Annotated in this window: 78 protein-coding genes, 1 tRNA gene and 1 pseudogene (1 of these 80 only partly in view); 30 read left to right on the plus strand and 50 right to left on the minus strand. The window is 60.5% G+C overall.

Going from position 1 to position 92,497, the window contains the following annotated elements; genetic code table 11:
- Nucleotides 1–298, minus strand: partial view of a helicase HerA-like C-terminal domain-containing protein gene (locus NKH52_RS10595; RefSeq protein WP_352730716.1) — the 5' end (the start) only. Its footprint begins 1,250 nt before the window's first position; only the first 298 of its 1,548 coding nucleotides appear in the window; it begins with the start codon at nt 296–298; its stop codon lies off the left edge, out of view.
- Nucleotides 299–608: 310 nt separating this feature from the next.
- Here NKH52_RS10595 and NKH52_RS10600 point away from each other — a divergent pair, with 310 nt between their 5' ends.
- The 4 genes from NKH52_RS10600 to NKH52_RS10615 all read left to right on the plus strand — a co-directional run bounded on the left by NKH52_RS10600 (nt 609) and on the right by NKH52_RS10615 (nt 4,876).
- Nucleotides 609–2,078, plus strand: coding sequence for a methylmalonyl-CoA mutase subunit beta (locus tag NKH52_RS10600; RefSeq protein ID WP_352730718.1), 1,470 nt, complete (start codon nt 609–611; stop codon nt 2,076–2,078).
- Entirely contained in the window at nt 2,075–4,192 is a 2,118-nt protein-coding gene (gene scpA / locus NKH52_RS10605; protein WP_352730720.1) for a methylmalonyl-CoA mutase, read from the plus strand. Before NKH52_RS10600 ends, scpA begins: the two co-directional genes overlap by 4 nt.
- A gap of 70 nt (nt 4,193–4,262) precedes the next feature.
- Entirely contained in the window at nt 4,263–4,493 is a 231-nt protein-coding gene (locus NKH52_RS10610; protein WP_023760503.1) for an AbrB/MazE/SpoVT family DNA-binding domain-containing protein, read from the plus strand.
- Nucleotides 4,490–4,876 (plus strand): type II toxin-antitoxin system death-on-curing family toxin, encoded by a 387-nt coding sequence (locus NKH52_RS10615; protein WP_352441313.1) that lies wholly within the window; start codon nt 4,490–4,492, stop codon nt 4,874–4,876. Before NKH52_RS10610 ends, NKH52_RS10615 begins: the two co-directional genes overlap by 4 nt.
- Here the strand turns inward: NKH52_RS10615 and greA are convergent.
- Entirely contained in the window at nt 4,873–5,346 is a 474-nt protein-coding gene (greA, locus tag NKH52_RS10620; RefSeq protein WP_127292480.1) for a transcription elongation factor GreA, read from the minus strand. The genes NKH52_RS10615 and greA overlap by 4 nt on opposite strands.
- A gap of 120 nt (nt 5,347–5,466) precedes the next feature.
- Here greA and NKH52_RS10625 point away from each other — a divergent pair, with 120 nt between their 5' ends.
- Nucleotides 5,467–6,843 carry a TIGR03808 family TAT-translocated repetitive protein gene (locus NKH52_RS10625; RefSeq protein ID WP_352730723.1) on the plus strand — a complete coding sequence of 459 codons (1,377 nt, stop codon included), beginning with the start codon at nt 5,467–5,469 and terminating at the stop codon, nt 6,841–6,843.
- Here NKH52_RS10625 and NKH52_RS10630 read toward each other — a convergent pair.
- Nucleotides 6,836–7,840 (minus strand): asparaginase, encoded by a 1,005-nt coding sequence (locus NKH52_RS10630; protein ID WP_352730725.1) that lies wholly within the window; start codon nt 7,838–7,840, stop codon nt 6,836–6,838. The two genes, NKH52_RS10625 and NKH52_RS10630, sit on opposite strands and share 8 nt — an antisense overlap.
- A 25-nt stretch (nt 7,841–7,865) precedes the next feature.
- Nucleotides 7,866–9,032 (minus strand): acetyl-CoA acetyltransferase, encoded by a 1,167-nt coding sequence (locus tag NKH52_RS10635; protein WP_352730727.1) that lies wholly within the window; start codon nt 9,030–9,032, stop codon nt 7,866–7,868.
- Between the two features lie 197 nt (nt 9,033–9,229).
- Between NKH52_RS10635 and betI the strand changes: the two genes are divergently transcribed.
- The 5 genes from betI to betB are packed head-to-tail and all read left to right on the plus strand — an operon-like array spanning nt 9,230 to nt 15,501.
- On the plus strand, nt 9,230–9,820 hold the full coding sequence (gene betI, locus NKH52_RS10640; RefSeq protein WP_352730729.1) for a choline-binding transcriptional repressor BetI: 591 nt from the start codon (nt 9,230–9,232) through the stop codon (nt 9,818–9,820).
- The gene (gene betC / locus NKH52_RS10645) at nt 9,817–11,346 is read left to right on the plus strand and encodes a choline-sulfatase (RefSeq protein WP_352730731.1); all 1,530 of its coding nucleotides are present in this window, start codon (nt 9,817–9,819) and stop codon (nt 11,344–11,346) included. Before betI ends, betC begins: the two co-directional genes overlap by 4 nt.
- A complete protein-coding gene (locus NKH52_RS10650; protein WP_352730733.1) occupies nt 11,346–12,347 on the plus strand; it encodes a threonine/serine dehydratase family protein in 1,002 nt (333 codons plus the stop codon). Before betC ends, NKH52_RS10650 begins: the two co-directional genes overlap by 1 nt.
- Nucleotides 12,340–13,992: a choline dehydrogenase gene (betA, locus tag NKH52_RS10655; protein ID WP_127292463.1), complete on the plus strand. Its 1,653-nt coding sequence runs from the start codon at nt 12,340–12,342 to the stop codon at nt 13,990–13,992. Before NKH52_RS10650 ends, betA begins: the two co-directional genes overlap by 8 nt.
- Before the next feature lie 45 nt (nt 13,993–14,037).
- Entirely contained in the window at nt 14,038–15,501 is a 1,464-nt protein-coding gene (gene betB, locus NKH52_RS10660; protein WP_352730735.1) for a betaine-aldehyde dehydrogenase, read from the plus strand.
- Between the two features lie 23 nt (nt 15,502–15,524).
- Here betB and NKH52_RS10665 read toward each other — a convergent pair whose 3' ends face one another.
- Both NKH52_RS10665 and NKH52_RS10670 read right to left on the minus strand, forming a co-directional pair.
- Nucleotides 15,525–17,762 carry a mannose-1-phosphate guanylyltransferase/mannose-6-phosphate isomerase gene (locus NKH52_RS10665; RefSeq protein ID WP_352730737.1) on the minus strand — a complete coding sequence of 746 codons (2,238 nt, stop codon included), beginning with the start codon at nt 17,760–17,762 and terminating at the stop codon, nt 15,525–15,527.
- 11 nt (nt 17,763–17,773) lie between these two features.
- Nucleotides 17,774–19,294: a phosphomannomutase/phosphoglucomutase gene (locus NKH52_RS10670; RefSeq protein ID WP_352730739.1), complete on the minus strand. Its 1,521-nt coding sequence runs from the start codon at nt 19,292–19,294 to the stop codon at nt 17,774–17,776.
- A gap of 200 nt (nt 19,295–19,494) precedes the next feature.
- Between NKH52_RS10670 and NKH52_RS10675 the strand changes: the two genes are divergently transcribed.
- Nucleotides 19,495–19,571, plus strand: a tRNA-Pro gene (locus NKH52_RS10675).
- 439 nt (nt 19,572–20,010) lie between these two features.
- On the opposite strand, the gene NKH52_RS10680 is transcribed toward NKH52_RS10675, so the two are convergent.
- On the minus strand, nt 20,011–20,394 hold the full coding sequence (locus NKH52_RS10680; protein ID WP_352730741.1) for a hypothetical protein: 384 nt from the start codon (nt 20,392–20,394) through the stop codon (nt 20,011–20,013).
- Nucleotides 20,395–20,698: 304 nt separating this feature from the next.
- On the opposite strand from NKH52_RS10680, the gene NKH52_RS10685 reads away from it, so the two are divergent.
- The 3 genes from NKH52_RS10685 (at nt 20,699) to NKH52_RS10695 (ending at nt 21,882) form a co-directional block, all read left to right on the plus strand.
- Nucleotides 20,699–20,851 carry a hypothetical protein gene (locus NKH52_RS10685; RefSeq protein ID WP_502908021.1) on the plus strand — a complete coding sequence of 51 codons (153 nt, stop codon included), beginning with the start codon at nt 20,699–20,701 and terminating at the stop codon, nt 20,849–20,851.
- Nucleotides 20,852–20,874: 23 nt separating this feature from the next.
- Nucleotides 20,875–21,315 carry a hypothetical protein gene (locus NKH52_RS10690; RefSeq protein ID WP_352730743.1) on the plus strand — a complete coding sequence of 147 codons (441 nt, stop codon included), beginning with the start codon at nt 20,875–20,877 and terminating at the stop codon, nt 21,313–21,315.
- Between the two features lie 222 nt (nt 21,316–21,537).
- Complete coding sequence (locus tag NKH52_RS10695) at nt 21,538–21,882, plus strand: hypothetical protein (protein ID WP_352730745.1); 345 nt, start codon at nt 21,538–21,540, stop codon at nt 21,880–21,882.
- Nucleotides 21,883–21,915: 33 nt separating this feature from the next.
- Here the strand turns inward: NKH52_RS10695 and NKH52_RS10700 are convergent, their stop codons facing one another.
- The 4 genes from NKH52_RS10700 to NKH52_RS10715 all read right to left on the minus strand — a co-directional run bounded on the left by NKH52_RS10700 (nt 21,916) and on the right by NKH52_RS10715 (nt 27,349).
- Nucleotides 21,916–23,535, minus strand: coding sequence for an ABC transporter ATP-binding protein (locus NKH52_RS10700; protein ID WP_352730746.1), 1,620 nt, complete (start codon nt 23,533–23,535; stop codon nt 21,916–21,918).
- 16 nt (nt 23,536–23,551) lie between these two features.
- Complete coding sequence (locus NKH52_RS10705; protein ID WP_352730748.1) at nt 23,552–24,676, minus strand: ABC transporter permease; 1,125 nt, start codon at nt 24,674–24,676, stop codon at nt 23,552–23,554.
- A complete protein-coding gene (locus tag NKH52_RS10710) occupies nt 24,669–25,592 on the minus strand; it encodes an ABC transporter permease subunit (RefSeq protein ID WP_352730750.1) in 924 nt (307 codons plus the stop codon). Before NKH52_RS10710 ends, NKH52_RS10705 begins: the two co-directional genes overlap by 8 nt.
- Nucleotides 25,593–25,756: 164 nt before the next feature.
- Nucleotides 25,757–27,349, minus strand: coding sequence for a peptide ABC transporter substrate-binding protein (locus NKH52_RS10715; protein ID WP_352730752.1), 1,593 nt, complete (start codon nt 27,347–27,349; stop codon nt 25,757–25,759).
- A 369-nt stretch (nt 27,350–27,718) separates the two neighbouring features.
- Here NKH52_RS10715 and NKH52_RS10720 point away from each other — a divergent pair, with 369 nt between their 5' ends.
- Both NKH52_RS10720 and NKH52_RS10725 read left to right on the plus strand, forming a co-directional pair.
- Nucleotides 27,719–28,174, plus strand: a complete 456-nt coding sequence (locus NKH52_RS10720) for a TadE/TadG family type IV pilus assembly protein (protein WP_352730754.1) — start codon at nt 27,719–27,721, stop codon at nt 28,172–28,174.
- Nucleotides 28,175–29,929, plus strand: coding sequence for a TadG family pilus assembly protein (locus NKH52_RS10725; protein WP_352730756.1), 1,755 nt, complete (start codon nt 28,175–28,177; stop codon nt 29,927–29,929).
- A gap of 13 nt (nt 29,930–29,942) precedes the next feature.
- Here NKH52_RS10725 and bglA read toward each other — a convergent pair whose 3' ends face one another.
- From bglA to NKH52_RS10775, 10 genes are all read right to left on the minus strand, one after another.
- Entirely contained in the window at nt 29,943–31,568 is a 1,626-nt protein-coding gene (gene bglA / locus NKH52_RS10730) for a beta-galactosidase BglA (protein WP_352730758.1), read from the minus strand.
- On the minus strand, nt 31,555–33,558 hold the full coding sequence (glgX, locus tag NKH52_RS10735; protein WP_352730760.1) for a glycogen debranching protein GlgX: 2,004 nt from the start codon (nt 33,556–33,558) through the stop codon (nt 31,555–31,557). Before glgX ends, bglA begins: the two co-directional genes overlap by 14 nt.
- Nucleotides 33,559–33,625: 67 nt before the next feature.
- Nucleotides 33,626–35,254 (minus strand): alpha-D-glucose phosphate-specific phosphoglucomutase, encoded by a 1,629-nt coding sequence (locus NKH52_RS10740; RefSeq protein WP_352730762.1) that lies wholly within the window; start codon nt 35,252–35,254, stop codon nt 33,626–33,628.
- Between the two features lie 3 nt (nt 35,255–35,257).
- Nucleotides 35,258–36,703, minus strand: a complete 1,446-nt coding sequence (gene glgA, locus NKH52_RS10745; protein ID WP_352730764.1) for a glycogen synthase GlgA — start codon at nt 36,701–36,703, stop codon at nt 35,258–35,260.
- A 3-nt stretch (nt 36,704–36,706) separates the two neighbouring features.
- Nucleotides 36,707–37,972: a glucose-1-phosphate adenylyltransferase gene (gene glgC / locus NKH52_RS10750; protein ID WP_023808506.1), complete on the minus strand. Its 1,266-nt coding sequence runs from the start codon at nt 37,970–37,972 to the stop codon at nt 36,707–36,709.
- A 35-nt stretch (nt 37,973–38,007) separates the two neighbouring features.
- Nucleotides 38,008–40,221 (minus strand): 1,4-alpha-glucan branching protein GlgB, encoded by a 2,214-nt coding sequence (gene glgB / locus NKH52_RS10755; RefSeq protein ID WP_352721804.1) that lies wholly within the window; start codon nt 40,219–40,221, stop codon nt 38,008–38,010.
- Nucleotides 40,222–40,328: 107 nt separating this feature from the next.
- Nucleotides 40,329–42,791 (minus strand): glycogen/starch/alpha-glucan phosphorylase, encoded by a 2,463-nt coding sequence (locus NKH52_RS10760; RefSeq protein WP_352730765.1) that lies wholly within the window; start codon nt 42,789–42,791, stop codon nt 40,329–40,331.
- Between the two features lie 142 nt (nt 42,792–42,933).
- Complete coding sequence (locus tag NKH52_RS10765; protein WP_023808509.1) at nt 42,934–43,743, minus strand: ATP-binding cassette domain-containing protein; 810 nt, start codon at nt 43,741–43,743, stop codon at nt 42,934–42,936.
- Nucleotides 43,719–44,780 (minus strand): ABC transporter permease, encoded by a 1,062-nt coding sequence (locus NKH52_RS10770; protein WP_352730767.1) that lies wholly within the window; start codon nt 44,778–44,780, stop codon nt 43,719–43,721. Before NKH52_RS10770 ends, NKH52_RS10765 begins: the two co-directional genes overlap by 25 nt.
- A gap of 159 nt (nt 44,781–44,939) precedes the next feature.
- Entirely contained in the window at nt 44,940–45,917 is a 978-nt protein-coding gene (locus NKH52_RS10775; protein WP_502898064.1) for a sugar ABC transporter substrate-binding protein, read from the minus strand.
- Between the two features lie 265 nt (nt 45,918–46,182).
- Between NKH52_RS10775 and NKH52_RS10780 the strand changes: the two genes are divergently transcribed.
- The 4 genes from NKH52_RS10780 (at nt 46,183) to NKH52_RS10795 (ending at nt 50,166) form a co-directional block, all read left to right on the plus strand.
- Complete coding sequence (locus tag NKH52_RS10780) at nt 46,183–47,409, plus strand: ROK family transcriptional regulator (RefSeq protein ID WP_352730769.1); 1,227 nt, start codon at nt 46,183–46,185, stop codon at nt 47,407–47,409.
- A complete protein-coding gene (locus NKH52_RS10785; RefSeq protein WP_352730771.1) occupies nt 47,409–47,855 on the plus strand; it encodes an RbsD/FucU family protein in 447 nt (148 codons plus the stop codon). Before NKH52_RS10780 ends, NKH52_RS10785 begins: the two co-directional genes overlap by 1 nt.
- A complete protein-coding gene (locus NKH52_RS10790) occupies nt 47,852–48,775 on the plus strand; it encodes a carbohydrate kinase family protein (RefSeq protein WP_352730773.1) in 924 nt (307 codons plus the stop codon). The genes NKH52_RS10785 and NKH52_RS10790 overlap by 4 nt, the downstream gene beginning before the upstream one ends.
- Nucleotides 48,776–49,023: 248 nt before the next feature.
- Nucleotides 49,024–50,166: a DegT/DnrJ/EryC1/StrS family aminotransferase gene (locus NKH52_RS10795; RefSeq protein WP_352730775.1), complete on the plus strand. Its 1,143-nt coding sequence runs from the start codon at nt 49,024–49,026 to the stop codon at nt 50,164–50,166.
- 15 nt (nt 50,167–50,181) lie between these two features.
- On the opposite strand, the gene cysQ is transcribed toward NKH52_RS10795, so the two are convergent.
- The 3 genes from cysQ to cysD are packed head-to-tail and all read right to left on the minus strand — an operon-like array spanning nt 50,182 to nt 53,826.
- The gene (gene cysQ, locus NKH52_RS10800; RefSeq protein WP_352730839.1) at nt 50,182–50,970 is read right to left on the minus strand and encodes a 3'(2'),5'-bisphosphate nucleotidase CysQ; all 789 of its coding nucleotides are present in this window, start codon (nt 50,968–50,970) and stop codon (nt 50,182–50,184) included.
- Between the two features lie 10 nt (nt 50,971–50,980).
- Entirely contained in the window at nt 50,981–52,918 is a 1,938-nt protein-coding gene (gene cysN, locus NKH52_RS10805) for a sulfate adenylyltransferase subunit CysN (RefSeq protein WP_352730777.1), read from the minus strand.
- 2 nt (nt 52,919–52,920) lie between these two features.
- Nucleotides 52,921–53,826, minus strand: coding sequence for a sulfate adenylyltransferase subunit CysD (cysD, locus tag NKH52_RS10810; RefSeq protein ID WP_027035869.1), 906 nt, complete (start codon nt 53,824–53,826; stop codon nt 52,921–52,923).
- A 258-nt stretch (nt 53,827–54,084) separates the two neighbouring features.
- Between cysD and NKH52_RS10815 the strand changes: the two genes are divergently transcribed.
- The 3 genes from NKH52_RS10815 to NKH52_RS10825 are packed head-to-tail and all read left to right on the plus strand — an operon-like array spanning nt 54,085 to nt 56,572.
- Nucleotides 54,085–54,318, plus strand: a complete 234-nt coding sequence (locus NKH52_RS10815; protein WP_352730779.1) for a hypothetical protein — start codon at nt 54,085–54,087, stop codon at nt 54,316–54,318.
- Nucleotides 54,315–55,640 carry an O-antigen ligase family protein gene (locus NKH52_RS10820; RefSeq protein ID WP_352730781.1) on the plus strand — a complete coding sequence of 442 codons (1,326 nt, stop codon included), beginning with the start codon at nt 54,315–54,317 and terminating at the stop codon, nt 55,638–55,640. Before NKH52_RS10815 ends, NKH52_RS10820 begins: the two co-directional genes overlap by 4 nt.
- Complete coding sequence (locus tag NKH52_RS10825) at nt 55,637–56,572, plus strand: NAD-dependent epimerase/dehydratase family protein (protein ID WP_352730783.1); 936 nt, start codon at nt 55,637–55,639, stop codon at nt 56,570–56,572. Before NKH52_RS10820 ends, NKH52_RS10825 begins: the two co-directional genes overlap by 4 nt.
- 15 nt (nt 56,573–56,587) lie before the next feature.
- Here the strand turns inward: NKH52_RS10825 and NKH52_RS10830 are convergent, their stop codons facing one another.
- The 3 genes from NKH52_RS10830 to NKH52_RS10840 all read right to left on the minus strand — a co-directional run bounded on the left by NKH52_RS10830 (nt 56,588) and on the right by NKH52_RS10840 (nt 60,190).
- Nucleotides 56,588–57,127 carry a sugar transferase gene (locus NKH52_RS10830; protein ID WP_352730785.1) on the minus strand — a complete coding sequence of 180 codons (540 nt, stop codon included), beginning with the start codon at nt 57,125–57,127 and terminating at the stop codon, nt 56,588–56,590.
- A gap of 122 nt (nt 57,128–57,249) precedes the next feature.
- Nucleotides 57,250–58,185: a glycosyltransferase family 2 protein gene (locus tag NKH52_RS10835; RefSeq protein WP_352730787.1), complete on the minus strand. Its 936-nt coding sequence runs from the start codon at nt 58,183–58,185 to the stop codon at nt 57,250–57,252.
- A 28-nt stretch (nt 58,186–58,213) separates the two neighbouring features.
- Nucleotides 58,214–60,190 (minus strand): SDR family NAD(P)-dependent oxidoreductase, encoded by a 1,977-nt coding sequence (locus NKH52_RS10840; protein ID WP_352730789.1) that lies wholly within the window; start codon nt 60,188–60,190, stop codon nt 58,214–58,216.
- Nucleotides 60,191–60,504: 314 nt separating this feature from the next.
- Between NKH52_RS10840 and NKH52_RS10845 the strand changes: the two genes are divergently transcribed.
- The 7 genes from NKH52_RS10845 to NKH52_RS10875 all read left to right on the plus strand — a co-directional run bounded on the left by NKH52_RS10845 (nt 60,505) and on the right by NKH52_RS10875 (nt 68,205).
- Complete coding sequence (locus NKH52_RS10845) at nt 60,505–61,392, plus strand: ABC transporter permease (RefSeq protein ID WP_352730791.1); 888 nt, start codon at nt 60,505–60,507, stop codon at nt 61,390–61,392.
- Between the two features lie 134 nt (nt 61,393–61,526).
- Nucleotides 61,527–62,099, plus strand: coding sequence for an ABC transporter ATP-binding protein (locus NKH52_RS10850; protein ID WP_352677151.1), 573 nt, complete (start codon nt 61,527–61,529; stop codon nt 62,097–62,099).
- Between the two features lie 99 nt (nt 62,100–62,198).
- Nucleotides 62,199–63,218, plus strand: coding sequence for a glycosyltransferase family 2 protein (locus NKH52_RS10855; protein WP_352730793.1), 1,020 nt, complete (start codon nt 62,199–62,201; stop codon nt 63,216–63,218).
- Nucleotides 63,219–63,842 (plus strand): class I SAM-dependent methyltransferase, encoded by a 624-nt coding sequence (locus NKH52_RS10860; RefSeq protein ID WP_352730795.1) that lies wholly within the window; start codon nt 63,219–63,221, stop codon nt 63,840–63,842. It abuts the gene before it with no gap.
- A gap of 4 nt (nt 63,843–63,846) precedes the next feature.
- Nucleotides 63,847–64,779: a hypothetical protein gene (locus NKH52_RS10865; protein ID WP_352730797.1), complete on the plus strand. Its 933-nt coding sequence runs from the start codon at nt 63,847–63,849 to the stop codon at nt 64,777–64,779.
- Nucleotides 64,776–67,280 carry a hypothetical protein gene (locus NKH52_RS10870; RefSeq protein WP_352730799.1) on the plus strand — a complete coding sequence of 835 codons (2,505 nt, stop codon included), beginning with the start codon at nt 64,776–64,778 and terminating at the stop codon, nt 67,278–67,280. The genes NKH52_RS10865 and NKH52_RS10870 overlap by 4 nt, the downstream gene beginning before the upstream one ends.
- A gap of 145 nt (nt 67,281–67,425) precedes the next feature.
- Complete coding sequence (locus NKH52_RS10875; protein ID WP_352730800.1) at nt 67,426–68,205, plus strand: class I SAM-dependent methyltransferase; 780 nt, start codon at nt 67,426–67,428, stop codon at nt 68,203–68,205.
- Between the two features lie 131 nt (nt 68,206–68,336).
- Here the strand turns inward: NKH52_RS10875 and NKH52_RS10880 are convergent, their stop codons facing one another.
- The 23 genes and pseudogenes from NKH52_RS10880 to NKH52_RS10990 all read right to left on the minus strand — a co-directional run.
- On the minus strand, nt 68,337–69,122 hold the full coding sequence (locus tag NKH52_RS10880) for a methyltransferase domain-containing protein (RefSeq protein WP_352730802.1): 786 nt from the start codon (nt 69,120–69,122) through the stop codon (nt 68,337–68,339).
- A 118-nt stretch (nt 69,123–69,240) separates the two neighbouring features.
- Entirely contained in the window at nt 69,241–72,711 is a 3,471-nt protein-coding gene (locus NKH52_RS10885; protein WP_352730804.1) for a glycosyltransferase, read from the minus strand.
- Nucleotides 72,708–73,610: a dTDP-4-dehydrorhamnose reductase gene (rfbD, locus tag NKH52_RS10890; RefSeq protein WP_352730806.1), complete on the minus strand. Its 903-nt coding sequence runs from the start codon at nt 73,608–73,610 to the stop codon at nt 72,708–72,710. Before rfbD ends, NKH52_RS10885 begins: the two co-directional genes overlap by 4 nt.
- Entirely contained in the window at nt 73,607–74,677 is a 1,071-nt protein-coding gene (gene rfbB / locus NKH52_RS10895; protein ID WP_352730808.1) for a dTDP-glucose 4,6-dehydratase, read from the minus strand. Before rfbB ends, rfbD begins: the two co-directional genes overlap by 4 nt.
- A gap of 22 nt (nt 74,678–74,699) precedes the next feature.
- The gene (gene rfbC, locus NKH52_RS10900; protein WP_352730810.1) at nt 74,700–75,254 is read right to left on the minus strand and encodes a dTDP-4-dehydrorhamnose 3,5-epimerase; all 555 of its coding nucleotides are present in this window, start codon (nt 75,252–75,254) and stop codon (nt 74,700–74,702) included.
- Nucleotides 75,255–76,136 (minus strand): glucose-1-phosphate thymidylyltransferase RfbA, encoded by an 882-nt coding sequence (rfbA, locus tag NKH52_RS10905; protein WP_352730812.1) that lies wholly within the window; start codon nt 76,134–76,136, stop codon nt 75,255–75,257.
- A 144-nt stretch (nt 76,137–76,280) separates the two neighbouring features.
- Nucleotides 76,281–77,612 carry an O-antigen ligase family protein gene (locus NKH52_RS10910; protein ID WP_352730814.1) on the minus strand — a complete coding sequence of 444 codons (1,332 nt, stop codon included), beginning with the start codon at nt 77,610–77,612 and terminating at the stop codon, nt 76,281–76,283.
- Entirely contained in the window at nt 77,609–78,868 is a 1,260-nt protein-coding gene (locus NKH52_RS10915; protein WP_352730816.1) for a tetratricopeptide repeat protein, read from the minus strand. Before NKH52_RS10915 ends, NKH52_RS10910 begins: the two co-directional genes overlap by 4 nt.
- Nucleotides 78,756–81,134, minus strand: a complete 2,379-nt coding sequence (locus NKH52_RS10920) for a GumC family protein (RefSeq protein WP_352730817.1) — start codon at nt 81,132–81,134, stop codon at nt 78,756–78,758. The genes NKH52_RS10915 and NKH52_RS10920 overlap by 113 nt, the downstream gene beginning before the upstream one ends.
- Before the next feature lie 29 nt (nt 81,135–81,163).
- Nucleotides 81,164–81,946 carry a polysaccharide biosynthesis/export family protein gene (locus NKH52_RS10925; RefSeq protein WP_031212196.1) on the minus strand — a complete coding sequence of 261 codons (783 nt, stop codon included), beginning with the start codon at nt 81,944–81,946 and terminating at the stop codon, nt 81,164–81,166.
- Nucleotides 81,946–82,755: a tyrosine-protein phosphatase gene (locus tag NKH52_RS10930; RefSeq protein ID WP_352730819.1), complete on the minus strand. Its 810-nt coding sequence runs from the start codon at nt 82,753–82,755 to the stop codon at nt 81,946–81,948. The genes NKH52_RS10925 and NKH52_RS10930 overlap by 1 nt, the downstream gene beginning before the upstream one ends.
- 121 nt (nt 82,756–82,876) lie before the next feature.
- Nucleotides 82,877–83,197, minus strand: coding sequence for a hypothetical protein (locus NKH52_RS10935; RefSeq protein WP_352730820.1), 321 nt, complete (start codon nt 83,195–83,197; stop codon nt 82,877–82,879).
- Nucleotides 83,198–83,529: 332 nt separating this feature from the next.
- Nucleotides 83,530–83,856 (minus strand): hypothetical protein, encoded by a 327-nt coding sequence (locus NKH52_RS10940; RefSeq protein ID WP_245490444.1) that lies wholly within the window; start codon nt 83,854–83,856, stop codon nt 83,530–83,532.
- Between the two features lie 653 nt (nt 83,857–84,509).
- Nucleotides 84,510–85,568, minus strand: coding sequence for a Fic family protein (locus NKH52_RS10945; RefSeq protein WP_031212199.1), 1,059 nt, complete (start codon nt 85,566–85,568; stop codon nt 84,510–84,512).
- A gap of 152 nt (nt 85,569–85,720) precedes the next feature.
- Entirely contained in the window at nt 85,721–86,155 is a 435-nt protein-coding gene (locus NKH52_RS10950; protein WP_352730821.1) for a hypothetical protein, read from the minus strand.
- Nucleotides 86,156–86,212: 57 nt separating this feature from the next.
- Complete coding sequence (locus NKH52_RS10955) at nt 86,213–87,355, minus strand: glycosyltransferase family 4 protein (protein ID WP_352730822.1); 1,143 nt, start codon at nt 87,353–87,355, stop codon at nt 86,213–86,215.
- Complete coding sequence (locus NKH52_RS10960) at nt 87,352–88,509, minus strand: glycosyltransferase (RefSeq protein ID WP_352730824.1); 1,158 nt, start codon at nt 88,507–88,509, stop codon at nt 87,352–87,354. The genes NKH52_RS10955 and NKH52_RS10960 overlap by 4 nt, the downstream gene beginning before the upstream one ends.
- Nucleotides 88,487–89,296, minus strand: a complete 810-nt coding sequence (locus NKH52_RS10965; protein WP_352730826.1) for a class I SAM-dependent methyltransferase — start codon at nt 89,294–89,296, stop codon at nt 88,487–88,489. The genes NKH52_RS10960 and NKH52_RS10965 overlap by 23 nt, the downstream gene beginning before the upstream one ends.
- Before the next feature lie 7 nt (nt 89,297–89,303).
- Complete coding sequence (locus tag NKH52_RS10970; RefSeq protein ID WP_352730828.1) at nt 89,304–90,080, minus strand: class I SAM-dependent methyltransferase; 777 nt, start codon at nt 90,078–90,080, stop codon at nt 89,304–89,306.
- Nucleotides 90,073–91,116 carry a hypothetical protein gene (locus NKH52_RS10975; RefSeq protein ID WP_352966985.1) on the minus strand — a complete coding sequence of 348 codons (1,044 nt, stop codon included), beginning with the start codon at nt 91,114–91,116 and terminating at the stop codon, nt 90,073–90,075. The genes NKH52_RS10970 and NKH52_RS10975 overlap by 8 nt, the downstream gene beginning before the upstream one ends.
- A 32-nt stretch (nt 91,117–91,148) precedes the next feature.
- On the minus strand, nt 91,149–91,340 hold the full coding sequence (locus tag NKH52_RS10980; protein WP_352966987.1) for a hypothetical protein: 192 nt from the start codon (nt 91,338–91,340) through the stop codon (nt 91,149–91,151).
- The gene (locus NKH52_RS10985; protein WP_352730831.1) at nt 91,337–92,167 is read right to left on the minus strand and encodes a glycosyltransferase family 2 protein; all 831 of its coding nucleotides are present in this window, start codon (nt 92,165–92,167) and stop codon (nt 91,337–91,339) included. The genes NKH52_RS10980 and NKH52_RS10985 overlap by 4 nt, the downstream gene beginning before the upstream one ends.
- Nucleotides 92,168–92,264: 97 nt before the next feature.
- Nucleotides 92,265–92,497: pseudogene (locus NKH52_RS10990) on the minus strand (capsular biosynthesis protein CpsI); the annotation flags it as partial.

Raw genomic sequence — 92,497 nt, forward strand, 5'->3', positions numbered from 1 at the left:
CCTGGAAGTCATAAGGATCGAGCTTGACCTGTTCGGCCCGCTTGACGAGGAAATCCTGTGCCGTGCCCATCATCGCGATGCCCGACAGATCCCCCTTGATGTCAGCGCAGAACACCGGCACGCCGGCGTTGGAAAATCCTTCGGCCAGTATCTGCAAGGTGACTGTCTTGCCGGTACCGGTGGCGCCCGTCACCAGGCCATGACGATTCCCATATTGCAGCAACAGCTGCTCGGCACGCTGATAGCTTTCGTCGGGCTTGCGGCTGGCGCCGATGAAAATACTGCTGTCGTCAGCCATATGCACGGTCTCCGCAAACTGATGTGTCTAAAGCCAGTGGCCTTGCCGCAGGTATAGTGAGGCCATTGCACAGCGACAATGCCATTCGTCCAATTCGGGGCCATTCGTCCAAATCCGGGCCATTCGTTCAAATCGGGTTTTTGGAGCTTGCGGATTTTGCCGCTGTTTGGCAATCGTCGTCCACGCGGACTGACCTATATCTGATGGATCGAATCCGGTCTCTGGAAGCGCATTGCATTGCGATATCGGACCGGGGACCGTAGACTGAACCACTCCCGGCTGGTGCGGCCGTATGAAACGAGGAGGACGGATGGGCGCCGGAGCCTTGATCCAGGACGTGGAACCCGAGAACGCCGAGCGTCAGCGATGGCTCGCCTTGGCGGAAAAGGCATTGACAGGCGCTTCCTTCGAGGAAAGGCTGGTCTCGCACAGCGACGACAACATCCGTATCGAACCGCTCTACGACCGCAGCACCGCGGCGGAACCGATCGTGCGCGCAAACCCGAAATCGCCATGGATCGTCAGCCAGCGAGTCGACGATCCCGACATCAACCGCGCCAGAAGCCAAGCGCTGGAGGATGTTGCACAAGGTGCCACGGGATTGTCGCTGGTCTTCGAAGGGGCGCCGAACGCGTTCGGCTACGGCTTGCCGAGAACGGCGGAGGCGCTGGAGGCGGTGCTGGACGGCATACCGCTCAACCGCATCCAGGTTCGCATCGACGCCCATCCCTGGAGCCGCGCCGTGGCCGACTGGCTGGTCGCTTTCCTGAGCAAGCGGCGGTCGGACCCGGCAAAACTCAACCTCTCCTTCGGCATCGATCCAGCGGCGATCTTCGCGGGAACCGGTCGGCTGCGCATGTCGATCGAGGCGCTGCAGGCCTCTATGCCGCAGTCGCTGGCGCATTTCTTCGCGATGGGCGTTCCGGGCGTGCTGCTGGAAGCTGACGGGCGCGTGTTCCACAATGCCGGCGCCACGGAGGCGCAGGAACTTGGCATCATGCTGGCTTCGGCTGTCTCCTATCTCAGAATGTTCGAGACGGCTCGGCAGCCGCTTGTCTATGCTGCGCCTCATATCGGTTTTGCGCTCAGCGTCGACCAGGACCAGTTGCTGTCGACGGCCAAGATGCGGGCACTGCGCAGGCTATGGGCGCGGGTGCAGGAGGCTTGTTCGATCCCGACATCCACCGCCAATATCCATGCCGAGACGTCGTTTCGCATGATGACGGCGATGGATCCGGAGACCAACATCCTGCGCACCACCATTGCATGCTTTGCCGCGGCATGCGGCGGCGCCGATTCGATCTCCATCCTGCCGCACACGATCGCGCATGGTCTGCCGGCGGGTTTTGCCCGTCGTGTTGCCCGCAACACGCAGCTGATCATGGCCAATGAAAGCCATATCGATCATGTCACCGATCCCGCCTATGGTTCCGGCGCTGTGGAGGCGCTGACCGCGGAATTGTGCGAACTGGCCTGGGGGGAGTTGCAGACGATCGAAGCCGAGGGCGGTGTCTTGTCCAGCCTTCAGGACGGACACATCCAGAAGCGCGTCCAGGCAGCGGCGGAGCAGCGCAATGCAGCCTACCGCACAGGTGAACGGGCCATCATCGGCACCACGCTCTATCCATCAAAAGACGAACGCCCGGTCGAGACGCTGGCGGCGGAACGGCGACCGGCCTTCACCGAAGGCGTTGCCGTTTGCGAGGCTCTGTTTCCAGTCCGCATCGACCAGGCGATCGGACCGGCCCGCATCGACCAATCGATCGGAGCCGGCTCTTGATCCCGGACTTCGGCCAGATCGGCTGGATCCCGCCACGCCGCACGCCTGTCGAGGTCAAAGGCCAGCGGACCACGCCGGAGGGGCTCATTGCCAAGCATCTGTACAATCAAAGCGATCTCAAGGGGCTGCCGCATCTCGACACATATCCCGGCCTGCCGCCCTTCGTGCGCGGCCCCTACCCGACCATGTATGTCCAGCAGCCCTGGACGATCCGGCAATATGCCGGTTTCTCGACGGCCGAAGATTCCAACGCTTTTTACCGACGCAACCTTGCCGCCGGCCAGAAGGGGCTGTCGGTCGCCTTCGATCTCGCCACGCATCGCGGCTATGACAGCGATCATCCGCGCGTTGCCGGCGATGTCGGCATGGCGGGCGTCGCCATCGATTCCATCCTCGACATGCGGCAGCTCTTCGACGGCATTCCGCTCGACGAGATGACGGTATCGATGACGATGAACGGCGCGGTGCTGCCGATCATGGCGCTTTACATCGTCGCTGCGGAAGAACAAGGCGTTGCGCAGAAGGATCTCGCCGGGACCATTCAGAACGACATTTTGAAGGAATTCATGGTCCGCAACACCTACATCTATCCGCCGAAACCTTCGATGCGGATCGTGTCGGACATCTTCTCATACACATCGAAGAACATGCCGAAGTTCAATTCGATCTCGATCTCCGGCTATCACATGCAGGAGGCCGGCGCGACGGCCGACCTTGAGCTCGCCTACACGATCGCCGATGGCATCGAGTATGCCCGCGCCGGCGTCGCGGCGGGCCTCGACATCGACCGCTTTGCGCCTCGCCTGTCCTTCTTCTGGGCCATCGGCATGAATTTCTTCATGGAAGTCGCCAAGCTGCGGGCCGCGCGCCTGTTGTGGGCGACCCTGATGCAGAAGAATTTTTCGCCCAAGGACGAGCGCTCGCTGTCGCTGCGCACCCATTGCCAGACTTCTGGCTGGTCGCTGACGGCGCAGGATCCCTACAACAACATCATCCGCACCATGATCGAGGCGATGGCTGCAACGCAGGGCCATACCCAGTCGCTGCACACCAATTCCTTCGACGAGGCGATGGCGCTGCCGACCGACCATTCGGCGCGGATCGCCCGCAACACGCAGCTCATCCTGCAAAAGGAATCCGGCACCACGCGCATCATCGACCCGTGGGGCGGTTCGGCCTATCTCGAACGGCTGACGCATGATCTGGCGGCGCGCGCCCTTGCCCATATCGAGGAGGTCGAGGCGCTCGGCGGCATGGCCGCTGCGACCGAACAGGGCATACCCAAGCTGCGCATCGAGGAAGCCGCCGCACGCACGCAGGCGCGCATCGATTCCGGCGAGCAGATGCTGGTCGGCGTCAATGCCCATCGGCCCGAGACCGACATCGAGGTCGACGTGCTGAAGATCGACAATGCCGAAGTCAGGGCGCGGCAATTGTCGAAGCTGCAACGGCTGAAGGGCACGCGCGACGTCGCCGCCGTCGAAAGCGCGCTCGATGCGCTGACCCGTGCCGCGCAAGGCAATGAAAACCTGCTGGAATTCGCCATCCGAGCCGCGCGCGCCAATGCCACGGTCGGCGAGATTTCATTCGCGTTGGAAAGGGCGTTTGGGCGCCACGTCGCCACGGTACAGACCATTTCCGGGGTCTATCGCAAGGCGCTTGGCGATCATCCCATGGTCGACGGTCTGCAGGACAAGCTTGACGCCTTCGAGAAGAAGACCGGCGGCAAGCCGCGCATCCTGGTCGCCAAGATGGGTCAGGACGGCCACGACCGTGGCCAGAAGGTCATCGCCACGGCCTTCGCCGATCTCGGCTTCGACGTCACCGTCGGCGCGATGTTCCAGACACCCGATGAGATCGCCAGGCTGGCGGTCGCACAGGACGTCCACATCGTCGGCGCCTCGTCGCTGGCGGCGGGACATCTGACGCTGATCCCCGAACTGCGCGACGCGCTGAAAAAGCTCGGCCGGGGTGACATGCTGATCGTTGCCGGCGGCGTCATCCCGCCGCAGGACTACGACGCGGTGCGGCAGGCGGGAGCTGCCGAGATCTTCCCGCCGGGCACGGTCATACCGGAAGCAGCGGATCGCCTGCTGGACCGGCTGCTGGCCTAGACTTGTTATAATATCTGTTGCAACTTCTCGCCGGTCGAGTTATAATCTGCGTTGCAACAGGATATCTGTCATGAACACGACCATTCGCAAGATCGGCAATTCCGAGGGTGTGATCCTGCCCAAGGAGTTGCTCGATCGTCTCAACATGAAGGCAGGCGACAGCATCGTCATCGTTCAGGAAGGTGAAGAGCTTCGTTTGCGTCGCACCGAAGACAGCGCCGAGGAATTCGAGCGTAAGATGAAGATCGCACGCGAGCGGATGAAAAAGTACGAGGTTGCCTACCGCGCGCTCGCGAAATGACCGAGCATCATTTGAGGGAGTTCGTGGAGTCGCTTCACGCTGAGCAGTTGCGCCTGCACGGCGGGGCGGCAGGGATACGTGATGAAGGCATGCTGGAGTCGGCGCTCTCCCGTCCACAGCAACGAGAGATTTATGGCGATCCGGATCTTTGCGAACTGGCGGCGGCATACCTGTTCGGCATCGCCAAAAATCATCCGTTCGTTGACGGCAACAAACGTACTGCCTTTGCAGCGGCCGATCTGTTTCTTTATTTCAACGGATTGAGCGTCGAGGCCGACCAGCAGGACGTCATTCAACTGGTCTTGATGGTCGCTGCTGGCGAGATCGATGAAACTGGAGCCGCGGCTTTCTTCCGCGACCATGTCGTCAAGCTCGAGGATTAGCTCTCGGACAGCTTGACGATTTCCCATTCCTTGCCGTTGACGCTGGCCAAGTCGCCGACCTTCTTGCCGAACAGGGCCATGGCCATCGGCGAAACATGCGAAATGCTGCCCTTGGCCGGATCGGCTTCGTCCTCGCCGACAATCTTCCAATGCACCTTCCTGCCGTCATCGCTCTCGATCGTGACGCCCATGCCGAAGCGTATCAGGTCGCTGCCCGGCTCCGGTACGGAGAGTTCGGCGCTTTCACGCCGGGCGGTCCAATAGCGCAGGTCGCGCGACACGACCGCAATGCGCTCGCGGTCGGCTTTCCGTTCGGCCTTCGCCAGTATGTCGCGCAGATCGGCAAGATTCTCGTCGATCATCGCCAGGCCGCGTTCCGTCACCAGATTGCGATGGTGGCTGACTGGCCGTTCACCGACACCGGCAATGGCATTTTCGCTGTCTTCCTCGCGGGTGAAAGCTCTGCTCATTTCCTGAACTTAGGCCCGCAGAGGCTGCTCGACAAGCCATTGTCGCGCGCTCGGCAGGAGAGACAGAACGGCTGGCACGATTCCTGCAACAGCAGGCTTGAACGCTGGGATTCTGTGCCGATGTTGAACAGACGAACGCTGCTGACCGGGACCGCCGGCTTTGCCGTCATGGGGCTTGCGTTTGGCAAGGCGGTGGCCGCAAACCTGACTGGCATCGAGAAAGCCTCGATGCGCGGCTCGATCAACGCCACCGACCTCGGCGTGCAGCCCGGCACATCAGACGATCAGAGCAAGGCCTTCGCCAAACTCCTGCGTGACGCAAACAGCCGCGACATGCCGATATTCCTGCCGCCCGGCACCTATGTCGTCTCCAATCTTTCGCTGCCCGGCCGCGTGCGTCTTTCCGGCGTGCCGGGCGCGACGCGCATCGTTTACGGCGGTGACGGCCACCTGTTCATGGCCGAACAGGCCGACCATATCGAACTTAGCGGTCTGGTCTTCGATGGTTCGAACCGCACGATGGGCGATTACACGCAAGGGCTGCTCGATCTGCGCCGTATCGCGCACCTCGCCATCGACAATTGCCAGATCACCGGCAGCGGCAAGAACGGACTGGCGCTGGAACATGCGGCGGGCGGGGTCGAGCGCAGCGAGATATCGGGTGCCGCCGATGCCGGCATTTACTCGGTCGAGGCTGGCGGGCTGTCTATCACGGGCAACACCGTCTCCGATTGCGCCAATGGCGGCATCCTCGTGCACCGCTGGCAGGCGGCGGAAGACGGCACCATGGTCACCGGCAACCGCGTCCAACGGATCCAGGCACGCGGCGGCGGAACCGGGCAGAACGGCAACGGCATCAATGCCTTTCGCGCCGGCAATGTCGTCATCTCGGGCAACATCGTCTCGGACTGCGCCTTCTCGGCGATCCGCGCCAACAGCGCCAGCAACCTGCAGATATCGGGTAACACCTGCTCGCGCTCGGGCGAAACGGCGGTCTATTCCGAGTTCTCGTTCGAAGGCGCCATCATCAGCAACAACATCGTCGACGGCGCCGCCAACGGCATCTCGATCGTCAATTTCAACGAAGGCGGCCGCATGGGCGTCTGCTCGGGCAACATTGTGCGCAATCTGTCGACCAGCGGCCCCTACCCTGCCGACTCGCCGGGCTTTGGCGTCGGCATCGGTGTCGAGGCCGACACCACCGTTTCCAACAATGTCATCGAGAACGCGCCGCTCTATGGCTTGCAGATCGGCTGGGGCCCGTATCTGCGCAATGTCGTGGCCACCGGCAACATTATCCGCAAGGCTGGAACCGGGATCATCGTATCCGTGGTCGAGGGCGCCGGTACGGCCGTCATTTCAGACAATGTCATCGACGGCGCGCTGAACGGAGCGGTTGTCGGCCAGCGCTGGGCGGAACCGGTGACAGGCGATCTCGCCTCCTCAAACGATAGCGGCTATGCGCATCTGACCGTCGAGCGCAATCACGTCAGTTGAGGGCCGCTGTCGGCCTCAGCGCCCCGACCTTGGCACCGTTGCGGTTTTCGATGGGCGTGTTTGCCAATTCGCTCAGCTTGAACGCCAAGGCCTCGTCGGCGCGCAACAGTTTGGCAAGGACGGCGGCAACCATGGCTTCGCCGGCGCGGCCGGCGCCATCGTCGCATTTGAGCGCGATGCCGAGACCGAGCTCCGGAATTGCGGCACAATGGACGCCCTCGGCGCCGCCTTTGGTGAAAATCCGCCCTGGTGCGGCCTGCATCAGCGCGACGTCTTCGCGGCCGCTGCCGGCAACGAAGAAGGGCTCGGCCATGCAGGCGAAAAGCAGCCGCCTTGCAGCCTTGGCTCGCTCTGGGCCAAAACCTGATGTCGTGGCCATCCGGGCAAAGCCGAGCGCGAAGCTGCTGAGCGGCACCGCATAGGTCGGGATCGAACAGCCATCAATGGCTCGCTGGCCCTCACCATGGACAGCGCCCGTCACCGATTGCATGGCGTCGCGCACCAGCTCCTGCAGGCCATGTCCCGGCTTGACATAGCCGCGATGTGCAATGCCGGCGTGGACGCAGGTGCAGAGGAAGCCGGAGTGTTTGCCGGAGCAGTTGTTGTGCAACGCGTTCGGCGAACCGCCGGCGCGGGCGAGCGCAATCTCGGCGTCATGATTGGACGGCCAATGCGTGCCGCATTCGAGCGCTGATCCGTCCAGCCCGGCCTTGGCCAGCATGGAGCGCGCAAGGTCGACATGGGCCGGCTCGCCCGAGTGGGACGCGCAGGCGAGCGCCAGTTCGCGGTTGCCGAAGCCATAGGCATCTGCCGCCCCGCTTTCGACCAATGGCAGTGCCTGGATCGCCTTGACGGCGGAGCGCGGAAACACCGGCTTGGCCGTGTCGCCGATCTCCCAGACGGGCTTGCCGTCGCCATCGAAGACCGCGACCGAGCCGCGATGCGCGCTCTCGACGATCGCGCCGCGCAACACTTCGATCAGAACCGGATTTGTCATGAACCCTCCCGTAAATGCGGGCGGTTTATCTGATCCGGTCGAGAATGGAAACGTAGTTGGCCACCGCCGCACCGCCCATGTTGAAGATGCCGCCAAGTTTTGCGCCCGGCACCTGGATGCCGCCAGCCTCGCCGACAAGCTGCATGGCGGTCAAGACATGCATGGACACGCCCGTGGCGCCGATCGGATGGCCCTTGGCCTTCAGCCCGCCGGATGGATTGACCGGCAGGCGACCATCCCTGGCCGTTGTGCCGTCCAGCGCCAGCTTGGCCCCCTCTCCCGGCTTGGCAAGGCCCATCGCCTCATATTCGATCAGTTCGGCAATGGTGAAGCAGTCATGCGTTTCGACGAAGGAGAGATCGTCGAGCGTCACGCCGGCGTTCTTGAGCGCCCGGGTCCAAGCCTGCTCGCAGCCTTCGAAGGTCAGGATGTCGCGCTTCGACATCGGCAGGAAATCCTGCACATGCTCGTTGGCGCGGAAGGCAACGGCACGACGCATCTTAAGCGCCGTGGCGGTGTCGGCGAGAATGAGGGCGGCGGCGCCGTCGGAGACCAGCGAGCAGTCGGTGCGCTTCAGAGGACCGGCGACGAAGGGGTTCTTCTCGCTCTCCTGGCGGCAGAACTCATAGCCGAAATCCTTGCGCATCTGCGCATAGGGATTGTCGACGCCGTTCTTGTGGTTCTTGGCGGCAATCATGGCCAGCGCATCCGACTGGTCGCCGTAGCGCTGAAAATAAGCCTGCGCGATCTTGCCGAAGACGCCAGCGAAACCCGCCGGTGTCTCGCCGTCCTCGGGCAGATAGGACGCCTTGAGCAGGTTTTTGCCGATCTCCGGCCCCGGCGTTGTCGTCATCTGCTCCGCGCCGACCACCAGCACGATGCGAGCGGCATTCGCGTCGATGGCACGGATGCCCTGGCGGACCGCCGCCGATCCGGTGGCGCAAGCGTTTTCGACGCGCGTCGCCGGCTTGAAGCGCAGCCGGTCGTCGGCCTGCAGCACCAGGCTGGCGGTAAAATCCTGCGCCGAAAAGCCGGCATTGAAGTGGCCGAGCACGATCTCGTCGACCTCGTCGGGACCGATGCCGGCATGGTCGAGTGCGTCCGTAGCGACCTTGACGATGAGGCTTTCGAGCGTTTCGCCCTCGAGCTTGCCGAAGCGCGAATGCGCCCAGCCAACGATGCATGCGGTCATGGCGGTCTCCATCCTTGGCGCCAGCCTGGCATGTGGGCCACGGCGCATTTCGCCTCTATTGTTCAAATATAAACAATCCTGCTCGCCTCGTGAAGGGCTGGAACCAGACGATCGCTTGGTACAGGCGACGCCAGTGATTTTTTTGTTGATTGACCCGTCAATAAAAAATAATCCTACTCGAAAGGGATCATTGCAAGATGCCGAAAATCGGAATGGAACCGCTGCGCCGCAAGGCGCTTATCGACGCCACGATCTCGGCGATCGGCGAGCGCGGCTCGCTCGACGTGACCATGTCCGAAATCGCCGGGCGCGCCGGCGTTTCATCGGCTCTTGCCCATCACTATTTCGGCGCCAAGGACGAGCTGCTGCTGGCGACGATGCGCCACATCCTGGCAGAGCTTACCGCCGACACGTTGCGCGCCCTTGGTTCAGCCAGCACCGCGCGCGAACGCGTCTCGGCGGTGGTCGCCGTCAACTTCTCCGACATCCAGTTCCAGCCGGAAACCATCGCCGCCTGGCTCGCCTTCTATGTCGAGGCGCAGAAATCATCGGCCTTGCGCCGGCTGCTCAGAGTCTATGCGCGGCGGCTGCACTCGAACCTGATGAGCGGGCTGACCGGCATCTTGCCCAGAGCCGAAGCCGACCGCGCCGCCGAAACGACAGCGGCAATGATCGACGGGCTCTACATCAGGCGGGCGTTGAAGGACGGCGTGCCCGATGCCTCGACCGCGATCGCGCTGGTCGAGGACTATCTCGAAACCAAACTTGGCGGGCGGCGCAAACAGTGACAACGAAGCGACCCAATTTCCTGATCGTCATGGTCGATCAGCTTAACGGAACCCTGTTTCCGGACGGCCCGGCGGAGTTTCTGCACACACCGCATCTGAAGGCGCTGGCCGCCCGATCGGCACGCTTTGCCAACAACTACACCGCCTCGCCGCTCTGCGCCCCGGGCCGTGCCTCGTTCATGAGCGGGCAGTTGCCGTCGCGCACCGGCGTCTATGACAATGCCGCCGAATTCGCCTCATCGATCCCGACCTTCGCCCACCATCTGCGCGCCGCCGGCTACTACACCTGCCTGTCGGGCAAGATGCATTTCGTCGGACCGGATCAGATGCACGGTTTCGAGGAGCGACTGACGACCGACATTTATCCTGCCGATTTCGGCTGGACGCCGGATTACCGCAAGCCGGGCGAGCGTATCGACTGGTGGTATCACAATCTGGGTTCGGTGACCGGCGCTGGCGTCGCCGAGATCACCAACCAGATGGAGTATGACGACGAGGTCGTGTTCCTGGCCACGCAGAAGCTCTATCAGCTTTCGCGCGAACAGGATGATGCGAACCATCGGCCCTGGTGCCTCACCGTATCGCTGTCGCACCCGCACGATCCCTATGTCGCGCGCAAGCAGTATTGGGATCTTTACGAGCACTGCCAGGCGCTGGACCCGGAAACCGGGTTCATCGCGCATGACGAGCAGGATGCGCACTCCCGGCGGCTATACCACGCCAGCGACTATCCTTCTTTCGAGATCACGCCGGAACAGGTGCGTCGTTCGCGGCAGGGCTATTTCGCCAACATCTCCTATGTCGACGACAAGCTCGGCGAAATCCTGGATGTTCTCGAGCGCACCCGCATGGCCGACGACACAATCATCCTGTTCTGCTCGGACCACGGCGACATGCTCGGCGAGCGCGGCCTGTGGTTCAAGATGAGCTTCTTCGAGGGCTCGGCGCGGGTGCCGCTGATGATTGCGGGCAAGGGTGTGCCGGCCGGGCTGATCGAGACGCCGGTCTCCAATCTCGACGTGGCGCCGACGCTTTGCCACCTCGCCGGCATCGACATCGCCGCGATCGCGCCGTGGACCGACGGCCAGTCGCTGCTGCCGCTTACCGAGGGCATCGAGCGCACGGCGCCGGTGCTGATGGAATATGCCGCCGAAGGCTCAAACGCGCCTTTGGTGGCGATCCGCGACGGCAGATACAAATTCGTCCATTGCGAACTCGATCCGCCGCAACTGTTCGATCTCGAAGCCGATCCGCTCGAACGGGTCAATCTAGCCGACGACCCCGCCAATACGGGCTTGGTGGCGGTATTCATGGACAAGGTCCAGGCACGCTGGAACATGGCCGGCTTCGATGCTGCCGTGCGCGAAAGCCAGGCGCGCCGCTGGGTCGTCTATCCGGCGCTGCGCAACGGCGCCTACTATCCCTGGGATTTCCAGCCGCTGCAAAAGGCGTCCGAGCGTTACATGCGCAATCACATGAACCTCGACAATCTCGAAGACAGCAAGCGGTATCCGCGAGGCGAATGATGTCAGACCTTCTCGTCCCCTCCCTCGACCACCTCAAGCAGGCCTATGCCGTCACATCCAGGGCGACGCAAATCACGCCGCTGCTGGAATCGACGGCACTGGCCCGTGAGACGGGGGCGGCCCGCGTCTTCATCAAGCCGGAATCGCTGCAATGGGCCGGCTCGTTCAAGGTGCGCGGCGCCTATTGGCGGCTGAAGCGGCTTTCGGCTGACGAAGCCAGGAAAGGCGTCGTCGCCTATTCCTCCGGCAATTTCGCGCAAGGGCTGGCGGCCGCCGGCCAGGCGCTTGCCATTCCGGTCACCATCGTCATGCCGATCGACGCACCGGCCGCCAAGCGCGACGCCACGGCAGGCTATGGCGCTCGTGTCGTGCTGACCGACCACGGCGAGCGCGCACGTGAGGAAGTCGCGGCCGCCAAGGCACGCGAGATCGCCGAGACCGAGGGGCTGGCGCTGCTGCATCCATTCGACGATCCGGAGATCGTCGCCGGCCAGGCGGGCGCCGGCCTCGAAGCGCTCGACCAACTCGAAGCCAAAGGTGCCAGCGCTGATCTTTTGTTCTGCTCGGTCGGCGGCGGCGGACTGATCGGCGGCGTTTCGCTTGCCTTCCACTATCTGTCGCCCGCCACTGAGATCATCGGCGTCGAGCCGGAAGGTTTCAACGGCATGGGCTCGTCACTGGCGCATGGCAGCATCGAGACGATGCCGATCGGGCCGAAATCGATATGCGACGGTTTGATGTCGCGACGGCCGGGCGATGCTCCGTTTGCCGCGGTGAAGACGGCAGGTGTTCGCGGCATCACCGTCGAGGACGCGTCTGTCCGCCGGGCGATGCGGATCGCCTTCGAGCGCATGAAGCTGGTGCTCGAACCGTCCGGCGCCGCCTCGCTGGCGGCACTGCTCGGCGGCGAGGTGGATGTGGCGGGCAAAACCGTCCTGGTTGTGGCTACTGGCGGCAATGTCTCGCTCGCCGACTTTATGGCGCATATGAACCATGCTTGAAGCGGATTTCGTCATCATCGGCTCCGGCTCGGCCGGCTCGGCCATGGCCTATCGCCTGTCGGAGGACGGCAAGCATTCGGTCATCGTCATCGAATTCGGCGGCAGCGATATCGGGCCGCTGATCCAGATGCCGTCGGCGCTGTCGATCCCGCTCAACATGAGCCTCTACGACTGGGGTTTTGCCAGCGAGCCGGAACCGCATCTCGGCGGCCGCGTGCTGGCGACGCCGCGCGGCAAGGTCATCGGCGGCTCGTCCTCGATCAACGGCATGGTCTATGTGCGCGGCCACGCCCGCGACTTCGACCATTGGGCCGAAGAGGGTGCGGCCGGCTGGGGCTTCGCCGACGTGCTTCCTTATTTCAAGCGCATGGAGGACTCGGACGGCGGCGAGGATGGCTGGCGCGGTCACGGCGGGCCGCTGCATGTGCAGCGCGGCTCGCGTAAAAATCCGCTCTACGGCGCATTCGTCGAGGCCGGTCGCCAGGCCGGGTTCGAACTGACCGACGATTACAACGGCGCTAAGCAGGAAGGCTTTGGGCCGATGGAGCAGACCATAAGCGGCGGCCGCCGCTGGTCGGCGGCATCCGCCTATCTGAAGCCAGCTCTCAAACGCAAGAACGTTAGCCTGCTCAAGGGTTTCGCCCGCCGGGTGATCATCGAGAATCAACGCGCCGTCGGTGTCGAGATCGAAGCTAACAAACAGATTCAGGTCGTTAAGGCGCGACGTGAGGTGATCGTTGCCGCATCATCGATCAACTCGCCCAAGATCCTGATGCTGTCCGGCATCGGCCCGGCCGAGCATTTGCGCGAAAACGGCATTGCCGTAGTGGCCGACAGACCCGGCGTCGGCCGCAATTTGCAGGACCATATGGAGCTCTACATCCAGCAGGAATCATTGCTGCCGATCACGCTCAATTCGGTGCTGAATCCGTTCTCGAAAGCGCTCATCGGCGCGCAGTGGCTGTTCCTCAAGACCGGGCTTGGCGCCACCAACCACTTTGAGGCGGCGGCCTTCGTGCGCTCACGTGCAGGCGTCGACTACCCCGACATCCAGTACCATTTCATCCCTGCCGCTGTCCGCTATGACGGCAAGGCCGCGGCCAAGTCGCACGGTTTCCAGGCGCATGTCGGGCCGATGCGCTCGAAGTCGCGCGGCTCGGTGACGCTGCGCTCGCCGGACCCGAAATCGAAGCCGGTGATCCACTTCAACTACATGTCGCATCCTGACGACTGGGCGGAGTTCCGCCACTGCATAAGGCTGACGCGCGAGATCTTCGGCCAGTCGGCGTTCGATCGCTATCGGGGCAACGAAATCTCGCCGGGCAGCCACGTGCAGTCGGACGACGATCTCGACATCTTCATCAGGGATCACGCAGAGAGCGCCTACCATCCTTGCGGCACCTGCAAGATGGGCCGCGCCGACGACATGATGAGTGTCGTCGATCCGGAGTGCCGGGTCATCGGCGTCGAAGGATTGCGGGTCGCCGATTCCTCGATCTTCCCGCGCGTCACCAACGGCAATCTCAATGCACCCTCGATCATGACCGGCGAAAAGGCTTCCGACCACATCCTTGGCCGCACGCCGCTGGCGCCGTCCAATCAGGAACCATGGATCAATCCGCGCTGGCAGGTCGCGGATCGATAGGGCATTGTCGAACGGACTTGGTAGCGAATACATCTGGAGAAAACCATGCGCGCCCAGCCCACGGCATCGCACTATGTCAATGGACGCTACATCGAGGACGAAGGCGGCGCGCCGCTGCCGGTCATCTATCCGGCAACCGGTGAGACCATCGCCATGCTACGTTCGGCGACGCCGAACGTGCTGGAGCTCGCCGTCGAGGCAGCGCGGGCGGCGCAGCCCGCTTGGGCGCGGCTGAAACCTGTCGAGCGCGGGCGCATCCTGCGCCGCGCCGCCGACATATTGCGCGCCCGAAATGCCGACCTCGCCCGCATCGAGACGTTGGACACCGGCAAGGCGATCCAGGAAACGCTGGTGGCGGACGCGCCTTCCGCCGCGGACTGCCTTGAATATTTCGGCGGCGCCGTCGCCGCCTACAATGGCGAGTCGGTCGATCTCGGCGGACCCTTCGCCTACACAAGGCGCGAAGCGCTCGGCGTCTGTGTCGGCATCGGCGCCTGGAACTATCCGATCCAGATCGCCGGCTGGAAATCGGCACCGGCACTCGCCATGGGCAATGCCATGGTGTTCAAGCCATCGGAAAACACGCCGCTTTCAGCACTCGCACTGGCGGAGATCTACAGCGAGGCCGGGCTGCCCGACGGCTTGTTCAACGTCGTGCAGGGCTATGGCGATGTCGGCGCCGGGCTTGTCGGCCACGATGTCGTCGCCAAGGTGTCGGTGACCGGTTCGGTGCCGACCGGCCGCAAGGTGCTGTCGCTGGCCGGCTCAAAAATGAAGCACGCGACGATGGAGCTCGGCGGCAAGTCGCCGCTGATCGTCTTCGACGATGCCGACATCGAGAACGCCATCGGCGGCGCCATGCTCGGCAATTTCTATTCGACCGGACAGATCTGCTCCAACGGCACGCGCGTCTTCGTGCAGAGCGGCATCCACGACCGCTTCGTCGAGCGCCTTGTCGAGCGGACCAAAAAAATCCGCATCGGCGACCCGCTCGACCCCGAAACCCAGATGGGCCCGTTGGTCTCCAGGGCGCAGCACGACAAGGTGGTCGGCTATATCGAAATCGGCAAGCAGGACGGAGCTGTTCTCGCCTGCGGCGGCAACGTGCCTTCGTTGCAGGGTTTTCAGGGCGGCTTCTTCGTCGAGCCGACGGTGTTCACCGGCGTCACCGATGGCATGCGCATCGCCCGCGAAGAGATTTTCGGGCCTGTCATGAGCGTGCTGAAGTTCGACGATGAGGACGAGGTGATCGACCGCGCCAACGACACCGAATTCGGCCTTGCCGCCGGCGTCTTCACGCGCGACCTGCCGCGCGCCCACCGCGTCATCGCCGAGTTGCAGGCCGGCACCTGCTGGATCAACGCCTACAATCTGACGCCGGTGGAAATCCCGTTCGGCGGCTTCAAGCAGTCAGGCATCGGACGTGAGAATTCACTGGCGGCACTGGCACTCTATTCGCAGCTGAAGTCGGTGTATGTCGAGACTGGGGATGTAGCGAGCCCGTATTGAGAGGCCGGCCTCTCAATACGGGCTCATCCCTTCTCCACCGTCCCATCAAGATACTGCGTCAGCGCGCAGACCAGATGATAGAAGATGCTGGCAGGAACGTCCGATGCCAGCGAGCGGCCGCGCTCGTCGATGCGATCGATCCACAGGCCGAGCGGCGCCGGGTCGATGTGCCAGCGGAACAGCCGGCCGACGCGCGCTTCGATTTCCGGCTTGAGATCGGGGCCGCCAGAGCCATCCAGCGCGATCGCCGCCTTCACGGCTTCGGCCTGCGGCCAACTGCGGGATATCAGGTCGAGCGGCAGGCCTTGCCTGGAGACGGCGCCATAGGCAAGCCCGGTGGCGCGGTTGAGGCCATTGGCAGTGGCTGACGCGTAAAGTTTTCGGGCAAAGCCGCTCAACTCGGCCTGGCCGCTACGCCCGGCGAAATCTACCAGCAAAGAGGCCCATTCGAAATGGTGGCCGGGCTCGGTCCATGAGCCTTTCTCGCCGGTGGAGGGTTTCCATTCGGCATCGAAATACTCGCCAAGCGTCCAGCTTTCCGGATCGAAGAAATGACTGCGGAAGAGATCGATGATACGCGCCGCGCGGCGCAGATGGGCGCGCTCGCCGGTCGCCTGGTGCCAGGCGAGAAAGGCCTCGAGCAGGTGCATATGCGGGTTGGAGCGGCGCTCGCCTTTGCCGTCCGACGTCTCAAGAAAGCCGGTCATACGGCTGTCTTCGAGATGCGCATCGAGAAAGGCGAAGGTTTCCTCGCCGAGGCGCAAGGCGTCGGGATTGCCAGACATGTGCGCATGCGCGAGCGCCAGGAGCACGCAGGAATGATCGTAGGCATCCTCGGTGGCGTCGGCGACCGAGCCGTCGACGTTCAGCGTGCGAACCCAGCCGCCTTTGTCGGTGCGGCCCTTGCCGGCCATGAAGGCGATGCCGTGGCTGATCAGCCGGTCGGCCGGACCGTCCCAGCCGCGCGCCCGGGCGACGGCGAAGGCATAGACCTGCCTTGCCATGGTGCGCATGCGCTTGGGCTTCATCAACGGCGAGGCGTCCAAGCCAAGCGCTTCGTGAAAACCGCCATGGCGTTCGTCGACGCCCGATGTCGACCACAGCGGCAAGGTCTCCTGAAACAGCCAGTGGTGCACGCGCCGCCGCCAGGCGCCGCTTTCGATGACGCGGTCATGCGCCGGCGTGAACCTGGTTTCCAGGCGACCCGATTTTTCGAGCTGCTCGACGATCTTCTTGACGTGTTGACTGTGGCTGACCGGGGCAACGAAGGTGGCATCCGATGTCGAAACGATGGCGATGTCCTTCATGCCGATCGCCGACAGCAGGCGGCCGTCACTGCGAATGTAGGAATTCTCGCAATCGATAGCGACGACATCGCCGATGATGACATTGCCCCGGTCGTCTGCGGGGCCGACATCGAGCAGCGACTGCCACGAGCCGAGATCGTTCCAGCGGAAGCCGGCCGGCACCATGGCGATGTCTTTTGCCCGCTCCATGATGGCGTAGTCGATCGAGTTCGACGGAATGGCGGCGTAGAGTTCCAGCGGCATGTAAAGGCCGGACAGGTCCGATGTCGCTGCCTTGTAGGCTGCTTCGGTGGCCTGCCAGATATCCGGCTGGAACGCTATGAAGGCGTCACGCATGGTGCTGGCGCGAAACAGGAAGATGCCGGTGTTCCAGTAGAAATTTCCGGCCTTGAGATAGCTCTGCGCAGTCGCAATATCCGGCTTTTCGACGAAGCGCGACACGTCGAAGGTGCCGCCGCTTTCGGCCGCGACCTCGATATAGCCGTAGCCGGTCTCTGGTTGCGTCGGCTTGATGCCGAACACCACCAGCCTGCCCTCGCGTGCTGCCTCGGTGCCGGCTTCTACGCTCTGCCAGAATTGGCTTGCGGTGGATATTTCGTGATCCGATGGCACCACCAGCACCAGGCTATCGCCGAATTCAGACAGTGTGCGCAGCGTCGCCAGTGCGACGGCGGCGGCTGTGTTGCGCCCGGTCGGCTCGAACAGCGGACCGCCGCCGGCGAGGTCGAGACCAGCAAGATCGGCGTGAACGCGATCAGCATGGCGCTCCGCGGCGATCAGGAAGATCGGCGTTTCGCCTTCCAGCCGGGCCGTCAGCCGACGCAAGGTCTTGGCCAGCATCGAGCCAGCGCCGGACAGATCGTGGAACTGCTTGGGGTTGTCCTCGCGCGACAGCGGCCACAACCGCGAGCCGACGCCGCCGCTCATGACAAAACTGACAATCCGCTCGGTCATTCAATTACCATTCAAAAGGTCTGGTTGTAGGCGCCCACTTCGGGGCTGCGGCGCAGCACGGCGTCGACAGCCTCGAACATTTGCCTTCGCCGCTGCTGCGACACCGGGCTTTCTACGACCACGACCAGTTCCGGCTTGTTCGATGAGGCCCGCACCAGCCCCCAGGTGCCGTCATCGGCGACGACGCGCACGCCGTTGACGGTGATGAGGTCTGCGATCTTCTGGCCAGCGAAAACCATTCCATCCCGCTTCATGGCCTGAAAGTCGGCAACCACCCGCTCGACAACGCCATACTTCACCTCGTCCGCGCAGTGCGGCGACATGGTCGGCGTGCCGAAGGTCAGCGGCAGCGCGCCGTAGAGATCGGCCATCGAACTGCCCGGGCTGCGATCCAGCATCTGGCAGATGGCGATGGCGGTGACCAGCCCGTCGTCATATCCGCGCCCAATCGGCGGATTGAAAAAGAAATGACCCGACTTTTCGAAACCGGCGACAGCACCGAGTTCGGCGACGCGGCGCTTGATGTAGGAATGGCCGGTTTTCCAATAGTCAGTGACGGCGCCATTGGCGCGCAGCATTGCGTCGGTATGGAACAGGCCGGTCGATTTGACGTCGACGACGAAGGTCGAGTTGGGATGCTGGCTGGAAATATCCCTTGCCAGCATCACACCGACCTTGTCGGCAAAAATTTCATTGCCTTCATTGTCGACGACACCGCAGCGGTCGCCATCGCCGTCGAAGCCAAGGCCGATGTCGGCGCCTGATGCCAGCACCTTGTCCCGGATGGCATGCAGCATCCGCATGTCCTCGGGATTGGGATTGTAGCGCGGAAATGTATGGTCGAGCTCGACGTCGAGCGCGATGACCTCGCAGCCGATGCGCTGCAACGCTTGCGGCGCGAAGGCGCCGGCGGTGCCATTGCCGCAGGCTGCGACCACTTTCAGTTTTCGGGCGATGCGCTTGTCGCGGGTCAGATCGTCGAGATAGGTCGCGCGAAAGTCACGGATGAAATCGTAGGAGCCGCCGCCGACAAGGTCAAAATCGCCGGACAGCACGATTGCTTTCAGCGCGCTCATCTCTTCCGGGCCGAAGGTCAGCGGCCGCGCCGCACCCATCTTGACGCCGGTCCAGCCATTTTCGTTGTGCGAAGCGGTGACCATGGCGACCGAGGGCGTATCCAAAGCGAACTGAGCGAAATACGCCATCGGCGACAACGCCAGTCCGATGTCCCTCACCCGTGCGCCTGCAGCCATCAAACCGGACACCAGGGCCAGTTTGATCGACAGCGAATAGGAGCGGAAATCATGCCCGGTAATGATATCGGGACCGGCGCCGAGACGGCGGATTAGCGTACCAAGCCCCATGCCGAGCGCCTGGACGCCGATCAGATTGAGTTCCGGTCGTTGCGCGGAGCCGGGATGGCCGAACCACCAGCGCGCATCATATTCGCGAAAGCCGGATGGCTTGATCAGCGCTGCGGTTTCGAATTCGAAACTGTTGGGCCGGGCGTCGCCAACGATGCTGAAGGACAAGACTGGAAACTCCGAATGGCCGAAATTACGAATTGTCGAGGGCTGCGGCTTAGCACACAAGGCTTTAAGCCACGTTTATTCCGGAAGGGAATCCGGGCCTTTCGGGCAATGCTCGACGAAAGCCGACGAAATGCGACAGAAGTGCCGCCGTGCCGCTTGCAGGAACCAAGTGTGGCGGCTATAAGCCCGCGGTCTGGTCACGGAGTGTAGCGCAGCCTGGTAGCGCACCTCGTTCGGGACGAGGGGGTCGCAGGTTCAAATCCTGCCACTCCGACCAGAAAAAACAAAGAGTTAGCGCATCCCGACTTCGGCGCTCCATCTGCCTCAAGCGAGACTACTCGCGTCCCCGCCAGTCGGATGGGCGAATTTCTATTCGCCGCCTCTATGACCCGGCCGACAGCGATGCCTGTTGCACTGCACAGTAGCCAGACGGTCTCAACCGGCCGCCTGATGCTTTCGTGCGTGCGGGCAGATTCCGGAAAACATCCCGACTGGTACGCGCGTCCCGCTCAGCGGAGGCCAAAAAAGCTCAAAATCGCTATCACGATGACCACAGCTCCAACGAGCCAAATGATATTGTTCATGATCTCTCTCCTGTTGCCCGGGGAAGCCCGCGCCTCTGGCGGAGAACGCGGGCCGACCAGCCTTTGCCGACTGATCCGCAGCAGACACCAAATCGTGATCCCGGCTGCGAGAAATAAAACCATCAGGCACGCCTAATGTTCCGCTGTTTGACGAGATCCAGCGATGACCAGTGAACGTTCGGGTCGATGCCGGACGACCGGAACCAAAGCGATCAGGGGCAGTTTATCCAATGAAGGGCTGATTAAGAAAATGGAGAAACTGCAATGAAAACAATGATCATGTGCGCGTTGGCGCTTTCCATTGGACTGCCCGTCGTGGCTTCGGCAGCCGAAGCGGATGTGGTAGTCAGAACCCATCATCGACATCACAGCAGCGTCAAGATCATCAACGAAGACGGTCAGCGCTTGCACCACCGCCGCCATGGTACCGTGGCGTTCTATGACCATGGGCGCCGGCATCATCACCGCGACACCGTTGTCGTGACAGGTTCCGTCTCCACCTATCGTCACCACCATCGGCACCATCCCGTGGTAATCGAAAACGACGGGTACTGACCACAGATCCCCGGCCCGATTCCTGATGGAGTCGGGCCACGAAAGGCCTTTTGGCACGCATCCCGATCATGCTTTTGGCGGCCGTCGGCAAGACCATTGCGCCCTACGATCAGACTTAGGTCCGGCCCCTCCCCGACCGAAGTCCAGGTTGGAAACGTTTGCCCTTGCCCCAAATTCGGGTGGCGGGCAAAAAATGACCAATGAGACTATGAGCAGCAGCATGTCGAACCGTGAGACCAAAAGATCCCATGCCCTGAGCATGCGCATGACAGAGATCAAGGCCAGGATGCAGGAAGCCCAGATTACCGAAGACGAGATGAAGACCTTCCAGAAGGTCGCGGCCATCATGGAGGGCGGCGAGGGCCGAATCGAGGTTGACGATCTGATTGCCGCGTCATTCCTCACCGACCGCTGCTGAACAGCCAGAAGCGTTAAGCGACCATGCCGACGATTAGCAGACTTTTTGATTCTCCCGCCGATGCGGCGCGGGTCGCCAGCGACTTGGTGGCGGCCGGAATTCCTCGCGTACAGATCGCGATCATCGGGCCTTACAATGACGAGGCGGGATCTCTTCGGGTTTCCGCTTTGGGATCGTTATTTGGCGCTGCCGCCGGCGGGTTGGCCTGCCTGAGCGCCGTTGCGGCCTATGGCATCAATCCTGTTGCTGCGGGCGTATTGCCAACAGCGGTGGCTGGCGCGGTCTGTGGCGGCGTTGCCGGTCTATTTGGAACATTCGCCACGGCCGCCATAAAGGCGGATGATCAGGAGGTTGCCGAAGGGGTCGTTCTGGTGACGGCGCATGTCGATGAAAATGACGCCGACATCGCTCAGACAGTGCTCGGCGGTTGCCCCCCGTCGACGTTCGTGGCCGAGGCAGCGTAGGAAAGGCCGCCCCGACGTCGCCGGAACCGGTACTCTCCGTTTGCCAGCGATTGAGCCCAACACTCGGCAGATAGCAATTCCAGTGACTGAGATGTTCCTGCGTCGGCCGCAAAGGCCGGGCCCAGGGAGGTTTCTTCGAGGCCGCATATTTTGACGAAAAGGTCTGTCGGTCTTAGGGTCGTGAACTTGATGGAGTCAGTGAAACGGCGGGCCGAGTGCGACATGAATTTGAATTCAACCACAGCCTCGCCCTTGATTCTCGTGATGACGCTGGTTCTCGTCGCTGGCTGTTCATCGCTCGGCAGAACCGTCGATCCAGCGAAATACGATTCAATGACGTGCACCGACCTCAACAGGGCGATGGGGGACGTCGCCCGTGACATCTCGCAAACGGCAATCACGCGCGGCAAGGTCGCCAACACCAATGTTCCACGCTGGCTGCTCGGCGGCTCACGCGTGAAGACCGCGGTGGCCAACCGCGAAACAGCCAGGATCGGCCGGCTCAAGCAGCAACAGGATGCCATTGCCGCTGTGCGAGCACGCAAGTGCCCGAGCTCCACAAATTGAGCGGACAGCCAGTGTATCGGTGCGAAGCCTGGTTCAGGCGCTCAGGCGAAATCGCGTCACGTCGATCGCGGCGGCCATCAGCGTCTGTGTGTAGGCGTGCCGCGGATCGCTGAAGATCGCCTCGGTCGGCCCTTCCTCGACGATCTTGCCCTGTTTCATGACGATGATGTAGTCGGCCATGGCGCGCACGACCGACAGATCGTGGCTGATGAAGAGATAAGACAATTCGTGGTCCGCCTGCAGCTTGCGCAGCAGTTCGACGATCTGTTTCTGCACAGAGCGATCGAGCGCCGAGGTCGGCTCATCCAATACCACCAGCTCGGGCTTCAGGATCATGGCGCGAGCAATGGCGATGCGCTGCCGCTGGCCGCCGGAGAATTCGTGCGGATAGCGGTTGCGGGCGTTGGGATCGAGGCCGACCTCGCGCAGGGCCTCTACCGCGCGCAGGTCCCGTTGCTTGCCCGAAAGGTTCGGCTCATGCACCAAGAGCCCTTCGGTGATGACCTGGCCGACGGTCATGCGCGGCGACAGCGAGCCGAACGGATCCTGGAAGACGAGCTGCATCTGGCGCCGCAGCGGCCGCATCGCCTGCCGGTCGGCCTGGGAAATGTCGCGGTCGCCAAAACGGATGAGCCCGTCACTGGGCAACAGCCGCAGCAAGGCGCGGCCGAGCGTCGATTTGCCAGAGCCGGATTCACCGACGATGCCGATGGTCTGGTTGCGCTGCAGCCGGATCGAGATGTGATCGACGGCACGCAGCATCAGCGGCTCGCCGGCGAGAAACCCACCGCCGATCCTGAACGTCACTTCGACATTCCTGCCTTCGAGCAGCACCGGGGCATTGGCGGGCGGCGGCGCCTTGCTGCCGGTCGGCTCGGCCGCCAGCAGCATTTTCGTGTAGGCATGCTGGGGATTGACGAAGATGGCCTCCGCCTCCCCCTCCTCGACAACCTCGCCCTGGCGCATGACATAGACCCGGTCGGCAAAGCGGCGGACGATGCCGAGATCGTGGGTGATGAAGACGATCGCCATGCCGAGCTTGCGCTGCAATTCGGCCAGAAGCATCAGGATCTGCGCCTGGATGGTCACGTCGAGCGCCGTCGTCGGCTCGTCGGCGATCAATATGTCAGGGTCGTTGGCGAGCGCCATCGCGATCATCACACGCTGGCGCTGGCCACCCGACATTTCGTGCGGATAGGATTTCATCCGCCGCTCGGGATCGGGAATATGCACCAGCCGCAGCAGCTTGAGCGCCTCTTCCCGCGCGTCGGGGGCATTCAGGCCCCGGTGTCGGCGGATCGGCTCGATCAACTGATTGCCAATCGAATAGAGCGGATCGAGTGAAGTCATCGGCTCCTGAAAGATCATGCTGATCTTGCGGCCACGAACCTGGTTGAGCTCGGATTTGCTGAGCGTCAGAAGATTGCAGCCGCGATAATCGACGCTGCCTGTCGCTTCGCCATTCGATGCCAGCAGGCTCATCGCCGCCATCATCGTCTGGCTTTTGCCGGACCCGGATTCGCCAACCACGGCAACGGTCTCGCCTGATTTGACATGGATGTTGATGCCCTTGACCGCCTCGACCGCGCCGTCCAGCGTGCGGAAGCGGACACGCAAATCCTTGACGCTGAGGATCGTTTCGGAAGCAGCCATCTCGGCGATCCCCATCTTAGCGATCCCTTGGGTCGAGTGCGTCGCGCAGGCCGTCGCCGACGAAATTCAGCGCGAACAGCGTCGAGACGAGGAAGAAGGCGGGGAACAGGAGCAGCCAGTTGGCGGTGCCGATGTTCTTGGCGCCGACCGAGATCAGCACGCCCCAGCTGGTCATCGGCTCCTGCACGCCGAGCCCCAGGAATGACAGGAAACTCTCCAGGATGATGACCTGCGGCACCAGCAGCGTCATGTAGATGACCACCGGGCCGAGCAGATTGGGAATGACGTGGCGCAGCAGGATACCGCGCTGGCCGACACCCATGGCTTCCGCCGCCTGGACATATTCCTGCCGGCGGATCGACAGCGCCTGGCCGCGCACGATGCGCGCCATGTCGAGCCACAGCACGGCGCCGACCGCCAGGAACATCAGCACGAAGTTGCGGCCGAAGAACACCACCAGCATGATGACGAAGAAGATGAAGGGCAAGGAATAGAGCACGTCGACGATGCGCATCATCACCTCGTCGATTTTGCCGCCGGCAAAGCCGGCAGCGGCCCCGTAGACCACGCCGATGACCACCGCCACGACACCAGCGAGCAGGCCGATGGCCAGCGATATGCGCCCGGCCATCAGCGTGCGCGACAACAGGTCCCGGCCGGTGTTGTCCGTGCCGAACAGGAAATACTGCTGCTTGATCGAGGCGCTCATTGTCACTTCGAGACCGTCGGGCGACTTGCTCTCGATCTTGGTGCCGTCAAAGGCATCGGAACGGTCGAGATAACGGATGTTGCGATCGTCGATCGGCCTGGTCGACTTGACGGTGACGAAGACCTGGTTGCCTTCCTGCCGCCACTCCTTGATGTCGACCCGCATGCGCTTGATCGCTTCGGCAAGCGCCGTCTCGATCATGTCGGCCTTCGGATAGGCTGACAGGCTTGGCGGCATGCGCACATAGTCGGCATAGATGGTAGTGTATTGATGTGGCACGAACCACGGCCCGAACACGCTGACGACACCGATCAAAGCGAGGTAGTACAGGCTGAACATGGCGGCGCGATTGGCCTTGAGACGCGCCCAGGCATCCCCCCAGAGTGAACGGCCGATGACGGCGGGGGCGGCTGTGGCTGCGATGTCAGTCATAGCGCACCCTCGGATCGACGACCGCGTACATGACGTCGACGATCAGGTTGAAGACAATGGTAAAGATGGCGATCACCACCACCGTTCCCATCACCAGCGTGTAGTCACGATTGAGCGCGGCATCGACGAAATAGCGGCCAACGCCTGGAATGGAGAAGATCGTCTCGACAATGACCGAGCCGGTCAGCAAAGCCGCGGCCGCCGGTCCGGTGAAGGAGACGATCGGCAGGATGGCGCCGCGCAGCGCGTGCTTGACCACCACCGACCAGTCGGAGAGGCCGAGCGCGCGTGCTGTGCGGATATGATGGGATCGCAAGGATTCGATCATTGAGCCACGCATCAGCCGGGCGACGATGGCGATCTGCGGCAGAGCGAGCGTCAGCGCCGGGCCGACCTTGTTGACGAAAGCGCCATCGCCCCATCCACCGATCGGCAACAGCTTCCAGGTCAACCCGAACAGGAGCTGGATCACCGGCGCGATGACGAAGGTGGGGATGGTGCTGCCGGCGGTCGCCAGCGCAATCACCGTATAGTCGCCAAGCTTGTTCTGGTTGAGCGCGGCAATGGTGCCAAGTACGGAACCGAGCAGAAGCGCCAGGACGAGCGCCGAAGCACCGAGCTGGACCGAAATGGGCAGGCCCTTGGCGAACAGTTCGGTGACGGTGAAATCCGGCATGTTGTAGCTCGGGCCGAAATTGCCGCGCAGCAGATTGCCGAGGTAGTGGACGAATTGCAGCCACAGCGGGTCGTCAAGGCCGAACTGGGCTTCGAGATTGGCCTTGATCTCAGGGCTCAGCCCCCGCTCCTGGTTGAATGGGCCGCCTGGCGCGATGCGCATCAGGAAAAACGCCATGGTCACGATGACGAACAGCGTTGGGATGGCGGTCAGAAGCCGCCGTAATACGTATCGCAGCATCGGTGCCCCGCTTGATCCAGAGCAACGCGCGTCCGGCCGGACGGTTGCGCTCTAGCCTTCAAATCTTCGCACCGACATGCCGAAAATCGATTCCGGTTCCCGGGCCGATGCGATGGCAAACCAGCGCCGCCGCGCCTTGAGTTGCGCGGCGGCCCGGCTAAGGATCAGTCCTTGCTGATGAAGCGGGACGGATGGATGTCCATCACATTGTCATCGAAGCCATGCAGCTTTGAGGAAACGATATCGTGGAAGCTGTAGTAGAGAAGCGGAATGTTGCCGACGTCATCGACAAGGATGCGCTCGGCCTCAGTGAGGTCCTTCATGCGCTCTTCCGGCTTGCCGCCGGCGGCCGCAGCCTTGTCCATGGCCGCTTCATAGGCCGGGCTGACATAGCTCGAATAGTTGTTGCCACTAGCCTTGCGTGTGATGCCGAGGAAGGTCTCGGGATCCTTGTAGTCGGCGATCCAGGCGGCACGCGCCACGTCGTAGTTGCCCTTCTGCTCAAGGAAGGAATAGTGGGTCTTGGTATCGGTGTTGAGCAGCGTGATGTCGACGCCGAGCGGCTTCAGCTGTTCCTGGATGGCAACCGCGGTGTTCTTGTGGTTTTCCGAGGTGTTGTAGCGGATCTCCATCTTCAGCGGATGCTCCGGCGTATAGCCGAGTTTCTCGAGGATCTTCTTGGCGGCGTCCTCGCGGTCGATCTGCGGCATGTCGGCGTATTTGGCCATTGCCGGCGTGTAGCCCGCGATGCCCGGAGGCACCATCGAATAGCCAGGCAGCATCGAGTTCTGCCAGACTTTCTCCGCAAGGAAGTCACGGTCGATCGCCATCGAGATGGCATTGCGCAGCTCGACATTGTCCCACGGCGCCTTGTCGGTCTTGATCGCGTAATAGTAGGTGCCGAGATAAGGTCCGACGCGGACCTGGTCGCCGAACTTGGTCTTGAGGTCAGCGAGCTGTTCGGTCGGCAGGTCGCCGTAGCTGTCGAGTTCGCCGGCCTCGAAGCGCTTCATCGCCGATGAGCGGTCTTCGGTCGGGATATAGTTGACGACGTCCATCTTGACGGTCGCGGCGTCCCAGAATTTCGGATTCTTGACCAGCTTCATGTGGTCGTTGGGAATCCACTCGGCCAGCGTATAGGCGCCGTTCGAAACGAGATTACCCGCCTTGATCCAGTCGGCGCCGAGCTTGTCGATCGAAGCCTTGTTGACCGGATAGGTGGCCTGATGGGTCAGCATCTCCAGGAAGTAAGGCGTCGGCGCCTTCAGCGTGACTTCGAGGGTATTTGCATCAATCGCTTTGACACCCATATCCTCCGGCTTGCCCTTCTTGGTGTTGACGTCCTCCGCACCCTTCACCGGGTACAGCATCGAGGCGTATTCGGCAGCGGTGGCCGGGTCTTCCAGCCGACGAAACGAATAGACGAAGTCGTCCGCCGTCACCGGGCTGCTATCCGACCAGAGGCCATCCTTGCGCAGCTTGAAGGTGTAGACAGTGCCGTCGTCGGACACTGTCCAGCTTTCGGCCGCGCCCGGAATGAGGTTCGTCTTCTGGTCATGCATGACCAGGCCCTGGAACAGGTCGCGTATGATGTCGGCTTCGTAGACGGTCGAGGTCTTGTGCGGATCGACCGTCTCCGCTTCGGCGGCGCTGCCTCTGTTATAGACTGTCTCGGCGAAAGCCGGTGTGTAGAACGTGCCGGCCGCCAAAGCCATGGTCGTGGCGAACACCGTCGCCTTCAGCATGTTTTTCAGCATGAAGTTCTCCCTGTCGGCGCTGCCGTTGGCGCGCCTATTAAGTGTTGACGCCCTGGAGCCGATATCTGACCCCTTTGAGCGCGCCGCTGGTTCCCGTCCTGCGGCTCGTGCCCAGACACTAACGCGGAGAATTTTTATTTCAACAGACTCTCTGGGTCACCCAAAGTAAGGCGGACGAAAGCTATGGCGTGGCCGCTGAAACACCAGCCGAAACCAAAAGCTTGACTTGGTTTCTTCACCTCGACGCCATTTTTCACCGCGAATCGGAGCCACGCCAGTTTGCCGGAATGTCTTAATGCGTTCTTAAGCAACCACAGGTTACATTATGATTGCCTTCTATACAGTTCGATCCTCAGACGCGTGGCGGCTATGAGCAACGGAACAAGTAAATTGCCCAAAATTTCTCAATTGGTGCGAAAATTTCAAGAGGAACGTGGAACTTCCGCGGTTGAGTTTGCCTTACTCTCGCCGATCTTCATTCTTCTTCTACTCGGCATGGTTGCATATGGTATATATTTCGGCGCCGCCAACTCGATCCAGCAGATAGCGGCGGATGCAGCCCGCACGGCGATTGCCGGGTTGAACCAGACCGAACGCCAGACGCTCGTAGCCAGCTTCGTCACCAACAATGCCGGCGGATATCCCTTCGTGGATGTCAGCAAGTTGACCTACCAGGCCAACGACAGCACGGCCGATGGAAGCCAGTTCGTGGTGTCCATCCAGTACGACGCCCGCAACCTGCCGATCTGGAACCTTTTCCCGGGCATAGCCATGCCCGGGACCACGATCAAGCGCCAGTCAACGATCAGGGTCGGGGGCATTTAAATGCTACTGCATGCGTGCAATGGGATCGGTCGGCTTGCCCGGTTGATGCTGAGTGACAGGAAAGCGAACTTCACCGTCATGGCGGCATTGAGCGCGCCGGTGGCGCTGGCGCTTGCCGCGGTGGCCATCGACGAAGCTTCGATCTACACCGAGCGCCGCGAGGCGCAGGCAATGGTGGACCTGGCGGCGATCACCGCCGCCTCGAACATGACCAATGTCGACACCGCGGTTGTCACCACGCTGACCGACAACGGCATGCCAGGCGTTGTCGTTCAAAGCTCGGGACAGACAATCGAGCCGGCGGCCGGCAAAACCGTCGTGACGGTCACGCCCGGGCGATATGTGGCATCCGGCGCCAATGTGGGCCAGCGTTTCCAGGCCAGCATAACACCCTACAATGCCGTCCGTGTCACCCTGAAGAAGATCCCTGCCCGCTATTTCGCGAGTTCGCTGATCCCCACTCCAGTCATCGGCACCCAAGCCACCGCCAGCATGACGCCGCAGGCGACGTTCTCGGTCGGATCGAGGCTCGCCAGCCTCGATGGCGGTATCCTCAACGCGCTTCTCGGCGGGCTTCTCGGCAGCAACATTTCGCTCAGCGTCATGGACTACAACGCGCTGATCTCCGCGGATGTGAGCGTGCTCTCCTTCGTGGACGGCCTTGCCACACAGCTGAACCTGACCGGCGTGTCGTATTCGGATGTGCTGGCATCGAAGGCGACCGTCGGTCAGATCGCCACGGCTATGGCCAATGTGCCTGGGCTTGGCAACACGGCCAAGGTCGCCCTGCAGACGATCGCGTCCAAGTCGACCAGCACGGTCCAGATCCCGCTCAGCCATCTGGTCGATCTCGGCTCCGTCGGCAAGTTGGGCCTCGGCCAAAAGCCGGCCGGCCTTGGCGTCGACGCAAGCGCCTTGGGCATGCTGACGGCCGCCGCCGGACTGGCAAACGGTTCGAAGCAGGTCGACGTCGCGCTCGGGGCCACCATTCCAGGGGTGCTGTCGACCACGCTCGCCATCGCCATCGGCGAACCGCCGCAATCCTCGCCATGGCTGGCGGTTGGAGAAGCCGGCACCGTGGTGCGCACCGCGCAAACGCGCATCAAGCTGGTGGTGAAGATCGGAGCCGGCAACAGCAATATCGGAGGCGGTATCACCCTGGTGTCGGTCAGCCTGCCTCTGCATGTCGAAGTCGCCTATGCCGAGGCCAAGCTCACCGACATAAGTTGTCAAACAGGCCCGGACAGTATCAAGGTCACCATCGCTACACGTCCCGGTATCGTCGAAGGACATCTCGGTGACAGCAGCAGCGCCGGCTTTGCCGATTTCACCAATAAGGAGTCGTTTTCCAACACCGAAATCGCGGCCGTGAAACTTCTGCTCATCCCCGTGGTGTCCGTAGTGGGCTCAGCGGCGTTTAACATGGCCAACAACACCGCGACGACGTTGACTTTCAACAAGGCCGACATCGATGCCAAGACGATAAGGACCGCTTACACGCAAAATTTTACCCAATCGCTGACTACGTCGCTGGTCAGCGATCTGTCGCTGACGGCGAATTTACTCGGCCTGCCGCTGAATCTGGACGCCCTTCTGGGATTTGTGAAGCCGCCGGTGGTGGCACTTCTGAACAGCGTGGCGGCCCCGATCGATACGTTGCTTGCCAACCTGCTTGGAACCCTTGGTGTGCGTCTCGGCGAGGCGGATGTCCGGGTCACCGGTGCGACTTGTGGACGCTCCGTGCTGGTGCAGTAGAGCAGTCGAGGCATCAGTGGAGCCTACCGAGGAAGCATCCAAGTCCCGGCAGCAAAAGCTCGACCTCGCTGGTGAGCGAGGCATCGCCGTCAAGTTCCGAAACCGCTCCTAAGTCTTGCGGCAACGGCCAATTGGCCGGCTCCCCAGCGAAATTGAAGACACAGAGCAATCTTTCACCGCCGCCTTCGCGGACGAATGCGAGCACGTCACCCTCAGCGTCAAGAAAGCGGATCGAGCCTGATACCAGCGCCTCATGCTCCCTGCGCAACACCAGCGCGGCCCGATAGGACTTCAGCACCGAGGTCGCATCGGCATTCTGAACGTCGACCGCGCCGGCGCGATGGCTGGCCGGTATCGGCAGCCACGGCCTGGCCGTGGAGAAGCCTGCATTGTCGGCGCCGGCCTCCCAGACCATTGGCGTGCGACACCCATCCCTGCCCTTGACGCCTGGCCAGAAGCGGATGCCGACGGGATCGCGCAGATCCTCATAGGCCAGCTCCGCCTCCTCCAGGCCCAGCTCCTCGCCCTCATAGAGGCAGATCGAACCGCGCAGGCAGGACAACAGCATGATCGAGAATCTTGCGACCGCGTCGGGATCGCTGCCCGGCCTTGTCCAGCGGCTGACATGGCGCACCACGTCATGGTTGGAGAACGCCCAGCAGACCCAGCCGTCGGACACCGCCGCTTCGAAGGCTTCGACGCAGCCGCGCACATGCGCGGCCGAGAACTGCGGACCGAGCAGGTCGAAGGTGTAACACATATGCAGCTTGTCGCCGCCTGAGGTGTAGGCGGCGAGCGTCTGCAGCGAGCGGCCTTCATCGCCGATTTCGCCGACCGCGGCGCGGTCGTCATATTCATCGAGCAGCGCCCTGAAGCGGCGCAGGAACGCCAGGTTTTCCGGCTGCGTCTTGTCGAACAGATGCTCCTGGTAGAGGTAGGTGTTGGTCTCGCCGTTGGTGCCGGCGACGCTCGACGCCAGCGGCGGATTGCTGCGCAGCCAGCGGTCGTGGACATAGTAATTGACCGTATCGAGCCGGAAGCCGTCGACGCCGCGCTCCAGCCAGAACCGCACCGTGTCGAGAAGCGCGTCCTGGACCTCCGGGTTATGGAAATTCAGGTCGGGCTGCGAGGCAAGGAAATTGTGCATGTAATACTGCCGGCGGGTCGAATCCCATTCCCAGGCCGGGCCACCGAAGACAGAGAGCCAGTTGTTAGGCGCCCCGCCATCGGGCTTGGTATCGGCCCAGACATACCAATCCGACTTGGGGTTATCGCGGCTGGCGCGGCTTTCGACAAACCAGTCGTGCTTGTCGGACGAATGCGACAGCACCTGGTCGATGATGATCTTCAGGCCGAGGCGATGCGCCTCGGCGACCAGCGCATCGAAATCCTCGAGCGTGCCGAACATCGGGTCGACATCGCAATAGTCCGACACGTCGTAGCCCATATCGGCCATCGGCGACTTGAAGAAGGGCGACAGCCAGACGGCGTCGACACCAAGCGAGGCGATATGGGCGAGCCTCGACGTGATACCGGCGAGATCGCCGCTGCCATCGCCGGTCGTGTCCTGGAAGGAGCGCGGATAGACCTGGTAGATGACGCAGCCGCGCCACCATCCGGTCCTGTCACCTGCCGCCATTGCGCTTTTCCCCTGTGCCGGCTTGCGCTCGTTCGATCATGAAGATCACCGCCCGTCCCGATATCGGTCGCGAGCTGTCCGCCGCATCCGGCGCTTTGATGGCTGGAGCCCAGAAGAATCCGTCTCGCTCAGGCAAGGTGAACATGCAGGCCCGGCGATCGCCGTTGATGATGACGGCAAGGCGGCTGACGCCACCCAGGATCATGACAAGACGGTGCCGCTGCGGATCTTGCCAGCTTTGTCCATCGAGCGGCGTGCCCGTTTCGGTCAGCCATGCGACGTCCGGCGTCCCCGAACCTGCCTGCGGCTGGCCAGTTAGGAAGCTTGTATCGAAGAGCGCCGGCATCGACCGGCGCAGCCTCGAGAGTTCCGCCGTGTAGCGCTCCAGCGCCTGGTCGCGGCCGGCCCAGTCCAGCCAGGTGATCTCGTTGTCCTGCGCATAGGCATTGTTGTTGCCTTGCTGGGTGCGGCCGAACTCGTCGCCCGCGGTCAGCATGATGGTGCCGCGTGAGGCAAACAGCGTGGCGAGCAGGGCGCGCTGATCATTCTGGCGAGCCTCCCATATGGCCGGATCGTCCGCATCCCCTTCGACGCCGTTGTTCCAGGACAGGTTTTCATTGTGGCCGTCGCGGTTCTGCTCGCCATTGGCTTCGTTGTGCTTGCGTTCGTAGCGCACGATATCGGTGAGCGTCATGCCGTCATGCGCGGCGATGAAATTGACCGTGCGGCTGGCGCCTTGCCCGTTCGCGGCAAACACATCGGACGAACCGGCGAGCCGGGTCGCCAGGGCGCCGACCATGCCGGCGTCGCCGCGCCAGAAGCGTCTGACATCGTCGCGATACTTGTCGTTCCATTCGAGGAAGGGCGCTGGAAAACTGCCGAGCTGATAGCCGTCGGGCCCGATGTCCCACGGCTCGGCGATCAACACGCGATCGGCCAGCAGCGGGTCGTCGCGCATCGCTGTCAGCAACGGCGCCTCGGCATCGAATGTGCCCTCGACCCGCCCCAGAATGGGAGCGAGGTCGAAGCGGAAGCCATCGACACCGGCATCCCTGACGAAATGGCGAAGCGTGTCGAGGACCATTTCCTGGACCACAGGATGGTCGCAAGCGACCGTGTTGCCGGTCCCGGTGTCATTGGCCAGCCTGCCGTCTGATGTGTGCCGGTAGTAGGCCTGGTTGTCGAAGCCGCGCAGCGACAGCGTGGGGCCGAGCCTGTCGCTCTCGCCGGTGTGGTTGAAGACGAGGTCGAGGATGACGCCGATACCAGCCTGGCGCAGCACAGCGACCGTGTTTCGCAATTCCATGATGCCGCCAGGCGCCAGGCGCGGATCGAGGGCCATGAACGTCACGGGATTGTAGCCCCACGCGTTGCGCAGCCCAAGCGGCGGTAAATGCCGCTCGTCGATCGACGCGGTCACCGGCATCAGTTCCACCGCGCCAACCCCCAGTTTTTTCAGATGCTCGATAACCGCCGGGTGAGCAAGTGCGGCGACTGTTCCGCGCAATTTTTCGGGAATGTCCGGATGCAGCATGGTGAAGGCGCGCACCGGCACTTCGTAAATAAGGCCGCCCGGCTGGAATAGCAGCGGGGCAGCCTGCACCGGCTTCGGCAGCGCAGCGGCAATCGCCTTCGGCATCAGCGGTGCGGTATCGGCGCCCTCGCCCCGGCGCTGGGCCAGCCGCCGGTCATAGACATAGGACCTGTCGATCTCGACGGCATAAGGATCGGTCAGGAGCTTGGCGGGATCGAACCACAGTCCGCGTTCCGGCGCGTAGTCGCCATCGGCGCGAAAGCCGTAGCGGATGCCCTGGCCAAGGCCCGCAACGAACAGCGCATGGACGCCCTCACCTTCCGGCTGCAGTTCGAGCCGTTCGATCTCCCGGTTGCCCTGCTCGTCGAAAATCGAGACCCAAAGCCGGCGGGCGGCCTCCGACCAAGCGGCAAAGCGGATGCCTTCGCGGGTGACGGTGGCGCCGAGCTGGGTCATGGGCGCGCCTCACCTTCTCCCACAAGGGGAGAAGGGAAGGCCCTGCGACGCAGGCTATCCGCCACCCTCAAGTAATCACACTTGGCTCGGCGCGGCCGGTATGGCTGTGAATCCGGGCAATATCATCGGCTGCGGCAATCAGATCGGCAAGGGCGGCCTGGGTGTCGAGATCGTGTCTCGATTTGTCCGGCTCGTAGCGTTCGATGTAGACGCGCAGCGTGGCACCTGACGTGCCGGTGCCGGACAGCCGAAAGACCACCCGCGAACCACCTTCAAACAGCACCCTGATACCCTGATGCTCGCTGATCGAACCGTCGACGGGATCGTGATAGGCAAAATCGTCGGCGCTGGCGATTTTCATGCCGCGCACGCTGGTGCCAGGCAGCGAAGCGAGCTTGGTACGCAACTCGTCGACCAGCGCGTTCGCCCGGTCGCTCTCGACCTCCTCATAGTCATGCCGCGAATAATAATTGCGCCCGTAGGTCGCCCAGTGCTCGGTGACGATCTGCTTGCAGCTTTCGCCGCGCGCGGCAAGGACGTTGAGCCACAAGAGCACCGCCCACAGGCCGTCCTTTTCGCGGACATGGTTGGAGCCGGTGCCGGCACTCTCCTCGCCGCAGATCGTCGCCAAGTCGGCATCGAGCAGGTTGCCGAAGAACTTCCAGCCGGTCGGCGTCTCATAAATGCCTATGCCGAGTTTTTCGGCGACGCGGTCGGCGGCGCCGCTGGTCGGCATCGAGCGGGCGATGCCTTTCAAACCAGCCTTGTAGCCGGGCGCCAGGCGCGCATTGGCGGCGAGCATGGCGATCGAATCCGACGGGGTGACGAAAATGCCCTTGCCGATGATCAGATTGCGGTCACCGTCGCCATCGGAAGCGGCGCCGAAATCCGGCGCGTCCGGCCCCATCATCTCGTCGTAGAGGTGCTTGGCATGGACGAGGTTCGGGTCCGGGTGATGGCCGCCGAAATCCGGCAGCGGCTTGAAATTGCGGCAGGTGCCATTGGGCGCGCCAAGCCGGTTCTCCAGGATCTCCTTGGCGTAGGGACCGGTCACCGCGTGCATGGCGTCGAAGCGCATGCGGAAGCCGGATTTGAACAGTTTGCGCAGGGCATCGAAATCGAACAGGCTTTCCATCAGTTCGGCATAGTCCGTGACCGGATCGATGATCTCGACCGTCATGCCGGCGGCCTTGACCGTGCCTGTTGTGTCGATGTCGATCGGATCGATGTCGGCGATCTTGAAGCTCGAAATCGCCTTGGTCTTTTCGAAGATCGCGTCGGTCAGCTTTTCCGGCGCCGGGCCGCCATTGCCGGCATTGTACTTGATGCCGAAATCCTCATGCGGGCCGCCCGGATTGTGGCTGGCCGACAGGATGATGCCGCCAAAGGTCTTGTATTTGCGGATGACATGCGAGGCGGCCGGCGTCGACAGGATGCCGCCCTGCCCGACCATCACCTTGCCGAAGCCGTTGGCGGCGGCCATGGCGATGGCCTTCTGGATGACCTCGCGGTTGTAAAAGCGGCCATCGCCGCCGATCACCAGGGTCTTGCCCTTGAAACCGTCGAGCGCGTCGAAGATCGACTGGATGAAATTCTCGGCATAGTGCTCCTGCCGAAAGACAGGCACCTTCTTGCGCAGGCCCGACGTGCCGGGCTTCTGGTCGGAATAAGGCTTGGTGGGGACGGTGCGTATCATGCTTCAGGCAACCCTTTTCGAAAGCAGAGAGCGATAGAGTTCGACATATTTTTCCGCGCTCTTGTCCCATGACACATCGGCCTTCATGCCCTGGCGCTGCAATGATTCCCAGACCGCCGGACTGGCATGGGCGTCGACGAGGCGGCGGATGGCGTGCAGCAAGGCACCGCCATTGTTGGGCGCGAACTGGAAGCCGGTGGCGACGCCGGCCGAAACGGCAGCCTCATTGGCGTCGATTACCGTGTCGGCAAGGCCGCCGGTGCGGGCAACCACGGGTACGCAGCCATAGCGCAGGCCGTAAAGCTGCGTCAGCCCGCACGGTTCGAAGCGCGAGGGAATGACGATGGCGTCGCAGCCGCCTTGCATGATGTGCGACAGCCCCTCGTCGTAGCCGACGACGACGCCGATGCGGCCGCGATGCCTGGCGGCGGCGGCAAGCAGCGCGCCTTCGAGGCCGGCATCGCCCGAGCCGAGGATGGCCAGGCGCGCGCCTGTGGCAACGATGCCATCGACCGCTGTCGCCAAGGTATCCATGCCCTTTTGCCAGGTCAGGCGGCTGACGACGCAGACGATCGGGCTATCGTCGCGCTCAAGGCTGAAGCGGTCTTCCACGGCAACCCTGTTGGGCGCGCGCGCCTTCAGCGTGCTAGCCGTATAGGTGGACACCAAGTGCTTGTCGGTTTCCGGATCCCAGATGTCGGTGTCGATGCCGTTGACTATGCCATAGAGATCGCTGGAGCGCATGTTGATGAGGCCGTCGAGGCCCATGCCGAATTCCGGCAAGCGGATCTCCTGCGCGTAGGTCGGACTGACCGTGGTGATTGCCCAGGCGGCCTGCAGGCCCGCCTTGAGGAAGCCGACGCCGCCGTAATATTCGACGCCGTCGAGCGCCATTGCCGACGCCGGCAGGCCGAGTTCGCCAAAGATGGCGGCGCCGAACTGGCCCTGGAAAGCGAGGTTGTGGACAGTCATAATCGATGGCACGCCGACCGCCTTGCCGTAGCGCATATAGGCCAGGGTCATCGCCGACTGCCAGTCATGGGCATGGACGATGTCGGGTTGGTAGCCAGAGATGGCGCCACCGGCGATGTCGCCGCCGACCTGGCTCAACGCCGCGAAACGCCGCCAATTGTCTGGCCAGTCCACGCCGGTGGCGTTGCCGTAGGGACCGCCGGGACGGTCGAACAGATGCGGCGCATCGAGCACGAACAGTTCGAGCCCGGCGAGTTGGACTGAATGGACGGAGGCCTTGCCGCCCTGCAGCAAGGGATATTGCAGAACCGCCCGCTTCTTCTTGAAGGCGGCCATGACGGTCGGAAAGCCGGGAATGAGCGTGCGCACGGTCACGTCCTTGGCCGCCAAAGCAATGGGCAGCGCGCCGGTCACGTCGGCAAGCCCTCCGGTCTTGATCAGCGGAAAGATCTCGGGCGTGACCGACAGAACCTGCATGCGTTAGAGCCCTAACTTGTCGATCATGTCCTGGGTGACCAGGCAGATGCCTTTCTCCGAGACCCGAAAGCGCTTGGCATCGAGGACGGGATCTTCGCCGACCACCAGGCCTTCCGGTATCCTAACACCATGGTCGATGACCACGCGCTTCAACTTTGCGTTCCGGCCGACATGAACGTCGGGCAGCATGACGACTTCTTCCAGCGTCGAAAAGGAATTGATGCGCGCGCCGGTGAAGATCAGGCTTCTTTTGAGCGACGCACCCGAGACGATGCAGTCGCCCGAGACAAGCGAGGACACGGCCGAACCGCGGCGGCCATCCTCGTCATGCACGAACTTTGCCGGCGGCTTCAATTCGGCATAGGTCCAGATCGGCCAGTCGCGGTCGTAGAGGTCGAGTTCAGGCGTGATGTCGGTCAGGTCGATATTGGCTTCCCAATAGGCGTCGACCGTTCCGACGTCGCGCCAGTAGGCCTCGTTCTCGGCGGTCGAGCGGACGCAGGATTTGGCGAAGCGATGCGCGATCGCCTTACCGTGCTGGACGATATAGGGGATGATGTCCTTGCCGAAGTCGCGGCTTGAGCCCGGCTCGGCCGCATCGCGGCGCAATTGCTCCATCAGGAATTTGGTTTTGAACACGTAGATGCCCATCGAAGCCAGCGCGAATTCGGGCTTATCGGGAATGCCGGGCGGATCGGCGGGTTTTTCGACGAAGGCGATGATGTTGTCCTTGGCATCGACATGCATGACGCCGAAGCCGGTGGCTTCCATGCGCGGCACTTCGAGGCAGCCGACGGTGACATCGGCATTGGCGTCGACGTGCTGGCGAAGCATCATCTCGTAGTCCATTTTGTAGATGTGATCGCCGGCCAGGATGACCATGTATTCGGGCCCATAGGCCTCGATGATGTCGATGTTCTGGTAGACGGCGTCGGCCGTGCCTTCATACCATTGCGTTTCCGAGACGCGCTGGCTGGCCGGCAGGATGTCGAAACTCTCGTTTCGCTCGGGCCGCAGGAAGTTCCAGCCGCGCTGCAGATGACGGATCAGCGAATGCGCCTTGTACTGGGTAGCAACGCCAAGGCGGCGAATGCCGGAATTCAGAGCATTGGAGAGCGCGAAGTCGATAATGCGCGTCTTGCCGCCGAAATATACGGCCGGCTTGGCACGCCGGTCGGTCAGTTCCCTGAGGCGGCTCCCACGGCCGCCGGCCAATACATAGGCCATGGCATCGCGCGCCAGCGGCTGGGTCCGTTTCAAGTCTGCCATTTCTACCCTCCCAAGTTACTCGATATCGACATGGCTCAGTCGGCAACGAGTTCAAGCATGATCGTCGACAGCGGCGGCAAAAGCATCGTCGCGGAGATGCTTCCTCCCTCCGCCCGTGCCTCGACCATGCCGCCATTGCCCTTGCCGGACCCGCCATATTCGGAAGCGTCGGTGTTGATGATTTCGCGCCATTTGCCGGCCGTCGGCAACGGCACGCGATAATTGTCACGCGGCACCGGCGTGAAATTGGAAATGACGGCCACCGGGCTGCCGCCCGGTGCACTGCGCAGCCAGGCAAAAACCGAATTCTGGCTGTCATCGACGATCAGCCAGGAAAACCCTTCCGGCTCACAATCACGGCCATGCAGTGCCGGGCGCGAACGGTAGAGATAGTTGAGATCGCGCACCGTCTGCCAGACGCCGCGATGCGGCCGGAATTCAAGCAGGTTCCAGTCGAGCGCGCGCGCCTCGCTCCATTCGCGGCGCTGCGCGAACTCCTGCCCCATGAAAAGCAGCTTCTTGCCGGGATAGCCCCACATGAAAGCGTAGTAGGCGCGCAGCGTCGCAAACTTCTGCCAATCGTCGCCGGCCATCTTGCCAAGCAACGTGCCTTTGCCGTGCACAACCTCGTCATGCGAGAGCGGCAGCACGAAATTCTCGGAGAAGGCGTAGGTCAGGCCGAAGGTGAGGTCGTTGTGGTGGTGCTTTCGGAAGATCGGTTCCTTGGAGAAATACTCCAGCGTGTCGTGCATGAAGCCCATATTCCACTTGAAGCCGAAGCCCAGCCCGCCTTCATGCACCGGTGCCGAGACCTTCGGCCAAGAGGTCGATTCCTCGGCGATGGTCATCACGCCCGGATGGTGGCCGTAGACCTCCTTGTTCATCTTCTGCAGGAAGCTGACCGCCTCAAGGTTCTCGCGGCCGCCTTTCTCGTTGGGGATCCATTCGCCGGCCTTGCGCGAATAGTCGAGGTACAGCATCGAGGCGACCGCATCGACGCGAAGTCCGTCGACATGGTATTTCTCGGCCCAGAACAACGCATTGTTGACCAGGAACGACACCACCTCGCGGCGGCCGAAATTGTAGATCGCGGTGTTCCAGTCGGGATGAAACCCCTTGCGCGGATCGGCATGTTCATAGAGCGCGGTGCCATCGAAATTGGCCAGGCCGTGCTCATCGACCGGGAAATGCGCCGGCACCCAGTCGAGAATAACGCCGACGCCGGCACGGTGGGCGCCGTCGACGAAGCGGGCAAAGCCGTCCGGATCGCCAAAGCGGGCCGATGGCGCGTAGAGGCCGGTCGTCTGGTAGCCCCAGGACGGGTCATAGGGATGTTCAGAGATCGGCATGAATTCGATATGGGTGAAGCCGGTCTCGACCACATAGGGGATGAGCCGGTCGGCCAACTCGTCCCATGACAGGAACGTACCGTCGTCGCGAAGCTGCCAGGAACCGGCATGGACCTCATAGATCGAAATGGCTTCGCGCCGGTGATCGGCATTGCGCCAGAAATTGCGATGCGCCTCATCGCCCCACTCATGCGCCGGCGGCACAGCAACGACCGAAGCGGTGGCCGGACGCAGTTCGGATTTGAAGGCGAACGGATCGGCCTTCAGCGGCAGCCTGACGCCGTCGGGGCCGATGATCTCGTATTTGTAGGGCCGGCCAGCACCGATATCGGGAATGAACACCTCCCAGATGCCGGTGTCGCGGCGGTCGCGCATCGAGTGCCGGCGGCCGTCCCATTCGTTGAAATCGCCGACCACAGAGACACGCCGCGCATTGGGAGCCCAGACGGCGAAATGCACGCCCGTGGCGCCTTCGTGCTCGATGACATGGGCGCCGAGCTTGTCGAATAGCCTGAGATGCGATCCCTCGGCGATGTAGTAGTCGTCCATCGGCCCGAGCACCGGACCGAACGAATAGGGATCGGTCAGCCACCAGTCGCCGCCGGCATTGCGCGCGTGATAGCGAAGCGGTTGCCGCTTCTTGATCGAGAGCTTGCCTTCGAAAAAGCCGCCATCGTCGCGCCTGGACAATTCACCCGCGATGGTGCCGGTCAGCGTATAAGCGGTGACGAATTCGGCATTCGGAACAAAGCAGCGGGCCACAAAACCCTTCCCAGCCTCCTGAACACCGAGAACGGCAAACGGATCGCCATGCGTGCCCGCAACAATCGCCGCAACATCGCTGGCTGCCGCCAGTCCGTCCGGCCCGCTTGTCGCAGCGGTCGCGCGGGGCTTCTTCATCAGGCAGTGTCCCTCCCCGGGCACCAAGTATTCGTTTCCTAGCGGTGTGATCCGACTTTCAAATCACATCACCGGGACCACATTGTTCGCGGCCTCATGCAATCACATCAGACAGGCACGTTCCAGATTTCTTTCGCATATTGGCGGATCGTGCGATCGGAGGAGAACCAGCCGACACGCGCAACGTTGCGGACTGCCCTGGCGTACCAGTCGGGACTGTTGCGCCAGACCGCATCGACCTCGCGCTGGGCGGCGGCATAGGCATCGAAATCCGCTGCGACCATGAACCAGTCGCTGTTGTAGAGACCGTTGATGAGGTCGCGGTAACGATCCGGATCGTCCGGCGAGAAGACGCCTGACGAAACAGCCGCGACCGCTTGCGCCAGCTCGGGCGATCCTTCGATGACGGCGCGCGGATCGTAGCCGTTGTTGCGCCGCTCGGCGACCTCGGCGGTGGTCAGGCCGAAGATGAAGATGTTGTCGTCGCCGACGCATTCCTTGATCTCGACATTGGCACCGTCGAGCGTGCCGATGGTCAGCGCACCGTTCAGTGCGAACTTCATGTTGCCGGTGCCCGATGCTTCCATCCCGGCGGTCGAGATCTGCTCGGACAAGTCAGCGGCCGGCATCATGATCTCGGCAAGGCTGACATTGTAGTTCGGCACGAACACCACCTTCAGCAGACCGCGCACGGCCGGATCGCGGTTGATGACTTTTGCGACATCGTTGGCGAGTTTGATGATCAGCTTGGCATTGTGGTAGCTGGGCGCCGCCTTGCCGCCGAAGAATTTCACGCGCGGCATCCAGTCGCGCTCGGGGTGCGAGCGGATCTGGTCATAGAGGGCGATTGCCTCGAGGATGTTCAGAAGCTGGCGCTTGTATTCGTGGATGCGTTTGATCTGGATGTCGAAAAGCGCCGAAGGATCGACCTTGATGCCGAGCCGGTCGGCGACGAGGTTGGCCAATCGCGCCTTGTTGGCGCGCTTGACGGCGGCGAACTTGTCGCGAAAGGCGGCATCGCCGGCGAAACCGTCGAGATCCTTGATGGCGTCGATGTCGTCGAGAAAGTGGTCGCCGATCGCCTCGCGGGCAAGCGAGGTCAGCCCGGGATTGCACTGGATCAGCCAGCGCCGCGGCGTGATGCCGTTGGTCTTGTTGTTGATGCGATCGGGATAGAGCTTGTGCAGATCGGCAAACACCGTCTCCTTCATCAGGTCGGTGTGAAGCGCCGAAACGCCGTTGATCGAGTGCGAGCCGACAAAGGCCAGATTGCCCATGCGCACCCGGCGGTCGCCATTTTCCTGGATCAGCGAGATGCGGCCGATCTGCTCGTCCGAGAACTGGTTGGAGGCACGAGCCTCCAGAAGCACTTCAGCGTTGATGGCATAGACGATCTGCATGTGGCGCGGCAAAAGCCGCTCGAACAGCGGCACCGGCCAGCTTTCCAGTGCCTCGGGCAACAGCGTGTGGTTGGTGTAGCCGAAGGTGCGCTTGGTGATATCCCAGGCCTGATCGAAATCCATGCCGTGGACGTCCATCAACAGGCGCATCAACTCCGGCACGGCGATGGCGGGATGGGTGTCGTTCAAGTGGATCGCAGCCTTGTCGGGCAGCGACTTCAGGTCGCCATATTGGCTCAGATGGCGCTGGACGATGTCCTGCAGCGAGGCGGTGGAGAAGAAATACTCTTGCCTGAGCCGCAATTCCTGCCCGGCCTTGTGGGAGTCGGCGGGATAGAGCACGCGCGACAAGGCATCTGCCTTGTTGCTTTCGGCAAGCGCGCCGATGTGATCGCCGGCGTTGAACTTGTCCAGCAGGATCGGATCGATCGGCATGCCCGACCACAGCCGTAGCGTGTTGACGCGGTTTGCCCGCCAGCCGACGACAGGCGTGTCGTAGGCGACGGCCAGCACATGCTCGGTCGGCTTCCAGACATGGCGCTCGAGCCGGCCGTCCTTCGAGGTGATCGATTCCACCGAACCGCCGAAACCGACCTCAAAAGAGCGTTCGCGGCGTTCGAATTCCCACGGGTTGCCGTGATCGAGCCAGGTCTCGGGCAGTTCCACCTGCCAGCCGTCGTGGATCTCCTGGCGGAACATACCGTTGGCATAGCGGATGCCGTAGCCATGCGCGGGAATGTCGACGGTCGCCATGCTTTCCATGAAGCAGGCGGCGAGCCGGCCGAGGCCGCCATTGCCGAGCGCCGCATCCGGTTCGAGCCCGGCGATAAGGTCGAGGTCGACGCCAAGGGATTTCAGCGCTTCGCGCATATTGTCCATCAGGCCGAGATTGGAGAAGGCATCACGCATCAGCCGGCCGATGAGGAATTCGAGCGACAGGTAATAGACGCGCTTTTCCTGCTGGGCGTAGGCCTCCTGCGTCGCCTGCATCCAGTGATCGACGATGCGGTCGCGCACGACCTTGATCGAGGCCGTCAGCCAATCATGTTGCGTGGCGACGTTGGTGCCCTTGCCTACCCGGTATTTGAGGGCCTTCAAGACTTCGTCGGCGAGCGTCTTGGGATCGGGGGTTTCGAGAACGGGAGCTTTGGATGTCATCGCGTTTGCCATGTCGCCTTCTCGTGCATTTGCCATGATCATACCGGCTTTCACCATTCCTCCCAGCCCATGCTAGCTGATCTCGGCATATCTTCAATCGATTTAAACTGCCGCGAGGCCGGTTGACCCTGCGGCAATTTGGGCCATCGGAGCCTCAAGCCGCCAACGCTGCCTCGGGCGGAACCTTTGCTCCGGTCATGAAGGCCACGGCATCGGACATCGTATATTGCTTGGGATCGATGACGCAGAGACGACGGCCCAGCCGGTGGATGTGAATGCGGTCGGCCACTTCGAAGACATGCGGCATGTTGTGCGAGATCAGCACGATCGGCAGGCCCCGTTTCTTGACGTCGAGGATCAACTCGAGCACGCGGCGGCTTTCCTTGACGCCAAGGGCGGCCGTCGGCTCATCCATGATCACCACACGACTGCCAAAGGCGGCCGCACGCGCCACGGCAACGCCCTGCCTTTGGCCGCCCGAGAGCGTCTCCACAGCCTGGCTGATGTTCTGGATGGTCATCAGGCCAAGTTCGGTAAGCTTGTCGCGGGCGCGCTTTTCCATCGCCGGACGGTCGAGCATACGAAGCCAGTCGCCCAGAAAACCCGGTTTGCGGATTTCGCGACCAAGGAACATGTTGTCGGCGATCGAGAGCGCCGGCGACAGCGCCAGATTCTGATAGACGGTCTCGATGCCGGCTTCGCGGGCCTCCATCGGCGATTTGAAGGCGACGGGCTTGCCTTCAAGCCGGATCTCGCCTTCGTCGGGTACGGCCGCGCCGGAAATCGCCTTGATGAGCGACGACTTGCCGGCTCCATTGTCGCCGATGACGGCAAGGATTTCGCCGGGGTAGAGGTCGAAGTCGGCGTTGTCGAGGGCGGTGACGCGGCCGTAGCGCTTGACCAGGCCACGCGCGGTGAGAATGGGTTCCTGGGTCGTGGTCATGCCGAAACCTTTCTGATCCATTGATCGACCGCCACGGCGCCGATGATCAGCACACCGGTGAGCAGCACCTTCCATTGCGGATCGGCGCCCAGCATGTTGAGGCCCATGGAGACGACGCCGACGATCATCGCGCCGAACAGCGTGCCCAGGATCGAGCCGCGTCCGCCGAACAGGGAAATACCGCCGATCACCGTCGCGGTGATCGCCTGGAGATTGTAGTCGGTGACGGCGGCGGACGGCGAGATCGAACCGTTGCGGCCGATGGAGACCCAGGCTGCGAAAGCGGCGATCAGCCCGGCAAGGGTGTAGACCGTCATCAGCACCTTCTTGGTCTGGATGCCCGACAGCTTCGCCGCCTCCTGATCGTCGCCAACGGCGTAGACATGGCGGCCCCATGCCGTGTGATTGAGCACGTACCAGAGGATCATCACGAGCACGACCGTGGCAATGACGCCGAGCGTCAGCACCGCCGTGCCGACCTTGAAGCTGATGGCAAAGAGATGCAGCAGCGGCGCCTGGGTGTCGACATCGGTGTCGCGGATCGTCTCGTTGGCCGAATAGATGAAGTTCGTGGCCATGACGATGTTCCAGGTGCCAAGCGTCACGATGAAGGGCGGCAGCTTCATGTAGGCGACAAGCACCCCGTTGAGCAGCCCGCAGGCCGCTCCGGCGGCAAGCCCGATCGCCACGGCGAGCACGCTCGGCATGCCGTAGCTGACCGCGCAATTGCCCATGATCACCGCCGAAATCACCATGATCACGCCAATCGACAGGTCGATGCCGGCGGTCAGGATGACCAGCGTCTGTGCGGCACCCAGAATGCCGATGATGGCGATCTGCTGCAGGATAAGCGTCAGCGTATAGGACGAAAAGAACCGCCCTCCGATGGTGATGCCGAAGACGATGATCGCCAGAACCAGGACGATCAGCGGCACCGCGGCCGGCGTCGAATGCAAGAAATGCTGGATGCGCTTGACGGCCGATTTGTGCTCGTCAAAAGCAGCAACGCTGGTGTCGCTGCTCGAGAGAACCTTCTCGAATTCCTGAGCTTGAGCCATGTTTACTCCCCGTAGGCTTCAGCCAAACGCCGACGCCAGTCCACGCCTTTCCGGTCTGCTGCCGGGATTGTTCGCGGTCACGCGAGCCATCGTCCACCCGAAGCGGCCGGGGATCAAGCCCCGACCGCTCAGGATCCCTGGATGCCTGTCAGACCGGCATCAGCCCCAGCACTTGGCGAGGCCTTCCTTGGTGTCGATGGACTTCACGCCGGTAGCCGGCTTGTCGGTCACGAGGTTGACGCCGGTGTCGAAGAAATTCTTGCCTTCGGTCGGCTTCGGCTTGGTTCCGTCCTTGGCGAAGGCGGCGATCGCCTCGATGCCGAGCGCTGCCATCTGCAGCGGATATTGCTGCGACGTGGCGCCGATGACACCTTCGGCCACCGACTTCACGCCGGGGCAGCCGCCGTCGACGGAGACGATCAGCACCTGGCTTTCGAGGCCGACAGCCTTGAGCGCCTGGTAGGCGCCGACAGCGGCGGGCTCGTTGATGGTGTGGATGACGTTGATGGTGTTGTCCTTCTGCAGGAGGTTCTCCATCGCCTTGCGGCCGCCCTCTTCGTTGCCGTTGGTGACGTCGTGGCCGACGATGCGCGCATCGTCCTCGTCGCCGATCTTGTTGGGATCCTTCACGTCGATGCCGTAGCCCATCATGAAGCCCTGATCGCGAAGCACGTCGACGGTCGGCTGCGAAGGGGTTAGGTCGAGGAAGCCGATCTTGGCATCCTTCGCCTTGTCGCCCAGCGTGGCGGCTGCCCAGGCACCGATCAGCTTGCCGGCTTCGAGATTGTCCGTCGCAAAGGTCGCGTCGGCGGCGTCGATCGGATCGAGCGGCGTGTCGAGCGCGATCACCAGCAGGCCGGCATCACGCGCCTTCTTCACGGTCGGCACGATGCCCTTGGTGTCGGAGGCAGTGATCAGGATACCCTTGGCGCCGTCGGCGATGCAGCTCTCGATAGCCGCGACCTGGCTCTCGCTGTCGCCGTCGATCTTGCCGGCATAGGTCTTGAGGTCGACGCCGAGTTCCTTGGCCTTCGCAGTCGCGCCTTCCTTCATCTTGACGAAGAAGGGATTGGTGTCGGTCTTGGTGATCAGGCAGGCACCGACACCGGCCGCGGATGCGGACGACGCAAACGCCATCAGCCCCAGAGCAGCGGCGGCAAACACGGTCGATTTCAACAGTTTTGTATTGGTCACGATTTCCTCCCAGTGGAACCATCCGGATGCCGGCCAACCGGCACCTGCAGCGCGTCCAACGAAATTCTCCCAGCGTGGACGCTGCTTCAACAGACACCAGCACGAAGCCCCTGTCAATAATTAAATCACTCTTATTTATTATTGACAGCCTTGCTTCGTTCACCCATTCTGGCCCAAAAGCATTGAGGGGAACGACGGGAGGAACAGGGTGGAAACGGCCATTGCGAGGCACGGTTCGCCCGAGGTGAATGACAGTCTCATTCACCGCGGCACCAACCAGAGCGGCATGCGCGACCACAATGAGCGGTTGGTGCTGTCGCTGGTGCGCCAGCACGGCAGCCTGGCAAAATCCGACATCGCCCGCATGACCGGCCTTTCGGCGCAGACGGTTTCGGTCATCATGCGCGAGTTGGAGGAAGAAAGCCTCCTGCTGCGCCAGGCGCCGTTGCGCGGCAAGATCGGCCAGCCTTCCATCCCGATGGCGCTCAACCCCGAAGGCGCTTTCTTCATTGGCCTGAAGATCGGCCGCCGCAGCGCTGAACTGGTATTGATAGATTTCATTGGCCATGTCCGTTCGATGCTGCAGCATTCCTATCGCTACCCGGCGCCGCGCGAGACGGTGGACTTCGTCACCAACGGCATGCGGCAGATGCGCGGCGCGCTGACGCCCGCGCAAGACAAGCGCATCGCCGGGCTCGGCATCGCCATGCCGTTCGAATTGTGGAACTGGGCCGATACCGCCGGCGCCCCGCGCGATGTCATGGACGAATGGCGTCACCGCGACATCAGGGCCGACATCCAGGCGCAATGCGATTTTCCGGTCTATTTGCAAAACGATGCCACGTCGGCTTGCGGCGCCGAGCTCGTCTTCGGCCAGGCGGGCGCTGCGCGTGACTTCGTCTATTTCTATATCGGCGCCTTTGCCGGTGGCGGCATCGTGCTGAATGGCCGGCTTTTTGGCGGCCCGACCGGCAATGCCGGAGCGCTCGGCTCCATGCCGGTGCCCGGGCCGGACGGCAAGCCGACCCAACTGATCGATGTCGCTTCCATCGCCATGCTCGAAAAGGCGCTCAATGCGCGCGGCATCGAGGCTTCGCATCTGTGGACCTCGCCGGAAGACTGGGGCGAGATCGGACCCGAGCTCGACGACTGGATCGCCAGCGCCTCGCAAGCGCTCGCCTACGCCATCGTCGCAGCATCCTCGGTCATCGATTTCGAGGCGGCGGTGATCGACGGTTGGATGCCGAAGGCGGTGCGCCGCCGGCTGGTCAACGCCATCATTGCGGCCATCGCCACGATCGACGGCGAAGGCTTGAAGCTGCCCGCCATTCGTGAGGGAACCGTCGGCATTCACGCCCGGGCGCTCGGCGGCGCCAGTCTGCCCCTTTCCGAACGCTTCCTGATCGGCTCGACGACGATTTCCAGGAGCGCTTGATGCTGATCGGAATTCCGGCGCTGCTCGGTCCGGAGCTTCTGGCGATCCTGCGCGGCATGGGGCATGGCGACGAAATCGCCCTTGTCGACGGAAACTATCCGGCGGAACAGCAGGCGACCCGGCTGGTGCGGGCCGACGGTCACCCTCTTATCCCCGTACTCGACGCGATATTGAGTGTCCTGCCTGTCGATGACGCCGTGCCGGAGGCGCTGTTTCGCGCCTCGGTCAAGGGCGATCCTTCGCTTGCCGATCCCGTCCATCATGAGATCGAGGCGACCTGCGCCAAACGGGCGCCAGGCCGCAAGGTGGTTGCGCTGGCCGGCGCCGACTTCTATGCACGGGTCAAATCGGCGCATGCCATCGTCGCGACCAGCGAGCCGCGGCTCTACGCCAACATCATCATCCGCAAGGGCGTGATCCATCCGCCGGAGACCAGGAAGCCATGATCCTCTGCTGCGGCGAAGCCCTGATCGACATGCTGCCGCGCACGACGGCAGCGGGCGAGCCGGCCTTTGCGCCTTACGTCGGCGGCGCCGTGTTCAACACGGCGATCGCGCTTGGCCGGCTCGGCGCGCCGGCAGGCTTCTTTTCGGGCCTGTCGTCGGATCTGTTCGGCGGCCAATTCCGGGATGTGCTGGGGGCAAGCAAGGTCAGCTCCACCTATGCGCACACCTCACCACGGCCAACGACGCTGGCCTTCGTCAAGCTCACCAACGGCCAGGCGACCTACACTTTCTATGACGAGAACACCGCCGGCCGCATGCTGACCGTCGACGACCTGCCGCAGCTTGGCAGCGAGATCGAAGCCATGCTGTTCGGCGCCATCAGCCTGATTTCGGAGCCCGCCGGCAGTGCCTATGAGGAATTCATGCGGCGCGAGCATGAAAGTCGAGTTATGATGCTCGATCCCAACATCCGGCCGAACTTCATACCGGACAAGGCCAAGCACCTCAGGCGCATTCGCGCGATGATGGCGATGGCCGACATCGTGAAATTGTCGGACGAAGACCTGAACTGGTTCGGCGAAGCCGGCTCGCACGAGGATGTCATCCGCAACTGGCTGGATCGAGGCCCGAAGCTGATCGTCGTCACCCATGGCAGCGAAGGCGCCGTCGGCTATACCAGGGAACATGCCGTCACCGTCATGCCGGAAAAGGTCGAGGTGGTCGACACGGTCGGTGCCGGCGATACCTTCAACGCCGGCATCCTCGCCTCCTTGCATGAGCAGGGCCTGCTGACCAAGGCGGCGATTTCCGGCTTGTCGAAAGACGCCATCCACAAGGCGCTGGCGCTCGGCGCGACGGCGGCGGCAGTGACCGTGTCGCGGGCCGGCGCCAATCCACCCTGGCGACATGAAATCGCCTGAGCAACGCTCAACATAAGCTGAGCCCAATCGATCACTTTATGTTTCGCAGGGGCTCTTTCCAGGGCTATGAGGGCGGGATGGCGCCCGACGAAGCCCGGATTTCCGGCATCTGACTGACATTCGCCGGGAAATACTGGTAACGAACTGCGACACTTGGGCAATTTAGGGCTCCGCCTGCCCGGCTTTCTCGGCAAGCGCAACTCTGGTACCAGCGGCCGATTATCTGGCTAACCCGTTTTGAGGCCGACATGCAGTTCATCGATCTTGGCGCGCAGCGCGAACGAATCCGCGACCGGCTGAAGGCCGCGATCGACCGTGTCGTCGACGAAGGCCGTTATATTCTTGGCCCGCAAGTCACCGAATTCGAGAACAAGCTTGCCGCCTATATCGGCACCAAGCATGTCGTGGCCTGCGCCAACGGCACCGACGCGCTGCTGTTGCCGCTGTTTGCGGCCGGCATCGGCCCGGGTGACGCGGTGTTCGTGCCGAGCTTCACTTTCGCCGCCACCGCCGAAGTGGTGGCACTGGCCAAGGCCGAGCCGGTGTTCGTCGATGTCGACCAGCATAGCTACAACATCGACATTGCCAGCCTCGAAGCGGCCATCGCCATGATCAAGAAGGAAGGAAGGCTGAAGCCGAAGGCTATCATTCCTGTCGATCTGTTTGGCCTAGCCGCCGATTACGAGGCGATCATGGCGATCGCCAACCGCGAAGGCCTAATGGTGATCGAGGATGCCGCCCAGTCGATGGGCGGTTCGCTCGACGGCAAGATGTGCGGTGCTTTCGGCCATGTCGGATCGACCAGCTTCTATCCGGCCAAGCCGCTTGGCTGCTACGGCGACGGCGGCGCGATGTTCACCAATGACGATGCTTTGGCCGAGCAGCTTCGCTCCTTCGCCTTCCATGGCAAGGGCGAGACGCAATACGACAATGTCCGCGTTGGCATCAATTCGCGACTCGACACGCTGCAGGCGGCGATCCTGATCGAGAAGCTGGCCATCCTGGAAGACGAGATGATCGCCCGGCAGGTGGTGGCAAAACGCTATGCCGAAGGGCTTGGCGACATCGTCACCGCCGCCCGCAATCTGGACGGCACCCGTTCGGCCTGGGCGCAATACGCCATCGAGACGCCCAAGCGCGACGGGCTGAGGGCGCATCTCGGCGAAAAGGGCATTCCGTCTGTCATTTACTACGTGAAGCCGCTGCATGCCCAGGTCGCTTATCGCGACTACCCACGCACGCCGAGCGGCCTTGCCGTTTCGGAAGACCTGCCGAAGCGCATACTCTGTCTGCCGATGCACCCTTATCTCAGCGAAGCCGACCAGGACCGCATCATCGAGACGATCCGCAACTATATCGGCTCGAATTCGGCGCAGGCCGCCGCGGAGTAAGCTGCCGAGCCTTTCTCAGCCGGGGCCCGCAGCCCTGCCGCTGGCAATGAAATGCGGATTGGCAAAATCTTCGTCGTCGCTTTGCCTGCGCTTGCCATAAACCAGAGGCTGGCCATCGAGCGTGCGCGTCATGCCGCCGGCGGCGCGCAGGATGGCGTCGCCCGCCGCTGTGTCCCATTCCATGGTGCGGCCGAAGCGCGGATAGACATCAGCCTCGGCACTGGCGAGAAGGCAGAATTTCAACGACGAACCGACCGAAACGATTTCGGCGGCACCCAGGTCGCGAATAAAGGCCTCGGTTTCCGGTGTGTTGTGAGACCGACTGGCGACGACGGCCAGGGGCGTCGCGGCCGTTCTCGCCGAGATCGGCCGGCGGCCGACGATCTGGTTATCGCCATCGATTTCGAGAGATTCCGCCCTTCCCGGCAGGCCGGAAAAGAAGCGCCCCGTACAGGGCGCAAAGACGACGCCGACTTCCGGCACGCCATTGCGAACCAGCGCGATGTTGACGGTGAAATCGGTGCGGCGGTTAACGAACTCCTTGGTCCCATCCAGCGGATCGATCAGAAAAAAAGCCCCGTCCAGGTCGGGCGGCACGATGCCGGCGGAAGCTTCTTCCTCGGCCACGCAAGGGATATCGGGAAATGCGGCACGCAGTCCGGCGAGAATGATCTTTTCACTCTCGCGGTCCGCCTCGGTCACCGGCGAGGCGTCGGACTTGCGGTCAACCGCACAGCCGGCGTGGAACACGCGCATCACCTCGCGCCCGGCCGACAAGGCCAGGCGCTCGAAGATTTCGAGCATCAGCCTGTCGTCAGATGCCGCCGCCGCTATCGTATTGGTCTTCGGCAATGTCGCGCTCGTTCAGCCAGTGTTCCAGGGCGTCGACCATCTCTTCGGCCGATTTGCCGAGTGTCCGCAGATGGATCTCCGGGGTTTCCGGCGCTTCATAAGGGGAATCGACGCCGGTGAAATTCTTGATCTCGCCATTCAGGGCGCGCGCATAGAGGCCCTTCGGATCACGCCGGGCGCATTCCTCGAAAGGCGTATCGACATACACCTCGACGAATTCGCCGTCAGCCATCAATTCACGTGCCATGCGCCGCTCGGCGCTGAACGGCGAAATAAACGAAACAATGACGATCAACCCGGCATCGGCCATCAAACGCGCCACTTCGGCGACGCGGCGGATGTTCTCGACGCGATCGGCGTCGGTGAAGCCAAGATCGCGATTGAGACCGTGACGGACGTTGTCGCCGTCCAGGATATAGGTATGACGGCCGGTGGCGAACAGCTTCTTTTCGAACAGGTTGGCGATGGTCGACTTGCCGGATCCCGACAGCCCAGTGAACCAGAACACGGCGGGCCGCTGGTTCTTCATGTCGGCGCGCACGCGCTTGCCGACATCGAGCGACTGCCAATGAATGTTTTCGGCACGGCGCAACGAGTGCAGGATCATGCCGGCGCCGACCGTGGCGTTGGAGATGCGGTCGATCAGGATGAAGGCGCCGGTGGTGCGGTTTTCGGCGAAGGGATCAAAGGCGATCGGCGTCCGCGTCGAGATGTTGCAGATGCCGACTTCGTTCATTTCGAGCGACTTGGCCGCTTCATGGGCAAAGTCATTGACGTTGATCCGATATTTCAGGTCGGTGACGGTGGCGCTGGTCTGGTCGGTCTCGGTGCGCAGGATGTAAGAGCGGCCTGGTAGCAACGCATGCTCGTCGAACCAGACGATGTTGGCGGCGAACTGGTCGGCGACTTGCGGCCGTGCGGCAGGCGAAACCAGCATGTTGCCGCGCGAGATTTCGACTTCGTCATCGAGGACGAGCGTGACGGCCTGGCCGGCGGCCGCCTGGGCGAGATCGCCGCCATACGAGACGATCCGCTTGACGCGCGAGGATTTGCCGGACTTGGCGACAACGACCTCGTCGCCGGGCGCAATCGAGCCGGAGGCGACCGTGCCGGCAAAGCCGCGAAAATCGAGATTGGGACGATTGACATACTGGACTGGGAAACGGAACGGCAGTTCGACCATCGCTTCGTCGACCGACACGGTTTCGAGATGCTCGATCAGCGTCGGGCCGGAATACCATTCCATGCTTTCCGACCGGCGGCTGACATTGTCGCCATAACGGGCCGACATTGGGATCGGCACAATGGTCTGGAAGCCGAGATCGCGCGAGAATTGCCCGTAGTCTTCGACGATCCGGTCGAAAACCGCCTGATCGAAATCGACAAGATCGATCTTGTTGACGGCCAGCACGACGTGGCGGATGCCGAGCAGCGAGGCGATGATCGAATGCCGCCTTGTCTGGCGAAGCACCCCCTGCCGGGCGTCGATCAGCACGATCGCCAGGTCGGCGGTCGAAGCGCCGGTGGCCATGTTGCGGGTGTATTGCTCGTGGCCAGGTGTGTCGGCAACGATGAATTTGCGTTTCGGTGTGGCGAAGAAGCGGTAAGCGACGTCGATGGTGATGCCTTGCTCGCGCTCGGCCTCCAGACCGTCGACCAGCAGCGCGAAATCAATGTCGTCGCCCGTCGTGCCATGCTTGCGCGAATCGCGTTCGAGCGCGGCGAGTTGATCCTCGAAAATCTGCTTGGTGTCGGACAGCAGGCGCCCGATCAGCGTCGACTTGCCGTCATCGACCGAGCCGCAGGTCAGGAAGCGCAGCAGCGACTTCTTCTCCTGCGCAGCCAGATAGTCGCGAACGCCGTCGGTGGGAGCGAGGCTCTTTGCCATGATGTGGCGCATGGTCAAAAGTACCCCTCGCGCTTCTTCTTTTCCATCGAGCCGGCTTCATCGCGGTCGATCAGGCGGCCCTGCCGTTCGGACGTGCGTGCCGTCAGCATTTCGCCGACGATGGCTTCCAGCGTGTCGGCATCCGATTCGATGGCGCCGGTCAGCGGATAGCAACCCAGCGTGCGGAACCGCACCAGCCTGTTCTCCACTGTCTCGCCGGGGCGCAGTTTCATGCGCTCGTCGTCCCGCAGGATCAGCATGCCGTCGCGTTCCACCACCGGCCGTTCCTTGGCGAAATAGAGCGGCACGATCGGGATACTTTCCTGCAGGATGTACTGCCAGATATCGAGTTCGGTCCAGTTCGACAGCGGAAAGACACGGATCGATTCACCCGATGCGATGCGGGTGTTGAATATCTTCCACATTTCGGGGCGCTGGTTCTTCGGATCCCACACATGCTGGGCGTTGCGGAAGGAAAAGATGCGCTCCTTGGCGCGCGATTTCTCCTCGTCGCGACGAGCGCCGCCAAAGGCCGCATCGAAACCGTATTTGTCGAGCGCCTGGCGCAGCGCCACGGTCTTCATGACATGGGTGTGGGTGTTCGAACCATGGTCGAACGGATTGATGTTGTCGCGCACGCCGTCTTCGTTGACATGAACCAGGAGATCGAAGCCGAGTTTCTGCGCCATCTGATCGCGAAAGGCGATCATCTCGCGGAACTTCCACGTCGTGTCGACGTGAAGAAAGGGGAACGGCGGCTTGGCGGGATAAAACGCCTTCATCGCCAGATGCATCAACACGGATGAATCCTTGCCGACCGAATAGAGCATGACCGGCTTGGCAAAAGCGGCCGCAACCTCACGGAATATATGGATGGACTCGGCTTCAAGCCGCTGAAGATGCGTAAGCGCTGTTGTCATGGGCCGTGGGCGTTCTTTCGTATCTTCCAACAGAAGACCTTGCCTCAAATCATCGAGCTCTTCGCGCCCGGTTCGAGCCTTGTTTCTGGACAATCTTTCTCGTGCCGGCGTTCTAGCAGATCGCCATTGTCAAGAACAATGCAAGACTGGCCCGGCCGCACATGGTTCGAGAATGAATTTTCCACAGATGCCGGCAAACCCGGAAATTCCTGCCCGCAAGCTCAACGGCCCAGAAAACGCGGGGAAAATATTGCTTGAATGGACCAGTTGCGGCTTTCAAGGGACTTCCTCTGGTCGGCCCGCGCCTGCCGCCGATTTTCGGTGGCAATCTGCCCTATACACTATCGAAAATGGGGGGCAGCCGCTATACCAGCCTCGGGAAGCGGGCAAGTGCATCATGAGGCATGGGGCAATTTCGAGGCGAGCGTATTCAACTTCGCTAAACAGATCCGCCGCATGAAACTTGCCGAAGACAGCGAGCCCGAAAATTGACCCGGCTTTCATCCCTGAGACAGCAATTCACGCCTTCGCGGATCAACAACTACTTCTCCATCCTTTGCTTCTTTTTTCCACCGGTTCTGGGATCGGTGGTCAGCTTTGTATTCAATGGCGGAGGCCTTTCGTCAGTCCTGCTGATTGCTTTACGGAAAAGGCGCTTCAACGCCGACCGGCCCATGATCTGGATGACGGTCGCGATCTATGCCTACTGCGCCTCCAATCTCCTGGCTTCCATCGTCAACAATTCGTTCGCCCGGGATGCGCCGCATCTTATCCCGCTGGTGACCTTCCTGTTTTTCCCCGTGTCCTATTCGACCTGGAGCATCACGCAGAAAACCACGCTTGCCCGCATCATCGTGCTTTCCAGCATGGCCGCCTGCTTTGTCGCGCTGCTCATGGCCGTCATCCAGCAATATTGGATTGGCGTCAGGGCCGAGGGGGGAGCTGGAAATCCGATCGTCTTCGCAACCGTCGTCTGCCTTGCCGTGGTCATGTGTGTGGCTGGCGCCTTGTCCGGTATTGAGCAAGCCCGGACACCCCTCTTCTACGCGGCACTGGCCGGGACGATCGCCGTCATCTATTCCGGCTCGCGTATCGTCTGGCTGGCACTGCTGATCGCCGGCATCGCCGTCATGCTGATCAACCGGCACAGGCTCAGAGGCAGGAATGCCGTTCGCCTGCTGCTGCTGCTGGCGGCGGTCGGCGTCGTGATCGCCGCTTCCAGCTTCCAGGCGATATCCGGGCGGGTCGACTTTTTGCGCTCCGATTGGGGTGCGCTTGGAGCCAGCGGCAACTACGACACCTCGCTGGGAATACGTGTTGCGCTTTGGGAGATCGGCCTCAAAGCATTCCATGACATGCCACTGTTCGGGCACGGTGTGGGTGCAACCCAGCATCTGATCAAGCAGGGCTTTCATGAGCAGTTCGCGATGGACACAGGCTTCAACCATTTCCACAACGGCTTCCTGACCGCCTTGGTGCAAGCAGGAATTCTGGGCGCCGCGACGCTGGCAGCGATCTTTATCGTCGCCGCAGGAAATGCCGCCCGGGTCTTGCGAAACAGCAGCGATCCGAACGAGCGGTTCGGCGCCACCATGAGTGTCGTCGTGGTGATCACCTATCTGACGGCCGGAATGACGGGCATCCTGGTCGGCCATGACATTCTGGACTCGGTGCTGATGGTCTTCCTGGTGAGCGGAACATATCTCGCCTCCGGACGCCATGTTCCTTTGTTGGAAGAGCAGGCACTTGCACCAGTGATGGAAGAGCGAGCACTTCCGGTAATCACCAAAGAGCTGTTTCGGGCAAGGCCATGAAGGTTCTGGTCACGGGCGCGACAGGTTTTATCGGGCGTCTTGTCGTGCGCCACCTTCGCGAAGCCGGTGCCGAGCTTCGCCTCGCCTCCCGCCATCCCGAGAGGCTTGGTTCGGAAAATGAGACTGTGCCGATGCCCGGTTTCGACGCGCCGGCCGCCGCCTTCCTGGAACTGACCCGGGATATGACTGACGTCGTCCATTGCGCCGGCCTCAACAATGATCAGGGAAATGCAACCGAAGCCGATTACAGGGCGGTCAATGTGGAATTGAGCGCAAGTCTGGCGCATGCAGCGGCCGCCCAGATAAGCGGACGCTTCATCCATCTCTCCTCGATCCGAGCGGTGATCGGCGCGCACGTCAGCGCAACGATCGACGAGGACACGCTTCCTGCCCCACAATGCGCCTATGGACGCTCGAAGCGCGAAGGCGAGATCAAGGTTTTGGACGCCTACGCGCTACACGGCCGCTCGGACGCCGCCGTGTTGCGCCTGCCTCCGGTTTATGGAAGCGGCATGAGGGGAAATCTGGCAACGCTGATGCGCCTTGCCGATACGCCGCTGCCGCTGCCGACGGGTGCCTTGACCGGAATCCGCTCGCTGATGTCTTCCGAGGCCGCGGTGCGAGCAGTATCGCACCTGCTCAGCCATTCCGGACCGCTTCGCCCGATCTACGTCGGCGCCGATGTGCCGCCGGTCGCCGTCGAGGCCATCATCGCCGCCTTTCGCAGAGGTTTGGGGCGGCCTGTGCGCCTGATGGCTGTGCCGGCCGGCCTGATACGGCCGGTCGTGGCCGCGCTCGGCAGGCGGGCGTTCTGGGACAGCCTGACTGCGACACAGATATGCGACCCTGCCCTGCTGGTATCGCAGGGGTGGACGCCTGAAGCTCGCACGGTCGAGCGACTGGCCGAGCTGGCGCGGCTCGGTAGATCCTGACTCCCTGGTGACCTATCAGCTTCGGTAGAGCGTTCCAAACAGGATCCGAAAATCGAGCCAGAACGACGCGGTGCGGAGGTAGGCAGCATCCGTTTCGGCCAAAAGCTCCGGGTTAGACATGTCGATGCCCCTGATCTGGGCCAGGCCGGTTATGCCCGGCAGCGCCGCCAAAACCCCCAGCCGCCTGCGACACTCGATCAACTCCGTTTGGGTCGGCAGGCAGGGGCGCGGCCCGACCAGGCTCATTTCGCCCTTCAGGACGTTCCAGAATTGTGGCAGCTCGTCGAGCTTGAACTTCCGCAAGACCTTTCCAACCGATGTCACGGAATTCGCAGGCGCCTCATGCGAGGGCAATGACGGCGTCCCGACATACATCGTGCGCAACTTGTGACAGCGAAAAGGCCGACCGTCACGGCCGACCCGCACCTGTGAAAAAATAGCCGGGCCCGGCGACGATGCCCGAACGGCAAGGACGGTGAGCGCCAAGACAGGAGATGTGGCCACCAGCAGCAGAGCCGCACCGGCAATATCGAAGATTTGCTTGGCTGCCTTCATGAACGGCCGATAGTGCTCCCTGCCGAAGTCCCGAGGCAACGCCGCAGGCAAATGCCGTCGATCCGGTCGAAGTAGCATGAGCCGATCTTTTGACCAAGCGTGCCACGCACTCGTGCCAATGTTCAGATGCGCCCCAGGACGAAAGCGAGATAGAGCCCCAGGTTTCCGGAAACGGTCTGCCGATAGACGCCGCTTTGGCGCAAGCCCGCCAAGCGCCGGAAAAGACCGCCGTTGCGCCCGCGGGTGAAAAGGTCGAGGCATGCCGTCGCGTCCTCGGTCAGGAGGTCGCGATTGAGGGCGAGACCGTCGAGGTTGAGGTCTGTCCAGCCGGCGAATTCCCCCTTGAACAGGCGGCCAAGCCGGGACACCCTTGCCTTCCAGGACACGTTGGCGCCGACCAGGTTCGCCGCGTGCTGCCGGTAGCGCACCAGCGGCCGCGGATCGTAGCGGACGATGCCGCCGGCGGCGGTCACGATGAGATAGGCCCACCAGTCATGGCTGACGAACCCGGTCCGCGTGGAGGCCCTGGCCAGCAGGTCGCGTGCCGCCACGTTGAGCAGGATGGTGTTGCCGCCGGCGATGCTTTGCACAAGCGCGTTGCGAAAGGTTGGCGGCCGGGCAAACAGCGGCGAATGGCCGACAAGGCTTCCTGCTTCCGTCATGGTCGCGGTTCGCGAACAAAACATCAGCGGGGTTTTCGCATCCTGGGTCCGCATCCAGCTGATAGCGCTCTCCAGCCTGTCGGGCTCCCAGATATCGTCCTGGTCGCAGAAGGCATAGCAGTCCGCCTCGATGCGTCGATCGACGATCATAGAGCGGAAATTGGCGGCGAAGCCTTGCCGCGGCCCCTCTACCAGCGTCATCCGACCCTTGGGCCGCCAGCGGGATTTCCATGTCTCGATGATGGCGGTCGTGCCGTCGACGGAGCCATCGTCGGATATCCACAGGTCGACCAGAGGGTGCGACTGCGCGAGCAGGGACTGCAGCTGTTCATCGATGAAGGCCGCGCCATCCTTCGTGCCCATCAGGACCGCGATGCGCAGATCTGCTTTGCTCACGACCAAGATCGCTTTCTGAATTCTGAACCTAGCTCGCCTGCCCGGCCGTTTTCGGGATCGCGTCTTGACGTGCACTCTCCCTGGCCTTCTTGGCGCGGTCGAGACCTGCCAATGCGGCGAGCGCGGCAGCCTTGTCCTGGTTTTTCGCCGACTGCTGCAGGGCCGAGAGCGCGACCTGGACATCCGACCATTCCACGGCGTCCGTGCTGAGGCCGAAAACCTTCGAGATGCCGAGTTCGACGAGTTCCTCGTCTTCGCCATGCAGCGTTTCGTGAAGTTTTTCGCCCGGCCTGATGCCGGTGAACCGGATCGCGATGTCCTTGTATGGGCTCTTTCCGGACAAGCGGATCATCGTTTCGGCCACTTCAAGGATCGGCACCGGCTTGCCCATGTCGAGCATATAGACGGCATAATCGTGTCCGCTCTGCCGCGACGCGGCATCGGCCGCCGACATGATGACGAGATCGACGGCTTCGGCCACGGTCATGAAATAGCGCGTCATGCGCCGGTCGGTGATGGTGACGGGCCCTCCGGCCTCGATTTGCGCCTGGAATATGGTCGCCACCGAACCATTGCTGCCGAAGACATTGCCGAACCGCACTGCAATGAACTTGGTGGCCGGGTCACGCCCGCCCGTCTCGCCATGCAAGGCGCTGATGATCTGTTCGGCGGCCCGCTTCGTCATGCCGAGCACTGATGAGGGATCCACCGCCTTGTCGCTCGATATCAGGACAAATTGCGCAACCCCGCACTTGGCGGCAACCTCGGCGCAGACGAGCGTTCCGAAAATGTTGGTTTGAATGGCTGAATCCCAGTTCTCCTCGAGCAGCGGAACATGTTTGAGCGCCGCGGCGTGAAAGATGATGTCCGGCCGGAATTCCGTGACGACACGCGTTATCTGGCGTCGGTCCGAGACATCGACGATGCGGACCTTGAGCCGGTCATGGTCCTTCTCGTCAACATACTGGCTCAACTGGAAAATGCCGAACTCGGAGTTGTCGGCGACCAGCACCGCCTCGGCTCCCAGTTCCAGCGACCGCTTGACCAGCGTCTGGCCGATAGAACCGGCGCCGCCGGTCACCAGAACGCGTTTGCCGCTGACAAAGGCGCCGATGCGCTGGATGTCGGACGCGACCGCCGGACGGCGCAGGATCGTTTCCATCTCAACGGTGTCGAGAACCAGCTTTCCGTGCTGTTCCAACTCCGAAAGGCCTGAGAACTGCACCACATTTATGTCGCCGTGCCGGGCAACGCGGACGAGTTCCGAATACTCCTCGATCTCGTGCTCGGCGCCGCTGCCGAAAATCAGCAGGTCCAGACTTTTGGTGCCGGTCGCATAGTCTTCCAGGACATCGATCAGGCGCGGCATGGCCGCCACCACGGGAACACCTTGAATCCGCGTGCCCAACGGTGCGCCGCGCTCGGTCGCCATGATGCCTGCGATGGAATAGTCCGCCGGTTGCGCCGTGCGGGTGAAGCGAATGATCAGGTCGGCCTCGTCGAGCCGGCCGACGAACAGAGCGCGCTTGGCCTGCCTGATGTCGGTCTTGCGGCTCAGAATCCCCCAGCTCGCGCCGTCACGCAGGAAGCGGTAGAACAGCCGGGGTGCCGAGATGATGGTGAAGGAGACAAGGAAGAAGACGATGAACTGACGCTCGTTGAGCCCCGCCACCGGCCGGTAAAAACGCAGCAGCAGCGACGCCATGTAAAGAGTGAACGTCAAAATCGCGCAGCTCTTCAGGATGTTGAAAAAGTCCGGCGTCGAGGCGAAGCGCCAGACGGTGGTGTAGAGGCCACTGTAGCGGAACAGCAAATGGCTGATGACGACGATGCCCGCCCATGTCGCCAGACCCTCCTTGGAGAGCGCGTCGAACGAAAGATTAGACCGCGAAAGCACGAGGCTGAGCGCAACGGCGACCAGGACCATGACCACGTCCTGGACCATGATGAAGGCGCGCCGCATCTGTGGCCTGAGCCCGAACACAGCTTCGAGGTGGGAATTCATTGGACGGCACTAGACTCCAGGCTCAGGGGCATCAACACCAGCGAGGTGCGACACGAAGATACTTCGCGACCGATCACCTTACTCAAGTGCCATCCCCGGCCCCCGCCGTCCTGTATCGCATACTTCGGGGGCGAGGGCATAGCCAGAGGTTTTTTCGGGAAGAGGCGGTCAGTGGAGAACATGGATCTTGCTCGGGCGATTGCCGCAAAGTCAACATTACCAAACACTAAATAAGCCACACAGCATAAGCATGTGTTCAGTTTTGCCGCAGTTGACTCTGCTCCCCACCGCGTTACGACGCAATGCGTTGCCATATGCCCATCGAAATGGCTATTAGAGACGGGCTTGGTGGTTCGCTATGGCCAGCGAAGAATAATGCGCCAGAACAACGGATTGCGATACTCCCAGCTATGATTGCGGCACTAAACGGCGCTTTTGACGACATCTCAAAGGCCATGAGACTACACCGGGTCTGGATTGCGCTTGCCCATGAGGACATCGGCGACCAACACAGACGCACGACGCTCGGCCCGCTTTGGATGCTGGTCAATTATTTCGCTTTCGTCGGCACTTTTGTCTTTGTTTTCGTGACCACAGACGCCAGCAACCCAAGCTATATAGCCTATGTAGCCATCGGCATGCTGGTCTGGTTCTATCTCACCGAAACCATCACCATGAGTGTGTCGCTCTTCCAGCGAGAAGCGAGCTTCATTCAAGGCACAACGCTGCCGTTGTTCGTCTATGTGATGCGATTGACGATGCAATGCATCATCAGAGCTGCTTATTCGTTGGCGGGTTGCGTTCTTGTTCTGCTGCTGGGCGGTTACGGGATCAACACGAATTGGCTGCTATCGCTGCTGGGGCTGCTGCTCATCATCTTGGCAACGCCCGCATTCGTAACGGTTTTTGCGTTCTTGGGCGCTTTCTTTCCCGATAGTGAGTTCATCGTCGGGAATCTGATGCGGGTCGGCATGTTCTTCACGCCGGTCTTCTGGGTCTATAGCGGTCAGGAAGGCGTCCAAAAGTATGCCTACCATTGGAATCCTTTCACCTATTTCCTGGAGGGCGTGCGTGAGCCGATCACGGCCGGCATATTTCCGACGCATGCATTGGCCGTGGCTGGTTACATCAGTCTCGGCCTATGGGCTCTTGCGTTGCTGTTGCTGGGCCGTTATCGCAAACGCATCGTTTTCCTGATCTGAGTTCCATGACATCTATCCAACTGAACAATGTCAGCCTCGTTTATCGTCTGTTCGAAAAACTGACACTTTCGGCGCCTGGCCGGCGTCGCAGCGCTCTTGGCGGCAACATAGCCAAATCGGGCACCAAGCAGGTCGTGCAGGCGCTCGACGATGTCAGCTTCGAACTCAAGGCAGGCGACCGGTTGGGCCTTGTTGGCCCGAATGGCGCCGGCAAGACGACGCTGCTCAAGGTTCTATATGGAATCTATCAGCCGTCGGGTGGCACGATATCGATCGCGGGCAAGGTCGATGCCCTGTTCAACATCAACATAGGGTTTCGCCCCGAGGCCACCGGGCGCAGGAACATCGTGCTGAGAGGATTGATCAGCGGCTGGACGACGACCGAGATCGAAGAGAAGATGGAAGAAATAATCGATTTCAGCGAACTGGGTGACTTCATCGACCTGCCGTTCAAGGCGTACAGCCAGGGCATGGCGGCGCGCCTGGCATTTGCGGCGGCGACCACGCTCGAGCCCGAAATTCTGCTGATGGATGAATGGATTGGCGCCGGCGACGCATCGTTCCAGGAAAAAGCCAAACAACGGATGGACCAACTGGCGGAAAAGGCCGGCATTATAGTATTGGCCAGCCACGACGATGCGCTCATCGAGCGCGTTTGCACGAAGAAAATGACGCTTCGGGCTGGCCGGATCGAGTCCCTGGTTTAAAAGCCGCCTCGCGATCAATTGGCTTGATATCCAAAGTTCTTCGGGTCCATGCCGAAAATGGCAGCCAGTCGGTCTTAAGAAAAATTAGAAGAGGGTGGATTGTCAAAGCTTATCATCCAGATCCCATGCTTGAATGAGGAGGGGACACTCGCCGTCACGCTTGCAGACCTGCCGCGCCGGGTCGAGGGTTTCGACCAGGTAGAGTGGCTCGTGATCGACGATGGCTCCACTGACCGCACAGTGGAGGTTGCCCGGGAAAACGGGGTGGATCACGTGGTCTCGCTGCCCCACAATCAGGGGCTTGCCAAAGCCTTCATGACCGGCATTGAGACGGCGTTGAAGCTCGGCGCCGATGTTATTGTCAACACAGATGCTGACAATCAGTATGATGCCTCCTGCATTCCCGATCTCGTCCGCCCGATATTGGAGAAAAAGGCCCTGATCGTCGTCGGCGCAAGGCCGATCAGCGAGATAGAGCATTTTTCTCCCGTCAAGAAGTTTCTGCAGAAGCTTGGAAGCCTGGCCGTCAAGCTTGCCAGCGGCACGACGGTTCCCGACGCGCCGAGCGGTTTCCGTGCCATCCACCGCGACGCGGCGATACAGCTCAACGTCTTCAACCGCTACACCTATACGCTGGAAACCATCATCCAGGCGGGACGCAGGAACATTCCGATCACCTCCGTGCCAATCCGCGTGAACGGCGATCTTCGGCCCTCGCGGCTGGTCAAGAGCATACCAAGCTATGTCCGGCGCTCCCTGATAACGGTTGTGAGGATCTTTGTCGTCTATAGCCCGCTGCGCTTCTTCTCGGTGTGTGCGGCCATAGTCGCCACACCGGGTTTGATCATGATCGCCCGGTTCCTTTTCCACTACCTGAGGGGCGAAGGCAGCGGCAACATTCAGTCCCTGATTCTCTCCAGCGCCTTGCTTGCCCTTGCTGGCATCCTCGCCATGAGTGGTATCCTTTCCGAACTGATCGCGGTTAACCGGCAAATCCTCGAAGAAATCCGGATCAGGCAATTGCAGCAGGAGCATCGGGAGAACGCATTGATCCGCTCCCTTTCGGCAAATCGCGAAGATTTCAAGGTTCAGGCAGGTAAAATAAGCGGAATAGTGTAGATGAACGAAGCGCCAGCAGCCTACGATAACGTTCCGGGCAATTACTACGACAAATACAATACCCGGAATCCGATCGCACGATATCTCATGGATGGCTTTCTGAGCAGTTTCGATATGTTGACGGCGAAGACAGGCGTCCGCAACGCTTATGAGGTCGGCTGCGGCGAGGGAAATCTGTCCATTCGCCTTCATGATGGGGGATGGAATGTTCGCGGCAGCGACCTGGAATCCGTCAGTGTTTCGGAGGCTAACGAGCAATGCACGAAGCGTGGGCTGGAGCCGATATTTGAAACACGCTCGCTTTTCGACCTGACACCGGAAGTCGCTTCGGCCGAACTGGTGATCTGTTGCGAAGTTCTCGAGCATATTCCCGATACCGAACAAGCACTTGCGATACTCAAATCGCTTGCCAAACCTTACCTTCTTGTCAGCGTGCCACGCGAGCCTGTCTGGCGGGCACTTAACATGGCCAGAGGTAAATACATCCCAAGCCTTGGAAATACCCCAGGGCATATCCAGCACTGGTCATCCGCATCCTTCATCAACCTGCTAGGAAAATCTCTGGAGGTCGTGGAGGTCCGCAAACCGCTTCCTTGGACCATGGCCCTTTGCCGCTGTGACTGAGACAATGCCGACGGCACCATCAACCAAAAGCAGAAAGCTAAATTCAATAATTCGCGCCGGGGGTCTGATTGTCAGCCTTGCCGCGCTTGTCTTCGTCGGATTGGCGATCCATCGCTCCTTCGGCGACCTGCAACGACAACTCATCTCACCATTTTTTCTGATCGCCATACCGGGCTGCGCCATCGCCTATGCCGTCATCCTGCAACTGGTCGGCATCGCGTGGTATCGCTTCCTGGTTGCCGTTGACGGGCCGTCGCTTGGGTTGAGTCGTGCGCTTGGCATTTTTGGGAAGACGCAGATCTACAAATACCTGCCGAGCAACGTGATGCATATGGTTGGCCGGTTTGCCCTCGCCCGCAATGCCGGAGCGTCGAACAAGGCGCTTGCCTTTGCCCAGATAGGGGAATTGTCCATCATCATCCTTGCCGCAGGAACATTGGCCGCCTTGCTGGCATGGCCGGTTTTCCAGGATGCCTATGCGCGCTATGGTCTCGATAACCCTAGATTGCTTGCGGGAATAATCGCCGCCGGGCTTTTTGCGCTTGCCGTCGGGACAGCGCTTTTGTTTCGCTTCAGGATCGCCGGCATCGGGAGAAGAGCGCTAATCGCCTCTGCCGAAGCATTTCTTCTCTATGCACTGTTTTTCATCGGCAATGGCTTGCTGATCGTTGCGCTTTCCAGAACCTTGGACGATGCGGGGCATGTGGCCGAGCTGGTCGGCATAGGAGCGGCTGCCTGGCTCATTGGCTTTGTCGTTCCGGGGGCGCCGGGTGGCCTTGGGGTGCGTGAAGCAGTTCTGATCATGGGGCTTACCGCCGCGGGCCTGCCGCCTCCGGCAGCCACCGCGATTGCTCTCGGCAACCGGCTCGTCTCCGTTCTCGGAGACTGCCTGGTCGCCCTGGTGGAATTGATATCGCAAAAGGGGAAGAGCGCATGAACACGCAAATGGGGGAAGCACCCGTGCAAAACAGCCATTTGCCGGGAGAGACCCCATTTCTGCGACACATCATTTCGATGATGCTTCTTTTCATTCTCGTCTTGGGAATCGTCGGCGTGAATCCTTTTCGGCAAACGCTGGCACCAATGGATCTGCTGCTGGCGTATCCAGGATGGGACAATGCTGGGATCGACACCCCACTTATCAATGCAGAGCGTTCTGACGCGCTGGATCACCGCCTACCAAACTGGAGAGAGTTTAGGCGAGAGTTATGGGAGGGGCATATCCCGCTATGGAACCCCGTCCATCAGCTGGGCGCAACAGGCATCCAGTCGCCGATCTACGAAGGCCTTTCAATACCCTTTCTAATTTATGCGCTGACCCCCAACGAGGCCATGGGTTACACATTTGCGATCCTGGCAAACTATCTCCTGGCTGCTTTCGGCACCTATTTTCTGCTGTTTTTCATGTTCAGAAATCGTTTGGCTGCGGTTTTCGGCGCCATGGTATTCGCATTTTGCGGTTTTAACATCGCCTGGGCACATTGGCCGCACCTGACAACGAGCGCTCTTGTTCCATGGGTCCTCGCCACTCAGCTTCGATATTGGCAGACAGGCCGTTTGAGTTGGGCTCTGGGGTTCACTTTCAGCGTAGCCTTGATGGGTCTGGGCGGCTTTCCATTTGTCGCCCTGCTTGGAGTCATCTCGGCCCTGATCCTGGCGATCGTGGTCCTCGCTGTCGAAATCAGGAGCACCGGCGTCAATCAGCTTATGATCAGGCGATCTATCGGGCTGGGATGCGCAGGTATTGCGGGCGCCTTCTTATCCCTCCCCGGCCTTTTGCAACTCAAAGACATTCTCGATTCAACTGACTTATCGATTCGAACGGGTGGCACTATATTCACGCCTTATGATATCGTTAACATGTTTGGCTCTGACTTTGTGAACCACCTGGGCGTTGAGCGTACCTTTTCGGCTGGAGTGCCCGCCGCTTTCCTCACCCTTATTGCCCTATATTTTATCTTCAGGTCACCCGATCGGTTTGCCGTCTTTGGGCTACTTGTGGCCATATTCACGCTGGCAACTGCTTTCGGCATGGCTCCCGCCGAACTTGTGAGCGCAATTCCGGGATTTTCCGTCAACACCTGGAGTAGAGCGTCAATTTTGATTGGCCTATCAGTTGCTGTTCTGTCATCTTATACTATGAGCCATATATACAATACCTCTTTAACTTATAAAGTTTCTTATAAATTTCATATTGCACTAATAATTTTGGCAATACAAGCTATTAATCTTTCTTATTCTTTCACGCAATTAAATGCTCGACCTGATATCGATACTTTCTTTCCGGAAACGCCGTCTCTGAGTTATACGTTGTCAAAAATTCTGCCGGGACAGAGTGTTATAGCAGACGGTAGCTTTGTTACCTCAGGCGTTTTGTCGAATTATCGATTGCCAGAATTGTTTGCTCACGGTTTTCGTACCGATGCCCAAAAAAAGATAGCTTCAGACATAGTATCTTCCTATCAGACGACATATACGGCCTCCATAATTCAATGCTCCGACATCAACTTCTCCAGCCGGGGGATTACCTATGCTGCTGTCCGTTTCTTCCTTGTCAAAGGGGGGTGCACTGAATTGGCTTATGAGGCCACTGGAGTTGACCCGAAACCTAGCCCCCCCCTTAAATTTGGTTCCCTCAAAAGTGACTTGTTAATCGATAGGCCCATGAGCGTTGCAAGCGTGCAGGTATTATTTGGAACCTACGATCAGGACTACGCCCCGTCGGCTCTGACTTTTGATCTTTTCCATGGCGAGACCCCCTTGGCTCATGCTGAATTACCGCCGGAGGCGATACGCAATAACCAATTCGCCACCTTTGTTTTCAATCAAGACATTCCTCTCGTGGCCGGAACGTATCGGTACGTCATCTCAATGACCAAACCCGATAGTCAAGGGTTGGTCAGCGCATGGACCTTCGAGACCGCCGCGGGGGCAACCTATCAAATTGGGCCGACCACATTTCCCGGCATCCCAAGAATCAAGATTATTGAGAAAACTCGTCTTCCGCAGAATTTCTCGATCGCGCCGGTAGAGCCGGGCATTAGCGTTATTGAAAATCACGAGGTTTCAGGTTCGGGCTACTATGTGAATGGATTGGGCGGACAACCGGAAGCAGATTTTGGCCCTGTGCGCCTTACGACTTATCGACCGGATGACGTAACAGTAGAATATTCGGGAGCAACCCATGGATGGGTCGTTTTTCCCATTCGTTCCAATAAGTATTGGCGTGCCACACTAAATGGAACCCCCGTAAGATTAGGCAAATTTTTAGATTTTTTTCCCGCAGTTGAGGTGAGCGGGCAAAGCGAAATTCGTTTTTATTATGACACGGGTCACCTGCTGAAGACGCTGAAACTTTGCATCGCCGGCTTTGCGGTCTCAGTTATTCTCCTAATCATGGTGAATGGCAGAGCTTCCCGGTTACTGACAGGCACCTGAACGGCCCATCCCCTACCTGCGCCTCCCATCATCGGTGTTCGCCAGCGACAGCCACACACTTTTGAAGAGGCATGCGAGGGAGCCAGCGTGACGGAGGCTTTGCCGGCTGCTAAGGTCCGCCCCAGCATCGACTTTAGAGGAAATGATGGACATTCTAGACGCATATGTCGCGACTTCGCCAAGCGCCCAAAATGCAGTTGATATTTTCAAAGGCGAATGGTCATCCAAATTTCCAGCGACGGCCGACGCGACGACAGATCCCGGGAGTGCCGCCCTATTTGAGGATGCACGCATCGACTGGCTTTCGAAAACCATGGGGGGATTTTCCGGCAAGCGCATCCTGGAGCTCGGGCCGCTGGAGGCCGGACACACTTACATGATGCATCAAGCAGGCGCGGAATCGATACTCGCCGTCGAGGCCAATTCGCGATCCTACCTGAAATGCCTCTGCGTCAAGGAAATCTTCGACCTCAACCGTGCCCGGTTTCTCTATGGCGATGCGATGACGTATCTGTCGGAAACCAGCGAACGCTTCGACGTATGCGTGGCATCAGGCATACTCTACCATATGGTCCACCCCATCGAGTTTCTCCGTAACATTGCGCGGGTGTCCGATACACTCTTCCTCTGGACGCACTATTACGACGACTCGCTGCGCACCCGCCCAAATCTGGCCAAGCAGTTCGAGAAGCCGTACGAGATCGAGGTCAACGGCAAGTCCTATACGGTATCCCGACGCAACTATCAGGAAGCGCTCAAATGGGCCGGCTTCTGCGGCGGCGGAAAGCCTTGGGCATTCTGGCTTACCCGGGATTCCCTGATGCGGGCGATCGCCGATTTCGGCTTCACCGTGAAGGCAATCGAATTTGACCACCCAGACCACCCGAACGGCCCGGCATTGGCCCTTGTGGCGCACAAAGCGTGAACTTCAAGGCTGAAGTTCAGGCACATTTTTTCGCAGGGCCATTGCTTCGTGTCGACGAGCTCAGCATCTTGCTGCCCAAAAATGCCAAGCGATCTAAGCAACCTTGAAGCCATTGCGGTCGCCATAAAGCTTTAAAGCCGCCTAAGCGTCACATAGAATTCCAACGTGTTTGGCTGCGTTGGGTAGAATGATGCAACCTCGAAAGAGCCTTTTATTATATTTCCTATTGAATTCATGCACCCAATAAACTCGGAATCAGCAAATACCCAGCAATGGGTATCAACGTACCCTTCCCTGCTTTTCAGATCCTTCAGAACGTCTACAATACCGTTTCGGTCCATTACATATTCAGCATTTTCAGCAGTAATATTTCCGCTCCAACAATCCACCGGGTTAGCTTTGCTAATATTCCAAAAATGATCGCAAATCTGCTGGAAACTCGGCTTCGTCCGCCTCTCAAGGTAAGCCGCCACGAGATCCGAAATCATGCTGCTTTTTCGTTTCAGGTCGAAGCAGTAGCGTTTATCCGGAAACGCTACGGCCATCCGGCCGCCGGGCTTGAGGACATACAGATTTGCCTCGAGCCATCCCAGCAGATCGGGCACATGCTCCATGACATGCGACGCCACGATGTAATCGATCGACTCCTTTGGGAGAAATTCGGAAATCAGCTTGCCGCCGGTGACGATGTCGATCTCGGGGATCAGGCTGACGTCGACGTTGGGATCGTTGGCATAGTGTTGCATCAGGGAAGCGCGGTCAGCGTGATCCACATAGGAAACGTCGTAATGCGGCTTCCGCAAAAGCGCAGCATGCAAGGGGCCGTATTCGATGCCCTTTCCAGAAAGGTTCAACGCCGAGGTAATATTCTTTGTGCGCGGCTCTAGCACTGGGGGAGACTTACGAAAGAATCTCATCTGATTTTATTTCACCATCACACGCATGACTGGCTGAGAGCACACCCATCGAGAACCGATCGTCGGCGTCGATTAACCCGGATCGAAGCCGGTCCCGGCCATCGCCATTTTTCCGACATCAGCTTAGCGAGAAATCCTCGCGCCCTCTGGTCAAGTTCGGCGAATAGTAGGGATCACGCTCGATGATCTCTTTCCATCGTCTTTGCATATACGCAATTTCTCTGCTGAAACGTTCCATTTTTTCCGGAGCAGCATCAATGCCGCGCGAGACGCTTTCGAGATGGTAAAGCTCGGCATAGGGCGTCCAGACGTTTGAATAGCCGGCTTCCCCGACTTTCAGACAAAGGTCCACATCGTTGAAGGCTACCGTCAGGTCCACCTCGTTGAGACCACCAACTTCTTCAAACACGCTTTTGCGGATCAGGAGACAAGCTGCCGTCACAGCGGAGAGATTCTGCAGAGCCTTCAACCTGTAAAAATATCCAGGATGATCGCGCGGGAAATCCTTATGCGAATGGCAGGCGACGCCGCCCAATCCGACAATCACACCGCCATGCTGAATGGTATCATTGGCATAATAGAGCTTGGCACCGACGCAACCCACATCCGGCTGAACGGCCCAGGAGACCATTTCCGTCAACCAGTCCGGTGAGATCACCTCGATGTCGTTGTTGACGAGGCCGATGATCGACCCCTTCGCTTTTCCCACGGCGAAATTGTTGATCGCGGAATAATTGAACGGCTTGTCGTAACGGAGCACACGAACATTCTTCGCACTCATCAGCTCGCTGAAATAAGCGAGCGTTTCCTCCTCCACCGAGCCATTGTCGACCACCAGGATCTCGTAATTCCCGTAGGTGGTCTTTTCGCGGATGGACTCCACACAGTTGCGAAGGAGCTCAACCTTGTCGCGCGTTGGAACGATGAGGCTCACAAACGGCTTCGGTTCGGGGACGAAAAAGTGAAGGCGGTAACAGGGTGTGCCGGGACCTTCCTCAGCTTTCGCCGGAATCTTCATGCGTTCGACATGTTCTTCCAGCGCACGCAACCCAGCCGTATAGGCGTAGCTCTTTTGCGAGCCATCGAGCGCCGTCGAGCCTTCCACCGCACGCCAGTGGTAGAGCACCTTCGGAATGTGCCGAATTCTCGCAGGGGCTACGCGCTCGAAGACGCGCAGATTGAGGTCATAGTCCTGGCTGCCCTCGAAACCGGGGCGCCAGCCGCCGACGGCGCGGATATTTTCCGCCCGGTGCACGGTGAGATGGTTCAGATAGTTCTGTGAGCGGAAAAGCTCCCGCGAGAAATCCGGCTTGAAACAGGGGTCATAGCGCCTGCCTTCCGCATCGATCTTGTCTTCGTCGCTGTAGATCAGTTCTGCATCAGGGTGACGATCGACTTCCAGCACGATTTCGGCCAGCGCATGCGGACGGAGAAGATCGTCGTGGTCGAGCAATGCGACCCACTCGCCGGTGACCAGTTCCAGGGCAGAATTGGATGCATGCGAGATATGGCCGTTCTTATCGCGAAAGACGATTTTGATGCGCGGGTCGCGTTTCGCATATTCGTTCAAAACGCGCCGCACGTGCGGTTTCGTCGAGCAATCGTCCGCGATGCAGAGTTCCCAGTTACCGCAGATCTGGGCGCGGACGCTCTCGATTGCTTCCCGCAGGAGCCTCTCTGGCGTGTTGTAGACCGGCATCAGCACCGAAATGAGCGGCATGTTCTCCAACCGGGCCAGCCGCCGCCGCAAATCCGCAATGTCTTGTTCCGTAGGCGTATCGTTGAGCGCAATCCACCCTTCATAAGTAATGCTGCCCAGAGCGCCTCGTGCCTCCGCCGACCGGAGCCTGGCTGCAAATCCCCGCAGGCCGCTTTGCCTCAGGAGTTTTACCCCACGCGCGGCAGACTGCACGAGAGAACCAGGGCTTTTCACGTGGCGAGCAACGATTCTTCCGATGAGAGACACATAATATTCAATCCGGCCGAGCCGACGCAACCGCACACGGCCAATAGCAATCTTGACAGAGGCCTCACTCGGATCAACACGCAGTTTTTGGGCGCCGGCATGAAGCGAAAACACGGCCACGGCCGGTCCCTTGCCAGTCGAACGAAAATGCAGATCGATCCGTTCGATTTCGTTGTAGCCCCTGCCACTGTCGACATAAAGGTACGCGTCGGTCAACGCATCCGAGCCCGCCGGAACACGTGCGCTGATTTGGTAGTGCCCAGGAACCAGGGGGCCGAAGCCCGGCCACAGGAGCTCGAACTGCGGATCCTCACCCGCTATTGTCCACTCCGTGGCACCCTTGCCCAATGGCAGACCTTCCAAATGGTGAACTGGATGCAACACGACGGTCCGTCCGGCATAGAAAATTGCCTTATTCGGAAGTGACAGAAGTCTCCGCAGGATCGATCGATAACGCCAAGTTCGGCTGCTGTGAATCAACTCGATTTCGTGATTCAACACGGCCATCTGCCGGTCGCGCTCCTGCAACGTATGCTCGCGCTCCTGCAACTCACGCCGAAGCGCCGCGATGTCGTGGTCTCTTGCTACATGGGCCGACTCCAGCGCTTGCGTCGCCGCGCGGAGATGCTCGCGGTCCAGCATCAGCGCAGCGATCTCACCGGAATAAGCCTCGATGCGTGCCTCCTGGCTTACCACCAACGCCCTGTTGGTTTCGATTTCCGCTTCCATGGTCGTCGTTCTCAGCGACCATGGGTTTCCGGTTTGGTCAGTCGCCTTGCTCCTCGTCTCGTCGAGAGCAACCATGCCCTCGTCGGCGAGCGCGACCTGCCCGTGTACGCTGCGCGCGCCCAGGACGTTTTCCGGAATTGGCAGCTTCGTTACAATGCAAAGCGAGTTCAAGAACTCGACGGAATGAACCGATGCGAGAGAAGCTTCATCGAATGCGACCTGGTGCCTGTCGGCGAAAGTCGCCAAGGCATCGACCCGACGGCGATCCAGCCCCCAATGCTCATGGTTGACCACATCAAGCAGACGCTTGAAAAACGACATCGAGGAAAGCGGATCGTACAGACCGCCCTCGAACTCCTGCCAATAACTGCAATGCAGATCTTCAGCGATGTACATGCCCCCTTCGGAAAGGTGGGGGAAATATCGCGCGAACGAGCGTATTATATCCGAAGACAGGTGCGATCCGTCATCAATGATAATATCGAATTTTTTCGACCGCGAAACGATATCGCGCTCGACTTCATCAGTGTTGGCATCACCTATGGATATCTCGATCCTCTTGTCGTCGAAAACAAGATTGCCGCAATCTGAATTTATATCGCAGCCGAGAATGAGTTCCGCATTCGGGAAATATTTTTGCCATATCTCCAGCGAACCGCCGTTCTGAACTCCGATTTCCAGAATTCGAACCGGCCTGTCTCGATACTCTGAAAAAATATGGTCATATGTGCCGAGATAGATCGACCATTTATCCGACACTTTGCCGCGATGCGCGTCGTACAGGTCACGAAGTGAAACGTCCTGCTTTGCAGGCCGTGCCGTTTTCGCTTTGGCGCGTGCCTTGCCAGCAGGCATCCCATCGCGCACGGTCTCGGGTGACGAGTGCTTGTTCATGCCGTCAATGCCTGTTTCGTCTCCCCGATAAGAAGCCGGTGCACCACCGCCTCCGTCGATTGCCGCCAGTCCGGTGCCCTCCACCCGAACGCCGCCGCGAATTTCGCGCTCGACAGCCGGGAATTGGCGGGGCGGCGCGCCTTGGTTGGGTAGGCCATCGTTGCAATGTCCCGTACCCGCGCCCAAGGACCACCCAACACGCGGCTTGTGTCCAGGATATGACGGGCAAAGCCGCTCCAGTTGGCCTCGCCGGTTCCGGCCAGATGATAGATGCCGGATGTGGCGGCGCCCTCCTGCAGCTGTGCCGCCGCATGCAGGATTGCGTCGGCGATATCAAGTGCCGATGTCGGATTTCCCCACTGATCGGCCACCACCGCGATCTCGTCGCGGTCGGCGGCCAGCCGCAGCATGGTCTTGACGAAATTCCGGCCGAACGGGCTGTAGACCCATGCCGTGCGCAGGATCAGATGGCGCGGATTGGCTGATGCCACCGCCTGCTCGCCGGCAAGCTTGGAGGCGCCATAGACGCTGGCCGGTGCGGTCGCGTCCGTCTCGACATAGGCACTGTCCTTCGAGCCGTCGAAGACATAGTCGGTCGAAAGATGGATGACGGGAACGCCAAGCCGCCTTGCCGCTTCCGCCACCTTGCCGGCGCCGACGGCGTTCACCGCGAACGCCAGATCGGGCTCGTCCTCGGCCTGATCCACGGCCGTGTAGGCGGCGGCCGACACGACGATGTCGGGCTTCGCGGCCGCGATCGCTTCGATCACGGTGTCGGGTCTTGCGAGGTCGAGTTGCGGACGGCCAATGGCGATGACCTCAACGCTGGCGGCCGCCTGGCCGGCCTCCAGGAGGCTTGCCGCGACCTGCCCGTCGCGTCCTGTGACAACCAGCCTCACGCCGCCCCCTTGCGTGCTTCGCCCAGCCGTTCACCGGCATAGCGCTGCTCGCGGATCGGTCCCCACCACCATTTGTTGTCGAGAAACCAGTCGACGGTCTTGGCGAGGCCGCTGTCGAAATTCTCATTGGGCGCCCAGCCCAGGTCCCGGCCTATCTTCGAGGCGTCGATGGCATAGCGGCGATCGTGACCGGGGCGGTCGGTGACAAAGGAAATCAGGTCGCGATAGCTCTTGCCTCCTGCCCGCGGCCGCCTGCCGTCGAGCAGATCGCAGATCGTCTCGACGACGCCAAGGTTCGTCCGCTCGGAATTGCCACCGACATTGTAGCTTTCGCCCGGCAGTCCCCTGGTCGCGACAAGTTCCAGCGCGCGCGCGTGATCCTCGACGAACAGCCAGTCGCGCACATTGGCGCCGGCGCCATAGACCGGCAGCGGCTTTTCATCGAGCGCATTGAGGATGACCAGCGGGATCAGTTTTTCGGGAAAGTGATAGGGTCCGTAATTGTTCGAGCAATTGGAAAGCACGACCGGCAGGCCATAGGTTTCGTGCCAGGCCCGCACCAGATGGTCCGAGGCCGCTTTCGAGGCGGAATAGGGCGAGGATGGGGCGTAGGGCGTTTCCTCGACGAACATGCCGCCATCGAAGGGAAGATCGCCGAACACCTCGTCAGTCGAGACATGATGGAAGCGGAAATGGCTCCTCCTGTCTTCGGGCAGGCCGCGCCAGTATTCCAGCGCGGCATTGAGCATCTTGTAGGTGCCGACGATGTTGGTTTCGATGAAGGTGCCCGGCCCATCGATCGAGCGGTCGACATGGCTCTCGGCGGCGAGGTTCATGACGATGTCGATATCGTCGCGCCGGAGGATGTCGAGCACCGCCTTTTCGTCACAGATATCGGCCTGCGCGAAGCGATAATTGTGTGCGTTCTCGATCGGCCGCAGCGAGGCCAGGTTTCCCGCATAGGTAAGCTTGTCGAGATTGGTCACCCGATAGGCCGGGTTGGCGCACAGATGCCGGCACACCGCCGAACCGATAAAGCCCGCACCGCCCGTCACCAGAAAATTCATGCCGCTGTCCTCACGTAACCCATCAGGCGAACACCTCGGCGGCGGCCAGCAGCGGCGCCTTGAGATCCTTGTCCGAGAGCTGGAACCCGCCGGTCAATGACGGCCATTCGATGCCGATGGCGGGATCGTCGAAACGGACCGACCGGTCATGCGCCTGCGAATAGGTGTCGGTCACCTTATACAGAACCTCGGTGTCGGGCACGAGCGTCACGAAGCCGTGCGCGAAGCCTTTCGGCACCAGAATCTGGTTGCCCTTCTCGGCCGATACTTCGAGAGCGACCCATTTTCCGAATGTTTTCGAACCGCGGCGAATGTCGACCGCGACATCGAGAATGCTGCCCCGGATGACGCGCAGCAGCTTGTCCTGCGCGCGCGGCGCAAGCTGATAATGAAGCCCTCGCAAGACGCCCGCCGCGGCGGAATAGGAATGATTGTCCTGCACGAAAGCCAGGTCTATGCCGGCCTGCGAAAAGCGCTCGGCATTGTAGGTTTCCACGAAGAACCCGCGCGCGTCGCCATGTCGCTTCGGAACGATTTCCAGCACGCCATCGATGCCAAGGGGCTTGACCTCCAACACCTAGCCCTCCGACAGGTCGACGACACGCCGGCGCAGATAGGCGGCATATTCATTCTTGCCCAGGCGGTCGGCGCGACGCAGAACCTGGTCCACAGTCAGCCAACCCTGTTCAAAGGCGATCTCTTCGGGACAGGCGACCTTGATGCCCTGGCGGTGCTCGATGGTGCGCACGAATGACGAGGCCTCATGCAGGCTGTCATGCGTGCCGGTGTCGAGCCAGGCAAAGCCGCGCCCCAACCGATGCACATGCAACTGGCCGCGCTCGAGGTAGACGTTGTTGACCGCCGTGATCTCGAGCTCGCCGCGCGCCGAGGGACGGATGGCAGGGGCGATGTCGACAACGTCGTTGTCATAGAAGTAGAGACCGGTGACCGCCCAGTTGGATTTCGGCGCCTGCGGCTTTTCCTCGATCGTCAGCGCCGTTCCTGTGGTCTTGTCGAAGGAAACCACGCCATAACGCTGGGGATCCTCGACATGATAGGCGAACACCGAAGCGCCCTTTTCGCGCGAGGCAGCATCGCGGCAAAGCTGCGACAGCCCATCGCCGAAATAGATGTTGTCGCCGAGGATCATCGACACGTTGTCCTTGCCGATGAAATTGCGGCCGATGATGAAGGCCTCCGCCAGCCCGTTGGGCTGCGGTTGCTCGGCATAGGACAGGTCGAGGCCGAACTCCGATCCATCGCCAAGCAGATCGCGAAAAATCGGCAGGTCACGGGGCGTCGAAATGATCAGAATTTCCCGGATACCCGCGAGCATCAGAACGCTCAGCGGATAATAGATCATCGGCTTGTCGTATATCGGCAGAATTTGCTTAGAGACTGCTAATGTTAGTGGATAAAGACGCGTTCCACTGCCTCCAGCAAGGATAATTCCTTTCAAGAAGCTCTCCTTGACATGCCTGAACCCCCCGGCCCCAGCCGCCCGTGCTTAGGTTCCATGCAATGGCTTGTCAATCTCGGCGTTCGGCAAACGACCGGGCCACGGTCCAGCGCCAATCCATGGCCACTTCCAGGCGACGCATTGCTATCGTCTTGCCAAGGCCGGCCTGACGGGAACAAGCAGATTGTCATCATGGGCCTCGGTCGACTCGCCTCTCTGGCTTAACCGCACAGCAAGTCCCTTGTGAAAGATGATGCCATTCATATAGGCGAAAGTCATCGCAAGCGCCGCCGTTCGCATGGGATAATCGACCAGGGAATGAACGAGCAGAAACGATACTGAGAGAAATGCCATTTTCTGCAGCGGATCTCGCCGTGCCGCAAGGGAAAACGCAAAAAGCAATACCGAGTAGGCCGCGACCAGAAAGACAACAGGCGCGCCACCTTCAAGTGCCAATTCCAGATAATCATTGTGGGCGTGATTGACGTAGGGCTTGAAGATCATCTCTCCCTTTTCGTAAATCTGGTAGACTTTCGGAAAACTCCCAAAGCCGACGCCCGTCGCCCAGTTCTCTGCAATTCCCGCGATCGTCGTGCGGGCAAATTCGGCCCGTCCAAAGGCCGGGTCAACCACTTCCGCATCGATCTTCGTCCACGCCCCGATGGTGTAGAGCGAAAGCCCGATGAAGACAGCGGGTATTCCATACCCGCCCAGCCTCGAGCGCGCGGACAGAAAGACGACTGATACTATGGTGATCGCCAGTCCTATCAGAATACCGGCGCGCGAACCGGCGGCCAGAAGCAGCAGCAGCAGCGTTATCAAGCCGAGCGACCCGGACAGAAGGTGCCCGCGAAACAGGCCGTAGTAGACGACGAAGGGGATGGAGACGAAGAGCAAAGCTGAAAAATGGTTCTGGTTGGCAAATAGTCCGGCATTGATCGTGAACGGCAGCAAACCCTGTATGGCAACCGTATCGGAGAGCGAATACTGGATCGCCGCAGCCAGTCCGTTACAGATGACACCCATGAAAAAGAAGGGCAGAAGGCCGTAGACCTGATCTGGGCGCAGGCGAGTGACGCTCAGAAAGAATGCAGCCATCGCCACGAAATACAACAGACACTCGATCGTACGTCCCACGCCGACACTGACGAAACGCAGCCCGGTTTCACCGCTCAGCCACGGATTTGCAAGTAGAACCTCAGGCCGCAATCCGCTCAACAGGGCGGCTGGCAGCGGCACGATTTGAAAACAGAACACGGCAAGGCCCAGAGCAAGCAACCACAGGGCCGAGCGAGGGATGCCGTGCTCCGACGGCCTTGAAAAGACGGCCGCGGCCGCTACAATCGCCGCCACCTCGATCAGCGCTTCGGTGTAGAGACCGCTCGCGGTGCCGCCGCCAATAAGCACTGACAGGAAAAGAACCGACCCAAGCAGATATTTTTCCCATTCCGTGGACCGGGTTGACCGCTCTCTCAAGATGAAACTCTTTCGATGCTCAATTTGTGCATGACCAGCGTGCCAACGTACCGAAATCGCCAGCTCTCAGCGATGGCAGTTGTTTCGAGCCGCAACAATTGCATGGGACACGCGCCTGGTCCGATCGCGAAATCCAGGCTCAACTGCCGCCGATTGAATGTGCCTTCCGGAATGTTGAACCGCGCTATTTCGCCCGCCGGATCCGCGCATCTGATGGACCAGAACAACTGTTTGGGCAGCTTCAGGTTTCTCGCGGAGGCGATCAGGGAAATCCTGTAGGAGCCGGGAGGCAATCCAACGTATTGCTGGAGCGCGGCGTTCTTTACCGGCGTATTCAGGAATCGGACAGTCGCTCCGCTATCGCTTTCGCCGACATCGCGCGCCCCGGCAAAGGTAATTTCCAGACCGGAGCGGTCGCGAACCTGCCAGTCGAATGGCTTGTCGCTGAGGATATGCTCAAAGCCGCCGTTGAAAATGTATCCGGCCAGTGTCCGCTCCTGATCGGACAGACTGAACAGGAACAGCCGATAGGCCGCCTCGTATTCCTTCTGCCGGATGTACCCGTTGATTACGGCAGACAATTCCTTCGACGTCGGTCGTGAGCTCGATCCGGCAAGGTCAAGCAACAGTTGATTTGCGACGCGCAGGCCCCGCGGATCCTTACCAAGGGCGGAGAAAAGATTGGATCTCCACGGCGCCTCGATCCTTAAGGCTGCCAGGACAGCCTGATATCCGTCCGGGTTTGAAAGAATAGCCGGCAAGCCTGCCGCAATGACTGGAAATCTGTCGGGCCACCGGCGCAGCAACGTGTCGATCTCGGCAACGGCCTTTGACAGATCGCCCACCTCGATCGAGCGATCGATCGATCTCTGAAGCGAATGGATTTCGGTCTTGGACAGCTTTCGAGCCTGGTCGAAGAGTTCAAAAGCCGCGTCTTTCTCGCCTTGTCGATACTCAATCTCGCCTATCAGGCTGTAGAGCCGGGCATCCCCGACATTGAAACGAAGCGCGCGCTTCGCCTTTGTTGCCAAGACGTCGAGATCAACACCGTCGCCTGTTTCGCTCAACCGACCGGCAATTTCGCCTATCAAGGCATCTGTGTTCAACGGATCAAGCGCAAGCGAGACGGCCGGCGTTTCCGACTCAAGAAGCCGACTTAGCCCTATCGACGAAACCGCCAACACCAGAACGGAGGCGACGAACCAAACGCCTGAACGCCGGAGATTTCGCGTGAGCGGGCTGGCCTGCTCCGTCATCGACTTTGCCCTCAATTTTCGGGGTACTCGCGCCATAGTCGTAGTACTGATAGTTCATGTATTTATAGGCGTAATTGTAATCGAACTTGTTGACCGTAAATTTCGACATCGCCGCTCCGATCACGTTCGCACCGGCTGAGCGCAGACGCTTGAGCGCCGTTTTGGCTGACTTGCGTGTGACCTGATTGGTCGAAACGACCATCAATGTGCCTTCGGCAAGCCGGCTGAGGATTGGTGCGTCGGAAAGACCGACGACCGGCGGGGCGTCGATGATGACCAGATCGAAGCGTTTGCCTAGATTGGTCAAGATCAACGCCATCTTCGGCGACGAGAGCAGGTCGGCCGGATTCGGTGGAATCGTTCCGGACGTCAGCACGGTGACATTGGGGTATTTCGTCGGTCTGAAAATGCTCGGCAGATCGTCCTTGCGAACGGTATTTGTCAGCAGGTTGCTCAACCCGATCGCATTGTCGAGGCCGAACAGCCGGTGCAGGTTGGGTTTGCGGAGATCGCCGTCGACAAGCAGAACCCTTGCGCCGAGTGCCGCGAAATCCTGGCCAAGCTTGAACGACGTGGTCGACTTGCCTTCCGACGGTTCCGAACTGGTCACCAGAAGCGATCGCGGCGCGCCCTCCGCACCGGAGAACTGCAGCGATGTTCGCAGCGAACGATAGGCCTCGGAGAGCCCGGATTTTTGATCGGCGATGCTGGCTATGAGTTCGCGGTCACCGACAAGCGGCAGAATGCCGAGCATCGCCAGCCCCAGCTCTTTCTCGATCTGCTCCGGGTTGGTGAAAGTGTTGTTCAGCAACTCGATGATATAGATGATCGATGCAGCCAGGGCCATGAAAAGCGCGAGAGCGACTGCAAGATTGATGCTCAGACGTGGAGAATAGGGGGCTGTGGGCAGCGAAGCGAAATCGACTATCGCAGCGCTTTGCGTCTTGAGCTCCGAGCTAACGCCGACTTCATTCAGCTTGGCGATAAGGCTGTCATACTGCGACCGGTTGGAGTCGACTTCGCGTTTCAGGATCGTGTATTTGATATTCTTGTCGTTGAAGACGACCTGCTGCCTCTCCATCTCCGCGAGCTTGGACTTGAGGTCGGTTTCCTTGTTCTGCGCTTCCTGATATTTCAGCCGCAATGAATCGGTTATCGCCAGCACGCCGTTGTTGTAGAGTCGCTGCAGTTCCTTGATCTGCGATTGCAATTGCTGCATTTCCGGAAAACCGGGCTTCAGGATGCCCAATTTCTGCTGATACTGGCTGGTCAGATCCGCCAGCTTATCGCTAAGCTTCTGCAAACCTTCGCTTTCCAAAACCGGACCGAGGCTCGACCCGCGGCCCTTTTCTATCTGATCGACCACCCGCCCCGCATCAAGACGCTCCTGGATTGCCGTGGCCAGGGCGGTGTTCAGGGCTTCGATGTTGGAGCCGATCAGCGATTTGTCATCGCCGGTAACCGTGATGCCGGCATCTTTTGCATAGGTGACCAGTTCCTCTTCGGAGGTCTGCAGCTTTTGCTTCACTTGCAAAACCTGTTCCTGGATGAACTGCCGTGCCAGATCAGAGGTCTCGCTGGTCTGATCGAGACGTTGATCGATAAAACTCTGCGCAACCTGATTGGCAACGTCGCTTGCATATTTCGGCTTTTGATCGACGAAGGTGATCGATAGCAGGCTTGTATTGGTGACCAGATTGACCGTCAGATCTTCCTGGATGCGCTTGATGGCAATTGCCTCGCACTCTTCGGGCGTTTTCTCCTCAATGGAGGGTGACTTGGACATCCCGAACGCACGGTAGACAATATTGCTCGGGGAAAAGCTCGGCGTCGGAAACAGAAAATCCGGTTTTTCGCTAAGCCCAAGCTGGAACACCACGCGCTGAGCCAATGCCCGGCTCTTCAGCTTCTCCCGAGCGGTCAGGAAGGCCCGGACGTCGCTGTTTTCGGAAACAACCTCAATGTCCTGAAACACTTTCGCCGAAGGCACCAGAACTTCGAGCTGCGTCGTCGCCAGATATTTTGGTGTCTGCATCATCGTCACGATGACGCCGGCAACGAGCCCGGCCGCCGCCATCATGACGATCAGCCAGCGATACTGGACGATGTATAAAAGCAGCTTGAGCGGGTTGAACCCCTCATCCTGGCCCGCATAGTCGCGACCATAGGGACCGTAGTTTTGCGGCACGTCGTAATAGGAGTCCGCGGACAGGGCCTGGCCATGTCCGGGTCCGGCAAGTTGGGGCTGCCTGTTGCGATCGAGCATACGCGAGGTGATCCTGGGGTTGTCCGTGTCTACGGAATGACCGCAATGCGGGCAGCGCTGGAGGCTAGGCCCAGCGCATCCTTCAAATTGTTCATCGCGATTTTCGACTTCGAAGCAAAAACGACGACCACGTCGCCGCCATAGATCCGCGGGTTGCGGTTCTTGCCGGCGCGGATTTCCTCGACATTGTAATTTGCGACCAGCTTGTTTTGGCCGACATTGCGATAGACGAAGACCTTACCGGCATCACCGACCGGATTGAACCCTCCGGCAAGGGCGATCGCGTCGAGCAAGGAAGCGCTGCTGGACACCGGATAAATGCCGGCCTTGTTGACTTCACCATCGACCGTGATGCGCTGGCCAATCGACTCCTTGACGAAAATCGTCACGTCAGGCGACTGCAAGTACTTTTCACCGTAGGCAGTCTCGATTTCCTTCTCGAGCTGACGAACGGTCTTGCCGGCTGCAGTCATGGTTCCAATCAGCGGAAGCGAAATCTGCCCGCCCGCGTCGACCTGAACTGTTCTGTTCAAATTATCGACCTGAAACACACTGACCTCGAGTACATCGTTGGCAGACAGCGGCTGCTCGCTGCCGTTCTGGGTATTCTGCGGCGGCGGGAGATCCTTGACCACCTGCAGCGTACCACCGCCTGAGAGCGCCGATGAAGACGCCATCGGCTGCAGCGCATCGACAGAACTGGTGGAGGACGTCGATGTCGACGAAGTGCTTGCGCAAGCAGATATTGCTAGCGATGCGAGCAAAGCGGGCACGGTGCCTGCATGACTTCTTGCAAGATCGAAAATGCCCATCAAAGAGCCCCGCTCTTGAACAACCGGCCCAATCCGCCAAACCGCCCCGCACTGCTGCCGCCCGATTTCCTCGCGCTTTGCTTTCCGATGGGCACGAGCGGTCGATTTTGCAATATCGCGTCCGGGCGTTTCACTGCCATGTTGTAAGCCTCATCTTCCCCACACCGGTTCGCGATGGCGAGAACCGCCTGCGAAAGCCCTGGCCGCCGCCGGCTGGCGCCGTGCGTGTCGGAGGCGATAATATCCACCCTGCCCTCATCCAGCAGCTTCTCCGAGTAGTAGAGCGCCGTACGTCCAAAGGCCCCCGTCACAGAATCAGCCGTGAGCTGAATAAGGCAGCCTAGCGTATTCAACCTCTCGATGACGTCGTAATTCGCCTTGATCCAGGTCAACCGCTCTGGATGAGTGAGGATCGGCACGAAGCCGGCGCCTATGAGACGCGCGGCGAAGTCTTCGAGCCGCGGAGGCAGAATGTGATGTGGCGGTTCGAACAGGAAATAGCGGGATCCGTTCAGAGTCGGCACCGTACCAAGCCTCAATCGATCGGGAAGATCAGGCGCGAGATGAACATCAGCGCCAACGTATAGGGTAAGCGGTATGGCAGCGCGATGAAGCTCCAGTTCCAACGCCTGAACAGCCTCGGCAATGTTTGGCGTGGCGTTCTCATAAAACCCAGGCATTACATGCGGCGTACATGCCATATGCGTTGTACCGTCGGCGACTGCCAGCCGTGCCATCTCCAGCGACATGGCCAAGTCAGGAGAACCGTCATCAAGACCGGGCAGGATATGTGAATGCAGGTCGATCATTGGCGTTTCTGGTTGAGAGGAGGCAAAGCTTCGCCTCGACAAAAATAGAAACGTGTCACCCGCATGAAGGCGAATGACGCATTTGGCAAATTTACGCAAAACAACGGGGGTCGTATCCCGCCTATTGGCTGACCGCGTCGTCGTCATCCTGCAGGCCGATAATAAGGGCGACGGCACCACCGACGGCGGCGCCGCCCAAGAGAACCGGCAGCATGCCAGGTTCTGAGCTGGCGGGTACGATCGTCGCAGATGGTGTCTCAAGCGAAACGCACATGCCGCCTTCGATAGGGTCGACCTTGACGGTGGCATTGGCTGGAATATCGAGCGCGCAATTGGCTCCGATAGCCAGCGAAGCAGACGCCTGCGCCCCGGTCATGATGCGCGCGCCCGCATACACCGGCGCCTCGGCATCCACCCCTGCATAGCCGCTGGCCTGGGACATCTGGACATCACCCCGGACCTGCGTAAGACGACCTATCGCGTCTTCGGACGCCGGCACGGGCGCAAGACAGGAACAGGTTTGCTGAGCTACAGCCTCGGGCGCGGCGAACAGGACGCCCCCTGCGACGAATGCAACAAAAGCAAAAGCAGCCCCGAACCGATGGCAACTCATCATTTTACCCCACCAAAACCTGTAACTCGCCCTGTTGGTACGAATTACAGCTCGCCCCGCCCCAAGCAATAGAACAATATGGTTAACAAACCCAATAAACCAGCCGGCCCCGCCAACCTATCCAGACCCTTCTCTACAGCGGCCGACGCCGCCATACTTCGTCAGCGGCTGACGCCGTTGTCGTCGTCCTGCGTCGCCGCGAGCACGCCAGACGTCAGAAGCGCCCCGGCGAAAATCGCCTCCGGCGGACCGAACCCAGCGCCGCCGCCGGAGGGCTGAATAGCAGCCGTCTGCTCCGAGCCGACAAGCTTGAGGCAAATGTTGTTGCCAAGGCGGGAAACGTCGAGGCTCGAATTGGCCGAAACCTCCAGATTGCAGCCGCCGACCAGAACGGAGGCCGCGCCCTTGGCGCCAACCACCACACGGCTGCCGAAATCGAGCGCGCTTCCAACCTTGGCAGCGCCATAGCCCGCCGTCTGCGACACCATCACATCACCGATGGCGGAACGGATGGATCCGATCGGGTTTGCCGAACCTTGATAGGGTGTCGCGCAGCTGCACGAAGCATCCTGGGCAAACGATGAAGCTGGACCAAACCCGATTGACACGACAAATACGGCAAGCGCAGTTTTAACCACAAGGTTCATCAGTCTTCGATCCCTTCTTGCTGCACCACTTCAGACGCACCAGTCAAAGGCAGTGCATCAGCGCGTACCAGTTTTTGGCCACAATTCCAACCTGTTTCGCGCGCGCGAGGCGATTAAGCTGATGCGTGTCTGTCCGAGCACAGTACTTTAGCCCAATCGCATTAATAGTTTTCGACTAACTTTCACAGGTTCTTATTATCGGGCAAAAATTTGAGTCTCCTTTCCGCGGTGACTGGCTCGATAAGATTTGACCAAGCTGAGCGCGCCAAACCTTCCGACACCCAAGCTAATATATTGAATTATAGATACATTTTCGGTGTAGATATTCCTGCTGACAAGCATGTAATTCGAGATCGGCTCGATACCAATCGCGGCCAACGGGGGTAGACGGCCGGCTCGGCTACCCATTCCTCATCTCTCGGCCATAGAGATCTGGCTCCATGCCCCCACCTCGATCCAATTCACCAAGTCGACGTGCCTCAGACTTGGAGCCTTTACCGCCTATTTTGGCCGTACCACGTTCCCTTGCCGGTTCCATGTTGGGCCAGATGGTTCGCTTCGACCAGAATGGCCAAGTGTTTTTTGACGGTATTTCGGTTTGCACCTGTCAAGTTGACGATCTCGCTGATGGTTATGCGCCCACGCTCATTGATGGCCTCAACGATTTGCAGCGAGAGTTCGGGCAACGTGCCGAGCACAAGGCGTTCCCGCTCGATTTTTTTCTCCAACCTCCGCTTTTGCTGCTGCAGAGCGCGCAGGAAATACACAGCCCATGGCTGCCAATTGGGGTTCGGGCTGCGGATCGTCTTCTGGGTCTGACGTAGCGCCAGATAGTAGCCTTCCTTGCTGTTCTCAATCACGCTTTCGAGGGAAGAGTAAGGCACATACGCATATCCGCTGCGCATCAGCAGGAGCGTCGTCAGAACGCGCGACAGCCGTCCATTCCCGTCCTGGAATGGGTGTATCTCCAGAAACACCACCGTGAAGATTGCGACGACGAGCAGAGGGTGCAGGCTTTGCTCGTTGAGTGTGTTGCGAGTCCACTCGATAAGCTCCTTCATCCGCTTTGGTGTATCGAAGGGCGTCGCCGTTTCGAAAATGACGCCAATCTCTTTCCCGTCGGCATCGAACGCACTGACATTATTGGCGAGTGTCTTATATGCACCGCGATGGCGTTCATCCTTGTTGCTGAACGCCAGCAGGTCACGGTGTAGTTGTGTCAGGTGGTTTTCGGTCAGATCAATCGCATCGAAATGCGCGAAGATCATTTCCATGACCTGCGCATATCCGGCGACTTCCTGCTCGTCTCGGGACTCAAAGAATTTGATGTCGAGGTTGGCGAGCAGCCGCTCCACTTCGCCGTCAGTAAGCCTGCTTCCTTCGATACGGGTAGAAGAGCCGATGCTCTCGATGGTCGCAACGCGGCGCAGAGCCGATAGGCGCTCCGGAGCGAGCGCGCCCAGCGCTCGCCAAGCCCCTTTGAATTCGTCGATCTCCGAGACCAGGGCAAGGATCTCGGTGGTAATTTGCAGAGAGTCGATCTTCAGGGTCATACCCAAAAATATACCCACAAATACCCGAAAATTCAAGAACCGACATACCCAAGAAAGGACCCATAAATACCCAAATACGGGCAGCCGGCCAGCTTGAGAACAAGACCCACTCACTTCGCCGCAAGAGGCTCCGGTCTTTACTGGCGACCTGCTCAGCAAGGTTTGTACGTTGCGCCGGCCTGAACCGGCTGGCCGCAGAGAATTCCGCCCTGCGTAAGTATGGTGGCCAAATCTTCGCCCTCGGTCGTCAAGCACTGCACAACAAGGGTATCGCCAACCCTGGAGGCGATCTTGCCGTCGCAAGGTGTTCCGGCACCGACAGGTTTGCAGGCCAGGACGAGCCCCTGGTAGTCTCGGCGCGCCGCTTCCGTCACCAGGAGGCGCATAGCCTGAGGCCTGGAAAACGCCGCTCCGCACAGCAGGATCTTGCGACCGCCGACGCGCAGATCATCGACCGATGGGATTGCGAGCTTGCCGTCAAACGGCTTGAGCTCGGCTACCGGCTTCGCGGGGGACGGGCCGCCCCTCTGCATCACGATGATGCCCAGAAAGCCAACACCAAACAAAACAGCCACGACGGCAAGCAACGCTATGCTCCTGACTGACAAAACCATCCTCCATCCGACCCTGTGCGGCCGGTCCGCTCATTTCGTCGCAAGGGCGCTCAGTCTTTCTATCTGCTGCATGTACTTCTCGATGACGATCGTTTCCGAAAACTGCCGCTCGACCTTGTTTCTGCTCTGTGCCCCCATCCTGTCCCTGGACGAGCCGTCCAGCCGCGCAAACTCGACCATCTTGCTCGCAAGGTCATCAGGGTCCCTCACCTTGCATAGGAAGCCATTGACGGAGTGGTCCACCACTTCCCTGCATCCTGGCACGTCGGTTGCGATCAGCGGCTTGCCCATCGCAGCCGCCTCGAGCAGCGAGCGCGGCGTTCCCTCCCTGTAGGAGGGCAGCACGACACAATCGGCGGCACGCATGAAAGGCCGCACATCGTCGGTGGAGCCGAGATATTCGACCAATCCCTCGCCAACCCATTTTTCCACGTGCTCGCGGCTGACCGCGGTCCGGTTTTCGACATCAAGAAAGCCGAGTAGCTGGAAACGCACTCCGGGCACCTCACGGCAAACCCGACGGGCCGCCGTGATGAACTCGCCGACACCCTTGTCCCAGAGAAGCCGGGCCACGAGAAGAAAGACGATGGCGCCAGACCCGGTGCGCGCTTCGGACAACGGGGCAAAACGCACGAGGTCGATGCCGGAGCCAGGCAAAAGCGCGGTTCGATCCTTGCGAACCAGACGTTCGTCGACGAACAGCATCCGGTCATCGTCATTCTGGAAGAAAACCACTTTGGAACGGGCCAATGCCACCCGGTACAAGGCCTTGGCAATCCTGAGCAGCAGACCACCGCGGACGAACGCCGTCCCCAATCCCGAAATGTTGTTGATGACGGGAATGCCGTTCAGATTGGCCGCGATGGAGCCGAACACATTGGGCTTGATCGTGAAGCCGACAAACGCCAGCGGTCTCTCGCGCCGCAAGAGACGCCAGTAGCGCCACAGAAGGACCAAATCCCGCAACGGTGACGTGCCGGAATTGTCCATGTCGAGTTCGACATAGCGGCAGCCCATGGCCCCAATCAGCGGAGAATACTCGTCTCTCGGCGCGACGACGACCACGTCATAGCCACGGCTCCGCAGCGCCTCGATCAGTCCCTTGCGGAAATTGACGACATTCCAGGATGTGTTTATCGAGACGACTATCTTGTTGCGAGCAACGGCCGTCATCTCTGCCCACCCGGATATGACGACGGCGCTCTCAACAGCATATCCGCAAACCGATCCGGCGATCTTTCCGACAAGGTCTTTCCGTACAAGGCCGACCGATCACCGCCTTGAATGACCTTCAGCAGTGCTTCCGCAATTTCCGACGGGCCAAAGCCGGCAGAAATCTCCAGGCCCGACAGCATGTCCAGATCTCCCGCACAGGGGGTGGTGACGATGCCGGGAATCCGGCAAGCCATCATTTCCAGAAGGACGTTGGGAAATCCCTCCGTCGCCGACGTGAGCATGCCGGCACGCGCTGCGCGAAACAGCGGAAACGGGTTGTCTCTCTGGCCGAGCAGATTTAGTCGCGAGGCCAGATCAAGCTTGCCGGCGCGGGCTCTCAACTCCGCTTCCATGGGGCCAGAGCCAACCATGGTCAGCTCATAATCCTCGCCGGTCCTTCGTCTGACTTCGGCCAGCACATCAACCGCGATCGTCGGACGCTTCACATCAATCAGCCGGCCGCACCAGACTATCTGCGGACGGCGGGAAAGTATCTCGGCGTCGTGCCCGGACAATGCCTCCATGGACATTTTGACGATGAGATCGTCGTCGACCGGGTTGGGCAAAGTACACAACTTGGCGATTGCTCGCCGGGGCAATACGTCACGCAAGCGTTCATTCATATAGCTCGTTTGCGCGACTATCATGTCCTGGCTGCCATAGGCAGCGTAGAGCGCCTTGTAAGCGAGCGCGCGAGGACCCTTGAAGCGATCCAGAAGTACGGTGGACTCGCGGGCGACCAGCCTATGGCTGCGGAGAAGTCCAATGCTTCGAGCGGCAGCCAGAAACGAGTTTACCCGTGCGTGGCTCGAGAACACCAAATCGTACCGACGCCGGAGCAGCCGCGGGGCGAGCAAAAACTCGCTCATGGCCTTGCCGCCGCCAAAGCCGTAGCTGCACCGAATTCCGTCCTGGTGTGATCCAGCGGCCTCGCCCGCCGCCTGGCTACCCAAGAAGCCGATTTCGACGTCCCAGTCGGGTCGCCTCGCGAGTGCGCGCGCAACAAGTTTCAGGATGGTTTCGGCACCGCCTCTTCTGTCGAGCGGAATGGCGATCAGCGCGAGCTTTCTTTTCATGAGCCGCGGGAACTCACTGTTTTCGCCGAAAGACATAGGCGTAGGTTTCAGCGGCATCCTTGCGGAGAAACAGGGCCGAAACGCCTAACCAGATGCGCCAGGCGAGAAAGGCCGGCACGAAAAAATAGAAGTAGGAGCTTTTCCAGAACAGACGGCGCTCGACAAGTTCCAGGTCGTTCCGTTTTGCGATTGTCTCGACGTCACTGGGCAAGCACTTGTCGTAGAAGGCCGGAAACCCGTCATGACCCATGCCCTTTTCAGGATAGATCGCAAAAAGCAGCCGTCGCTTCATCCCCTCCGGCAGGACCCGATTCAATCTGGCAAAAACGGCGTTGCGCGAGGGCGAGAAAATGGCAACCATGCCTCCCGGCTTCACGCAACTGGCAATGCCGCGCAGGGCACCCTCGCCATCACGGACGTGCTCGAGCGTTGCCTGGCAAATGACGACGTCAGCATCGCCCCTCCCCCTAAACGAGGTAAGGTCCGCTTCAATCTCCTCGTCGTATATTCCGCGTGGCGCTTTCGACAACTCTTCCGCGTCGAGGTCGAGCCCAACGACAAAAAGCCCCAGGCGCCGCTTCTCCGAAAGACTGACGAACGGCCTGGCACCCCCGCCAAGATCGTAAACCCGTGCGTTTGAGGTAAGTAAGGGAGGTGCTATCTCCGTCGCAAAGATCCGGTTGCCGTCGATGCGAAGGCGCCGCGGCAGAGCACTGTCCAGGAACTCGGAAATGGCCACATTCGCGCGAACAAACTTTCGCAAAATCGACACTGCTTCACCACCGGTTTCGTCTGGCGATCTGCGCCCACTCGGATTTGACATCCGCGCGCTATATCCTGTGGAAGACGTAGAGCCGCGTATGATGCGAAAATGGGCCGAGCAACCGGTCCGCGGCAGCACGCAAACCTCTCAGGATTCCATTCTTGCTGTCGTACCAGGCCTGCATCGGCTTGGAGAAAAATGTCTCGTCCTTCAGCCCCTTGAAGCCTCCCCTTGGCTGTGATCCCAGAAGCTTGAAGCCGTGCTGTTCGAAACTGGAAACAATCGAAGACGGCTCAAGAACGAACTGGTAAAATCCGGCCTGTTCACCTGAAAACCTGGGATAGAGACCCATTCTGATCTTCAGCCGTCGGAGAGGAGAAATGCTCGGCACCGTCACGAAGGCAACTCCTCCTGACCGAATGATGCGCCTCATCTCCAATGCGATCTCATCGTAACCGTCGAAGAAGTGCTCGATCACCCCCAGAGACCACACCCCATCGAAGAATTCGTCCGCGAAGCCCGTTGCTCGAACATCCCCCACGGTCACTTGCAAATGGGGCGCGGCACGGTTCACCATCCCCACGGTCTTCTGCGCGAAGTCGATCCCGTAGGCGGAAAAGCCTGCCTGGTGGAGGCCATGGACCGTATTGGCCAAGCCACATCCAGCGTCCAGGATCTTGGCCGATCCGGTCAGGTATCGCTTGGTGGTTTCGACGACAAAGCGATCCGGCCTCAAGACAATCCCTTCGGCCCAGTGAGAATCCCAATAGTCGTCATCAGCCACCGTGCCGACATGGACGATGCGCCTGTTTTCCTCGTCGTAAAGTGCTTTCTTCTCATTCATTTCCGGCATCCGGCCCGACCACCAAAACAGTGCGCTGTTTCGCACCAGACCCTTGGTCTGCAATCACATTCCTCAATGCGAAAAAGGAACAGGCAGCGGCAACGACATATCCGAACAAAAACGCCATTTCACTGCCAAGCGGCACCCGCCACCAAAGGCCCAATGCCGCCAGACAACAGCAAGCCGACGCCCCTATCGCGTAGGAATAGGTCAACGTCATCGCTTTGCTCGACCGAAGCGCAAACGGATCGATGATCACCTTTTTCGTCCTGTTGACCAGAACAGCACAAGAAACGATCCCGAACACCACAGGGTTAAAAGACTTCCCCAGCCATCCGGAGGCATGGCCTGAGAAAAACAGGCCAACTATTCCGGCCGCGGCCGCGGTCGCAAAAATGAGTGCGATGGCCGCTCCCTCGAACAGTCCGCGCCGGAACTCCCTGACGTTTCCATTTGCGGCACTGAGAAACGCCCTTGGCACAAATACGAAGCTGGCCGCATTCATGAAGAAGCCGACGGACCGTTGTGAAAGATCGACACAGAACGAGAAGACGCCGAGATGGGTCTCGGAGCCAAGCAACAAAACAATGTATCGAATGCCGACAAACATGCCGCTCTCGGCCAGATTGCTCAACACAAATCCCCAGCCAGTGACCAGAGACCCGGCAAGATAGGAAAAGCCAGGCCGTCTCAGCTTCCTAGGTCCCAGCAAGGCAAATGAAATCAGCGCTCCGACGAAATAGCTGAGCGAAAAGGCTGCAAGAGCCGAGCCTACTTTCGCATCTCCGACAAGCAGGACTATGGCTCCTGCCTGGTATGCGACGGCCTGGCCAATCGCCGACCAACCGTACGCCCACAAACGCAGTTGTGACCTCAAAATCTCTTGAAGTGCGGTGTGCAAGCCGAAAGAAACGATGATGGTCGCGGCAACGGCATTGCCAAATCCCAGCCACGTCAGTGCCAGTCCAGCCAGGATGACAAACAACGCCACAACTGCCAGCACGGTCAAAATGGACGATACGTACTCTCTACCCATTCCCGCGGCATGCATTTTTGCGGAAACCGGCATTACCGAATAGGTCGCGACTCCAAAACAAGTGTCGAAATAAATGAAACTGTTGCAATCGTCGTGCTGAAAATACCGTACTGTCCAGTCTCCAGATGGCTGCCGATGTACAGCAACGTCGCTATGTTCAGAAGACCAGGAACAATTCGTATTACGATGGCTTCCACCAACTTCCACAGGCTGGCTTCTTTCATGAAGTCACCCCCACGAATGACCTCTTGAGCAAGAACGGGAAACTCAAGGCACCAAAGCTCAAACAGGCAAGAACCGCCTTGCCCAGGAACCGAACCGACCGATATCGTCCTAGCCAGAACGCCTTGATGTAGTTCAAGTTCAGCAACAACATCGGGTATGCATTTTGCCGCTGAAGAAGCCGAATCCTTGCCGTCATCCCCTCCGGCAAATATCGTTTTCGTCCAATCTCGACATTGACACAGATAACGTCGTATTCGATCGCCAATCTGGACCAGAGAAGAGATGTTGGAACACGGCGGAACCGCCCCGCTGGGGGCACGGCAACCCGTTTAAGCAAAGGAGTTTTGATGACCTCCTTCTTGTCGCCGACCACCCGTTCGTCGGCCCGCATCTTTATCAGGTTTGTCCGTTCCGACGGAAACGGCTCTGCTGCCGTCTCTGGGTGGCCAAGAGCCATCGAGAACACAAAACCCGCAATCTTCTCATCGACACTTCTCTGCGAGAGGTGCTCACAGACTTCCGGCAAGCGATCGGTGAAGAGATCGTCGTCATCATCGAAGACCATGCAATAGTCGCCAGTGGCGGAAGCAATCGCCGAAAACATCGCGCGGCCTCTGCCGTCATTCGGGCCGGTGGTGACCACCAACCTGGCATCGCGAAATGCGATTTCCGCAAGCGCTTCGTTCGTTCCGTCGGTCGAACCGTCGACATGGACGCATATCTGCAATGGGCAGTCCGTACGCAACAGTTGCTGAACCAGCGCCGCAACGCGATCCCGCCGATTGAACGTGGGGATGCAGACGCTCAATAGCGCCTGGGACTGCAATGGATTGCAGACTGCCTGTTTGCGAGCCGTATCGATTCCATCTGCTCCTGGTTACGTGATCATGGAACAGCGCGGATCAGCCGGGAAACGCCGAGCCTTATCCCCGCCCGAAATACGCCTGGTACCACTCGACGAACCGCCCGACGCCCTCGATCACTGTCGTCGTCGGGCGGTAGCCGACCGCCTGCTCCAGCGCCGAGGTGTCGGCGAAGGTATCGGGCACGTCGCCGGGCTGCAGCGGCAAAAGTTCGACGATGGCTTTGCGGCCCAGCGCGTTTTCCAGCGCCTCGACATAGGCGGTCAGCTTCACCGGGTTGTTGTTGCCGATGT

Origin of the sequence: Mesorhizobium sp. M1066, from assembly GCF_040318635.1 — a bacterium.
Lineage (GTDB): Bacteria > Pseudomonadota > Alphaproteobacteria > Rhizobiales > Rhizobiaceae > Mesorhizobium.

Excerpts from the sequence above, each read along its gene's own strand:
- NKH52_RS10600 (WP_352730718.1), top strand. The coding sequence starts at position 609 with ATGGGCGCCGGAGCCTTGATCCAGGACGTGGAACCCGAGAACGCCGAG.
- NKH52_RS10610 (WP_023760503.1), top strand. The coding sequence starts at position 4,263 with ATGAACACGACCATTCGCAAGATCGGCAATTCCGAGGGTGTGATCCTG.
- NKH52_RS10615 (WP_352441313.1), top strand. The coding sequence starts at position 4,490 with ATGACCGAGCATCATTTGAGGGAGTTCGTGGAGTCGCTTCACGCTGAG.
- greA (WP_127292480.1), bottom strand. The coding sequence starts at position 5,346 with ATGAGCAGAGCTTTCACCCGCGAGGAAGACAGCGAAAATGCCATTGCC.
- NKH52_RS10625 (WP_352730723.1), top strand. The coding sequence starts at position 5,467 with ATGTTGAACAGACGAACGCTGCTGACCGGGACCGCCGGCTTTGCCGTC.
- NKH52_RS10630 (WP_352730725.1), bottom strand. The coding sequence starts at position 7,840 with ATGACAAATCCGGTTCTGATCGAAGTGTTGCGCGGCGCGATCGTCGAG.
- NKH52_RS10635 (WP_352730727.1), bottom strand. The coding sequence starts at position 9,032 with ATGACCGCATGCATCGTTGGCTGGGCGCATTCGCGCTTCGGCAAGCTC.
- betI (WP_352730729.1), top strand. The coding sequence starts at position 9,230 with ATGCCGAAAATCGGAATGGAACCGCTGCGCCGCAAGGCGCTTATCGAC.
- NKH52_RS10650 (WP_352730733.1), top strand. The coding sequence starts at position 11,346 with ATGTCAGACCTTCTCGTCCCCTCCCTCGACCACCTCAAGCAGGCCTAT.
- betA (WP_127292463.1), top strand. The coding sequence starts at position 12,340 with ATGCTTGAAGCGGATTTCGTCATCATCGGCTCCGGCTCGGCCGGCTCG.
- betB (WP_352730735.1), top strand. The coding sequence starts at position 14,038 with ATGCGCGCCCAGCCCACGGCATCGCACTATGTCAATGGACGCTACATC.
- NKH52_RS10665 (WP_352730737.1), bottom strand. The coding sequence starts at position 17,762 with ATGACCGAGCGGATTGTCAGTTTTGTCATGAGCGGCGGCGTCGGCTCG.
- NKH52_RS10680 (WP_352730741.1), bottom strand. The coding sequence starts at position 20,394 with ATGGTGGTGACGATAGGTGGAGACGGAACCTGTCACGACAACGGTGTC.
- NKH52_RS10685 (WP_502908021.1), top strand. The coding sequence starts at position 20,699 with ATGACAGAGATCAAGGCCAGGATGCAGGAAGCCCAGATTACCGAAGAC.
- NKH52_RS10690 (WP_352730743.1), top strand. The coding sequence starts at position 20,875 with ATGCCGACGATTAGCAGACTTTTTGATTCTCCCGCCGATGCGGCGCGG.
- NKH52_RS10695 (WP_352730745.1), top strand. The coding sequence starts at position 21,538 with ATGAATTTGAATTCAACCACAGCCTCGCCCTTGATTCTCGTGATGACG.
- NKH52_RS10700 (WP_352730746.1), bottom strand. The coding sequence starts at position 23,535 with ATGGCTGCTTCCGAAACGATCCTCAGCGTCAAGGATTTGCGTGTCCGC.
- NKH52_RS10705 (WP_352730748.1), bottom strand. The coding sequence starts at position 24,676 with ATGACTGACATCGCAGCCACAGCCGCCCCCGCCGTCATCGGCCGTTCA.
- NKH52_RS10710 (WP_352730750.1), bottom strand. The coding sequence starts at position 25,592 with ATGCTGCGATACGTATTACGGCGGCTTCTGACCGCCATCCCAACGCTG.
- NKH52_RS10715 (WP_352730752.1), bottom strand. The coding sequence starts at position 27,349 with ATGCTGAAAAACATGCTGAAGGCGACGGTGTTCGCCACGACCATGGCT.
- NKH52_RS10720 (WP_352730754.1), top strand. The coding sequence starts at position 27,719 with ATGAGCAACGGAACAAGTAAATTGCCCAAAATTTCTCAATTGGTGCGA.
- NKH52_RS10725 (WP_352730756.1), top strand. The coding sequence starts at position 28,175 with ATGCTACTGCATGCGTGCAATGGGATCGGTCGGCTTGCCCGGTTGATG.
- bglA (WP_352730758.1), bottom strand. The coding sequence starts at position 31,568 with ATGGCGGCAGGTGACAGGACCGGATGGTGGCGCGGCTGCGTCATCTAC.
- glgX (WP_352730760.1), bottom strand. The coding sequence starts at position 33,558 with ATGACCCAGCTCGGCGCCACCGTCACCCGCGAAGGCATCCGCTTTGCC.
- NKH52_RS10740 (WP_352730762.1), bottom strand. The coding sequence starts at position 35,254 with ATGATACGCACCGTCCCCACCAAGCCTTATTCCGACCAGAAGCCCGGC.
- glgA (WP_352730764.1), bottom strand. The coding sequence starts at position 36,703 with ATGCAGGTTCTGTCGGTCACGCCCGAGATCTTTCCGCTGATCAAGACC.
- glgC (WP_023808506.1), bottom strand. The coding sequence starts at position 37,972 with ATGGCAGACTTGAAACGGACCCAGCCGCTGGCGCGCGATGCCATGGCC.
- glgB (WP_352721804.1), bottom strand. The coding sequence starts at position 40,221 with ATGAAGAAGCCCCGCGCGACCGCTGCGACAAGCGGGCCGGACGGACTG.
- NKH52_RS10760 (WP_352730765.1), bottom strand. The coding sequence starts at position 42,791 with ATGGCAAACGCGATGACATCCAAAGCTCCCGTTCTCGAAACCCCCGAT.
- NKH52_RS10765 (WP_023808509.1), bottom strand. The coding sequence starts at position 43,743 with ATGGATCAGAAAGGTTTCGGCATGACCACGACCCAGGAACCCATTCTC.
- NKH52_RS10770 (WP_352730767.1), bottom strand. The coding sequence starts at position 44,780 with ATGGCTCAAGCTCAGGAATTCGAGAAGGTTCTCTCGAGCAGCGACACC.
- NKH52_RS10775 (WP_502898064.1), bottom strand. The coding sequence starts at position 45,917 with ATGGCGTTTGCGTCGTCCGCATCCGCGGCCGGTGTCGGTGCCTGCCTG.
- NKH52_RS10785 (WP_352730771.1), top strand. The coding sequence starts at position 47,409 with ATGCTGATCGGAATTCCGGCGCTGCTCGGTCCGGAGCTTCTGGCGATC.
- NKH52_RS10790 (WP_352730773.1), top strand. The coding sequence starts at position 47,852 with ATGATCCTCTGCTGCGGCGAAGCCCTGATCGACATGCTGCCGCGCACG.
- NKH52_RS10795 (WP_352730775.1), top strand. The coding sequence starts at position 49,024 with ATGCAGTTCATCGATCTTGGCGCGCAGCGCGAACGAATCCGCGACCGG.
- cysQ (WP_352730839.1), bottom strand. The coding sequence starts at position 50,970 with ATGCTCGAAATCTTCGAGCGCCTGGCCTTGTCGGCCGGGCGCGAGGTG.
- cysN (WP_352730777.1), bottom strand. The coding sequence starts at position 52,918 with ATGCGCCACATCATGGCAAAGAGCCTCGCTCCCACCGACGGCGTTCGC.
- cysD (WP_027035869.1), bottom strand. The coding sequence starts at position 53,826 with ATGACAACAGCGCTTACGCATCTTCAGCGGCTTGAAGCCGAGTCCATC.
- NKH52_RS10815 (WP_352730779.1), top strand. The coding sequence starts at position 54,085 with ATGGACCAGTTGCGGCTTTCAAGGGACTTCCTCTGGTCGGCCCGCGCC.
- NKH52_RS10825 (WP_352730783.1), top strand. The coding sequence starts at position 55,637 with ATGAAGGTTCTGGTCACGGGCGCGACAGGTTTTATCGGGCGTCTTGTC.
- NKH52_RS10830 (WP_352730785.1), bottom strand. The coding sequence starts at position 57,127 with ATGAAGGCAGCCAAGCAAATCTTCGATATTGCCGGTGCGGCTCTGCTG.
- NKH52_RS10840 (WP_352730789.1), bottom strand. The coding sequence starts at position 60,190 with ATGAATTCCCACCTCGAAGCTGTGTTCGGGCTCAGGCCACAGATGCGG.
- NKH52_RS10845 (WP_352730791.1), top strand. The coding sequence starts at position 60,505 with ATGCCCATCGAAATGGCTATTAGAGACGGGCTTGGTGGTTCGCTATGG.
- NKH52_RS10860 (WP_352730795.1), top strand. The coding sequence starts at position 63,219 with ATGAACGAAGCGCCAGCAGCCTACGATAACGTTCCGGGCAATTACTAC.
- NKH52_RS10865 (WP_352730797.1), top strand. The coding sequence starts at position 63,847 with ATGCCGACGGCACCATCAACCAAAAGCAGAAAGCTAAATTCAATAATT.
- NKH52_RS10870 (WP_352730799.1), top strand. The coding sequence starts at position 64,776 with ATGAACACGCAAATGGGGGAAGCACCCGTGCAAAACAGCCATTTGCCG.
- NKH52_RS10875 (WP_352730800.1), top strand. The coding sequence starts at position 67,426 with ATGGACATTCTAGACGCATATGTCGCGACTTCGCCAAGCGCCCAAAAT.
- NKH52_RS10880 (WP_352730802.1), bottom strand. The coding sequence starts at position 69,122 with ATGAGATTCTTTCGTAAGTCTCCCCCAGTGCTAGAGCCGCGCACAAAG.
- NKH52_RS10885 (WP_352730804.1), bottom strand. The coding sequence starts at position 72,711 with ATGAACAAGCACTCGTCACCCGAGACCGTGCGCGATGGGATGCCTGCT.
- rfbB (WP_352730808.1), bottom strand. The coding sequence starts at position 74,677 with ATGAATTTTCTGGTGACGGGCGGTGCGGGCTTTATCGGTTCGGCGGTG.
- NKH52_RS10915 (WP_352730816.1), bottom strand. The coding sequence starts at position 78,868 with ATGACGGAGCAGGCCAGCCCGCTCACGCGAAATCTCCGGCGTTCAGGC.
- NKH52_RS10920 (WP_352730817.1), bottom strand. The coding sequence starts at position 81,134 with ATGCTCGATCGCAACAGGCAGCCCCAACTTGCCGGACCCGGACATGGC.
- NKH52_RS10925 (WP_031212196.1), bottom strand. The coding sequence starts at position 81,946 with ATGGGCATTTTCGATCTTGCAAGAAGTCATGCAGGCACCGTGCCCGCT.
- NKH52_RS10930 (WP_352730819.1), bottom strand. The coding sequence starts at position 82,755 with ATGATCGACCTGCATTCACATATCCTGCCCGGTCTTGATGACGGTTCT.
- NKH52_RS10935 (WP_352730820.1), bottom strand. The coding sequence starts at position 83,197 with ATGTCCCAGGCCAGCGGCTATGCAGGGGTGGATGCCGAGGCGCCGGTG.
- NKH52_RS10940 (WP_245490444.1), bottom strand. The coding sequence starts at position 83,856 with ATGGTGTCGCAGACGGCGGGCTATGGCGCTGCCAAGGTTGGAAGCGCG.
- NKH52_RS10945 (WP_031212199.1), bottom strand. The coding sequence starts at position 85,568 with ATGACCCTGAAGATCGACTCTCTGCAAATTACCACCGAGATCCTTGCC.
- NKH52_RS10955 (WP_352730822.1), bottom strand. The coding sequence starts at position 87,355 with ATGACGGCCGTTGCTCGCAACAAGATAGTCGTCTCGATAAACACATCC.
- NKH52_RS10960 (WP_352730824.1), bottom strand. The coding sequence starts at position 88,509 with ATGTCTTTCGGCGAAAACAGTGAGTTCCCGCGGCTCATGAAAAGAAAG.
- NKH52_RS10965 (WP_352730826.1), bottom strand. The coding sequence starts at position 89,296 with ATGTCAAATCCGAGTGGGCGCAGATCGCCAGACGAAACCGGTGGTGAA.
- NKH52_RS10970 (WP_352730828.1), bottom strand. The coding sequence starts at position 90,080 with ATGAATGAGAAGAAAGCACTTTACGACGAGGAAAACAGGCGCATCGTC.
- NKH52_RS10975 (WP_352966985.1), bottom strand. The coding sequence starts at position 91,116 with ATGGGTAGAGAGTACGTATCGTCCATTTTGACCGTGCTGGCAGTTGTG.
- NKH52_RS10980 (WP_352966987.1), bottom strand. The coding sequence starts at position 91,340 with ATGAAAGAAGCCAGCCTGTGGAAGTTGGTGGAAGCCATCGTAATACGA.